This window comes from Psychrobacter sp. Ps4, assembly GCF_022129285.1.
Taxonomy (GTDB): domain Bacteria; phylum Pseudomonadota; class Gammaproteobacteria; order Pseudomonadales; family Moraxellaceae; genus Psychrobacter; species Psychrobacter immobilis_A.
On record NZ_JADQAK010000013.1, the window covers coordinates 1 to 88193 of the forward strand.

72 protein-coding genes are annotated in these 88193 nt (G+C 42.2%); 46 read left to right on the forward strand and 26 right to left on the reverse strand.

Annotated features, from left to right (window positions below):
- Positions 1–54: 54 nt before the first annotated feature.
- On the reverse strand, positions 55–1017 hold the full coding sequence (locus tag I3252_RS08845; RefSeq protein WP_238034889.1) for a hypothetical protein: 963 nt from the start codon (positions 1015–1017) through the stop codon (positions 55–57).
- 254 nt (positions 1018–1271) lie between these two features.
- Between I3252_RS08845 and I3252_RS08850 the strand changes: the two genes are divergently transcribed.
- Positions 1272–2315 (forward strand): nitronate monooxygenase, encoded by a 1044-nt coding sequence (locus tag I3252_RS08850; RefSeq protein ID WP_238034891.1) that lies wholly within the window; start codon positions 1272–1274, stop codon positions 2313–2315.
- 25 nt (positions 2316–2340) lie between these two features.
- Here I3252_RS08850 and I3252_RS08855 read toward each other — a convergent pair whose 3' ends face one another.
- Positions 2341–3045: an aspartate/glutamate racemase family protein gene (locus tag I3252_RS08855; protein WP_238034893.1), complete on the reverse strand. Its 705-nt coding sequence runs from the start codon at positions 3043–3045 to the stop codon at positions 2341–2343.
- Positions 3046–3305: 260 nt separating this feature from the next.
- Between I3252_RS08855 and I3252_RS08860 the strand changes: the two genes are divergently transcribed.
- The gene (locus I3252_RS08860) at positions 3306–3560 is read left to right on the forward strand and encodes a DUF2798 domain-containing protein (protein WP_045442930.1); all 255 of its coding nucleotides are present in this window, start codon (positions 3306–3308) and stop codon (positions 3558–3560) included.
- 437 nt (positions 3561–3997) lie between these two features.
- Here I3252_RS08860 and oppF read toward each other — a convergent pair whose 3' ends face one another.
- From oppF to I3252_RS08885, 5 genes are all read right to left on the reverse strand, one after another.
- Positions 3998–5026 carry a murein tripeptide/oligopeptide ABC transporter ATP binding protein OppF gene (oppF, locus tag I3252_RS08865; protein ID WP_238034894.1) on the reverse strand — a complete coding sequence of 343 codons (1029 nt, stop codon included), beginning with the start codon at positions 5024–5026 and terminating at the stop codon, positions 3998–4000.
- Positions 5027–5029: 3 nt separating this feature from the next.
- Entirely contained in the window at positions 5030–6235 is a 1206-nt protein-coding gene (gene oppD / locus I3252_RS08870; protein WP_238034896.1) for an oligopeptide ABC transporter ATP-binding protein OppD, read from the reverse strand.
- A 12-nt stretch (positions 6236–6247) separates the two neighbouring features.
- Positions 6248–7153 (reverse strand): oligopeptide ABC transporter permease OppC, encoded by a 906-nt coding sequence (oppC, locus tag I3252_RS08875; protein ID WP_238034897.1) that lies wholly within the window; start codon positions 7151–7153, stop codon positions 6248–6250.
- Between the two features lie 90 nt (positions 7154–7243).
- Positions 7244–8164, reverse strand: coding sequence for an oligopeptide ABC transporter permease OppB (oppB, locus tag I3252_RS08880; protein ID WP_238034898.1), 921 nt, complete (start codon positions 8162–8164; stop codon positions 7244–7246).
- 301 nt (positions 8165–8465) lie between these two features.
- Positions 8466–10133, reverse strand: a complete 1668-nt coding sequence (locus I3252_RS08885) for an ABC transporter substrate-binding protein (protein ID WP_238034899.1) — start codon at positions 10131–10133, stop codon at positions 8466–8468.
- Positions 10134–10990: 857 nt separating this feature from the next.
- Between I3252_RS08885 and I3252_RS08890 the strand changes: the two genes are divergently transcribed.
- The 5 genes from I3252_RS08890 to I3252_RS08910 all read left to right on the forward strand — a co-directional run bounded on the left by I3252_RS08890 (position 10991) and on the right by I3252_RS08910 (position 16161).
- On the forward strand, positions 10991–12043 hold the full coding sequence (locus I3252_RS08890) for a DUF2157 domain-containing protein (RefSeq protein ID WP_238034900.1): 1053 nt from the start codon (positions 10991–10993) through the stop codon (positions 12041–12043).
- Positions 12036–13244 (forward strand): DUF4401 domain-containing protein, encoded by a 1209-nt coding sequence (locus I3252_RS08895; RefSeq protein WP_238034901.1) that lies wholly within the window; start codon positions 12036–12038, stop codon positions 13242–13244. The genes I3252_RS08890 and I3252_RS08895 overlap by 8 nt, the downstream gene beginning before the upstream one ends.
- Positions 13241–13921: a GDYXXLXY domain-containing protein gene (locus I3252_RS08900; RefSeq protein ID WP_238034902.1), complete on the forward strand. Its 681-nt coding sequence runs from the start codon at positions 13241–13243 to the stop codon at positions 13919–13921. Before I3252_RS08895 ends, I3252_RS08900 begins: the two co-directional genes overlap by 4 nt.
- A gap of 169 nt (positions 13922–14090) precedes the next feature.
- Positions 14091–15068 carry a zinc-binding dehydrogenase gene (locus I3252_RS08905; RefSeq protein ID WP_238034903.1) on the forward strand — a complete coding sequence of 326 codons (978 nt, stop codon included), beginning with the start codon at positions 14091–14093 and terminating at the stop codon, positions 15066–15068.
- An 85-nt stretch (positions 15069–15153) separates the two neighbouring features.
- Positions 15154–16161: a YhdH/YhfP family quinone oxidoreductase gene (locus tag I3252_RS08910; RefSeq protein WP_238034904.1), complete on the forward strand. Its 1008-nt coding sequence runs from the start codon at positions 15154–15156 to the stop codon at positions 16159–16161.
- A 79-nt stretch (positions 16162–16240) separates the two neighbouring features.
- On the opposite strand, the gene I3252_RS08915 is transcribed toward I3252_RS08910, so the two are convergent.
- From I3252_RS08915 to guaA, 4 genes are all read right to left on the reverse strand, one after another.
- Positions 16241–17233 carry a hypothetical protein gene (locus I3252_RS08915; protein WP_238034905.1) on the reverse strand — a complete coding sequence of 331 codons (993 nt, stop codon included), beginning with the start codon at positions 17231–17233 and terminating at the stop codon, positions 16241–16243.
- Between the two features lie 102 nt (positions 17234–17335).
- Positions 17336–18034, reverse strand: a complete 699-nt coding sequence (locus I3252_RS08920; protein ID WP_238034906.1) for a hypothetical protein — start codon at positions 18032–18034, stop codon at positions 17336–17338.
- 154 nt (positions 18035–18188) lie between these two features.
- On the reverse strand, positions 18189–18875 hold the full coding sequence (locus I3252_RS08925) for a DUF2628 domain-containing protein (RefSeq protein ID WP_238034908.1): 687 nt from the start codon (positions 18873–18875) through the stop codon (positions 18189–18191).
- 369 nt (positions 18876–19244) lie between these two features.
- Positions 19245–20840 (reverse strand): glutamine-hydrolyzing GMP synthase, encoded by a 1596-nt coding sequence (gene guaA / locus I3252_RS08930; protein ID WP_238034909.1) that lies wholly within the window; start codon positions 20838–20840, stop codon positions 19245–19247.
- Positions 20841–21047: 207 nt separating this feature from the next.
- Between guaA and I3252_RS08935 the strand changes: the two genes are divergently transcribed.
- The 4 genes from I3252_RS08935 (at position 21048) to I3252_RS08950 (ending at position 27567) form a co-directional block, all read left to right on the forward strand.
- Complete coding sequence (locus tag I3252_RS08935) at positions 21048–22310, forward strand: hypothetical protein (RefSeq protein ID WP_238034910.1); 1263 nt, start codon at positions 21048–21050, stop codon at positions 22308–22310.
- A gap of 140 nt (positions 22311–22450) precedes the next feature.
- Positions 22451–24196, forward strand: a complete 1746-nt coding sequence (locus tag I3252_RS08940) for an FAD-binding oxidoreductase (protein WP_238034911.1) — start codon at positions 22451–22453, stop codon at positions 24194–24196.
- Between the two features lie 80 nt (positions 24197–24276).
- The gene (locus I3252_RS08945; RefSeq protein ID WP_238034913.1) at positions 24277–25953 is read left to right on the forward strand and encodes a glycerol-3-phosphate dehydrogenase/oxidase; all 1677 of its coding nucleotides are present in this window, start codon (positions 24277–24279) and stop codon (positions 25951–25953) included.
- Positions 25954–25998: 45 nt separating this feature from the next.
- Positions 25999–27567 (forward strand): FGGY-family carbohydrate kinase, encoded by a 1569-nt coding sequence (locus I3252_RS08950; RefSeq protein WP_238034914.1) that lies wholly within the window; start codon positions 25999–26001, stop codon positions 27565–27567.
- A 2-nt stretch (positions 27568–27569) separates the two neighbouring features.
- Here the strand turns inward: I3252_RS08950 and I3252_RS08955 are convergent, their stop codons facing one another.
- Positions 27570–28736 carry a MalY/PatB family protein gene (locus tag I3252_RS08955; RefSeq protein WP_238034916.1) on the reverse strand — a complete coding sequence of 389 codons (1167 nt, stop codon included), beginning with the start codon at positions 28734–28736 and terminating at the stop codon, positions 27570–27572.
- Between the two features lie 245 nt (positions 28737–28981).
- Here I3252_RS08955 and I3252_RS08960 point away from each other — a divergent pair, with 245 nt between their 5' ends.
- Positions 28982–29602, forward strand: a complete 621-nt coding sequence (locus tag I3252_RS08960) for a hypothetical protein (protein WP_238034918.1) — start codon at positions 28982–28984, stop codon at positions 29600–29602.
- A 310-nt stretch (positions 29603–29912) separates the two neighbouring features.
- On the opposite strand, the gene I3252_RS08965 is transcribed toward I3252_RS08960, so the two are convergent.
- Both I3252_RS08965 and I3252_RS08970 read right to left on the reverse strand, forming a co-directional pair.
- Positions 29913–30695: an FRG domain-containing protein gene (locus tag I3252_RS08965; protein ID WP_238034919.1), complete on the reverse strand. Its 783-nt coding sequence runs from the start codon at positions 30693–30695 to the stop codon at positions 29913–29915.
- Positions 30696–30698: 3 nt separating this feature from the next.
- A complete protein-coding gene (locus tag I3252_RS08970; RefSeq protein ID WP_238034920.1) occupies positions 30699–31502 on the reverse strand; it encodes a crotonase/enoyl-CoA hydratase family protein in 804 nt (267 codons plus the stop codon).
- A 228-nt stretch (positions 31503–31730) separates the two neighbouring features.
- On the opposite strand from I3252_RS08970, the gene I3252_RS08975 reads away from it, so the two are divergent.
- Positions 31731–32408 (forward strand): LysE family transporter, encoded by a 678-nt coding sequence (locus I3252_RS08975; protein ID WP_238034921.1) that lies wholly within the window; start codon positions 31731–31733, stop codon positions 32406–32408.
- 65 nt (positions 32409–32473) lie between these two features.
- Positions 32474–33511, forward strand: a complete 1038-nt coding sequence (rlmF, locus tag I3252_RS08980; protein ID WP_238034922.1) for a 23S rRNA (adenine(1618)-N(6))-methyltransferase RlmF — start codon at positions 32474–32476, stop codon at positions 33509–33511.
- A gap of 123 nt (positions 33512–33634) precedes the next feature.
- On the opposite strand, the gene I3252_RS08985 is transcribed toward rlmF, so the two are convergent.
- From I3252_RS08985 to dnaA, 5 genes are all read right to left on the reverse strand, one after another.
- Positions 33635–34216 (reverse strand): manganese efflux pump MntP family protein, encoded by a 582-nt coding sequence (locus I3252_RS08985; RefSeq protein ID WP_201580625.1) that lies wholly within the window; start codon positions 34214–34216, stop codon positions 33635–33637.
- Positions 34217–34356: 140 nt separating this feature from the next.
- Positions 34357–36972, reverse strand: a complete 2616-nt coding sequence (gyrB, locus tag I3252_RS08990) for a DNA topoisomerase (ATP-hydrolyzing) subunit B (protein ID WP_238034924.1) — start codon at positions 36970–36972, stop codon at positions 34357–34359.
- A 502-nt stretch (positions 36973–37474) separates the two neighbouring features.
- Positions 37475–38680 carry a DNA replication and repair protein RecF gene (recF, locus tag I3252_RS08995; protein WP_238034925.1) on the reverse strand — a complete coding sequence of 402 codons (1206 nt, stop codon included), beginning with the start codon at positions 38678–38680 and terminating at the stop codon, positions 37475–37477.
- Between the two features lie 169 nt (positions 38681–38849).
- A complete protein-coding gene (gene dnaN, locus I3252_RS09000) occupies positions 38850–40025 on the reverse strand; it encodes a DNA polymerase III subunit beta (RefSeq protein WP_238034926.1) in 1176 nt (391 codons plus the stop codon).
- Between the two features lie 161 nt (positions 40026–40186).
- Positions 40187–41632, reverse strand: a complete 1446-nt coding sequence (gene dnaA / locus I3252_RS09005; protein WP_238034928.1) for a chromosomal replication initiator protein DnaA — start codon at positions 41630–41632, stop codon at positions 40187–40189.
- A 623-nt stretch (positions 41633–42255) separates the two neighbouring features.
- On the opposite strand from dnaA, the gene rpmH reads away from it, so the two are divergent.
- The 8 genes from rpmH to I3252_RS09045 all read left to right on the forward strand — a co-directional run bounded on the left by rpmH (position 42256) and on the right by I3252_RS09045 (position 49711).
- Positions 42256–42390, forward strand: coding sequence for a 50S ribosomal protein L34 (gene rpmH / locus I3252_RS09010; protein ID WP_007394757.1), 135 nt, complete (start codon positions 42256–42258; stop codon positions 42388–42390).
- Between the two features lie 200 nt (positions 42391–42590).
- Positions 42591–42962: a ribonuclease P protein component gene (rnpA, locus tag I3252_RS09015; RefSeq protein WP_109592276.1), complete on the forward strand. Its 372-nt coding sequence runs from the start codon at positions 42591–42593 to the stop codon at positions 42960–42962.
- Between the two features lies 1 nt (position 42963).
- Complete coding sequence (gene yidD / locus I3252_RS09020) at positions 42964–43341, forward strand: membrane protein insertion efficiency factor YidD (protein ID WP_238034930.1); 378 nt, start codon at positions 42964–42966, stop codon at positions 43339–43341.
- Between the two features lie 211 nt (positions 43342–43552).
- Positions 43553–45250 carry a membrane protein insertase YidC gene (gene yidC, locus I3252_RS09025; protein WP_055125623.1) on the forward strand — a complete coding sequence of 566 codons (1698 nt, stop codon included), beginning with the start codon at positions 43553–43555 and terminating at the stop codon, positions 45248–45250.
- 192 nt (positions 45251–45442) lie between these two features.
- Complete coding sequence (gene mnmE, locus I3252_RS09030; protein ID WP_238034975.1) at positions 45443–46888, forward strand: tRNA uridine-5-carboxymethylaminomethyl(34) synthesis GTPase MnmE; 1446 nt, start codon at positions 45443–45445, stop codon at positions 46886–46888.
- Between the two features lie 121 nt (positions 46889–47009).
- A complete protein-coding gene (gene nrdR / locus I3252_RS09035; RefSeq protein WP_045453932.1) occupies positions 47010–47468 on the forward strand; it encodes a transcriptional regulator NrdR in 459 nt (152 codons plus the stop codon).
- Positions 47469–47562: 94 nt separating this feature from the next.
- Complete coding sequence (ribD, locus tag I3252_RS09040; protein ID WP_238034931.1) at positions 47563–48618, forward strand: bifunctional diaminohydroxyphosphoribosylaminopyrimidine deaminase/5-amino-6-(5-phosphoribosylamino)uracil reductase RibD; 1056 nt, start codon at positions 47563–47565, stop codon at positions 48616–48618.
- Positions 48619–49036: 418 nt separating this feature from the next.
- Positions 49037–49711: a riboflavin synthase gene (locus I3252_RS09045; protein ID WP_238034932.1), complete on the forward strand. Its 675-nt coding sequence runs from the start codon at positions 49037–49039 to the stop codon at positions 49709–49711.
- A gap of 66 nt (positions 49712–49777) precedes the next feature.
- On the opposite strand, the gene I3252_RS09050 is transcribed toward I3252_RS09045, so the two are convergent.
- Entirely contained in the window at positions 49778–52609 is a 2832-nt protein-coding gene (locus I3252_RS09050; RefSeq protein WP_238034934.1) for a response regulator, read from the reverse strand.
- A 316-nt stretch (positions 52610–52925) separates the two neighbouring features.
- On the opposite strand from I3252_RS09050, the gene fmt reads away from it, so the two are divergent.
- The 3 genes from fmt to I3252_RS09065 all read left to right on the forward strand — a co-directional run bounded on the left by fmt (position 52926) and on the right by I3252_RS09065 (position 57132).
- Positions 52926–54011 carry a methionyl-tRNA formyltransferase gene (gene fmt / locus I3252_RS09055; RefSeq protein ID WP_238034935.1) on the forward strand — a complete coding sequence of 362 codons (1086 nt, stop codon included), beginning with the start codon at positions 52926–52928 and terminating at the stop codon, positions 54009–54011.
- 119 nt (positions 54012–54130) lie between these two features.
- Positions 54131–55699, forward strand: a complete 1569-nt coding sequence (locus I3252_RS09060; protein WP_238034937.1) for a transcription antitermination factor NusB — start codon at positions 54131–54133, stop codon at positions 55697–55699.
- Positions 55700–55779: 80 nt separating this feature from the next.
- Positions 55780–57132, forward strand: coding sequence for a P-loop NTPase fold protein (locus I3252_RS09065; protein WP_238034938.1), 1353 nt, complete (start codon positions 55780–55782; stop codon positions 57130–57132).
- A 2-nt stretch (positions 57133–57134) separates the two neighbouring features.
- On the opposite strand, the gene I3252_RS09070 is transcribed toward I3252_RS09065, so the two are convergent.
- The gene (locus I3252_RS09070; RefSeq protein ID WP_238034940.1) at positions 57135–57671 is read right to left on the reverse strand and encodes a hypothetical protein; all 537 of its coding nucleotides are present in this window, start codon (positions 57669–57671) and stop codon (positions 57135–57137) included.
- 215 nt (positions 57672–57886) lie between these two features.
- Here I3252_RS09070 and thrC point away from each other — a divergent pair, with 215 nt between their 5' ends.
- The 13 genes from thrC to I3252_RS09135 all read left to right on the forward strand — a co-directional run bounded on the left by thrC (position 57887) and on the right by I3252_RS09135 (position 71149).
- Positions 57887–59308 (forward strand): threonine synthase, encoded by a 1422-nt coding sequence (gene thrC / locus I3252_RS09075; protein WP_238034942.1) that lies wholly within the window; start codon positions 57887–57889, stop codon positions 59306–59308.
- Between the two features lie 347 nt (positions 59309–59655).
- Complete coding sequence (locus tag I3252_RS09080) at positions 59656–60765, forward strand: LysM peptidoglycan-binding domain-containing protein (RefSeq protein ID WP_238034944.1); 1110 nt, start codon at positions 59656–59658, stop codon at positions 60763–60765.
- A gap of 76 nt (positions 60766–60841) precedes the next feature.
- Entirely contained in the window at positions 60842–62077 is a 1236-nt protein-coding gene (dprA, locus tag I3252_RS09085; protein WP_238034945.1) for a DNA-processing protein DprA, read from the forward strand.
- A 344-nt stretch (positions 62078–62421) separates the two neighbouring features.
- Entirely contained in the window at positions 62422–63051 is a 630-nt protein-coding gene (locus I3252_RS09090) for a Sua5/YciO/YrdC/YwlC family protein (RefSeq protein ID WP_238034947.1), read from the forward strand.
- Positions 63052–63174: 123 nt separating this feature from the next.
- On the forward strand, positions 63175–63693 hold the full coding sequence (locus tag I3252_RS09095) for a MarR family transcriptional regulator (protein WP_045447558.1): 519 nt from the start codon (positions 63175–63177) through the stop codon (positions 63691–63693).
- Between the two features lie 163 nt (positions 63694–63856).
- Positions 63857–64810 carry a fatty acid desaturase gene (locus I3252_RS09100; protein ID WP_238034949.1) on the forward strand — a complete coding sequence of 318 codons (954 nt, stop codon included), beginning with the start codon at positions 63857–63859 and terminating at the stop codon, positions 64808–64810.
- Between the two features lie 117 nt (positions 64811–64927).
- Positions 64928–65428 (forward strand): hypothetical protein, encoded by a 501-nt coding sequence (locus I3252_RS09105; RefSeq protein ID WP_238034951.1) that lies wholly within the window; start codon positions 64928–64930, stop codon positions 65426–65428.
- A gap of 23 nt (positions 65429–65451) precedes the next feature.
- A complete protein-coding gene (locus tag I3252_RS09110; RefSeq protein ID WP_238034953.1) occupies positions 65452–66417 on the forward strand; it encodes a TIGR01777 family oxidoreductase in 966 nt (321 codons plus the stop codon).
- Positions 66418–66500: 83 nt separating this feature from the next.
- Positions 66501–66956, forward strand: a complete 456-nt coding sequence (locus I3252_RS09115; protein WP_238034955.1) for a hypothetical protein — start codon at positions 66501–66503, stop codon at positions 66954–66956.
- A gap of 115 nt (positions 66957–67071) precedes the next feature.
- A complete protein-coding gene (locus I3252_RS09120; protein WP_238034957.1) occupies positions 67072–67929 on the forward strand; it encodes a fatty acid desaturase in 858 nt (285 codons plus the stop codon).
- A 237-nt stretch (positions 67930–68166) separates the two neighbouring features.
- A complete protein-coding gene (locus I3252_RS09125; RefSeq protein ID WP_238034959.1) occupies positions 68167–68628 on the forward strand; it encodes a DUF393 domain-containing protein in 462 nt (153 codons plus the stop codon).
- Positions 68629–68776: 148 nt separating this feature from the next.
- Positions 68777–69850, forward strand: coding sequence for a metallophosphoesterase (locus I3252_RS09130; RefSeq protein ID WP_238034960.1), 1074 nt, complete (start codon positions 68777–68779; stop codon positions 69848–69850).
- Between the two features lie 156 nt (positions 69851–70006).
- Complete coding sequence (locus tag I3252_RS09135) at positions 70007–71149, forward strand: metallophosphoesterase (protein ID WP_238034962.1); 1143 nt, start codon at positions 70007–70009, stop codon at positions 71147–71149.
- 109 nt (positions 71150–71258) lie between these two features.
- Here I3252_RS09135 and I3252_RS09140 read toward each other — a convergent pair whose 3' ends face one another.
- On the reverse strand, positions 71259–72662 hold the full coding sequence (locus tag I3252_RS09140; protein WP_238034964.1) for an alpha/beta hydrolase: 1404 nt from the start codon (positions 72660–72662) through the stop codon (positions 71259–71261).
- A 455-nt stretch (positions 72663–73117) separates the two neighbouring features.
- On the opposite strand from I3252_RS09140, the gene grpE reads away from it, so the two are divergent.
- Positions 73118–73717, forward strand: coding sequence for a nucleotide exchange factor GrpE (gene grpE, locus I3252_RS09145; protein WP_045447584.1), 600 nt, complete (start codon positions 73118–73120; stop codon positions 73715–73717).
- Between the two features lie 192 nt (positions 73718–73909).
- Positions 73910–75853, forward strand: coding sequence for a molecular chaperone DnaK (gene dnaK, locus I3252_RS09150; RefSeq protein WP_045447587.1), 1944 nt, complete (start codon positions 73910–73912; stop codon positions 75851–75853).
- 108 nt (positions 75854–75961) lie between these two features.
- Here dnaK and I3252_RS09155 read toward each other — a convergent pair whose 3' ends face one another.
- Both I3252_RS09155 and I3252_RS09160 read right to left on the reverse strand, forming a co-directional pair.
- On the reverse strand, positions 75962–76771 hold the full coding sequence (locus I3252_RS09155; RefSeq protein ID WP_238034965.1) for a methyltransferase domain-containing protein: 810 nt from the start codon (positions 76769–76771) through the stop codon (positions 75962–75964).
- Positions 76772–76845: 74 nt separating this feature from the next.
- Positions 76846–78078 (reverse strand): 8-amino-7-oxononanoate synthase, encoded by a 1233-nt coding sequence (locus I3252_RS09160; RefSeq protein ID WP_238034967.1) that lies wholly within the window; start codon positions 78076–78078, stop codon positions 76846–76848.
- Between the two features lie 307 nt (positions 78079–78385).
- On the opposite strand from I3252_RS09160, the gene I3252_RS09165 reads away from it, so the two are divergent.
- The 6 genes from I3252_RS09165 to I3252_RS09190 all read left to right on the forward strand — a co-directional run bounded on the left by I3252_RS09165 (position 78386) and on the right by I3252_RS09190 (position 83457).
- Entirely contained in the window at positions 78386–78931 is a 546-nt protein-coding gene (locus I3252_RS09165) for a porin family protein (protein WP_238034968.1), read from the forward strand.
- Between the two features lie 111 nt (positions 78932–79042).
- Positions 79043–79585 carry a porin family protein gene (locus I3252_RS09170; protein WP_238034969.1) on the forward strand — a complete coding sequence of 181 codons (543 nt, stop codon included), beginning with the start codon at positions 79043–79045 and terminating at the stop codon, positions 79583–79585.
- A 209-nt stretch (positions 79586–79794) separates the two neighbouring features.
- Positions 79795–80343 carry a porin family protein gene (locus I3252_RS09175; protein ID WP_238034970.1) on the forward strand — a complete coding sequence of 183 codons (549 nt, stop codon included), beginning with the start codon at positions 79795–79797 and terminating at the stop codon, positions 80341–80343.
- Positions 80344–80527: 184 nt separating this feature from the next.
- Positions 80528–81025 (forward strand): NfeD family protein, encoded by a 498-nt coding sequence (locus I3252_RS09180; RefSeq protein ID WP_087816353.1) that lies wholly within the window; start codon positions 80528–80530, stop codon positions 81023–81025.
- 15 nt (positions 81026–81040) lie between these two features.
- Complete coding sequence (locus I3252_RS09185) at positions 81041–81901, forward strand: SPFH domain-containing protein (RefSeq protein WP_238034971.1); 861 nt, start codon at positions 81041–81043, stop codon at positions 81899–81901.
- Positions 81902–82065: 164 nt separating this feature from the next.
- Positions 82066–83457 carry an esterase-like activity of phytase family protein gene (locus I3252_RS09190; protein WP_238034972.1) on the forward strand — a complete coding sequence of 464 codons (1392 nt, stop codon included), beginning with the start codon at positions 82066–82068 and terminating at the stop codon, positions 83455–83457.
- 278 nt (positions 83458–83735) lie between these two features.
- On the opposite strand, the gene hemN is transcribed toward I3252_RS09190, so the two are convergent.
- Both hemN and I3252_RS09200 read right to left on the reverse strand, forming a co-directional pair.
- Complete coding sequence (hemN, locus tag I3252_RS09195; RefSeq protein WP_238034973.1) at positions 83736–85277, reverse strand: oxygen-independent coproporphyrinogen III oxidase; 1542 nt, start codon at positions 85275–85277, stop codon at positions 83736–83738.
- Between the two features lie 422 nt (positions 85278–85699).
- Positions 85700–88153 (reverse strand): penicillin acylase family protein, encoded by a 2454-nt coding sequence (locus I3252_RS09200; RefSeq protein WP_238034974.1) that lies wholly within the window; start codon positions 88151–88153, stop codon positions 85700–85702.
- Positions 88154–88193: the final 40 nt, after the last annotated feature.

An 88193-nucleotide genomic window follows, 5' to 3' on the forward strand; every position in this document is an offset into this window, starting at 1 on the left:
AGCAATTAGGTTTGATAATTAGTTTATAACAATTTTAAGTGGGATTGGCTATAGTTAGCAAACCATAGTAGTTATCTTGAATTCCTTTCCATCAATCTTATTGATATTTTCTTGCGTATCAGTATTTTTTCTTGCGTCATTATTGGTTGATATAAAAATTATACCTTCATCGATTTCCATAGCTTGCATATATCTCGATATTTGATTTAAAGAATTATTAATTATATCTTTAGATATATTTGTCTTTTTGATTTCTAAAATAATAGGTACATTATCTATTTCAACAACAAAATCCGGTCTAAATAGTAGTTGGTTACTATTAGTACTAGGTTCTTGTTCTACGTAAATATCATCTATAGAATTTAAAAATGCATGTAATCTACCACTCAGCTGAAAACCAGTTTCTAAAGATGATATTTTAGTACTATCAGAAAAATTCAATTCAATAAAATATTTTAGCAAATCTACAAGCTTTCCTTTGGGTTTCTTATTTTTTTCATCTACAATTAATTTAATTTTTTTCTTAATTAAATCTTTATTTTTTATCTCATTCTCTTGTTTATCATAAGATACCTTCTCTTGAATTTCATTCAAAAGAAGATATATAAAGCTAGTTACATTCATTAGAGCAATAAAAGCCTCACCACTACCAAATATTAACTTATAGTCATGTGTGGATTTATTTCTCCATTCTTGTCTATAGTTTCTAAAAATCTGTAAAACTCTATCTTTAAAAGTTCCGTTTTCCTCGAAATATTTTTCTATATCATTTGGTGTTTTCTTCTTGACCTCTTCTTGATTTTTATTTGCCAATACCTGATAAGCTTCTTTTAACGCGCTTTCATAAGCTTGGTTACATCTATAGATCACATCGTTGAAAAACGCTTCATCCTTTTTACCTTCTTGATAATAATGCTCTGCTCTTTTTATATGGCTCAGAATTACTTCTAAATAATAAGAGTCATCAATTACCTTAATTGACTCTATCTTCTTTTCTATTTCATCTAATACGTTCATAGACTGCCAACCAAAGCTTCAGTATTTGTCATGCTTAAGTTTCATTACTTTAGTGATGTTAAAATAAAAAACATAAGTTAAGTAATCATTATTACTTAACTACAAAACCATAGTCAACTATTTTAACTACAAAATCGTAGTCAAAACCCATCCCCATATTCAGCAACTAAATAAGCACTATCCAACACACGCACCGCCTACCTCTGTTAAAGTAAGTGAGATAAAAAATCTAATAGAACAAAAGGACGCCCGTCATGACCTTACTGAATACCCTTAATCTGACCCACCCCATCGTTCAAGCACCCATGGCAGGCGCAACCACCCCTGAGCTGGCGGCGACGGTGAGTAACTTTGGTGGACTGGGTTCATTGGGATCGGGCATGACGCCGCCAAAGGTTTTGCATAGCCATATTGACATCATTAAATCGCTCACCGATCGCCCTTTTATGATTAATTTAATGGTGCTCTCTGAGCATGAGTCGAGCACCTTTGATACCGAAATCCCTGCTTGGCTAAGTCATTACTATCAAGAAAACAATATCGGATTTGCGCTGCCTGAACGCCCAGCGCTAAGCTTTGCCGATCAGCTACAAGTGCTCTATGACAATCCAGTCGCCGTCGCCAGTTTTACCTTTGGCATTATCAGCGCCGAGCAAGTTCAGCATCTGCAAGGTCTAGGCACGCGAGTCATCGGGACGGCAAATCATCCATTAGAAGCGAAAGCATGGAGCGATATTGGTGCTGATGCGGTATGTGTACAAGGGGTCGAAGCGGGTGGGCATCGCGGTGGCTGGCTCGCGCAAAGTGAAAACGATCCATTGGGATTATTGACGCTGATTAGTCAAACGCGCGCGTGTACCGATATTCCATTAATTGCAGCAGGTGGCATCATGACTGGGCAAGATATCAAAGCGGTACAAACGGCTGGCGCTGAGCTGGCGCAAATCGGAACGGCGTTTTTGACCACAGATAAATGCGGCATTAATGACATTTATAAGCAAGCACTACTGGATGCCAGTGAAGATAAGCGCAGTACTGAGACACGCTTAACGAGACTGTTTTCAGGTAAGCAGGCTCGTGGTTTATTAAATGATTATTTGCGTGATTTTGCTCGCTTTGAAAGCGCGCATGAGCTACCGCCCTATCCACCATTAAATGCGATGACCAAATTTTTGCGTGGCCATGCGACCAATAATCTTGACCCAGAGTATCAGTCTTTATGGGCAGGACAAGGCGTCGCCTTGGTCAGACAAGAGCGCACGATTGAGCTGTTAGAGCGCTTGGTCAAAACGTCATAGGCTTAAATACTTTTATCAGTCCGCGCTACTCTAATAAAAAATCCACCGCTGCCGCTGCATGAATCAAAGTGGTATCAAATACGGGAATGGGGCTATCTGCTTGCTTAATCAGCAGTCCAATTTCTGTACAACCTAAGATGACGCCCTCTGCGCCTTGATCTGCTAAATCTTTGATCATCTGCTGATAATACTGGCGCGAGCTGTCTTTAAATTGACCGACGCACAGCTCTTTTTTGATAATTCGATGTACCTCTGCTCGTGCATCACTCTCTGGTATCAATACTTGAAGCCCTGCATCCACCAAACGCTGCCTATAAAAATCTTCCGTCATCGTAAACTGAGTGCCCAGCAAGGCAATTTTAGACAGATTCTGTTTTTTGATGGCGGCAATAGTGGCATCAGCGATATGAATAACAGGTAAATGCGTCGCGGCTTGCACATCATCGAGTAATTTATGCATTGTATTAGAGGCAATCATGAGCCCTTGTACGCCAGCGGCTTGCAAACGCTGAGCACTGCTAGCCATAATTACACCCAGCGCTGCCCATTCATCTTGCTCTTGGTGCTTATTAATCAACGCAAAGTCAACGCTATGTATGAATAAATCTGCTGAATGTAAGCCACCCAGCTTATCCTTGACACCCTCATTTATCAGCCGATAATAGCTTTCGCTACTCTCCCAACTCATACCACCGATGATGCCCAATGTTCGCTGCTTATGCACGGTCATTTTATTGCCTTATTTGTGGGTTGTAATCGATTTTATCGTAGCAAAATTAATCATCTTTAGTTTGTTATTTTTCAGGAATTTTTATTTTTATGCATGAGACAACAGTCATTAAAATATAACGAATGTCACCATTGATAATAACGATTTTATCCACTCAACAACATACGATATCATGGTTAGTAATGACGACACATGACGCTACGCAACATCGTTCATCGTTCATCAAACGCCACCATCACCACGTAGGACACCTCCACACTATGGCAAAATTCCCTACCATCAGAATACGCACACGGCGCAAGTACTATCGGCTTATTTTTACCTTTTTAATGGCACTGCTGATGTCCACGATTATCTCAACTGCATTGCTGCTGATCAATGTAGGATTCGTCGATGGGTTCTTTATCACGCTGTTTCACTCATGGAAATATGCCTTTATAGTCGCGTGGCCGAGCGCTTATATTTGCGCCTATCTCATCCAAGAGCATTTGCTCAGTAGGATTGAGTTTTATTGAACCAACTAGAAGTTAAAGTATGAGAATGCCATGATAAAGCATTGCTGTGAGCTGATGGTAAATCATCATGCCGCTATGAATTAAGAAATCTTTGGCCGTATACACAGCCTTGCTGAAGGTATTTTATTCGAAGATAAAAAAATATTTTTTGATTGGATATTAGGGACGTTGAGTCATCTTATGATAAGTGACTGGATCTGGATAAGAGGCTTTAATGACCTTCCTAATTACTCCCGTAATAAGTCAATCTCCAAGCTCACCATCGTGGTCAGCTAACAACATTACTTAATCAAATGACTATCGATATCGGTGAGATTGATTGATGCTAACTCCTGACGTTTAAAACCAATGAGCAAAAACATTAGACTGTATTAAGAGCATTTGAATAAGTCCGCCTGCTTTTAATACAGTCAATATTCATAAACCAAAAACCACTTTTAAGCCACCTCGACCTTGTTCTTTAAACAAGCCACTCGGTGATTTATGGTGCCTTCTAACACGGGTTTAATCTGTGCGCATTCTTCATCAGCTAGTGGACAACGGGTACGAAAAACGCAACCTGACGGCGGATTGATTGGACTGGGTAAATCACCCTCTAATAACTGAATGACCTTACTACGTTCAGCAATAGGGTCAGGTAGCGGTACAGCAGACATCAGTGCTTTGGTATAGGGATGAGTCGGATTGCCGTATACGGCTTTGTTCAAACCCAGTTCGGCGGCGTTGCCTAAATACATGACCAAGACTCGATCAGCAATGTGCTTAATCACAGAAAGATCATGGGCAATGAAGATAAGCGCTAACCCCATCTCTTCTTGCACATCTTGCAATAAATTAATGACCTGCGCCTGAATCGAGACATCAAGGGCGGAGACTGGCTCATCACAGATAATAATTTTGGGCTTTAATATCAGTGCTCGAGCAATGCCTATTCGCTGGCACTGACCACCTGAAAACTCATGCGGATATCGGTTAATTTGATTGGACAGTAGCCCCACCTTTTTCATGATGGCGCGTACCTCGTTTTGCACCTCAGTCTTCTTCATTTCAGGATAATAAGTGCGAAGAGGCTCGGCGATAATATCCCCTACCGTCATGCGCGGGTTAAGTGATGCCAGCGGATCTTGAAAGATCATTTGAATGTCTTTTCGCTTTAATCTCATGGTCTTTTTGGACGCACCCACCATCTCTTCATCACAAAACTTGATACTGCCAGAATCAGCTTGTATCAATCCGATGATAGTACGAGCAAGTGTTGATTTACCGCAGCCTGATTCGCCTACCACCCCTAAAGTCTCACCAGCAAATAGCTCAAATGATACCCCATTAACTGCTTTTAGAGTGACAGGCTTCTGCCAAAAGTAAGTCCCTTTTTGTTTGATATTAAAAGTGGTATGAATGTCCTTTACTTGCAATAACGGTGCTGGATTATTGCTTTTGGCGCTATCTAAATTCTGTATCATCATGAGCTAGCCCTTCATCCCTGATTGATTATTGGCATTGATATCTGCTGAGCTATCTAGTGAGTGATCAACGGGTGTTTCAGGGTGCCAGTGACAAGCGCGTTGACGCTCGTTCGGTAAAAATTCCAACGGTGGCGGTGTATCACGGCAGATTTCCATAGCATGAGAACAGCGCTCATAAAAAGGACAGCCTGCTGGCAAATCTAATAAATTTGGTGGACTACCTGGAATGGTTTCAAGCTTGCCCATATCGTTATCCAAACGCGGAATGGCTTTTAGTAGCCCAATAGTATATGGATGACTTGGGGCATAAAAAATCTCTTCAGTCTCTCCATACGCCATGGTGCGCCCAGCATACATCACCAGCACACGATCACAGATACCCGCCACAACTCCCAAATCATGGGTAATCATAATAATGGTGGTGCCAAAGTCACGTTTTAGCTCGTTTAATAGAACCATAATCTGCGCCTGAACAGTAACGTCGAGCGCGGTGGTTGGCTCATCAGCAATCAACAACTTAGGGCGACATAATAATGCCATCGCAATCATGACCCGCTGACGCATACCACCTGAGAACTCATGCGGATACATGCCAATACGGTTTTTGGCTTCTGGAATCTTAACCGCGTCTAGCATTCGTATGGATTCGGCCCAAGCGTCTTTTTTACTCATGCCTTTATGTAAAATCAATACTTCAGCGAGCTGGTCGCCTATCTTCATATAAGGATTTAATGAGGTCATCGGATCTTGGAAGATCATCGCGATCTGCTCGGCACGAATCTTATTTAGTGCTTTTTGTGACAATCCTAGTAGCTCATTACCCTCAAAGCGTACCGAACCTTTGGCATAACCGTTATTTGCCAGCAGCCCCATAATAGCAAACGCTGTCTGCGACTTACCTGAACCGGACTCACCAACGATACCTAAGGTTTCGCCTTCATGTAGGTTAAAATTTAAGCCATTAACCGCCGTTACTAGACCCTCTTCGGTCGTGAACTGTACCGATAAATCTTTGACTGCTAACAAGGTGTTTTCTGCGTTAGGTGGCTTATCGAGCGCTGAATCAGTACCTATATTAAAGGTAGTAGACTCTATTTTCTCAGGAGCACTAGGCGCGTTGGCGGCGTTATGAATCTTTTGAGTTGCTATGTTTTTATCTTCCATACTTTTACCCTCCATGCTTTTATCCTTCATACTTTGGTTTTTCATGATGTCACCCTCTTAGCGGTCTTTAGGGTCAAATGCATCACGCAGACCGTCGCCAATAAAGTTAAAGCAAAATAAAGTAATGACCAAAAAAGCTGAGGGAATCAAAATCTGCCAAGGTGCTACCTGCATGGTTTTTGAGCCTTCTTGCAACAGCGCTCCCCAACTGGTCATCGGCTCTTGAACACCAAGTCCCAAAAAGCTTAAAAATGACTCAAACAAAATCATCGTTGGCACTAATAAAGAGGCGTAAACCACCACCACCCCGAGTACATTGGGCACGATGTGGCGTAAGATAATATTAAAGCCTGATACGCCGCCTACGTGCGCAGCTTCGATAAACTCTTTACTCTTCAGGCTTAGCGTTTGCCCGCGGACGATACGCGCAACATCCAGCCACGATACCAGTCCAATCGCCACAAAGATTAAGATAAGGTTACGACCAAAGATAGTGACTAATAAAATCACAAAAAACATAAAGGGGAAGGCGCTTAAAATCTCTAATACACGCATCATCACGGTATCGACTTTGCCACCAAGATAGCCTGACGTTGCACCGTATATCGTACCGAAAATCACTGCAACCGTAGCGCCGGCGACGCCTACCATCAAGGAGATACGACCACCTACTGCGGTTCGCACTAACAAATCACGACCGAGTGAGTCAGTACCGAAGTAGTGCTTGTTATCGATGGCTGGCGCGGACTGCATAAAGTTCCAGTCGGTTTCGGCATAGCCAAAAGGTGCTAACATCGGCACAAAGATGACGAAAGCTGCCACGAGTAGCAATATAAAAAGACTGGCTACGGCGGCCTTATTTCGATAAAAACGGCGCTTAGCATCTTGCAAAAGGCTGCGGCCTTTGATTTCCTGAGCCCCTATTTCTGCTAGGTCAGTTGTCTGCTCTGCGATAAGGCTCATAGTCGTCCTTTTAATAATCTATTTAGCATAATAATAATGAATGATCCCTATCAAACCGTATTGGGATGATAATGCGCTTAAATGGTCGTCTTAATACTGAATCTTTGGATCGATTACCGCGTATAAAATATCGACGATAGCATTAAAGGCAATGGTCAATACCCCGACTAAAATGGTCAAACTAAGCACTACCCCATAATCACGATTGAGTGCGCCGTTAATGAATAACTGTCCGATACCAGGTAAACCAAAGATAGTCTCAATCACAATAGAGCCTGTGATAATACCGACAAAGGCTGGGCCCAAATAAGAGATAACGGGTAGTAATGCTGGTCTCAGCGCATGCCTCATCACTATTTGGCGCATCGGCAAACCTTTCGCCTTAGCCGTTCGGATATACTGGCTATTCATCACCTCAATCATCGAGCCGCGCATGATACGAGCAATACTCGCAACATAAGCGAGCGCTAAAGCGGCGACTGGTAATACAAGGTTTTTGAGTGCCCCATCACTCCAGCCACCAGCTGGTAGCCATTGCAAAATAATGGCAAAGATCAGCACTAATAATGGCGCTTTAACGAAGCTTGGAATCACAACACCTGTCATAGCAAAGGCCATCAGTACGTAGTCTATCCATGAGTTTTGCTTAAGGGCTGCGATAACACCGAAGATAAGTCCTAACACCAATGCCAATATAAAAGCGTATAGACCCAACTCCATAGAGACAGGAAACGACTGCGACAACAGCTCGTTAACCGTATAATCTTTATACTTAAAAGACGGTCCAAAGTCGCCTACCGCTAGCTGCTTTAGATAATTAACATACTGTAGCCACATAGGATCGTTGAGATTGTATTTGGCCTCGATATTGGCCAGTACCGCAGGTGGCAAGCTACGCTCACCCGTAAACGGACTGCCTGGCGCCAAACGCATCATAAAAAAGGAGACCGTGATCAATACGAATAAGGTCGGAATGGCTTCTAAGATACGCCGAAAAATCAGTTTTAGCATAATGCCTCTTTTATAATGATGCTTATTTTTCAGCTAAATTAAAATGAGATAACTAGCACAAACCTAACGCCCAGTTATCGTTCAACTAGCAATCTTCAATGACTTGGTTTTAAATAAACGATCGATAATCGTCGTTTATAAATAACAAAAGTTTCATCTAACACGCCTAATAAGAGTGGCTGTGAAAAATGAAACTAATGACGCTATCAGCGTTATTTAATAAGAGCGATAAATGAAACCAGCTGCTTTTACCGCCCTCAGACATTCAATCGATAGAATTATTCAGCGATCAGTCAAACGATTAGTGCTTAGCAATTGAGAGATTTTTTACCTGCCAATTGTCTAATATATCCTTAGTTGGAAACCCAATGACATAAGGTTTTACTAGACGCGGGCTGACGTAATGATAAATGTTAAGTAAACCCATATCTTGATCGAGCTGAGCTTCAGCTTGCTTGTATAGGTTGGCACGCTGCTCAGGGCTAACGCCAGCTTTCAGCGTTTGCGCCATTAAACTGTCAAAGTTAGCATTATTGTATTTACCGTAGTTGCCACTATTATCAGATTTGGCAATATTTAAGAAAGCTGACGCTTCGTTATAATCACCACACCAGCCAGCACGCGCGATTTGATAATTACCATTACGGCGGGTATCCAAATAGGTTTTCCATTCTTTATTGGTCAAAGTCACATCGACGAAGCCGAGCGCTTGCTTCCATAGTGAAGTAGCCGCGACCGCAGTCTTTTTATGATTGTCATTGGTGTTGTATAGCAGCTCAAAAGTCAGCGGATTGCTATCGCTATAGCCTGCTTCAGTGAGCAGTTTTTTGGCCTCAGTAACCCGCTTTTCTTGATCCCAAGTCGACCATTCTGGACTATTTGCAATATCGCCATTGGTGGCAGGGGGTGTCAACTGATAAGCGGCCGTCTGTCCTTGACCGATAACTTTATCCGCAATGGTATCGCGATCCAAAGCTAAGGCTAAAGCGCGGCGTACTTTGGGATCGTTGAACGGTGGCTTGACCGTATTAAACTCGTAATAATAAGTACAAAGATAAGGAGATACAGTTAGCTGATCGCCCACTTGCTCTTTAAGCGAAGCGAACTGCTCGGTTGGAATCTCATTGTAGGTCACATCGATTTCACCCGCCTGATAGCGTGCGACGTCAGTCGTACTAGAAGGAATCGGCAGGAAAGTGACGGTATCGATAGTCGTATTGGCATCGTCATAATAAGAAGCGTTACGCGTTAAAACGATTTTGTCGTTAATTTGCCACTGGGTAGGCTTGTAAGGACCGTTAACCACGATGTTCTCAGGAGCTGTCCACTTATCACCAAAGGCTTCAACGGTCTTTTTATGAACGGGCTTGACTGAATTATGAATCAACATATCTGGGAAATAAGGCACGGGCTCTGATAACGTAATCTGTAAGGTTTTATCATCGATAGCCTTTACGCCAAGGGTTTCAATGCCAGCCTTACCATCAACGATTTGATCAGCGCCTACTACTTTGGCATCGACCAAATAGCTTGAATATGGCGACGCAGTATTTGGATCGACCAAGCGGCGCATACTGTAGACAAAATCCTCTGCCGTTACTGGATCATCATTTGACCATTTAGCATCGCGCAGCTTAAAGGTCCATACTTTATTGTCTTCGCTTTCCCAACTGGTTGCCATTGCTGGAATGGTCTTACCTTCGGCATCCGTATTGGTTAAACCTTCTAACATCTGGCGGCCAAGGGTAGATTCTGGTACACCCGATACTTTGTGTGGATCAAGTGATTCAGGTTCAGTACCATTATTGACGACGAGCGCTTGAGTATCAGCCAGTACATTAGGATCAACGGCAGCTGCTTGGCTATCAGTGCCAGACTTATCGCTACTACAGCCAGTCATAGACATGGCGAGCGCAAGAGAGGTAGGCAGAAATATAGAGGACAAAAAGTGATTAGGAGTGCGCATCATATAATAGCTATCCTTGCTGGTCAGTGGCTGGGCGGATCAACTAAATAGTAGTGATTCGAGTTAATATATCCGTATATTGACTATGTTTATTAACAATACTTTAACTAACTATTGGTCATATTGTAGACAACTATTAGTAATTAAAAACGATACAAATGTCAATAAGTTTTAATTCCTCCCCGATACTAACAAGCAAAATAAGCTTGCAGTCCAAGTAGTTTCGACGACTAAAAACCAGATGAAACTGCTATCAATCGAGTAACTTTTATAGCTACTTATTACCTTTCATCAGCAATATACTACCGCTCATTCGAAACCTGTCTTATTACTACAAATCTCAGTTTCTAAATCACTAATTATCACTGTCAAGTGAATGAAATCAATGCTATCAAGCAATAAAACCCTAGTAGATATGATGAATTTTATTTATAAGACTATTGTTAATAACTAATCATTTACTAGATTTTTTAAGTCGATGCTGATGAATGATAGTGTGGTATTTTCGACACTCAAAACCAGAATTATTCGCTATTTAAAATCGTACAATTTTTTGATTTTTGCAATTACTTATTTTTGTAATAGCTGAGTAAGATCATGATAAAAATCACTAAATTTAGAATAAATACCTATCAATATCACTATTAATTCCTTTTTATGAAGCTAATAACGCTGATCTCTTGATGAAATTTTGATCTTATAGTCGCGTGGCCGAGCGCTTATATTTGCGCCTATCTCATCCAAGAGCATTTGCTCAGTCGTATTGAGTTTTATTGAGTAAAAAACTATAAACTTTAGTACACCCACCTCTCACAAAAAAGCTAAGATAAGCAACATCATCTTTTTATTTAGAGGACGCTATGAGCCAACCACGGCGTACTATCGAGCATTTACTCAAGCAAGGCATACTGCCATTGACGCATGCCAACGATGCAGCGATTCATTTGCAAGTCTATCCTAGCAAACGCTCATGGCTGGTCTTTTTTGATAAAGCCATGCTGATTATCGGGGCGATCGCGCTGGTATTATCGCTGGTGTTTTTTATTGCCTATAACTGGATAAATATGGGCAAAATGGGCAAGTTCGCTTTGGTCGAAGGGGCCTTAGTTATCACGATTGCCTTGTACATTGCACTGTCTTTTAGGCGACGGTTTCAGCTTATTCGGCAGTTATTATTGCTTATTGCTAGCGTGATTACGGGTAGTTTATTGGCGCTATTTGGGCAGGTCTATCAAACGGGTGCGGATACATGGCAGCTGTTTTTCGGTTGGGCAGTATTGATTACGCCTTGGGTTATTATTGCCCGCTTCCCTGCGCTTTGGTTGTTATGGTTGGGGCTCGTCAATACTGGTCTCATCTTATATTTCGGCGTTATGGACTTTGCCTTTGTTAGTTACTTCTATGAAGGCGTCTTACAAATAGGCGTGCTTGCCGCTGTCAATTTTGTGGCGCTAAATTTATGGCTCGCGTTTATCGACCGTCAACCACCATCAGTCACACGCAGCCGATTTAAGTCCGAGCTGGATTGGAGCATTTATGTCGTCGGTTTACTCAGCAGCTATTTTATTACCTACCTTGCCATTCTTTATGTCTTTGATGACGCCAATATTTTAATGACGCTGATCACTTTGCTGCTATGGATGAGCTGGTGCGGATTTATGGTTTGGCGATTTTATTGGTATCGCATCAATCTATTAATGCTGACCTATTTATGTGGCTCTATCATTGTCGTGGTCATGGTTTGGGCGGGTAAGTTGTTTTTAGACAATTTTGATATGGGTGGTTTTCTCATCTTAGCCCTATTATTGATTGGCATGAGTTCAGCAGCGGTTGTTTGGCTGCGTCATGCGGCACGTTTAAACAACGAAAACAACCGCCCCAGTGCTGTCGTCAAAGGAGGTAATTATGAGTAATGATATGAATAATCAACACTCGGACAATGTCCTTTTACAGCTGCAACAGCTTGGATTGATTGACGACAATGCGGTTGATGCCCGTACTGGTGAGACCAGCGCTAAGGCAACGATAGCGAATAATCACTCTCAAAACGATATTCCTTGGTTTATACAAATACTTTTTGGTCTTAGCGGTATCTTAGCGAGCTTGTTTCTAATCGCCTTTCTGTCTTTATTATTGTTTGGCATCGATGGCTTTGACAGCGTGATTGCCTTGTTAATTACAGGTCTAGTACTCAGCGCGGCGGGTTTTGTGCTATTTAGAAATAAACAAAGCCGTGATAATGCCTTTATCAGTAGCCTAGCCTTGGCTATTAGCTCGGCTGGGCAAGCCTACATTGCCTTTGCGTTATTTGATAATAATTTGTCACACCCTATAGATGTTTGGCTTTTTTTACTCGTGCAAGCCGTTATGACGGTCATTATGCCCAACCGTATCTATCGCCTATTGGGTAGCATAATGACACTAGGTTTGACGGTTTATTTGCTTAACTATTATCATCTACCTGAGCTCAGTTTGGGGCTATTGGCACTGATTACGACTGGCAGCAATTTATCACGCTACTCTCTATTGCAGCGTATACCCAGAAAATGGCGAGCGGATGTTTTCGATATTACTAAAGCCATTGGTTACGCCAGCGCGCTGATGCTGTTGTGCGTTTCTGTGTACTTTATCGCCGCTGAACATAGTCATAGCCTTGCTACTTATTATGGCGACACTTTTCGCTACAATTACTATTTGGCGCAAGGATTACTAACGCTTGCCAGCCTTTATGCCGCTTATCTGATTCTAAAACGTTACGACGTTAAATTACTATCGGCAGCAGGACTCTTCATTGGTGGTGCGATTGTATTGCTTGGGATAATATCGATTTACGTCTCAGGACTGCTCGCGACCAGCCTTATCATCGTCATTGCGATCGCCAATAGCCAACGGGTGCTGTTAGGTTTGGGCGTCACCGCCTTGGTCAGCTATATATTTTGGTATTACTATCAGCTCGATACTTCATTGCTAATCAAATCTCTCTCAATGCTAATCGTCGGACTGACCATGCTGATGGGGCGTTGGCTATTGATTAAACGCTATTTCGCTCACTCCCTTATCGATGATACTAATTTGACAATGAGCGCCAACGATCGTCAGGAGCGCCACTCATGAAAAATAAAATTTTGACTAAGCGCTTGATTGATGACACGTCACCATCCACGCATTGGCTAAAAAAACGAGCCGTTACCATCACTGTTGCCTTACTTGGATTGGCGCTGATATTGGTCGTGATGACACTGAATATCATCAAATACGAAAACCATCTTAGTAATGGCAAAACGGTATTATTAGCGCTAGCACCTGTCGATCCGCGCGGTTTTATGCAAGGCGATTATATGGCGTTAAGTTATGCACTGGAGCGCGATATTTTTGATGCCATGCGACCAAAGCACCCTCATTCAACACAAGACGAATTAGGCTCAGAACTAGATGTAGAATTAGACGAGCTTGATACAGATTTTCGTATTTATGAGCCAAGCGACGGTTATGTCATTGTGAAAATCGATGACAATAATGTGGGGCATTTTGTCCGCTTAGCTGATAGTAATAGTCGTGAAGAGTTAACTAAAAGTGAGCTGCCCATTTATTACCGCATTCGTAACGGCAGTGTACAATTGGCGACCAATGCTTTTTTCTTTCAAGAAGGTCATGCTGAGGCGTTTGAAGCGGCTGAATATGGACTATTCCGCGTCAATGACAAAGGTGAGCCATTACTCACAGAGATGGTAGACGGTGATTTTACAGTCATCATCGGCGACATAAGTGAAGAGGATAAAGCCTCTCAGTAGACGTTAATGGTGCGACTACTTATTCGTTACTTATCATGCATTACTTCTCATGCTTTAATATACGCGATACGGGCAACGCATAACATTCCTTAACTAAAGTAACATTGAGGGTACTGAGACAAACTTGTTACTGTTGCTCACAACCTAAAAATAAATAAAGGAAATAATTATGCGTAGCGTAACTTATAGCACCTTCGGTAAACCATCTGACGTCCTCAGTTTAGGTGACACGCCTATTCCTGAACCAAAAGCCAATGAAGTCCGAGTCAAAATGATACTCGCCTCTATCCACAACCATGATTTATTAACCATTCGCGGTCAATATGGCTTTAAACCTGAGCTGCCAGCGATTGGTGGTAGCGAAGCGGTCGGTATCATTGATGCCGTCGGTAAGGATGTCAAAGACTTAAAAGTGGGTCAGCGCGTGGCAGCGGCGAGCGTACAAGCGACATGGGCAGAGTATTTTGTCGCCTCAAAAGACATGGTATTTGTCATGCCTGATAGCTTAGAGGACGAAATGGCGGCGCAGCTCATTGCTATGCCACTCAGCGCGCTGATGCTGATTGAGTTTTTAGCACTAAAAAGTGGTCAGTGGGTGATTCATAATGCTGCCAATGGCGCGGTCGGAAAATCGCTCGCCATGCTAGCCGCCGCGCGTGGTATTAGCACCATTAATGTCGTGAGAAGTGACGATGCTATCAAGGAATTAGAAGCACTGGGTATCAAGCATAATATCAACACCTCAGATGACGACTGGAAAGACCAAGTGAAAGCCATCCTTGGTGATGAGAAAATCAGTGCCGCGGTTGATTCTATCGGTGGTGAGTCGAGTAATGATCTGCTGGCGTTACTGGGTCATGGTGGCACATTGGCATCGTTTGGCATCATGTCAGGCAAACCAATGGTGCTAGATCCAACCCATATTATTTTTAAACAAGCAACGATTAAAGGCTTTTGGGGCAGCAAAATCAGTCAAGAAATGAGCGTTGAAAACAAACAGCGTTTGATTGATGAGCTAATCGAACGTGCTAACGATGGCAATTTAAAACTGCCCGTTGAAGCGACGTTTGATTTGGCAGATATCGTCAAGGCCGTCGATGGCAAATTGCAGGCAAGTAAGAATGGTAAGGTGTTGTTAAAAGCATAAATTATTGTCTTACATACATCGATGTAGTTGCAAATGATATACGTGCAAATAAAGACACACACCAAATAACCTCACTAGGAATAATATGATGTCTAATAATGAAACCTTTAAAGCCTTAGTCGTCGAAGAAAATACCGACGGCAGCTTTAGCAAAAGTATTCAAGAACGCAACGTCAGTGACTTGCCAGAAAATGACTTGTTGATAGAAGTGCATTATTCCTCGTTAAATTTCAAAGATGCCATGTCGGCATCGGGCAATAAAAGAATCACCAGACAATATCCACATACCCCCGGTATTGATGCAGCAGGCGTCGTTGTCAGCGACAAATCAGGCACGTTTACCGCAGGGCAAGAAGTGTTGGTATTTGGCTATGATTTGGGCATGGATACGGATGGCGGTCTGGGTCAAATGATCTCTATCCCTGCCGATTGGGCATTGCCCTGCCCAGAAACGCTAACCCTAAAAGAAGCAATGACTTATGGTACGGGCGGCTTAACCGCAGCACTCAGTATTCAAAAATTAGAAAAAATGGGCGCAAAACCCAGTGATGGTCCAGTTGCCGTAACTGGCGCAACTGGCGGCGTGGGTACGATCAGCATCGCTATTTTGAGTCAGCTGGGTTATGAGGTGATTGCTTTCTCAGGTAAGCCAGAGCAAAGCGAGCATTTAAAAGCATTGGGCGCGAGCGAAGTGCGTCATCGCGATACCATCAATGAAATCGGGAACAAGCCTATCGGTCGTGAGCTGTGGGCAAATGCCATTGATACTATTGGCGGCGACTACTTACCAAACCTGCTAAAGCAAACCAAATCTGGTGGTGCAGTGACCAGTTGTGGTTTAGCCAGCGGCGCTGAGTTTTCGATGTCGGTGATACCTTTTATCACCCGCGCGGTGTCACTATTGGGTATCGACTCGGTCTATATTCCACTGGCTGATAAAGAAGCCATTTGGCAGCGTGTCGCCACCGATATGAAACTGCCTAATCTAGAGAGTTATGGTGAAGAGATTACGCTTGAACAAACGCCAGAGTACTTAGAGCGCTTTATGTCGAGTAAGGTAGTTGGGCGTTATGTGGTGAATGTGCGGGGTTAGGTTGTGGTTTTTGGAAGTTAATTTGGATGGATAAAGGCAGCACTTCTTTTGAGGTGCTGTTTTTTTTGGTTTGGATAATTTATGAAGAAATCGTCACACCTTGGTACTCTTTGCTTGTGCCAAATACGTGTTCATGGCAAAGCTCTACAGTACGTTGATTGTAATATTTCAGTTGAGTTAAATCGTTATGTATCTTCATTACACTAATTGATTTAGATTCTGACTTATAAAAATCTACAATCTCTTTTGGTATGTTTTCTGATATATGGGCATCTATATTTACGAAAGCATATCTTATGAATCCTTTTGAGCATAAATTAAACTCCCACACCATATCATTTCTTTCCATATCATAGTTATTGTATCCTCGGTCAGAAAAAAGACAAAATTCATTATCATAAGTATATATATGTATTTGAATAAATAAATCTGGGTTTTCGTAAAACCTCTTTATAAATTGATCTAAAAAATTAAGATACTCTTCTTTCATAGGAGTCAGTAAAAGAAAAATAGTTGCAAGCCACTCTTTATACTCATTTTCTGTTATATCTAATTTCTTACACAAATAGTTTTTCTGAGGTTTGCTTCCATTTAAAACACGTTCAAAATTTTTACGGTGTATAGGATCGGTTGGAAATAAATCCTGCATGCTAGAGAAGGTATTCAAAATTCTTTTAATAGAGTAAGGATTTCTAATAAAATTTAAAATTTTAGACCTAAAAATGTTAATTACTTCTGATTTGATATCAGCTTTAGGTAAGTCTATTTTAGATAGTAGGCTTTTAGTACTAGACTTTATCGTTACTTCATAGGAATGGAACAGCTTCTCGAAATTGTACTTACTAGCTTCTTTCTCTAATACATCAAAACTAAATAGGTCATTCATGCTTAGATTCTTCGAAATTCTGACGCCTTTTTCCGAATCTATACTGACAATACCTACATCACGATCCTTTATACTAAACGAGTAAATCTTTTGATTTTCATTTTTAATTTGAGGATTAATTGCATTAAGTCTCTGCTCTACTTGAGGTAAAAAGTGTTGATTTTTAGTTGGATCACGCAAGTCCATTTTCGATCTTCCATTAGATTATATTTCGTTATTCTAACTTATCTAAACACTTATAAAATTCTGTCTTTAAATCTAAAAACAAACGTCAATTAAAAATAATACTCACGTCGTATAATAGAAATACCAACCATCATGCAGCTCCGTGAGAGATATTACCGTAAGGGCATAGGGCGGTATCATATAACCAACTTCAATATCATTATTCGGCGCTTTTAGGTAACCAAATTCATTATCTAAAAAGCCACCCATCGTTAGCACGATATAACCGTCCTCTCGTGCCATACTAACGATACCTGAGCGATCTAGCTTCTTACGTAGTAAAGCGACTTTTTTTACCTCTAATTCATCTGCCCTTATCTTTCCAGCATAAGCTGCCGCTATCTCTCGTTCAGTTGTATAGCTGTCATCATTGGAGATAAGCTGGTCATTTAGTATCTTATGGTGACGCCGCATATTACTTATTTGATAGACGTTGGCCTCTTGGCTGAGGGTATCTATAGCCTGCAAATTGATTTTATTAAGCAAAAAATGTACTTGATTACCCATACCAATTGCTGAAAGATAAAATGCAATCACAGCAATTATGGGAAATATCGCTAACGGCATATAAGAAGATGGCTTTTTATATCCTTTTCTGAATATATTTAACACCGAAAATAATAACCCAGCAATGAGAAAAAATAGCAAAGCCAGCAAACTCAAAATCGGTCCAAAACTGCCAAAGTAGGGAGAATTAAGTAAGCTTACTGAGAGAATAAATAGGCCAAGATATGTGACGTATTTTTTATTTTTTGGTGTCATAAAAGTCTCATACTGGATTTGAATATCGCTAATATCTTAGCGTGAGTCTGTTATAAGTAAGATGAAATAAGGGTGGAAAGGTTATGAATAAATTTCACAATTAAAAGTCATACAAAGAACACCATTAGCTTAATTAGACCGACTTTTAAGTGACTTATACCAACCAAAACCAATCAGGCGCAAACAAATAGGACATACCCATAGATAGCAATACTGATAATATGCTACCCACGATGGCGCCAACCCATGACGTACCGCCTTTTTCCGCTAACTCCTGTTCGACCGTCGCTGGGTCTGCTGTGTTGCTCATGACTTTTTTTATATTTTTGACGCTGTGACTAAAGTAAAAATAATTACCTAAAAGTCCTGTCATTACTGCCCATGCGACAAAAAAGCTGGTTTGACCTATAGAGCTATACGTTTCCATACCGAGCAGATGCATTAAGACTAAATCAACTGCATTAATGCCAAGTACAATACACAAGGCTACTAGGTACATTTTACGATAGCATAACCAAGATGTTCCCAAGAGCAGTCCAGCAATATTAAAACTGTGAATGCTCGAACCATCCTTATTGACTTCTAAACGTGGCTCACTGTCCTTAAACCATTTATTGCGGTAGAAATCATCATACTTTTTACCAACGAAAGCTGCCAATAAAGCATCGGCATTTTCAGAACTGGAAGCTGAATGGTTTTGCGGGATTTGCGCATCTTTAGAAATATTAACTGGCGTTAATGGTGGCGGTGTTTGTACTTGGACGTTAGCGAGAGGTTGTTCACAGTTTGAACAAACAACTGCCCCACTTGCGTTTTCTTGATTACAGTTATTACAAAACATCTTATCCCTTAATTTTACTAAATACTGAACGATTGATAGGCTTATCTCGACTTTAATAAATAATAGCCAATTAAAGTTGACTATATTATAGATAATAAAGACAAATGTTCAATGAAAAATTAGAGGATTCTTAGTTGCCTGTTTGTTTTAACCAAAAAAAGCACCCAACCAAGTTGAGTGCTTTTTATCGCTATATTGAACTAATCTAATTATCGATTAGTCGTATATCAATTCATAAAACATGAGTTGAAAAGCTATTTAGATAAGTTTACGTAGTCTAAAATGGTTACAAGGCAACCGAGCGCAGATAGTACGTGTTTGTACATCTAGCTAGGTTAACACCGTTACCGTTTAGAATACTTAAACGGTCTATTCCCACTCAATCGTCGCTGGTGGCTTGCTAGATACATCATAAGTCACGCGTGAAACTTCAGCGATTTCATTCATAATGCGATTCGATACCGTCTCAATCAAATCATACGGCAGATGCGCAAAGCGCGCGGTCATAAAGTCTACGGTCTCAACCGCACGTAGCGCAATCACCCACGCATAGCGGCGACCATCACCGACCACGCCGACCGATTTAATCGGTTGGAATACCGCAAATGCTTGCGCAGTCTTCTCATACCAGCCTGAACGCTCAAGCTCTTCCATAAAGATAGCATCAGCAGAACGCAAGATATCAGCGAATTCTTTGGTCACTTCACCAAGGATACGCACGCCCAAACCCGGTCCTGGGAACGGATGACGGTTAATCATTTTCGCAGGTAGACCCAAGGTAATACCTAATTTACGCACTTCATCTTTGAACAAATCACGTAACGGCTCAACCAACTCAAATGCCAAATCATCGGGCAAACCGCCTACATTATGGTGACTCTTAATGACGTGCGCTTTACCTTGATGCGACTTAGCGGATTCAATCACGTCTGGATAAATCGTGCCTTGCGCTAAGAATTCGATGACTTTACCATCGCTTTGCTCGCTCACTTCACGCGCACTATTAGCAAATACATCGATAAAGGTTTTACCAATGATTTTACGCTTGGCTTCAGGGTCAGACTCGCCAGCCAATGCCGTTAAGAATAATTCTTCAGCATCGACACGGATGACTTTTACGCCCATATTTTCTGCGAAGATTTGCATAACTTGGTCGCCTTCATGCAGACGCAAGAGACCAGTATCAACAAATACGCACGTCAGCTGATCGCCGATGGCTTTATGCAATAATGCCGCGACGACTGAACTGTCCACACCACCTGAAAGACCGAGCAATACTTGCTTATCACCGATTTGCTTTTTCAGCTGTTCGATACGCATATCGATGATGTTATCCGGCGTCCAGCTACCCGCGCAGCCACAGATTTCATGGACAAAACGTCCTAGTAATGCAGAACCTTGTGCGGTATGCGTCACTTCAGGATGGAACTGTAGCCCATAATAGTGGCGCGAATCATCTGCCATGATAGCAATCGGGCAGCTTGGCGTGCTGGCAACGATATCGAAACCTTGTGGGGCATCAACCACTTTATCGCCATGACTCATCCACACATTTAGCTTCGCTGCTGCGTCTTCGATACCATCAGTCAGCGTTGATTTGCCATCGATATTGATGGTTGCTGCGCCAAATTCATGGATATCACTGGCATGAACTTGTCCGCCGAAGCGCTCTGCCATCGCTTGCATACCATAGCAGATACCCAATACTGGTACGCCTAGATCAAATACGGCATCATTGATGCGTGGGCTGTCATCTGCGTGGACGCTCTCAGGACCGCCAGATAAGATAACGCCTTTTGCGCCAAAATCAGTGATGCGCTGAGTGTCGATATCAAACGGGAACATCTCACAGAATACGCCTGAATCACGGACACGGCGGGCGATAAGCTGGCTGTACTGTGAGCCAAAATCGAGAATTAAGATGCGATCTTCTTTAATAGTAGGAACGTTGGCAGCAGTTGTCATAACGTAGTGTCCATCAATAAATAAATTGGTGCGCTATTTTAACAAGTTTAGGCGCATTGATGGCTATTAAATAGTAAAAGAGAGTTCGAAATAATATTTCTCGAAATTAGTCGATAATGATATAATTTTTTATTTCTTTGTTTTGATCGGCGCTTGTTGTTCTCAAAAAGACGACATAATAATTTTAACTCTAGAAGATCATACCTTATGGCCTCAAATATTTATAAGACTACGCGACCATTAACCATCTTTTTGCTATTAAGCATCACTAATACCACTGTCATAGCTAATACTAGTTTAGAGGCTGCTTATTCACAAAGCACTAGCAATAAAAAAAGCTACGCTAAAACAGCGCAAGGCTGCAAAGTTTATCATCCCCCATTAAGCTTCGGTAACCGTGTTACTTGGAGTGGTAATTGCTCATCAGGCTATGCACAAGGTGAAGGAATTGCCAAATGGTATAATGGCAATGAGCACACCAGCAGCTATCAAGGTAATTATGTAGAAGGCAAACTAAATGGCAAAGGTCGTATCGATTGGGAAATAATAACCAATTGTGACTTTGATTATTACGAAGGCGAATTAAAAGACAGTGATGTGATGGGTCGTGGTATCTTCCATTATACCGATGGTAATATTTATGATGGCGTTTTTACCCCTAAGGGAAAACCTACCAAAGCGGTTTTTACTTGGGGCGCAGGTAATGAATCCTATAGTGACCGTTACGAAGGCGAGTTTCTAAACGGCAAGAAACAGGGTAAAGGGGTTTATAGTTGGGGAGAATATAGCCAGTGGGCAGGAGATGTCTACGAAGGCGAATATAAAAATAATAAACAACATGGCTATGGTGTCTACACTGAAGGTAATGGTACGCGCTATGAAGGTCAATGGAAAAACAACCAAAGATCTGGATACGGTGAAATAGTCCAGTCGGATGGTACTATTTATAAAGGAGAATGGAAAAACGATCTTAGAGACGGTAATGGAGAAATTACTTGGTCAGACGATAGACGCTATGAAGGACAGCACTTAGAAGGTCAACTTCATGGTCAAGGTAAACTATATTCTGATAACGAGCTACTTTATGAAGGTCAGTTCGCTTATGGTCAGCTCAGTGGTCAGGGTAAGATAACCTATAGCGATGGCGGCTGGGCGGAGGGCAACTTTAGCCAAGATAAGCTATCTGGCGAAGGTATTAATGTCAGAGCTAACGGCATTCGTTATGCAGGATCATTTCAAGATGGTAAAGCATGGGGATTCGGCCATTTAACCGCACCACGAGCTGCATTTGATAACGATAAACGCGCTAAAAATGGCGTTTGGCAAGGTGATACATTTGTAGAAAAAGGTTGGTTTTATGACAATAAGTTCAAGTTCCCCTGCGATAGTACTGAACACTGTAAACGAATAGCTGCCAAAGACGCTACTAAGCAAGCATATTTGGCAAATTCAGACGATTATAGTGAGTAGTCACGCTAGCAGTTTAGACTAGCTATTTCTATCACTCACCAGTCGCAAGTATATAAAAAACAGTGGTTTATATTATGATATGCTCAAACGATTAGCATTGCATTTTTCTATAATCATAATAAATCGACAGGTATGTCCCTATGAGAAAAATCAAATCTCTTATTCGTAAATCCACTAGTATCCCTGCTACCAAAAACAACGACAATAATAATGTAGACCCTATCCAAAAAAATAATACGACTGCTAATTCGGCCGTCAATACGCCTATTGAGCAAACGCGCTGGAATGGCTGGGGCAATATCAATATTAATAAAAAAGTCTCAGCGCACGGGGCGAAACTGATCAAATCGCACATTGGTAAAACCAAAAAACTACCATCAGTGAGCTTACAGCAGGTACTCAAAACTGTCCCAAAGTCGCGCTTGCCTGTTGCTATGACTGAGCTTGATACCGTATCTATCGACAACGAAGTGAGACTTAGACATGCTCGTGGCCAAAGCTTTCCAGACTGGATAGCCATGCATGGTGGCGACTTTGAAGTCTTTCCTGATGGCGTCGCTTTTCCTGCATCGACCGCTGATGTCGAATCCTTATTAAGGCTAGCGAGCGAGCACGACCTGATCGTCATTCCTTTCGGTGGCGGTACTTCAGTAGCGGGTCATATCAATCCGCAAAAGGGTTCACGCCCCGTATTGACCATTGCCATGAGTAAGATGGATCAGCTTATTGATTTAGACAGTGAGAGCCAAATCGCTACCTTTGGCGCAGGAACACAAGGGCCGGCGGTCGAGGCGCAATTGAACGAACATGGCTATCATTTGGGACATTATCCTCAGTCTTGGGAGCTATCGACCCTTGGCGGCTGGATTGCGGCGCGTTCTAGTGGTCAGCAGTCTTTAGGCTACGGGCGCATCGAGCAAATGTTTGCCGGTGGTACGTTGGTAACCCCAAAAGGGATATTGAATATAGCTGATTTCCCAGCGTCAGCGGCAGGACCTGATCTGCGTGAGATGATGATGGGCACTGAAGGTCGCACTGGTATTTTTACTGAAGTCAAAATGCGGGTGCAGTCGCAACCAGAAGAAGAGCTATTTAAAGTGGCATTTCTGCCTAACTGGGAAGCGGGTAAAGAAGTGCTTAGACAAGCCGTGCAAAAAAATGTTCGCCTATCGATGTTGCGTCTAAGTAATGCTGTCGAGACTGACGCGCACTTGCATCTGGGTACAACCCCTAGTCAATTTTTAGCCATTAGCACTTATCTAAAAGCGCGCGGACTCAGCTCAAAAAAAGTCATGCTCACTTATGGCGTCTCAGGGGATAAAGCACAAAATAAATTGGCACTGACGCAGTTTAATAAGCTATTAAAACAGCAAGGCAGTGTCACGGGCAAAATAACCGATATCATGGGCAGTGTCTGGGCGCATGGACGCTTTAAATTTCCTTATTTGCGTGGCACCTTATGGGAAAAAGGCATCATGGTCGATACCTTTGAGACCGCAACCAACTGGAATCATATCGACGAGCAGATGCAGCAGATGCAAGAAGCGGTGAAAAACGCTTTGAGCGATGAAGGCGAAGAAGTGATGGTCTTTACTCATATCTCTCATGTCTATAAACAAGGTGCCAGTCTTTATACCACCTACTTCTTTAGAGCAGCACAAGACCACGCTAGTACCTTAAGCCGCTGGCAAAAAATCAAACATGCCGCCAGTTCAAGTTTGGCCAATGGCACAGCGACGATATCGCATCAGCATGGCGTCGGCCGTGATCACGCACCTTACTTATCAGCTGAAAAGGGTGAGCTAGGTATCCAAGTAACTGCTGATATGCTCAAAAGCTTAGATCCTGAGCAGCGTATGAATCCAGGCGTTTTAATCGAAGATTAGAAGCCAGTTACAGCCCGATCAGAAGACTTAGGAACATTGAGTCACTGATTAACCTGAGTCCAAATTACGACGGATCATTTATGAACCAAGCCAATCAGCATGATCAATATCAGCAACGCCAGCAAGCATTAGCGCCTTTATCTCGTCGCTCGTCTCAAGTAGTACCGTGGGATATACTCATCATCGGTGGCGGCATTACTGGTGCAGGTATTGCTCGCGAAGCAGCACGGCGCGGCTTAGCAGTTTTATTAATCGAGCAAAAAGACTTTGCGTGGGGCACGTCCAGCCGCTCTAGTAAAATGGTACATGGCGGGCTGCGCTATATTGCCTCAGGTGACTATAAAACCACTTTGCTTAGCGTGCGTGAACGTGAGCGCATGCTCAGTGAAGCAAAAGGTCTGGTCAACGAGATGCATTACGTCATGCCACATTATAAAGGCAAGTTTCCACCGCCATGGATATTCAATACCTTGCTACGTGTCTACGATGGGCTCGCGGGCAAGCGCTACTCTAAATACTTTAAAAAAGACGCTTTTTTACAGCTTAATCCGCACATCAAGCAAGAAAAATTTTTGGGCGCCAGTCAGTTTAGTGATGCAGTGACCGATGACTCACGCCTTGTGATGCGCGTACTTGATGAAGCCATCCATGATGGTGCGCAGGCGATTAACTACCTTAAAGCCGAATCATTGATTACTAATGAGCAAGGCTTAGTAGTTGGCGCAACTTTAAAAGACACTGCTTCTAATGATAGCAATCATACTTACGATATTCATGCCAAAGTGGTAGTTAGTGCTACGGGTGCTTGGGCGGATACTCTAAGAATGCAGGCAAGCAAACAAACAGAACAAAGCTTTCATAAACAAATTCGCCCGTCGCGTGGTAGCCATCTGGTGGTCAGCCAAGAGCGCCTACCGTTGCAGCAAGCCTATACCTTTTTGCACCTTATCGACAAAAGAGCCGTCTTTGTCTTTCCATGGGAAAACCGTACCGTCCTTGGTACCACCGATTTGGATCATCCGCCATTAGACGATAACGAAGTCGGTATCACTAATGAAGAGGTGGATTACCTATTGGCAGCGACCAATAATCTCTTTGATAATGTAGACATTAGCCGCAAGGATGTCATCAGCTCATGGGCAGGCGTGCGTCCACTGATTTCTGATGGCGGTGATGGTAAGCGTGTCAGCCCGAGTAAAGAAAAACGCGACCATAGCGTTTGGTTGGATAATAATTTAGTGACCGTCAGTGGCGGCAAATTAACCACCTTTCGCCTAATCGCCCTTGATGTACTGAAAGTTTGTCAAAAGGTGCTCGAACTTGACGAGTCTACTACCGAAGATAATGTCGTATATAGCGACCAAGTCTTTAGTAATCAAACTCCGACTAATCCAAAATTCAAAACACTACCAAAACCTCTACAACAGCGTTTACAAGGGTTTTACGGTCTAAAGCTTGATACCTTATTAGAATTAGCTCATGACGATGATTTAACTTATGTGACTGATAGCAATACCATTTGGGCAGAAATTCGCTTTGCGGCCTGCTGTGAGCAAGTTATTCATTTAGACGATTTATTATTACGCCGTACGCGCCTAGGATTGATACTGCCACATGGCGCAATGACGCCATTAATTAGCGATAGGCTCAAACAAATATGTCAGCAAGAGCTCGGCTGGGATGAGCAAAAATGGCAGCAAGAAGTTGAACGCTATACCCAATTATGGCAACGCTATTATCACCTACCAGCAGCTTAAAGCTTATTTTTATTACTGCTTATCACTACATAGTTAAGGATGACTATGACCAATCACTTTGATGCCCCTATCTATTTCTTAGCTATCGACAATGGCACCCAAAGCGTCAGGGCGCTGATCTTTGATCAATTCGGTAGCGAGATTGCCAAAGCCCGCGTCATTATCGAGCCGTATTTTTCAACGCAGCCAAATTTTGCCGAGCAACATGCCGATTATTATTGGCAAAAATTAAGCGAAGCTTGTCAGCAACTCTGGCAAACCTGCGCTATTACTCCTGAGCAAATCGCTGGTGTCAGTCTCGCCACCCAGCGCTATACCATGATATGTTTGGACAAGGATAAACAACCGCTACGCCCAGCCATTGTGTGGATGGATTTGCGTCGCGGCGAAACCAATGACATAGGCTTGCTCAATCCACTCACCAAAGTCATCGGTATGGGCGAGCTGGTACAAGAGGCACAGCAAAAAGCCCGCTGTAATTGGCTTGCTCATCATGAACCAGAAATGTGGGCAAAAACCGCTCATTATGTCAATTTGTCCGCCTATCTCACCTATCAGCTCACAGGTGAGCTTATCGACTCCGCCGGTCATGCTTTAGGCTACCTGCCATATGATTACAAAGCCCAAGCTTGGCTAAAAGCTAAAGATCTCAAATGGCGATTGTTTAGCTGTCGACCCGACCAAATGCCCAAGATTGTGCCGCCGGGACAGCCACTCGGTTCTATTAGTACAAAAGCAGCCAAAGCCACGGGGATTTTAGAGGGCACGCCGATGATTGCTGCCGCCAGTGATAAGGCTTGTGAAGCATTAGGCTCTGCAGGTCTCGCTGCAGAAACCGCCTGTCTAAGCTTTGGCACTACTGCGACGATTAATACCACGTCGAGCAATTACGTCGAAATCCTTAAGCACATGCCCGCCTACACTGCCGCTGCGCCGAATTACTATAATCATGAGTATATGATCTATCGCGGCTTTTGGATGGTCAGCTGGTTTAAGGAGCAGTTTGCCCACTATGAAGAACAGCTGGCAAAGACGCAAGGCATTGATACCGAAAAACTCCTCGATCAAGCGGTGAAAGACATTCCAGCAGGCTGTATGGGATTAATGATGCAGCCATACTGGTCACCCGGTGTTCGTCATCCGGGACTTGAGGGCAAAGGCGCGCTCATTGGATTTGGTGATGTACACACGCGAGCGCATGTTTATCGCGCTATCCTAGAAGGGCTTGCCTATGAGCTAAAACTTGGTTTTGATACCATTGAGAAGCGTACAGGCAAACCCATCAAACACTTGCGTGTGTCTGGTGGCGGCTCTCAAAGTGACTCAGCCATGCAGCTGACGGCAGATATCTTTGACATGCCCGCTTATCGACCGCATACTTATGAAGCCTCAGGCTTAGGTGCTGCCATCAACTGTGCAGTGGGGCTCGGCGTTTATTCCGACCATTTAACCGCAACTCAGGCGATGACCCATTTGGGTGATGAATTTATGCCCATTGACGCCAACGTCCAGCTCTACAAACGTCTTTATAATGAGGTTTATCTCAAAATGTATGAGCGTCTAAAACCCTTATATCAAAGTATTCAGGACATTACTGGTTATCCTGCTAAATGATATTACTGTTTAAAAGCATCGCTATTTAAGGCAGTGTGCATACGAGTTAGCCCTTCTATAAGCAGCGCTTTAGGACACGCCACATTAAGGCGCATTTTTAGATGCCCTTCATTACCGTACTTAATCCCCGCGCTAAGCTCAACTTTGGCCTCTCTAAGCGCGTCATAGAGCATTTGATCGTCTTGCGCATATGCCGAGCAATCTAGCCAAATCAAATACGAAGCTTCTGGACGCATCACCTTAATTTTAGGTAAATGCTTTTCTAAAAACTGTAGCGTTAAGTCAATATTGGCTTCAATATAAGTCAGCGCCTGCGCCAACCACTCACCACCCTTTTCATAAGCACGACGCATCGCCGTATAAGCAAATAAATTTAGCTCATGCTCGTCACTTAAACGCTGCTGCTGGTTAATTTTAGTGAGTAATGCACTGTCTTTAGCAAATATCATCGAGCCTTTGATACCGGCAATATTAAAGGTTTTGGTCATCGAGGTTAGGCTCACCACCTTGTGCTCATAGCCTGTTGCTAGGGTTAAAAAAGGCGTAAATGTATGCCCACTCAAAGTTAAATCTTGATGAATCTCATCACTCACAATCGCTACATCGTGCTTTTTGCAAAGCGCAAGCAGCGCCTCAAGCTCATCTGCTGTCCATACGCGCCCGCCAGGATTATGCGGATTACACAATAAATACAGCTTAATTTTATGCTCGATAATTTTGGCTTCGATATCTGCTAAATCCAGATGATACTTACCTTCAACCTCCTGTAATGCAGAGGTCACCAGCTTACGATTATTGTCCAAAACCTTGGTCATAAAGGGCGTATAAATCGGGTCATTGATAAGTACCGCATTCCCTGCCTCGGTAAATACTTTCATCATCAGCACTAAACTTGGCACGACACCCGGAGAGAAAAGAATATCCTGCTTATCCAGCCACAAGTCATAACGACTGCCATGCCAGTCGATAATCGCTTGATACAACGGCTCGGTCGGCACGGTGTAGCCCAATATGCCATGCTGCGCTACTTGCTCAATCGCCGCTAAAATAGGCTGGGCAGTCTTAAAGTCCATATCTGCGACCCATAACGGAATCGTGTCATCGCTATAGTGCCATTTAAATGACCCCGTATCACGTCTGTCTATTATTTCATCAAAGTTGTACAGCACCGATGCTCTCCTTTACGGTAGTTTTATATTATAACTGTTCATTCGTCGGCTTAAATGATCTTTGAAAATATAATGCTATCATTATTTGAATAATGGTTAAAAATTAGTGTTACATTAATGTTGCGGACTCTACATATGATCAGGTTATTTATGCCAGAGTATGCTGATATTGCAAGGATTGTGATCTATCAGCTTTTACCCACCCACCCTACTAAGCCAAGATGGCTTGTCTAAAAGGATTTAGCATGATGAAAATGGATTCCCTATCAAAATTAGCACTCAAAATCAGTTCCCTTACTCTCGCCATTGCCGCAACTTCTGCATGCACTGCTATGGCAACAGGTGCTGACTCCCAAGTTTCAAATACCCAAACCACTGCGAATAGTACTGCCATTACTTTAGGCAATAGTGCTATGTCTAGCGGCACTAACGACACGGTTGCTATCGGTAATATGGCCAATGCAGGTCTGAACTCAGCAACCGCTGTCGGCGGTCAAGCCAACGCTGCAGGTTTAGGCTCAACCTCTATCGGTTGGCAATCAAAAGCCACTGCCGAACGCGCGCAAGCCTTTGGTCATCTAGCCGATGCTAGTGGTGTACGCTCTACCGCAGTTGGTGAAGCGGCAGCCGCACAAGGTGCAAACTCGGTAGCGTTAGGCAATAAATCTATGGCTGGCGGCATGAATAGCATCGCTATCGGTAACGGGGCAATGGCGGCGAAAAACAACCAAGTGGTCTTAGGTAATGTCGGACAAGTCCAGTCAAGTACCGCGTCACAGTCAGGTACGGTCAAAATAGTCACTATCGATGACAACGGCACTTTAGGTACGATGATGGTTGACTACTATAAAAAATCAGCTAAATAATAGTCCATTAGCGCCTAGTTTCTAACACTGCTACAGATGTAATTAGCCGCATTCAATAAAATAAAAAAGACCTCGCAGTTGCGAGGTTTTTTTAGTTGGTATGGTTAATTTGCTTGATGGTGTTTTGAATTACTGCATTAGATTTCGTGGTTATCAAAGTTATTATGAAGCTGGAGCCAATTCTGCCATTTGCTGCTCTATGTAAGTAGACGGTTTCAGCTAAAGTAGCTTAAAGTAATATTTCTATCATTAATTCACCTTTGTAAATATATTACACCCTTTCAAAATCTTAGTAAAAGACTCGTTTAGCTTACCAACGGTTGTGTTGAAACTGATCGAACCTAAAACTATGTACATACCCAAACCCATCAAGATCAGGAAATAATGTTAAATGTCTTATATCAAAAGTCTCTGCTAGCTCTTTGAAAGCTAGTTTTTTAAAGGAAGGAGTAATATTTATAGCTATATATGAATATATATTATTAGATATAGCTACACTTCCAGACGGTTTATTAGCAACTCCGCTATAAAGAAACTGGGCACTTTGAGATGCTATTCTTTTAGAAACTACTGGCGGTTGCCAAACGAATGGATGATTATAACCTTCTAGCTCATTACACACATCCGCATAAGACCTAACTTCAAGCTCATTTTCATATCCTCCAACAAAGTCCGAATGAAATCCGAAAAGTAGCCCATTTTTTTCTTGCTCAGATGTGCAAGCAAACCATAGACCTATTAACAAATTTCTAGAGCAGTCAAGCAATCTCGTTGCAGCTCCATGATGTTGAAGTTTAGCTAGTAACTCTAGATCTTTAAGCTCTCTATTATTATCGTATCTATAACCTTGATGAGTAGCATGCTCTAACAAAGACGTCTCATAATCTTGCATGATTTTCTCAGTTACATCTTTATTGTTTATTTTTAATCGCCTGTAAGCTGCGCTATGAATAGGCCATTGAATATTACCTTGCCCTCTCCAAAAATAAACATTCCGACGTTCTGACGCATGTTCTTTCACTAAAACTAATAAATCTTCAATAGACTCTGGAGAAGGAATTTTTCCGAATCGTTCACTATCAAAAAACACCATTATCTACTTCCCCTGAAACTCAGCTTCCCGTCTCTCAACCATCGCCATCGCACCCTCTTTCGCATCTTCTGAATGAAATAGATGCGGCAGATAGCCATGAATATTGGCGAGTGCCAATTTTGCGCCATTACGGCTGGCATCTTGCGCCGATGACAGCAGCCCTTGTACGCCAAGTGGTGCGGCGCTGCAAATTTCTTGGGCGATAGTCAGCGCGCGCTCATATTCTTGTCCATTTTCGACCACTTCACTAACGAGATTTAGCTTATCAGCCGTTTGCGCATCAAAGTTTTTACCCGTCAATAGATATGGCATGGCTTTTTGCCAACCTGCTGCTTGTACGAAGCGAACCGTCGCCCCACCAAACGGCATGATGCCGCGCTGGACTTCCATTTGCGCAAAGTTGCAGTTGTCACTTGCGATGACGACATCACTATTGAGCATCAACTCAATCCCAGCGGTAAAGCAGGTGCCTTGTATTGCTACGACGACTGGCTTACTGCGTAATTTGCCACCAATTCCCCACGGATCGATTTGGGTTTCATCGAATTCAAATGCGCCTTTATCCCATTTATCTTGCAGCTCCATTAAATCAAGCCCTGCGGTGAAGTGCTCACCGTGAGCGAATATCAGCGCACAGCGAAGATTGGCATCGTTTTCATAATTAGTGAGTGCCTCAGACAATTGCTTAATCATATGGCTATCAAAGGCATTGCGTTTATCCGCGCGATTGAGCCCGATCAAGCAGATGTAATCTTGGACGTCATAGGTAATGCGAGTGTCTGTACTAGTAGTACTTTCCGTAGTCATATTTTTATCCTTATTAGAGCGATCGTTTTATGGTTTGTCTTATGGCTAATTAATACTGCTAAAAATCATGCAACTTACTTTTAATATAGACATACGTTCGGTACAACGCAAGCATCATATAAGCAGCATCATATAAGCAGCATCATATAAGCAGCATCAATATCAGTTGACCTCATTTACGGTAATGTGCAACTATTATCCAACTCAAGAAATGAATCAGAGCACGTTATGGAATTTTGGCACGGTTTTTTGCTTATCACCAGCGTCCATCTACTCGCTGCCGCCTCCCCGGGTCCTGATTTTGTATTAGTCTCACAGCAAACCTTGGCAAAAGGTAGACGCACGGGTTTGATTTGTAGTCTTGGTATTACCTTAGGTCTTGCCGTACACATTATCTATTCGGTGCTAGGACTGGCAACGCTCATCGCCCATTCGCAGCCATTACTGACCGCTATTAAATGGTTGGGCGGCAGTTATCTTATTTATTTAGGTTGGCAAGGTATTCAAGCCAAAGCTAAAAAACCAGCAGATTTAACAGTTGCTATAAATTCAGATGTCATAGATTCAGATACTGACATTTCCATTAAAAAAGCATCCATAGATACAAGCTCTACAGCTTCCATCCTACGTCGTGGCTTTTTTTGTAATGTGTTTAATCCAAAAGCGCCAGTATATTTCGTGGCGATATTCACTCTCGTACTCTCACCAGATATACCGCTGTGGCAATTGGCTATTTATGGTGTCTGGATGATGGTCTTGCAGATGGCATGGTTTAGTACCGTGGTGATGTTACTGTCTATTCCTGCCATTCATCGTCGCTTTCAGCGTTTTGAACATTGGATCGACCGCGTATTGGGTACAACGATGATAATATTGGGATTAAATCTGATTTTACGTAGTCGATAAGACGCTAGTGACTCGTGAAATCTGCTAAAATGGTGCATTATATTCAAACATCAAAGCCCGATACTATGACCAGTAAGCCTATGAACCGTCGCCCGACCGCCAACAATCACCGAAACAGATCGCCTGAGACTGCTAAAAAATTAGGGCAGCTACATCCGCGCAATCCGCACCAAGGTCGTTATGACTTTGAAGTATTGACTCGCGCTTTGCCTGAGCTTGCTAAGCACACCATTAACAATCCCAAAGGCGAGTCGACGATTAACTTCTCAGACAGCGCCGCCGTGCGCGTCCTTAATCAGGCACTACTAGCAAATTATTATGGTGTGAAGTTTTGGGATATTCCGGAAGGTTATCTCTGTCCACCGATTCCGGGACGTGCCGATTATATTCATTATATTGCCGATTTACTCGCGCAAACGACACATGTTAATAAAGAAAATACGCCACCGACTGGCAAAGAAATCCACGCCCTTGATATTGGCACCGGTGCCAGCGCGATTTATCCTATTGTTGGCAGCCAAAGCTATGGCTGGCGCTTTACTGCCTCAGACATTGATCCTATTTCGGTCAATACCGCCGCGCTGATTTGTGAAACCAATCCAAAGCTAAAAAGTGCGGTTAAAGTCAAACTACAGACCGAACCTAAATTTATTTTTAAAAATATCATCGGTCGCCAAGATTACTTTGATGTGGTGGTATGTAACCCGCCGTTTCATGCCTCATTAGAAGAAGCGATGGAAGCCAATAGTCGTAAGCAGCATAATTTGCAACGACATCGTGGTAAGAATGAGAACGCACAAATTAGCCGTAGCTCAACCAAGTCTGGCAATGCCGCGCAAAACCTAAACTTTGGTGGTCAGCATAAAGAGCTATGGTCTGAGGGTGGTGAGATTGCCTTTTTAACCAAGATGGCAAAAGAGAGTCAAGATTTCGCTGAGCATGTTGGCTGGTTCACAAGTTTAGTCTCAAAATCAGAAAACGTGAAACCAATGCAATTGCTGTTAAAACAACTTGGTGTTGCCCAAATGCGCATCATTGAGATGAGCCAAGGTCAAAAAAGTACGCGTATACTTGCATGGCGTTTTGATACTGACGAAGAGTAGATAGTAGTTAATATAAAATAGTTATAGTTCCACGTGAAACAAAGCCTTTATTAAAAAAGCACCCCTTTGATCACCAAAGGGGTGCTTTTTATTGTAGAGAATCAATTCAAATAATGATGCTTATTAACGGATAAACATCACCTTTATACCAATGGCTATCAATACTAATCCACCAAGTATCTCAGCTTTATCCTCGAGCCAAGTTCCAGAAGACTTACCTAAATAGATACCGAAAAAGCCAAATAAAGCGGTGACAATAGCGATGATTAAACAGGCTAACCATGCATTAAGTGCCAACAAATTAAGCGTAAAGCCTGCTGCCATCGCATCAATACTGGTGGCAATAGCCAATGTAAACATCATACGATGATTGATTTTTTCTTGTATAGTTTCATCGAAACTGTCTGCTAATACCGCTTCAACCTCACCATTAAACGCTTCATATAACATCTTAGCGCCAAGCACAATAAGAATCCCACCACCAATCCACGGTGCAGCAGTCGCCAACCAGCCTAATAATACTGCACCCAATAGATAACCTATCAGCGGCATCACACCTTGCGCAATACCAAAGTATAGTGCTGCATAAACGGCTAAACGCAGCACATAAGCAGATGATTTCTTTTGCGACTTAGCCCCTAACCCAATTGATACCGCAAATGCATCCATCGCCAAGGCTATCGCAAGTAAAAAAACTTCAATCATTTCTATATCCATTATCTAAAGCAATTCGTAAACTAAGTTTCACGTGAAACAATTCTAACATTAAAAAACCACCGCCTTGATTGCCAAAGCGGTGGTTTTTTAATTAATTAACAATGATTTCGCAACTCTTTATGTCCAACTTAGATGTCTAAATTAGACACCGTCAATGCATTCTCTTCAATGAAAATACGACGCGGTTCAACATGATCACCCATCAAGCAAGTAAACATATGATCCGCCGCAATCGCATCTTCAATCGTCACGCGTAGCATACGACGGTTTTCAGGATCCATCGTGGTATCCCAGAGCTGATCTGCGTTCATTTCACCCAGCCCTTTATAGCGCTGAATTGCTAGACCACGACGTGCATCAAGCATCATCTGCTGCCAGAGATAATCAAAGTCACGTACAGGGATATCTTTGGTCGTACCAGTCGTTGCTTCACGGCGGATAAAGGCATCCTCTGCAAGCAAGGTATTCCATTCAGCAGACAAACGCAGCAACTTGCTGTACTCGCCGGAATTGATAAAGCTAGCATCTAGCAGATAATGATGGGCTAACTGGTGCACATACACCGTAATACGCGGTAGCCACTGTGCTTTTGCTACTGGAGCTTCAGCGTCAACATTTTCCCCGCCTTCAACTTCAATGACAGGCTTCATACCCAGTAAATCAGCAGCAGCAGCATCCATATTTTTAGGCTGCGGCGCATGGATATTGACCAGTTCAATCTCCGGACTCAAATCACTACCGAAGTGCTCAAGCTGAGCTTGCATCGCCTCTTGCCAAGCTTGCATCGCAGGCAAATCATAAGTCATATCAGTGCTAAGCTTCGGCGTATGCGTCAGCGCATCCAATAACACTGCTGGGAAACGAATCTGCAAACGGGCTTTGATCAGCTGCGTTTGGTTATAGTCATTTAGTAGCGTTTCTAACGCTTGCCCCGTAATAGCAGGAGCATCCGCACTGATATGCAGCTTAGTATTGTCAATCGTTGATGATAGTAAATACGCTTTGAGTGCTTCGTCGTCTTTTAGGTACAGCTCTTGACGACCTTTTTTCACTTTATAAAGCGGTGGTTGGGCGATATAAATATAACCACGTTCAATCAGCTCAGGCGTTTGACGGAAGAAGAAAGTCAGCAACAGGGTACGAATATGCGATCCATCAACGTCCGCATCGGTCATGATGATGATTTTATGATAGCGTACTTTATCCGGATTATATTCGTCTGGACCAATGCCACAACCAAGCGCAGTGATGAGATTACCAACCTCAGCAGAAGACAGCATTTTGTCAAAACGTGCGCGCTCTACGTTTAGGATTTTACCTTTCAATGGCAAGATCGCTTGGGTTTTGCGGCTACGACCTTGTTTTGCTGAACCACCTGCAGAGTCACCCTCCACAATGTACAGCTCTGACAATGCCGGATCTTTTTCTTGGCAATCTGCTAACTTACCAGGCAAACCAGCGATATCTAACGTGGTCTTGCGACGCGTCATTTCACGCGCTTTACGAGCGGCATCACGAGCACGAGCGGCATCAATTATTTTGCCAGCAATAGCCTTACCAGCGCTTGGATTCTCTTGCAGATAATCATTAAACTTATCATGCATTGCTGATTCGACAGCAGATTTCACTTCACTTGATACCAGTTTATCTTTGGTTTGACTCGAAAACTTAGGATCTGGAACTTTAACAGATACGATAGCGGTTAGACCTTCACGCGCATCATCACCAGTAGCAACGACCTTCTCTTTTTTAAAGAGATTCTCGCGATCCATATAGGTATTCAAACAACGCGTCAACGCTGAACGAAAGCCAGATAAATGCGTACCACCATCCCTTTGGGGAATATTGTTAGTGAAACAAAATACTTTTTCGTTATAAGTATCTGTCCACTGCAACGCCACTTCGACACTGATACCGTCATCTTGCTCACTCACAAAATGAAAAACTTCATTGATGCCGTCTTTACCAGCATTGATATAGCTGACAAACTCTGACAAGCCGCCTTTGTGTTCAAACTCATGACGCTTATCAATACGCTCATCCGTTAAAACAATGCGTACACCCGAGTTCAAAAATGATAGCTCACGCAAACGCTTCGCTAAGATATCGTACTCAAAGATGGTGCCAGTAAACACATCGCTACTTGGATAAAAGCGAATTTGCGTACCGGTTTTGTCGGTTGGCTCCATTTGCTGAATGTCTGCATCAGGCACCCCATCGGTATAGGTTTGATGATAATGATAGCCTTCACGCCAGATATTCATTTCAAGCTTTTTCGATAGGGCGTTAACGACCGAGACACCAACACCATGTAAGCCGCCTGATACTTTATAGCTGTTATCATCGAACTTACCGCCTGCATGCAAGACAGTCATAATGACCTGCGCCGCAGATACACCCTCTTCTGGATGGATATCGACAGGCACGCCGCGACCATTATCCATGACGCTCACAGATTCGTCTTCGTGGATAATGATATCGATTTGATCACAATGACCCGCCAGAGCCTCATCGATAGAGTTATCCACCACCTCAAAGACCATATGATGTAAGCCTGTACCATCATCCGTATCACCGATGTACATACCAGGGCGTACGCGTACCGCTTCTAACCCGCGCAATACACGAATATCTTTGGAGCTATAATCAGAAGGTAAACTTTCAGGAACCACCGCTGGTGCCGTAGTTTCAGCAATGCTGTCTGACGTCAGTTGCTCGTGGTCGGTAGGTAATGAATCACTCATGTGCATTCCTTAATCTAGCCATAATCAGCCGTTTGTTATTAGCGCACCACTACGATGACGCCTCATAACGTTATTTTAGACTTAATTTTTATAGTCAAAACCTTTGATAAGCATTACCAGCTAAAACACAATTAGCTGAAAATTCTTGAGTGTTGATAGCGACTTAAAAAGAGTTTCAAGTCCGCGCTTTTTTTCTCTAATATCGGCTTCTTTTTTTAAACATTATAAAAACCAAGAGAGCAAATAAAACACCTATTTATCAAATACTTAGAAATTTACAGGCATTGGAAAACACCTATATAACGTCATCAAACAACTTGCTGAGAACAGGACAAAAATAAAGCCCTATTTTAGCATTTTTTTGCCTCTAAGTCACTGTTTACTGAGCGTTTTATGCCTGTAAAACCAGCTCGAAAAGATAGCCTATATTATTACGAAACGACAGGTAGATAAGTATCGATATGAAAGACCATGGAAAAAGGAAATAAAATAAAGGAGATAATTAAGGACTAAAGATTTGACCTTGTTTCACATGAAACGTATTGGGTTTCGACCAATATTTATGCACCAAAGGCAAAATATCATCGGTTAAGCTGGTCATAAATACCTGACATGGCAGCTGCGCTAACGTCGACAATAGAATATCTATCGCCCTACCATCAAGCTCTGCAGTAATATCATCTAGCAATACCACTGGTGTCACCTGAACATGAGCACTATCATTTGATAGATCATTAGTCTTTTGGGTATTTAGCAGTAATGGCAGTTGCGATAAACGCAGTGCTGTAATTAATAGCTTTTTTTCACCACGCGACAACACATTGGCTGCCTGCTCTTTTATCACAGCTACTTTGAGGTTAGTGTCCGCTTCATGCATTGTATCTGAGAAATTATTATTCGACGCTGCCGAGTCATTAGAGCGCCAATGCACATGAACATCAGCACGGTGATTACCGATACGAGTATATCCCAGTTGCAAATCCTGTTCTAAGCGCTCGTTAAGCTGTATATCCAGCGCAACATTAGTATCATAACCAGCATTATAGCTAAGGCTCAATTGCTCCGCATAAGCAGGCAATAACTGCGCGATACTTTCAGCAAAATAAGGCTGCCATTCTGCAAATATCCGTTCACGATAATGATGAATCAGTGCCGCATGATTACTAAGTCCTTTGTCCCACGATTTTAGTTCAGCGAGCTGCACTTGGGTCAAATGACGTGTCTTTTTTAGTAAACTATTGCGCTGTTTTAATAGACGCTGATAGGCGAGCCATTGCGGATGAAAGCCTTGTTTCATGTGAAACACTAGCCAATCTAGCAGCTGGCGACGACTAGCACTACCCTGCTCTAACATATCCATCGTCGATGGATCTATCAGTAGCGTTGGTAGCTGCTCAGTTAAGATGCTTTGGTTATAGACAGTGGTTTGATTCAGACGTAGAATTGTGGTCGCGTCAGCTTGTTTTTGGATAGCAAGAGTACTACTATCATTGAGTCTAGCGTACACAGTCACTGCATTTTGGTGGTGCTGAATGTAGCGTTTTGGCTGGTGATGACGAAAGCTTTTTCCTCTTGATAGCAGAAATATGGCTTCGAGTAATGAAGTTTTTCCACTGCCATTGGCACCGATAATGACGTTGCAAGCTGTTGCATGTAGATTGACTTGCGTCAGGTTGCGTAGGTTCGATATTTGTAGACGTTCAATCATAATGCCGACAGCCGCCTATTGACGCTACCTATAAAATAGGCAAAAGTTTAATAATTATTGAATTTAAAATACCGGATTTTAATCAAAGACACTCAGCTTACCTTAATTTTTAAGTGTAAACTGAGTGTCTTTAGCCTCTTTGCTCAAGCCTATTGAAAATATACAGAAACTATATACGCATTGGCATAATGACATATTGATGGAACTCATCATTCAGCTGATTGACTAGCACCGACGCGTTTGATTGACTCATGTGCATTTGCAAGTCACCTTGAATAACGCCAAGCACATCTTGTAAATAAGCCGCATTAAAGGACAGCTCCATCGGCTCGCCTTGATACTTCGCCTGTATCATCTCCACCGCTTCATCTTGCTCTGCATTATTAGCACGAACTTCTACCATGCCGTCGCTGGCAAAATTAAACACCACACCGCGAGATTTTTCATTACTTAAAATCGCGACACGGCGCAGTACGTCCGTCATTTTTTCTTGATTGAATAAAGCCAATTTATCCGTATTACTTGGCATCACTCGGCGATAATCCGGGAATTTACCATCAATCAGACGTGCGGTAAAAGTCACCATCAAATCTTGATTGACTTGCCCTGCACTATCCACATCACCAAACGGTAAACTCACTTGTAGAAACTCTCGACCGAAACTCAACGTGACGGTATTGTCTTTATCCCCAAGCATTTTGCCCAGCTCAGAGGCCAACCGCTCAAGCTCAATCACAGCTTTGCGGGGCAAAATAGCCTGCATATTTAAATCTGCGCTGACATCGATAACGCTGCGCGCCAAAGCCAATCGGTGCCCATCGGTTGCAACCGTCGTCAGCTGCTGTTGCGACACATCAAACAACATACCAGTGAGATAATAGCGAACATCTTGAATCGCCATTGCAAACTGCGTTTTATGAATCAAATCGATAAGACGATTGCGACTGATGGTCAATGGCGTGATATTTTCGGGATTACCTAAACTCGGATAATCTTCGCTAGGTAATGTCCCTAAGGTGAAGCGACTCTTGCCACTGGTTAATAAGCAGCGTTCATTTGCTTGAGTGGCCAAATTAATTTGAGCTTGTGCAGGCAATGATTTACAGATGTCTTTTAACTTTGTTGCAGGTAAAGTCGTGGTACCAGCTTCAACACAAGCACCAGCAGGCAATTTCAAAGTCGATGTCAGCTCTACTTCTAAATCAGAAGCCGTCAAAATAAGCGTTGATTCGGATAGCTGTAGCTTGATATTGCCCAAAATAACCATATTGTGCCGTTTATCAGCAGCCTTGGCGATCAAATTAATGGCTTTTAGTAACGACTCTCGATTAATCGATAATTGCATGCTTGGTTACTCTTATTTAAATGATTTTTATTATAAAACTTAACAATAATGGCTTAATCATACCCTGTCTATTGACTATAATCTATTTGCTGTCTGTCTACTCGTATTTTTAATATTATAAACCATATCAATCCACTAAAACATAGTGATACCGCGACCTGCTAACCCGCTTGCAGCATCAATGCCAGTGTTTTGTAATCCTTGTCAAAAGCAGGATCTGCTGCTCGTAGCTCATTAACTTTATCGCAAGCATGCATCACCGTTGTATGATCGCGACCACCGAATGATTGACCAATCTCAGGAAAGCTATCACCAGTCAACTCACGCGATAATGCCATCGCTATTTGACGCGGTCTGGCAATACTGCGTGTGCGTTTACGACCCATCATCTCTTTGATGGTTACATCATAGTACTCAGCGACCACTTTGCGAATATTATCCATATTCACAGCTTGCACACGCATCGCGACGATGTCTTTTAGCGCATATTGCACCATTTCAAGAGTAATCTGTGCACCGGTCAAGTTAGCATTGGCAAAGACTTGATTTAGAGCACCTTCTAAACGCCTAACATTTGAAACCACATTTTGAGCGATGAATAATGCGCATTCTTTAGGCAGTGTCATGCCATATGAAGCTGCTTTTTTTTGCAAAATTTGCACACGAGTATCAATCTCAGGCGGATCAACTGCTACAGTTAGCCCCCAAGAAAATCGCGATCTAAAACGTTCATCAAATTCGGTCATTTGCGAAGGATGACGATCTGAAGCCAAAATCAGTTGTTTATCACCACTGGTAAAATCTGCAAATAATGTCAAAAACTCATTACTACTTTTGGTTTTTCCTGCCAATACATGAATATCATCTACAATCAATAAATCCACTTTTTTAATTTTCTTTTTAAAATCTTCTATTTTATTATTTCTTAATGAATAAACTAATTGATTAATAAATTTTTCAGAAGTGAAATAATAAAAACTTTGATTATTTTTTAAATAGCGATGTGCTACAGAATGCATTAAATGCGTTTTTCCTAAACCAGAAGGTCCGTATATAAACAAAGGATTGTGTCGATTTTTTGATTGGCGCTTACCAAGCTCATAACAGGCTTTATAAGCCAGATTGTTAGATTTGCCAGTGACAAAAGTTTCAAAAGTAAAGTCAGGGTTTAGGTAACTTAACGACTTAGCATCAGCAGAATCAACCAATTCTGTGTGACGCATATTGGCATCAATATCTGCTTTTGCATTGTTATGATGAATGGTTTCAAACTTATGGTCTGCAAGGGTAGGGGAGGGCTTATCTTCCTCAAACAAAGACCCTGATTGCAACTGACGATTGTCTTCGTTATCGCGGCCAGCGTTATCAACACGCACAACCACCTCTTCGATACCTCCTTGACTGTGCTTAGCAACCAGCTGCTGTATCTCTTGCAAGTGGTTTTTTTTGATGTAAGTCACAAAATAATCATTAGGAGCAAGTATAGTCAGCGTTTGCGCCTCTTGATGAGCTGACAATGGTCTCAACCACATAGTAAATACGTTGTCTTTGACGTTATATCGTAGGTCATTTAGACATTTATCCCAAATATTTGCTGTGTCTATCATGAAAAATACTAACCCTATAATTTGAAATAATATTTGTGTTTTAGCAGTGTGATCTGTTGCGTAGCCCTTCATATTTTCCGCAATTATTTCCGTTGGAAACCATATTGGAAGTTACGTTGATAAACTATACGAAGCCACATATTAAGTAGAGGCTAATCTAACACAAATACCCTGTGGATAAAACCTTGTTTTTTGGGGATAAGGCTGTGGATACTTTTGTCCATAACTTTGAAAGGTGAGTTATCCATATTTAGCCCACAGGTTATCCACAGGTTTACCCATAGTACAATACATTGATAATAAAAAGGAAAACTTACTTAGCCACAGATAATCGAGCTCCCAATAACAACAATACTTATATATATTAATAGTTAATTATTATAGAGTTCGACACAAACTGTGGATAACTTTTGGGAATCCATCACTGAATTAATTAACTGAGTCGTTATTTTTGAGTTATGAATATGAACTTTACACACGATGAATCATTTAAAATGATATTTCCTCTGTCAAAATATCTGTCTGCATCGACATAGATTAAATTAGTTCATTGACCAAGATTCTATGCGGTGGTATAATCCTCCGTTATTACGAATTTAGTCCATTATTTTGATAGGTGAGTTATGAAACGTACATTCCAACCAAGCGTGATCAAGCGTAAACGTACTCACGGTTTCCGTGCTCGTATGGCAACTAAAAAAGGCCGTCAGGTCTTAGCTCGTCGCCGCGCTAAAGGACGTCATCGTCTTACTGTATAATCAGTAGATTGCGATAAGCATGGCTTATAGTGCTTGTTGTGTTTCTATTATTTATAGATTGCGATAGTCAATCACCACAACTGACACTTAGCCATATATTAAAAGCGCCCACATCGGCGCTTTTTTTGTCTCTGTACTTTGTTGTTATTTCTGCGCTATTATTTCCGCTACCGTTATTCGCTCTTATACTAGGTTGTGCTATGTCCAATACTGTTTCAGCGGCAGCTAATGCCCGCTTCACCAAAGAGCAGCGTTTGCTCACGCCTGCAGCCTTCCGTGAGGTTTTTGATGCACCTGAGCGTAAGCTTCATCAGAGCCATCTAATGGCATTTGTGCGTACCAATGATCATGGTCAGCCGCGAGTCGGGATGGCCATTACCAAGCGTAAAGTTCCTACGGCTGTCGCGCGAAATTTAATCAAGCGTCAAATACGTGAACATTTTCGTGTAAAGGCTCATTCTTTAGAAAACAAAGATATTGTTTTTATTGTCAAAAAATCTATAAAAGATATAGATAATAAAGAATTGAAGAATCAAATAATTAACATTATTAAAAAAGTAGAAAAAAAATAAAATGAATTTTTTATTTATTAATTTAAATTATTTTTTTTATAAAGTTATTTATTATTTTATTGTTTTTTATCAAAAGTTAATAAGTCCACTATTACCTGCTCGTTGCCGCTATTACCCTACGTGCTCGAATTATGGTAAACAAGCTTTGGCATGGCATGGAGTCCGAGCAGGCAGTTGGTTATTATTAAAACGTATCAGCAGTTGTCATCCTTTGGGTGGACACGGCATTGATTTTGTGCCGCTACCGTTATCCTCTTATCATTATCAATATGTACCTTTTAGCGAACTAGCTACTAGTGTCAAAGTTCAAGGTTTATATGTTTTTAGAGATAATAAAGGCTATGTGTCTCGCTTAAACCATATGATGAAACTAACATAGCGTTCGTCATCGACTGAGAAGTTGTGGATATCTATTTAGTTACCCACAAGTTATCCACACTCTTGGTATCATTTAAGGCAGATTTTTAGTAAAATGATGCACATTTTATGTAAATGACTGGCAATACTGTTGTCACATATGATGATAATTGTACGGTCATGACACATGCCCTAATTTTTCATTCCCTAATTTTTTAATCTAGGAAAGGTTTATGCAAAAGATATTTCGGGTGATGATCATCATTGCGATGTTAATCACCGCTTATCTGCTGATTTTGGCATGGCGAGATGATTATGCCGATGCGCCAGCTGTAGATGCGGTGTCAGAAACCACTACTTCAGTAGGTGCTGACATCCCTTCGACAACTGGTGCCGCAGGTGATATTCCGGTACAGACGTTGCCTGTTGATAACAATACAGTCGCTAATGATGCTGTGACGGCAACGCCTGCTAAAGACACGGGATTAATCACGGTCACTACCGATCGCTATGATATAAAGATCAACCCAGAAGGCGGCGATATTGTTTATGCTGCTCTTAAGCAGTATGACGCAACGCTCGATAGCGATAAGCCTTTCGTATTGCTAGAGAATAATAGTAATCGCGTGTATGTGGCTCAGTCTGGTCTTATTGGTCCTAACGGTATTGATACTGCAGAAGGTCGTGCCAAATACAGCCATACTGCTAATAATTACGTCATGGAAGCAGGGCAACAGACGCTGTCAGTACCGCTTACTTATAAAAAAGATGGCGTGACTGTTACTAAGACATTTACCTTTACTGAAAATAAATATCCGATTGATATTAGCTATCAAATACAAAATGCTTCTACACAACCGTGGCAAGGTCAGCTATTTGCTCAGTTGAAACGTGATGACAGTAAAGATCCAGGTATGTCTGATAAAGGTGCGCTTAGTATGGCGACTTACTTAGGCGGCGCTTGGGGCACCCCTGATGATCCATATAATAAGCTCAAATTTAAAGACTTTAATGATGGTGAGCTAGCTGTTAGTAGTGATAAAGGTTGGGTTGGTGTTGTGCAGCATTATTTTGTATCAGCATGGATACCTGAAAACTTTACCGCTACTTTCTTTAGCCGAGAAACAGGCGATGATTACTTCATCGGTTTCAACAGTCAACCCGTCAATGTCGCACCAAATAAACAAGTGACATTAGATGCCACGTTATACGCTGGCCCTAAAGTACAATCTGAGCTAAAAGATGTGGCAGTAGGCCTTAATAAAACAGTCGATTATGGGTTGTTATGGCCAATATCGAAGATTTTATTTGCCATCTTGGATGGTATTCATAAAGTCATCGGTAACTGGGGTTGGTCAATAATTGTATTGACGATTTTAGTTAAAATTGCTCTGATGTGGTTCTCGAATAAGAGCTATTATTCGATGGCGAAGATGCGTGCGATTGCGCCAAGATTAGCCGCACTTAAAGAAGAGCATGGCGACGATCGAATGAAGATGTCGCAAGAAATGATGGCTATTTATAAAGAAGAAAAAGTCAATCCAATGGCAGGTTGTTTGCCCATCTTGATGCAAATGCCTATCTTCTTAGCGCTATATTGGGTGTTGGTTGAGAGTGTTGAGCTGCGTCATGCACCTTGGATTTTATGGATTCAAGATTTATCGGCGATGGATCCTTGGTTTATTTTACCATTGCTGATGGGTGCCTCGATGTTTGTACAGCAGCAGCTAAACCCGCAGCCAGCTGATCCGATGCAAGCGAAAGTGATGAAGTTCTTACCAATCATTTTTACTGCTTTCATGCTGTTTTTCCCAGCGGGTCTCGTACTGTACTGGACAGTCAACAACTTGTTCAGTATGACTCAGCAATATATTGTCAATAAAAAAGTCGAAGAAGAGCAAAAGCGTCGTACTGTTAAAGTATTGGACTAAGTAGCTCATCAATTGATAAAAGACCATCGCTACGGCGGTGGTTTTTTTATGCGTGACATTTCTATCATCGCTCACTGATTTGAAATAAAATAAGCGCAAAGCATGGCTATTTAAAGTTTGCTTTGTCAGTCTGTGTCCAGCCGTCTATAATGGGGTTTTTAGCTATTGAGAGTAATTGTGGATTCCCTAGAGATGGCGTCAAACGTACCTAAAGCATCTGAACCACCTAAAGCATCTGGCTTGGCCACGATTGCTGCTATTGCCACACCGCTTGGAAGAGGTGGCGTTGGTGTTGTACGTCTGTCAGGTGCGCGTGCTTATGACATTGCCTGTACACTAACGGGTAAGTCTGCTTTTACGCCACGTATGGCCAGTTTTTGTCGTTTTTATCAGGCTGATGGTACAGTCATTGATGAAGGATTAGTGCTGTACTTTAAAGGCCCGCATTCGTTCACAGGGGAAGATGTGATTGAACTGCAAGGGCATGGCGGCATGATTCTACAAAATCAACTGCTAGCAAGGGTGTTTGAGCTGGGCGCAAAACAAGCAGGTGCTGGGGAATTCTCTTATCGTGCTTTTGATAATGATAAATTGGATTTGGTACAAGCAGAGGCTATCGCTGATGCCATCGATGCGACCAGTGCTGCCGCTGCGAGTAGTGCCATTCGCTCGCTAAGTGGTGAGTTTTCAAAGAAGATTAATCAACTATTAGAGCAGCTTATTCATCTTCGTTTGCATGTTGAAGCGGCGATTGATTTCCCTGACGAAGAAGACGTGGATTTTTTATCAGACGGTGTTATACAAAGTAAACTTGAGCAAACGCAAGACAAGATACAGCAAGTATTGGCGACCGCCAAGCAAGGTCAGCTCTTACGTGATGGTATCCATGTGGTCTTAGCGGGTAGACCAAATGCGGGTAAATCAAGCTTGCTGAATCGTCTGGCAGGGCAAGAACGCGCTATCGTTACTGACGTTGCAGGTACGACGCGTGATACGCTGCAAGAGACCGTAGTGCTCAATGGTTTGACGCTGCATTTGACCGATACTGCAGGTCTGCGCGAGACTGAAGACACGGTAGAGCGTATTGGGATTGAACGAGCGCGTACCGCCATTACACAGGCTGATATGCTACTGATGGTCTACGATGTGACTCGTGATCTTGAAGAGGAAAGTACGCCGCTACAGCTTGCAGAACAATTATTTGGTGAGTTGCCAGAGGCTAAACGCTTATTGATTATTGCTAATAAGAGTGATTTGTTAAGTGACTTAATAGATGATAGTAGCAGTCAAATACCCTCTGTCTCGCAAATCGCAATAAAAGAACGTGGTTATGAACAAGTTAATGTTTCATGTGAAACAGGTGCTGGTATCGATAATCTGGTCGAAGCCTTGTGTGCTAAGGTCGGTTTTCATCCGCCAGAAAACAGCCTAATTGCTCGCACACGTCATATAGATGCACTTAGACGCACAGCCGACTCTTTAGCAGAGGCGCACGAGCAGTTAACGGTCTTTCAAGCAGGAGAGTTAGTCGCTGAAAGCTTACGCCAAGCTCAGAACAGTTTGGGTGAGATTACGGGAGCGTTTAGTGCGGATGACTTGTTGGGCAAAATCTTTGGTAGTTTCTGTATTGGAAAATAACAGCAGATTTTTTTGAATTGCCTGATGCAGCTCGTTAATTCTCAGAAATTTGGGTCTTATCATTCGGTCTTATAAATAGTGACTGTGATTTTTGCGCTTAATATTGAAATAAGGAAACGCTATGCATTGCCCGTATTGTAACGCGTCAGAGACTAAAGTTATTGATTCGCGTCTGGCGGCAGAAGGTGCGCAAGTCCGTCGTCGCCGCTCATGCAATAGCTGCCAAGAGCGTTTCACTACTTTTGAGATGGTAGAAGTAGTCATGCCTAGAATCATCAAGTCAAGCGGTAAAATTGAACCTTATGATAACGAAAAACTGCGTCGTTCTATCTTATTACCTCTACAAAAGCGCCCTATCACGATTGATGAACAAGAGGCGATGATCAGCCGTATTGAGAAGCGTGTTAGACAGATGGGTGAGCGCGAAATCAGTAGCAAGGTGTTGGGTGAGATCATCATGAGTGAGCTTAAAACGTTAGATGATGTTGCTTATGTGCGCTTTGCTAGTGTTTACCGCGACTTTCAAGATATTGATGCTTTTCATCAAGAGATTGCAAATATTCGTCCAAATGATAAGTAAATTGATGAATACAATCGAATCTTACCTATTTACTCTTTAGCTCAATTTTTTTCTTAGATAGAATTTTCTGTAATCATTAATGAAGTCTACTTTTATGCCAGTCTCAAACCATACTCAGAATGCGCAAGACCGCTACTTTATGATGCTTGCGATCGAACAAGCCAAACAGGGTTTATATACCACCAGACCTAATCCAGCGGTAGGCTGTGTCATCGTGCAAGCAGAAGCGATCGTCGGTCAAGGGTTTCATCCGAAAGCTGGTCAGCCTCATGCAGAAGTATTTGCGCTAAAAGAAGCGGGTGCGAGGGCTTTAGGTGCAAACGCCTATGTGACTTTAGAGCCTTGTAGTCATACGGGGCGTACGCCACCTTGTGCTTTGGGCCTTATTGATGCCGGTGTGAAACGTGTCGTAATCGCAGGGCTTGATCCCAATCCACAAGTGGCAGGACGTGGTGTGAAACTGTTAGAGCAGGCTGGAATTCAAGTGACAGTCGGTATATTAACCGAGCAAGCAGAAGCTTTAAATCGTGGGTTTTTAAAGGCAATGCGCACCCAGATGCCTTATGTACGACTGAAAATTGCCACCAGCCTTGACGGTCGTACCGCGATGGCATCTGGCGAGTCGAAATGGATTACCTCAGCGGCTGCCCGCGAAGATGTGCAGAAGCTACGTGCACAAAGTGGCGCGATTATTACCGGTAGTGAGACGGTTATCGCGGATAATCCACAGCTTAATGTACGTTCCAACCAATTAGCTGTGCCACCTGAACAAGTTCCTGCTCCTAAAGTTGTCGTACTCGATAGGCGTCAGCGCTTAGAACACAGCTTACAGTCTGACTATCAGTTATGCCGTCGACCGGATACGATTTATTGGCGCGAAGACAACTTGACTGAATTGCTAAAAAAATTAGTCCGTGATCATCAGTGTTATGACGTGTTGGTAGAGGCAGGGGCTAGTGTTACTGGTGGCTTCTTAAGCCAACAATTGGTAGATGAGTTGATTGTTTATCAGGCGCCTTGTTTGTTAGGCGCGCAAGCAAGACCGATGGTCGATTTTAACCCATTGTCTCTAGCTCAGCAGTTGCGTTTTAATATTTATAGCCATGAAACATTAAGTCCTGACCTTAAACTAACTTTATTACCGCTATAACTGGCTATTTATAAACAGATTATCCACAGTTTAGGCTAAATTTTTGCTAAGTGTGGATAAGCAGCCAGTGTCGTACAAGGTTCCACATGAAACTGTGTATAACTTTGTTTCACATGAAACAAAAACTAGATCTTTTATAAAAAAATTATATTAATCTAATGTAATCAGTAACTTAGGTTTTACTATTAATCTTTCTTGATATTAGCCAACATCTTGTTTTCTGTGGATAACTTAACGGAAATGCGTGTTTTAATACGTTATGAGTTGATTTGTCAGTACTTATCCACAATCTATCCCATCATAGGCTCAATTCAGCTCAAGTTGCCATAAAAAACTGGCTCAGGCAAATGCTGCCACAATATTAATAGATCAAAATATATTGTCTATAAAGACAACATCATAATGAAATGAGGTCGATATGTTTACTGGAATTATAGAGAGTGTTGGAAAGGTTAAGTCCATGCAGCCTACGGGCGGTGATATACGTTTGACGATAGAATCTGATGGTTTGGACTTTAGTGATGTGAAGCTAGGAGATTCTATTGCCTCCAATGGTATCTGCTTAACCGTCGTAGACCTAGGTAGTAATCATTACTCGGTCGATGTCTCACGTGAAACTATTGCTCGTACCGCATTAGAAACTTTAAAAGCTGGTCACACAGTGAATTTAGAGAAAGCGATGCTACCAACCACGCGTTTTGGTGGTCATATCGTCGCGGGTCACGTCGATGGTGTCGGCGTGGTCAGTAAGCTGCAACAAGATGCGCGCTCTATCTATATCGAAATCGAGATACCACAAGAGCTGGCGCACTATACAGCGACCAAAGGCTCTATCACGGTTGATGGTATTAGTCTGACGACCAACCTTGTACGAGACAATATTGTCTCTTTAAATATCATTCCACATACCGCACAAGTGACCAATATCGCTAAGCATTGGCTGGTTGGAAATAAAGTCAATATCGAAGTGGATATCGTCGCGCGCTATTTAGAACGTTTGTTAAATAAGTCGCAAACCAGTGGTATGAATACGTCAAGTCCGCAAAGCCAAATTACAGAAGCATTTTTAGCAGATAATGGTTTTATGAAATAGCTGATTTATGAAGTAATTGGTTTATAAAGTAATGGTTTAAACCTAAAAAGTAGGTTTTACAGATTGTCATAATTTTATGAAGCTCTGTAAAACCGACTCTAGCTCTTTTTTATTGATTGGCTTTGCTAAAAACTCATCCATTCCTACTTCTATACAAGCGTCGCGATCTTCTTTGGTATTGTTCGCAGTCAGCGCCACAATCGCAATTTTATCGCCTTGCGCACGAATCGCTTGGGTAGCCTGTAGCCCATCCATGACAGGCATGCGACAGTCCATCAAAATGAGTGAGATATCTTGACGCTGTTGTTGTAGCATATCTAACGCTTGCTGACCATCTTCTGCGACCACACTACGATAACCAAGTTTACTCAATATCTTGCACGTTATTTTCTGATTGGTTGGACTGTCTTCTACTACCAAGATAAGTGGCAATACATTCTCGTTGGCAGCTTTATCTGCTTCGCTTGCTAGCTGCTTATTCTCCTCTTTTATCTCTATGGTTTGAACCAGCTTCTGTCTCGCTGGTAAGGTTAAGCGCAGTAATTCAGAGAGCAATAAAGTCGCATCTAATGGTTTGCTCAAAAATCCTTCATATTTATCTAATAATATAGAGGGAATACGGCGCTCAGGTTTCATACTAAGTAGTATCTTTGGTAGCGACGGATTATCGAGTAGGGTATTTAATGCTTGTTGTCTATCATCATTCCCTATCGCCTGATTAGCGGAAGCAATAGACAGGGTTTCATAATATTCGTAATCTAATAGCAAGATAGGGGCGAGTCTTTGCTCGTCTTGCGCCAGTTTTGCGTTTAATTGTTGTAGATCTAATTTATCTATAGAAGTATAGATAGTAGCTGGCATCGATAAATATGCGCAAAAATCGCGCAGATGTTTGGCACGTAGTGGTTGTTTAATCACGGCTATTAGATGGATATGAGTCAAATGCTGACTATGATGATAAATAGGCTGATAATTTGGACGTCTGCAAGGCAGATAAAGATTCAGACTGCTGCCTTTAGTCATCGTGCTTTTTATTTCAATGAAACCACCCAATAATCGCGCAAAGCTATTGACGTTATTTAATCCTAGGCCTTGCCCAGTCGTGTTCTTTTGCATGTAATTAACGTTTCGATGGGTGTTTTGATTGCTGCTTTTATTAAGCTGAACCAACAGTTGATGTTGCTTCGCTATATCGATGCCCATACCGCTGTCTTTTATGCTAAAACGAATCCAGTCGTGTGAGGCATGATTGGGATTGTCTTTATTGATTTGACTATTTTTAATCAGTGTAGGGTCTTTATTAATATTTACTAAGCTTCGGTTTTTCGTTGCTAATAACTCTGCATTACTGACTGTTTCGATGGTCAGTGATACATAGCCAGAAGTGGTAAATTTCACTGCATTATCTAATAAGTCGTACAAGATTTGCTGTAGGCGCTGATGGTCTGTATCAATACAACGCGGACTGTCAGGTGCAAAAAAATACAGCAGCTCAAGTCCTTGCTGCCTTATCCTTTCTATAAATGACTGACTGACCTGTTGCCCCAGTCTATAAATATCAACAGGCTCAATGCTTAGGCGGGTTTTTCTTACCGCTATCTCCTCGATGTCTAGCACATCATTAAGCGTCGTGAGCATACTTTGACTGCTTTTAATTAAGGATATTAAAATGTCATTCTGCGCAGCAGTCAAGGTCTCAGGATCAATCGGTTCTAGCGTGTCAATCATTGCTTCTAATGGAAGGCGCAAATCATGACCCATCGTCGATTTAATCGTATTAAATTCATTAATTTGGCGTTGTAGCCGTTGATTTTGTTGCTGTAATTGCCCTATTTGACTGGCAAATTCATTAACGTTATTCAGCAGTACGGTAAAGCCGTGAACCTGACCATGTTCACCAAACCATGGCGTAACGTGCAATTGGTAAGTCTGTTCATTTTCCAACCCATAGACTGTTAAGGTACGAGTGACGCGTAGGTTGGATAATGTTTGCAGCAATCGTTGCGTGGATTCATCTTTACCCGCGATAAAATCCGTCAGTTCATAGTTGCTATCGCTTTGCGGTAAAGACATGAATATTTGTTCAAAGCGTTTATTGAAAAAGCTGATTTGACCATGACGCATGATCATCAGCATCGGTAAAGGGGATTGATCAACCAAACGTTCAAGACGATGTGTTAGGGTTTTAATGCGGCGATAGTCATTATGCAGCTGGTAGCTGACACGGCTCAGCGCATGGCCTAAACGCAGAAACTCAGGCGTAGATTTTTTTTGCAAAAAAGGCGGCGGACTATAGGCTTCTTTTGCGTGGCTACTTAGATTGTCCGTATAAATCAGCAGCTGTTCCCAATTGGTGCGACGATTGAGCATATACAGCAAAGCGATAATAAACAGCATGATCGCTGCCATCAATGGCAACCAGTAGCGATATGATATCCAGTCAATGATAAGCGGTTTATGGCGCAATATAATATAAAGCTGATGACCACTTTTGATTTTAATGGTGCCGGTTAAGTTGCGATTATTGAGCATGTAAGCACTATGACTGCCATTATTAGAAGGGGATGAGCTAATGATAGGAAACGTAACGTTAGCAAAAGCACGCTCATTGGGCTGAGTATGGCGATGGATATAAGTCTGCCCAGATGGCATCATAAAAACCAGCTGATAGCTTATGTCTTCAAATACGGGTTTTTCTAAAATCCTTTTAATGTCAGGGTTTAGAAGATCATCACGTTCAGTAACTTCATACTGCAATGTATGAAAAGTATCGATACTGTGTTGTTCACTGTGTTTTTTTATCTCGTGAAACAGCGCAAAATAATAGATAGACAACATGACCAGCAAGGTCAGTGCATAAAATATGAGTAAGCGCTGTAAGGACTGAAACTGTTGCATGAAAGCGTGGTCCTATATCGACACAAGAAACATAGTGAGTAAGTCATCAGTTTGGCACAGTAGCTGGTTTATTCAAGCCGTTTTATCTTTTACGGTTTTACAGCTATTATCTAGAAAAAAATGGTGAATGGCAGTGGAATATCGCTCAATCACGCATTGTTTTGTAAATAAACTCATCAATAAGAGCGCCCTGCTTGCTTTCTATTATAAAGACAAACCGTATCATTGGTAACGCTCGATTACCGTTATTACAACCATGGCACAACATCGCAAACTCACCTATAATGAGTCAACCAACCCTATATAATGCCTGTTTATGACTACAATTGCTTCTGCCTCCGATTTATCCATGCCATCTACGACGAAAGATTGCTCATCTAGTAAGCGCTTAAGAGTTGCGTTTGCTGGCACTCCTGAGTTTGCCGCCGTTAGTCTTGAGGCGCTTATCCGCCAGCAAGAAGCATTGAATATAGACATCGTCGCTGTGTATACGCAACCTGATCGCAAGGCAGGACGGGGTCAAAAATTATCAGCCTCTGCAGTAAAGCAAGTCGCATTGGCGCATGATATTGCCGTCGAGCAGCCTCTCACCTTTAAAAAATCTAGTAGTGAAGGGTTGATCGCACGTGAGACTCTGCGTAGTTATCAGCCAGATGTGATGATTGTCGCGGCTTATGGCTTGATATTGCCGATTGGTGTATTGACCACACCTACGTATGGCTGCCTCAATATTCATGCGTCCTTATTACCACGCTGGCGCGGTGCAGCGCCTATTCACCGCGCGTTATTGGCGGGTGATAGCGAGACTGGTATTACCATTATGCAGATGGATAAGGGCTTAGATACAGGTGATATGATCTACAAAATCAGCGCTCCTATTGAGGCTGATGATACGGCTGCTAGCCTCCATGATAAAATGGCTGAGCTTGGTGCAACGGCTATTATTACCGTGCTAAAGGACTTGCCACATTATCAAGCACAAGCAATCGCTCAAGATGACAGTCAAGCCAATTACGCTGAAAAACTCGTCAAAACTGAAGGTGAAATCAACTGGACACAATCCGCTACTGAAATTGAGCGACAAATTCGCGGTTTGACGCCATGGCCAGGTGCTTATACTTTTTTGGCAGGGCAGCGTGTCAAGATTTTAGCCAGCTTACCTGTGAATCCGTCGCAGCAAACCAATCAGCCTGCTGGTACGGTCATCAGCGTTGGACGCAAAGCGATATTGGTAGCTTGTGGTCATGACAGTAATATTGATAATGATGTCGAAAAACCGCAAGCCAGTACTTTAGCCATTACCCAATTACAGTTTGCTGGTGGTAAACCAATGACTGCCGAGCAAATCTGCCATGGCAACCAACTGAATGATGGTGACCAGTTCACAGCAGACTCAAAATAATTGCTCCTAAATCAGTTTAATACAGCTTAACCTTATTTATTTTTATATTCGTTATTTAATACCAAACACTCCAACTTTTATCAGACGCTAATTATTAGACGTCAAGGAAATTCAATTTAATGAGAAGCACTGCGCCAAGAAACAATAAGCTCAAACCGTCAAGCAACCTTATCATGAATGGTAGCGTCCGCGTCCGCGTCATTCGTACTTTACTGGCGATTCAAAATGGTCAGTCGCTTGCAAGCGTCCTTGACCCGTTATTGAACAGTTTGCATGATGGTGATAAAGGGTTTGCTCATGCGTTATTGCTTACCACGTTGCGCCAGTGGTATGCGCTTGAGCGCCTACTCGATAGTCTGGCTGATAACTCTATCGATGAAAAGGAAGTGCGTACGACGATTCAAGTAGGTTTGACCCAGCTGCTCTATTTGCAAGTGGCTGACCATGCGGCGATTCATGAAACGGTTGAAGCGGCAAAAGAAATTGAGTTTGCGCATGCGACGGGTTTAATCAATGCCATCTTGCGTAAAGTCGCTAAGAACCCAAGTAAGTTCCGTAAGAAGTGTGATAAAAAGCACAGCTTGCCTAATTGGCTTGCCTATCAGCTTAAGCAAGATTGGAGTGAGCAGTATGATGATTTGATGCAGGGTCTACGTCAACCTGCGCCGATGTTTTTACGTGTGAATACAGCGGTTACCTCGGTAGAGGATTATCAGCAAGCATTGGCGGAATTTGAAGTTGAAGCAGATTTGGTTGAGTTAACGAGTGGTTTACAACTTGAGAAATCGTCGGATACAGCCGCATCTAATAGCATATTAACCAAAGGCTTAAGATTACATCAAAGTACCGCAGTGAATGCCTTACCGCAATTCGCTGAAGGGGCGGCTAGCGTACAAGATATGCATGCTCAGCTTGCAGCGCCGCTTATTCATAAGGCTTTACTCAACAAGCTGAGTGTTGAAAACGATGACGCAGATGTCGATACAGACACCAATAACAACGAGATCCGCATTTTAGATGCTTGTGCCGCGCCGGGTGGTAAATTGGCTCATTGGTTAGAATTAATTAGCTCAAATGAGTCTCCGTTGTTTCACGTGAAACAAGACAATGCTGAAACGTCGCCTGTGATTTCGAAAGTTAAGCTGACTGCGATAGATAATGAGGCGCCACGTATCGAGCGTATTCATACTAATTTACAGCGCTTAAACCTAAGTCAGCACGACTTGCAGCAAGCTGAGAAAAATATCGAACTCAATATTGTCTGTGCTGATGCGACCACATGGCAAGGGGCGGGTAAGAAAAAGAGTAAGCTCGTATTTGACGCTATATTACTAGACTCACCTTGTACAGCGACAGGCGTAATCCGTCGTCATCCTGATATCAGTATCTTGCGTACTGAAGAAGACGTTGAGCAAACGGCATTGCTACAAGCCGATATCTTGCATAATCTATGGCCACAACTTAAAGTTGGTGGTTACCTCTTATACGTCACTTGCTCCATCCTAAAGCAAGAAAACGTCGAGCAGATGCAGGATTTTATGACTCACTATAATAATGTAGTAGCCATTGAATTTAGCGACGATTGTAATTGGGGTATCGAGCAAGCGATCGGTCGCCAGTGCTTACCCATAGATAGCGAGAGTGGCGATGGCTTTTATTATGCCTTGCTGCAAAAAACTGCTGAATAAACCGTAGCGCAGCAAAGAGCTAATGTAAGTAATATTCTAATTCGATAGAACTTGTGTATTAAGACTTTAAGGATGAGGCAATGGAATTAAGAAGACATAATGTCGAAGTTAATGATGCTGATCCTTTTGCAAATGATTGGTTGGACCGCAAGGGATTTGCTGACCAACTTACGAATATCGTTGAGAATAATAAACAAGGTGAAGTAGTCATAGGTCTTAGCGGACAGTGGGGTGAAGGTAAGACGACTTTTGTAAAAATGTGGCAAAAGCATATGGAGAAAAAAGAAGTTGCTTCCATCTATTTTGATGCGTTCGAATATGACTATCTGGAAGATGTATTTCTATCTTTAGCTATTGAGATATATAACTATGCAAAGATAAATAGTCTTACCGCAGAAGAGGATTATTTAAACAAGTCTAAGAGTACTTATCACCTTCTACAAGCTATGATAGCAAAAACATCACCTATTAATATTGACTCAAGTATTCAAGAAAAGTTAGGAGATAATTCGAACCAACCTTTTGATATTGCTAAAATTATTAAAGACAGTTTAAATTTTTCATTAGATAATGCTTTTGAACAAGCATTGAAGCAGAAAGAAGTATTTAGGGACTTTAAAAAATCTCTATCTCAACTTGCAAATCAAGCTTCAAATCAAGATATACCTCTTGTTATCATAATTGATGAACTAGATAGATGTAAGCCTAGTTTCGCTGTTGAGGTGCTAGAAAAGATAAAGCACTTATTTTTAGTAGAAGGAGTCATTTTTGTTTTATCTATGCATCACGAACAGTTAGAGGAATCAATAAAAAAGGTATACGGTCAGAATATAGATGCTCATACTTATTTGCAGAAATTTATTGATTATCCAACTAGATTACCAAAAGCTGAACTATCTAACGATAACAGTCGAAATAAATATTTTTGGAATCAGATTGAATTTTTAGAGTTACCTGTAATTTCTCGTGACAATTCATCGATAGAGAGCGCGTATAAATTATTTGTAGACCTGTCAAATTATTACTCTCTCTCATATAGACAGATAAATAAAGCTTTACAGAATTACAAGTATTTTCTAGCCAGCTTAGGCCTACGTTACGATAATATTTATCCTAAAATGTTTTTAATGGTACTTATAAGTATACTCAAAGTACAAAATGGTGCTTTAATTACCAAGATAAGAGACAACACAGTCATACGTGAAGACCTGATTCGAGTGATCCCAAAGTCTAATAAAAAATATAGTTATGGAGTTGAACTACTTCAAAAATTTATTGAGCTTAGTTTCTATAGTATTGAAGATTTTCAAGGTAGTGCATATAACTCTCATGAAAGACACTTCTATGATAATTTTGTTGAATCAATAAACCAAAATAAAAATGAAAGTCTTACTAATTTAATTAAGAGTTTAGAGTTTCTCGAAAACTATTAAATTTAGCTAAAGAATTTAACTACTTCCGCAGCTGTCACTCCTAGAATGCTTGCAATGGTCCCGTTATTAAGGAGGTCAAGTAGTTTGCTTTTCGCTTCGGTATCACCACTCTTTTCAATCTCATTGATTAAGGTTTGTAGATTGATATTAATATCAGTAGCATTATGGGTATTGGTTTGACTGTTGTTATTACCAAATTGGGCATTTCCACTAACATTGTAATTTGTAGTCATTTTTTCTTCCTTGTTGTGAATGATAGCAGTATCAAAACTGTCAATCAGTGTTTGTAAGTTATTTACCGTATCATTATCAGATATTGTATTGCTTGTATTCAAGTACACTTGGTTAAATACGTCTATCACTTGTATATTACAAGCATCATCTCTTAGTATCATAGAATAACCATCTACGAAAGCTATAAATTCATTTTGAACTTCTTCTAAATCTTTAACAGTGATACTGTTTGGGTTAGCTAGATATGCATTTATTTTGGTTTTAAAATTAGCTAGTATTGCTACCCATTCTGACTTATAAGACATTAGACTACCTGTAATCGTTTGAATTTTAGGTTCATGTTATCTTATATGTCTATACAAGAGCTATGACTTATCGGTGGTTTTTCAACGTTCATAGTAGAGGTTGGCAGGGCTATCTACAAAAACGTATAAACCGTTTATTTAATAGAGCTTGTCGCTAAATATATGCTACCCTTTTTCTATTTTAAATTAATATGATTCTTTGACAGGACAATCTAATGAAATATATCAGTACCCGTGGTCAGACAGCGCCGATGGATTTTAGTGATGTGCTATTAATGGGTCTTGCACCAGACGGTGGTTTGATGTTGCCTGAGCATTATCCGAATATTGATAGTGCGACGCTGACTGAATGGCGCACGCTAAGCTATCCACAGCTGGCGATGGCGATTATGCAGCGCTTTGCGACTGATATTCCTGTGGCTGATTTGCAAGACATTATTAAGCGCACTTATACCGCTGAGGTATTTGGCTCTGATGAGATTGTTCCTGTCCGTAAGCTTGAAGACAATTTATATATTCTAGGATTATCAAACGGTCCGACGTTAGCGTTTAAAGATGTTGCCATGCAGTTTTTGGGTAATGCTTTCGAATATGTACTAAAGAAGAAAGACGCGCGCATCACCATTATTGGTGCGACCAGTGGTGATACAGGCAGTGCAGCAGAATATGCCCTGCGTGGTAAAGAAAACATCGAAGTCTTTATGCTGTCACCGCACGGCAAAATGAGCGAATTTCAGCGCGCGCAGATGTATAGCCTGACCGATGATAATATCCATAATATCGCCATCGAAGGCATGTTTGATGATTGCCAAGATATCGTTAAAGCGCTACAACAGGATGCTAAGTTTAAAGCGGCTTATAACTTAGGGACAGTCAATTCTATCAATTGGGGTCGTATCCTAGCGCAAATCGTTTATTATTTTAAAGCCTATTTTGCCGTGACTTCAAGTAATGACGAAAAAGTTAGTTTTAGCGTGCCATCAGGCAACTTTGGTAATATTTGTGCCGGTCATATAGCACGAGAGATGGGTCTGCCGATTGAGCGTTTAATCGTCGCAACCAATGAAAACGATGTCCTCAACGACTTCTTTAATCAAGGTGCTTACCAGCCGCGTCCGACTGCCAAAACCTATATTACTTCAAGTCCTTCAATGGATATCTCCAAAGCGTCTAACTTTGAGCGCTTTGTTTATTTGCTACTAGAAAAAGACAGCGCGCGCGTTCATGAGTTGTTTGAAGGGGTGAAGTCTGGTCAAGGTTTTGACTTATCTGACTTGATGGATGCGGTCAACAGCCGTTACGGTTTTGCTGCTGGCAAGTCGACCCATAGCGACCGCCTGCAAACCATTAAAGCGCTTTATGAGCAGCATGGTGAGCTAGTTGATCCGCATACAGCTGACGGTATCAAGGTTGCTAAAGAGCTACAGTTAGAGGGTGAAATCATTGTCTGTGCGGAGACAGCGTTACCCGTCAAATTTGCTGACACAATCGTTGAAGCGATTGGGCCAATAGACATTGCTCGGCCAGCGCATACCGAAGGCTTGGAGAGCTTACCACAGCACGTGGTGGTGCTGGATAACAACGCTGAGCTGGTCGCTGAGCAAATTCGTCAACATGTGACGCCAAATCCAGCCTGAATTAATGCTGGACCTGTTATTAGCTTTGTTTAACCATTAAACAAGCGTCCACATAAAAGTTACGCCATTGTAATAAAGTGTTTATGATTGTGTTATGGTAGATATAATTGTAATATTAGAAACAGCGTCGGCGACTCATCATTTTGCTAGACGCTTTTTTAGTAATCATACCAGCCAATTACACTGAACAGCTGCCCTATAAGCGTCATGATAATCGTACGATTAAGTCCTTTTACGACCCTTATTGCTTGTCACTATTTTAATGACAGTCAAAGATTAAGGTTAAGTAATAGATCTAAATGATACTAATTGTGGCGACAACAGCGGTACATATTGTGGATATAACAATGAAGATGAGCTTAAAAAAGACAGCAAAAGCACTGGCAAAAGGATTATTAGTTACGACATTTAGTAGTGCAATGCTAATGAGTGCTGCCCACGCTAACAATCCACCACCAGCCATCAAAGCGGATGCGCCCAATCGCTATATCGTCAAAAAAGGCGATACGTTGTGGGACATCTCAGGACGTTATTTAGACAGTCCGTGGCGCTGGAAAGAGATATGGGCAACCAATAAGCAAATCAAAAACCCCAATCTTATTTATCCTAACGACATCCTTATCTTATGTGTGATTCAAGGTAAAACCTTAATTGGTGTTGATACTGGCGAAGGTTGTGCTGGAGTTGAAAAGCAGTTAACGGGTAACGTGGTATCTAGCACAGTTTCAGTCACTTCAACAGCCAACAGTATTCCACCGCTTCCGTGGTCTGCTATTCAACACTGGTTAGATAAGACAGTCATCGTTAATCCACAAGATTTTAATACCACCCCTTATATATTGGCTTCTAAAAAAGGCAACTTAATTACCGCTAGCGGCGATAAAGTGTATGCCAAAGGTGTGCCACTGATCGTCGGTCAGCGTTATGGTATCTACCGTGAAGGAGAGCTATATGTTGAGCCAAAAACCCAAGAAGTTATTGGTCTAGAAGTCACGCAAGTTGCGACGGGTTTGGTTACTTCGACAGAAACCAACGGCGTCAGCAGTTTGCAGCTCACCGACAGTTACGACAAAGAAGTACGTGAAGGTGATCGCGTATTCGTTGAGTTGAATAACTCTATTCCACCTGTGTTTTATCCAGCCCCTGCAATTGTCAGTCGTGGTGGCATGATTGTCCGAGTCATGGACTCAATCAGCTCAGCGGCGAAGGGTAGTGTCGTTGCTATCAACTTAGGTAGTACCCATGGTGCTAAGCCTGGTGATGTATTGACTGTCTATCAAAAAGGGGCCTTGATCCGCGATACCAAAGACAATGACACGCCAGTACGCTTACCAAATGAGCCAAGCGGTATGGTCATGGTATTCAATACTTTCGATAATATTAGCTATGCTTATGTGCTTGATTCAGAGCTACCATTAAACGTCGGCGACCAGCTGTTACCACCGCCATATCTATAAATGAGTACACTATAAGTGAGAACATGCTTATTTTTGGACGGGATATACTAACTTAGCCTATACGAGCTAGATGATTATGATGGCAGTTACTTCTTCTTTATCAGATGAGCAGCGCGCAGTACTGGCGCTGTGGACTGAGGTGAATGCATCATTATCTGCTTATCATAAGCTCATTACTTCTTTTGGCACAGCAGAGCTTGCTTGGTACGCCAAAGTAGATGCTTGGCGGCAATTGGGTATTCATCATAGCCATCTTGCCCGTCATGAACAGCCAGAGCATACGCAAGCCAGTATCGATAAAATTCAGCAAGCGCTCATCGAAGGGCGCTACGGTCTGCTATTTGCTGACCAGCCTGATTATCCCGCCCAGCTCTCGCAAATCTATGACCCACCGCCTTTATTATTTTACCGAGGCAATAAATCGCGTTTGCGTCAAGCGCAAATTGCGATCGTCGGTAGCCGAAAACCCACTGCCCATGCCCAAAAAATCACCTTTGATATCGCACAATATTTGGCGCAAGCTGGTTATATCATCACCAGCGGTCTTGCCATGGGTGTCGATAAACGAGCACATCTAGGTGCTTTAGCACAGACAGACGCTGAATATCAAGGTCGAACGATTGGGGTAATGGGTACGGGTATTGAGGTCAATTATCCCAATCATCATGATAAATTGTTTGCCCAAATAATTGAGCAAGGCGGCTGTATTATTAGTGAGCTGTTGCCGCATACAATGCCACATAAGCATACGTTTCCACGGCGTAATCGTTTGGTCGCTGGATTGAGCTTAGCAACGATTGTGACGGAGGCGACCATTCAGAGTGGTTCGCTGATTACCGCGCGTTTAACCTCGGAGCAGGGTAAGCAAGTTTTTGCCATTCCAAGTCATATTGATAATAGCAATGCAGAAGGCTGTCATCACCTGATACGTGAAGGTGCGACTTTAATTTATCATCCGCAGCAAGTGCTAGAGGATATCAATAGTCAGTTGCCATATAACAGTCATTCATTTCAATCAACGGTCTTATCTACATTTAGTCGCAGTCAGACAGAAAACCCTTCAGAAAACGTTAGTAGTTCTACTGCAGATACTGGCAAGCTAGCATCATCCAATATTAAACCTTCTCCCAGCGCTATCGTCGTACCAGAGCATTTGATGCTTGTGTATGAGCAGCTTGATTGGCACGGGCAGGATTTAGATGCGCTGATTATCGCTACCAAACTTGCCACACCGCAGCTGATTGGACAGTTAATGGAGCTTGAATTATTAGGCGTCATTAGTGTGCAAGGCGGAAGGTATTTGCGCGTCTAAAATCGTACTTTCTATCGCTTTAGGCTTTTCACTTATCTACTGCCAAGTGATTGACTACAGTACAATCTAGGGCGTGTCATCAATTAGATTGTGAGGCTTAAAATGAGAAAAATTGTAGATAAACAAGGAAGCAATTGCCGTTAATATGAACATATTGACAAAATTGCTGACGATGTTTAGCAAAATTTAGCCATTTTAAGACCACTAAACGTACTAATGTGCTAATTGATGACACGCCCTAGGTAGCTGCTAATAAGGTCGCTTTAAACTTCGCTGCCCTAATTTTTCTTAGTCTTATGTTATGATGAGTGCTTAAATTTCTACCTTTTTGAAGCCTTTAAGCCATGGAAAAATCCACATCTTTTATTACTGATTCTGTCACTCAAGCTGCCAAATGGCTTAAAGAAGGACAGCTACTTGCTTATCCCACCGAAAGCGTTTGGGGTATCGGTTGTGACGCTTATGACGAAGCAGCCGTTCAACGTATTTTATCCATTAAACAGCGTCCACAAGCCAAAGGCATGATCGTCATTACTGACAGCGCTGAGCGTTTAAAGCCGTTACTAGAGCTTTTAGAAGAAGGTCAGCGCCAACAAATCATCAGGAGTTGGCAGGCAGATACTGACAGTATAGAGCTACAAGGTAAGCAAGCCCATACATGGCTACTGCCTATCCCTCAGACACTTGAAACGACTATCCCTCCTTGGATCACAGGGCAGCATCAAACAGTGGCAGTTAGAGTTATTGCGCATCCTATGATTCGTCAATTGTGCCAACAACTGGTCGACGTTCAAAACCCATTTGGGCTATTGGTTTCCACAAGCTGTAATCCATCAGGGCAACCGCCTGCTATGACTTTCACTGATGCCTATAGATATTTTGGCGAGCAAATCAGCTACTTGCAGGCTGACACTTTAGGCTATATTTTACCGAGCCAAATTCGTGATGCGACCACGGGTTTGGTCATTCGTTAGCACATGACAGTCAACCAAGCGATGAGTGTTATCTATTAATTTCACTATTGACAGAAATAAAAGAATAGCGCAAGATAAGTAAATAAAATAATCAAAACTTATAAATTAGAGTACATATTAACCATGAAACTAAATCCTGTGACCGAAAAATTTATCTTACATTGGGGTGAAATGGGCTCGCAGTGGGGCGTCAATCGCACCATGTCACAGATTCATGCGTTGTTATTCATCATTGGTAAGCCACTAAATGCTGAAGAAATTACCGAAACACTTGGTGTTGCTCGCTCTAACGTCTCAAACAGTATTAAAGAGTTGCAGCATTGGGGCTTAGTACAAAAGGTCTCGATATTGGGTGATCGTCGCGATCACTTCACGACCAATACTGACGTTTGGGAGCTGGCACGCATCATTGTGGTTGAACGACAAAAGCGTGAGCTTGAGCCAACTGTGCAGTTTTTACAAGAACTCATGGACAGTCCTGAATTTGAACATGAAAATAATGAGGTAAAGTCACGTATTCGTGATACCCAAGAATTCGTTAGTACCCTAACCACATGGTCATCTGAGATGCTTAAACTGCCCACAAGCATCCTCAAAAAAGTCCTAAAACTGGGCGCTAGTATTAAAAAGGTTTTACGTTAATAGTTAGCGGTGTAATTTAAAATAAAAAATTTACAATATAATTTCTGTTTTGACAGAAATATATGTAATATGTAATAAGTATAAAAGCCAGTTAAGTTTAAGTGAGATAAGTTTCTATAAAATAGCAGCAACCAAAAATAGCAATGACAAATGGATGTGTAAAATGACAGTCAATCAGACACACACTAATAAAGAGCCAGCCATTAAAAAGGCTATTGCTGCAGTCGAGTGGCAGGATTTGCGCCAGTTAACACGCGGTCAAATCGCTTACAACATTATTTTGCCTTATCCATTTTTGTTATTGTCATGGTGGTTCGCCAGCCACTCTTGGTATGTATTGGCATGCGGGGCTTCTTATTTATTCTTTGCTGCCGCATTTCGCCAAGCACACGATGGCTATCATCATAGTTTGGGTACAGGAAAACGTACGACCACCGCCATATTATTATTGCTTAGCGTGCTACTAATGACCAGTTTGCACAGCATTCGAGCCACCCACATGGAACATCACCGCAACCCATTGGGCGATAGTGATATTGAGGGCAGTCTAGCAAAGGGCTCATGGTGGCAAGCGCTGCTCGGCGGGATAACTTATCGACTCGATATTTATCGTCAAGGACTGCGCCTAAGTAGCCGTCGCAATCAAAAATTGGCGTGGCTAGAGTTTGCTTTGATTGGTTTAGTTGTCTTGGTTACCTTCGTACTGACCGTATTTCCTTTAACTGTTCCTGCTCTGACCATGTTAGCGCAAGTATTGATGTATCACATATTGACCATGATGTTGGCCAATGCCAGTGTTGGCATCATTGCGGTGTGGGGCGTGCATCATGATTGTGATGAGACAATCGCCCGAACTGAGCGCAATCCTTTGGTCAACTTGCTGACCTTTAATTTGCTTTATCACGTAGAGCATCATCTCTTTCCTGCTGTGCCATCCAATCATTTACCGACGCTTGCCAAGCGTTTAGATGCAGCAACGCCACATCTGACCAAAGAACATGTATTGCCAAGTATGGTTAACGTCATAGATTTTATTAATCATCGTTGGAACCAATTAAAGAATAAATCTCAAAATAGTAATGATAGTGACTGTCCTATTCGTAAGCGTTTTGCTTAATCAGTAGGCAAAACAAAATCAAGATACTTATCCACCAATTATCCACATGAATTTCATTGGCTTTGGCAACGCCGTATTTATACTGAATTAACGATGAATGTTAATGGGATAAATAGAATGAAAACGAATAATGAGTTAGGTGTGTATCCTTATCTACAAGTGATTATTTTGTTTGCAGGGCTTGGTAGTATGATTGATGGGTTGATTTCAGAACTGGGTTTATTGTTTGTTTTTAGGAATGCGGACTTTGCGCAGATTGGTTATCAGCCATTGCTATATGTTGGTCTGCTTGGTTTTATTCCTGCTTTATTAACGGGTGTTATCGTCGCTTATAAGAATATATGGCGCGGTGATCATAAGAGTCTAAGCACGACATTTTTAGTGGGGTTTATAACGTCAGCAGGTTATATGGGTGCAATCATCCTATATTTAGGCATCAACTCATGGATAGAGGTTGGCGTGCTACTGGCCTTTATGATTGGTATAGGATTGTTTGGCGCAATCAATTCAGCGATTGCCAGCCGCATTGCTTTACCAAAAGTATGTAAAAGTCATTTTGATGTTAGTACTAAAAAAGTAGACGATAACTATAACGGATTAAGTTTTACTAAACGATAAGCGAAAAATATAGGGAGTAGGACATGAATATTTTAATCAGTGGTGGCTCAGGCTTTTTAGGCAGTGCTTTTAGTGACGAGCTTATCAAACGTTATCGTACGCAGGATAAGGACTTACACATTACATGGCTAACACGCGATAGCAGCCAAACGCATCCTGAAGCGATCAGCATGATGACCTACGATGAGCTAGCGAGTTCGGATAAAAGCTTTGATGTTATCTTAAATCTAGCAGGCGCAGGCATTGCTGACTCGCGCTGGAGCGATGCGCGCAAAGAGCAGTTGCTCGCCAGCCGTATCAAGCCTACCGAATCCTTATTGGCATTTATGAAGCGCACCAGTATTAAGCCCAAGCTAATGGTCAGCGGCTCTGCGATTGGCTGGTATGGCGCACAAGGCGATAAACCTCTTACCGAAAGCAGTGGTTTCAAAACTGATTTTGCCCATCAATTATGTCATGAATGGGAGCAGTTAGCGCTCAAAGCCACTGAACATGGCGTGCCTGTGGCTATCGTGCGCACTGGGGTGGTTATCCATCCTGATGGTGGGATGCTTGGTAAGTTATTAACCCCATTTAAAATGGGTCTCGGTGGACAGTTGGGTGATGGCAAGCAAATCATGAGCTGGGTCAGTCGTGAAGACTGGGTTGGGGCGGTGATATTCATCATTGAAAAATATCTTGCTAATTATGCGGACACTCAGACTACCGATGATCACTCGTTAGAAACTATCAATGACACGCCAGTGCTGGTGTATAACCTTACTGCGCCTAATCCAGTGACCAATCATACTTTTACCAAAACGCTTGGAGCATGGCTACACCGGTCCACCTTTTTTACTTTACCCAATTTTCTGCTTAAGCTGATATTTGGTGAGATGTCGACTTTATTAATTGATGGTCAAAAAGTAGTGCCGCAAGCATTACAGGACGCAGGTTATGATTTTAAACAGCCAACACTGAAGCAAGCTTTAGAAGAGCAGAGTTCGTAAATCATTAAGCGATTGTTTCATGTGAAACATTATTATTATTTACATCATGCTTTGTTTCATGTGAAACCTAAATAGAGGTGTGTATGAGTGATATTGAGATTAGCGCTACAGCCACAGCGTCCAGCTATCCTAAAGGTAAGGTGATAGGAGTTTATGGATCGTTGGGAGGTGCGATAGGTGGTCTGATTGTCTTCTTATATATGATTGTGATGTTTGTAATTGACGGTAATATTTTTAGGCAAGAGTTAACAGATATTTTCAAAATGCTATTAGCTTCTATTGTAGGCGGATTCTTTTTTGGTTTGCTCCCTACGTTAGTAGCTGGATTAACTATATGTAAGTTGAAGATAGTCTTTGATTCCATACTAAAAATAGTACCGTTATTCTTCATTGGATTCTTTAGTACTTTTATATTTTCAGTTTGGATTATAGCAACAGATATTTTTTTAGAGAAAATAATATTTGGATTGGTTGTTAGCTTGATAGGTGGAGCCAGCGCTATCATCACAGGTTTAATAGCACTACCTAAACATAAATAAAATTTAAATAATAATTTCACTATTGACAGAAATAAAGTAAATTAAAACAGCCGATTAAATTAAGTGGTCGCGCCAGCAAGACAGCTACTGCTTATCACCAAGTAAGGAGAACATCATGCGTCATCCTTCGTTAGCCAGTGTTGAATGGCAAAATTTGCGTCAGCTTAGTCTGAGCGAGACCGTTTATAATATTTTCTTATCTTTACCTTTTTTATCATTGTCATGGTGGAGCGCGTGGCAAGGGTGGTGGTTACTTGCACTTGTGGCGACATTTTTCTTTTTTACTGCCGCACTGAGACAAGCGCACGATTGCTATCACCGCACTTTAGGGGTGAGTAAAGTCGCCACAGAGCTCATGCTGTTTCTTCTCAGTATCACGATGCTCTGTAGCACGCATGCTATTCGGCATACTCATCTTAACCATCATATAGATCCACTGGGTGACAGCGATGTCGAGGGTAATTGGGCTCGTCTGCCTTGGTATCAGGCGATATTGGGAGGCGGACTTTTCTCGATTGCGATTCAGTGGTTTGGCTTGACGCATGGTAGCCACCGCAATCGTATGCTCGTTGGCTTTGATCTGTTGCTCATTTTCGCAGTGATTGCCACCGCTTTTATCACGATGCATCCAGTTTTGATGTATCACGTATTGGTAATGATATTGGCCAATATCATGGTGGGATTCTTTGCCGTATGGAGTGTCCATCATGGTTGCGATGATGTGGTATATGCCCGCAGTGAGCGCCATCCATTGATTAATTTACTGACTTTTAACTTACTCTATCACATCGAGCATCATCTGTTCCCAGCGGTACCGACCAACCATTTACCAACACTGGCCAAGCGCTTAGATGCCGCCGCACCGCAGTGGACGCAGCAGCCAGTAATTCCCCTTTTAGCCTCAGTCAATCAGTATCAAGAATCTAGGGTGACTGAAAAATCCAATGCCCATCCACATCACTTTGATATTTAGCTAGAGTCGGTTCAAGATAGTCAAGAAGCTTTAGAATCGCTACAAGGCGACCGACCGCAGATAGTATATTGAGTACATCTAGGGCGGGTAACACCGTAGCGGTTTGAAAGTGCTCTGCCTATATAATTTGGATACAAGGAAGGCGAGCGAAATTACTACAAATAGTAGACTAAGCGAGCCTGACACCGTATCTGATTTATATAGGATTGACTATATCACTCAGAAAGGAGTCGTAAGATGATTATCCAAAATCATATCAACAGTTATAGAGAGCAATCAAATTTATCTATTACCATGTACTACGATGATGCGTGCGTGATATGCAGCACCGAGGCGCATAATATGAAAAAACGTCAACCGGAAAAGATACACTTAGTTCCTGTAGAAGAGGGGCTTGATGAGTTAGCAGTCGCAGGATTTAGTCGCAATGATGCGATGACTTATATGTGTATGCAAGACAGCTACGGCAATTGGTACACGCACATGGATGCCGTGCGGTTGCTCTACAGAACGGGCGGCGTTAAATGGTCACCGTTGTTGTTTTTGCCAGTAGTCAAACAACTTGGCGACCTCGCTTATCCGTATGTCGCGCGTAATCGCTATAGAATTCCAAACTGGGTGACCAAGTTGGTTTATGGCAAAACGGTGATGCAAGCTTGTGACAATGGCGTTTGCAAAATAGCACCAAATAAACGTTAAAGTACGTTTACTGGCAACCATTTAGTTTTGTGGCAACAGCACTCTAGACGTAAAGCGTATGAAGTTTTCGTGGAAAAAAGGAGGCTATATCCAGAGCATCAAATTTTTCACGTAAGATAGCGTTATCTTTATCTAAGCAGACTTGATTATGTGGTTCTTTATTGTTTTCACTCAGTTGCTAGCTGTTATGACCAGCGTGCTTCTCTGCTGGTTTGTAAAGCCAAAAACGACTGCTGCAAAAGCTGCACTGATAGCTGTTGTCTTTATTATTAATAATAGTGCTCTCATTTATGGTTTGACTGAGTTTTGGTACGAACGCTTTTATGTCTATTTAGTCATCAGTATTTTGCAAGGTTTTATGTTTTATGCGGGTTTGATAACTGCTGTAGTTGCGCTCCTTGTCTATCGGCTCTTTAAACAAAAATCTCGTCCAATACTCTTGCGCGCTCTATCTGTCACGATTTATATAGCCATTGTTAGCTTAGCCGTATTTAATGCCTACTCGCCCGAAGTACATCGATTGACGGTCACTACAGCTAAGCCGCTGGCTAAGCCAATGAAGATAGCGCTTGTCTCTGATACGCATCTGGGCAGATGGTTTGGCCATCGGCAGATAAAGAAAATGGTGCGCCTTATCGATGCGCAACATCCCGATGTCGTGGTTATCGCTGGTGACATTATGAATGACAATACCATTGCTTACGATAATACCAATATGCATGAGCAGCTATCAAAGCTAAAGGCGCCGCTTGGCGTCTATGCGACTTTAGGCAATCACGATTATTTCGGTTATGACCAACAGATCACACAGGCGGTGGAAGAGGCTGGCATCAAAGCGCTTGATAATGAGAGTGTGCTATTAGATGATTCAGTATGGCTGGTGGGGCGCTCAGATGATATCGATCGTACTAGACTGTCAGCCGAGGAATTATTGACGCAAGTAGACACAGATAAACCAGTGATATTTTTGGAACATCGTCCTAGCGCGATGGATGAGGTCAGCGCCCTGCCAGTCGATTTGCATCTGTCTGGACATACCCATGGCGGGCAGATATTTCCGTTAACGCTATTGATGGATTGGTTGACACCACTAAACTATGGTAGTAAAAAAATAGCCGATACGCAGTTTTTGGTGACCTCTGGTTATGGCATTGGTCCCGTACCATTTAGACTGGGAACGCGTTCTGAGATTTGGATAATTACGTTGCAGTCTGGTGTATGAGCCATTTAAATAAACAGTGTTACCCTAATGATAAAGCCTCTACTATATCTAAATGGTAGAGGCTTTTATTTGCTGTTAGGCTGGCTGATAGCTATTTTGCTTGTATTGTCAGCTAAAAACATACTGCATGGCTGCCATCATACTCAAGGATTTTTCATGCGCTACGCATTTTTTATCACCATTTTTGTGCTATTGCAGCTGTTTAGTGTCGGTGCAGCTCTAAGCGTGCAATGGTGGTTACAGCCTTGGCAGACAGCAGGTTTGCAAACTTCGGTATGGGTCATCGTATTCGTTATTACCAACGGTTTGCTGCTACTCAGTGTCAATAGAGCATTTGCCAATAGCTATCGCTGGATCAGTGGTTGGATGTTAGTTATGCATTTCATGCTATTGACGGCTTTAGTTACGAGTCTATTTTATGGTGGCTATTGGCTAATTACATCGCTAACTGGTGATGCGCTCGCTACACCGGCTACCGTCGATTTTGGGTTGCGAATATTGGCGTTGGCAATATTTATCGGGTTGTTTTTCTATGCCCTATACAGTGCTTATGTGCCTGTGGTACGTGAGTTATCTATTGATATTGATAAACCTTTGGCTAAGCCATTACGTATTGCGGTCGCAAGTGATTTGCATATCGGGAGACTGTTTGGTAGCGGTGCAATAGATAGGCTGCATCATCTTATGGTAAAAAATACAGCAGATATATTGCTGATGCCGGGCGATATCATGGATGACAATATACAGGCATTTACTGATTATAATATGGCGAAAAACTTGGCGGAGTTATGCAAAAGCCTGCCATATGGGGTCTATGCGACTTTAGGCAATCATGATTTATACGGGCACGAGCAGCCGATTGTCCAAGCGTTGCGTGCTGCTGGCGTGCAGTTGTTAAATGATGAAGTAACCGGTATCGAGCATGAAGGTCAACCAATCTGGCTGGTTGGGCGTTTTGATAACCATAAAAGACAGCGGGTAGCCACAGCCGATCTACTAGCCCAAGTTGATACTACACAGCCTGTAATACTGCTAGATCATAGACCAAGTGATATTGCTGAGCACAGTCAAATGCCGATTGATTTACAGCTCTCAGGGCATACTCATAACGGTCAAATATTTCCCGCCAACTTCATTGTCAGTGCCATCAACTGCTTGGGTTATGGCTATGAAGCCATTGGCAAAGGACACTTTGTGGTGTCATCTGGTTACGGCTTTTGGGGTATTCCATTTCGCTTGGGTTCGCGCTCAGAGATTTGGCTAATCACTGTGAATGGTCAGGTTGGAGATAACGTTTAAGCAAGTCATATTTAAGAAAACAATGCTTAAAAAAGTAACGTTTAAATAGTGGCAGTGCCATTCTATTTTATAAGTAAACAGGCACTCTCTTATACAACTGTATTGATAACTATGCCGCTAATTGTGACTGGGTATTGATAACGTCACGCACAAAACTCGCAAACCCTTTAATAATATCGCCTGTTTCTTGTCCGATACCTTGATGAATACTCATAAAATGAATAAAACCATGCGGCGCACCCAGAATGGTATGAGTCTCAACTGCTATACCATGCACCTTTAATTGCTTTGCATAAGCAAATGCTTCATCACGTAATACGTCTAATTCTGCGGCGACAATATAAGTCGGGCATACTTTACTATTATCACCAAGCATCGGACAGTTAAGGATATGCTGGCGTGGCAAGGGGCTGTTATCTAAACAAGCGGCATCAAATACAGCCACATCGGCATGATCCAATAATAATCCCTCACCATATAACTCCCAACTTGGATAATCCGTTTCGATATCCGTCACAGGATATAAAGGCATTTGTGCAAGTGGCTTTGGTAAGCGCTCTAATAAATCGAACATTTTTTGACCTGCACTGCCCAGATCTGACCATGCGACTTGCGAGGGCGCAGTAAGTTGCTGAGCAATCAAAGTGGACAATCCGCCGCCAGCACTATCGCCTGCTAGCACGATTCGCGAGGGTAAAGCACCTAAGGTATGGCAATGCTCAGCCAGCCAAGCGTAAGCAGTGATACAGTCTTTTAATGCGGCTGGTGCGGGATGCTCAGGCGCTAAGCGATAATCAACACTGACTATCGGCCAGCCCGTCTGCTCACAAACCGCGTGGCAAAATTCATGATGGGTATTGACATCACCAATACAAAATCCACCCCCATGAAAATATAACAGCACTGTTTCATCAGAATTATGAGTATCCGCTTTTTTGAACCCTAAGCCATGAGAGCTCACGTCTGATTGATAACAGCGAATGGTCATATCGCCATCATCAGCGTTGGCAATCACTTTGTCTTCCCAATGCACAAGCTTCTGATTTTTTTTCGTAAATCGCTTCATGTTGCCGATGATATTGTCACTTGCTTGCTGCCATACCTGCGGCGCTTGCATCGCCACGGCGTCAGTAGCGAACCTTTCGCGCAGCTCATGCATTGGTGTCAGCTCAAGAGGCGTTTTAAGTTTACTATTCACCGCGAGAATCAAACGCAGGTGAGCATCGGCGTGAAGGTATTGTTTTGAGGTCGGTCCTTTCCAATAACCAACCAAGCTCTCTAATAGTGGCGTTGGCAGATAGCCGACTCCTTTCATGGCATAGTGCAAGGTATGCGGCTGGCAAGTCGTCAACGGGTTATAGCTAAGTACTTTTTGTTTGGCGGTCAAACGATTCTCTTGAGTGCCATTTTCTTCTTTTATACCTTTATCTATACGATCTGTTGATGCGAGCTTTATCGTCATCAGCGCTTTATTTAATAGCGCATTGATTGATAACACGGTTGATTTAGACATAACACTTCTCGTTGATGATTGTCAGTATGCGTTGTCATATATGAGCATTCACTTTGACATGAGCCATACTATTTAATAGCAATAGTAGAGTAATCAAAAATAAAGTTGAGTATTGTTTGGTAATGGCTTATGTACCAATGGTAAGTTTTTTGGAATAAGTACTGCTTTCTTGTAGCTTGTGTTAACGAACGTGGATAGTCATTTACCACCTATGAAATTCTGTTTTGAGCACTTTAATCCAGATTTAGGCAATATTTGTTGTAAATTAGAAAAATTCCCTTGGCTTAGGCTTGAAATTTAGCTCCATCACCTTTATCAAACAGCTAGTAGAAGGTACTCATAACAACAATGTGTAAGACGGGTTAATTATTTAATAAGAGCACAGTATCCCTAGTAAATAGTGAGCTTGTTGCCTCTTATATAAATTGTCATTATTAAAATTCTAAGGAGCTATCATGAGCGAGCAAAATACCAACCACGAATCGCCTGAGCAAAATGTGGCGCATGACAATATTGAACACAGTGACAGTATTTTAGAAGAAACCATGAAAGAGTTTGATCCAAAGCATAACTCAGGTGAAGAAATGACCATCGAAAATGAAATCGATCTCGACACCTTTAAAGCGCGCATCGCTGAACTAGAAGGTGAAGTGAAGCAAGCTAAAGAAGTCACCGCTCGTGCCAATGCTGAAGCTTACAATGCACAAAAACGCATGGAGCAAGAGGCGGATAAGAGTAAGCGTTTTGCCTTGCAGAAATTTGCCAAAGAGCTATTAGAAGTGGTCGATAATTTAGAACGCGCCATCGAAAGCGCCCATGCCGATGACCCTGTTACAGAAGGGGTGAGACTGACGCACAAAGCGTTATTGGACGTATTAAATAAGAACGGCGTCGAAATGGTTGACCCACAAGGCGAGAAATTTAATGCTGATTTGCACGAAGCAGTGGGTATTGATGAAGAAGCGGAAGCTGATACTGTCGGTACTGTATTACAAAAAGGTTATAGCTTGAACGGTCGTTTATTACGCCCAGCCATGGTACGTGTTGGGCAGTAGTACTAAAAATTGGATTTTTAATGTGCTAAACCCTACTATTATTAAGGGTTTTCACAAAAAGTCACACGAAAGACAAATTTTGCATGATGATTGACTTGAAAAAATCCATAAGTAAACCGATATATATAGCAACAAGAGATCAACCACGGTCTGAATAGATAAATACTTAAAACAAATTAGGAGCAAATAATTATGGGTAAAGTAATTGGTATTGATTTAGGTACGACTAACTCGTGTGTCGCAGTGATGGAAGGTGACAAAGTCAAAGTCATCGAAAATGCTGAAGGTACTCGTACAACGCCATCTATCGTTGCTTATAAAAACGATGAAATTTTGGTGGGTCAGTCAGCCAAACGTCAAGCGGTCACCAATCCAAACAACACGTTGTTTGCGATTAAGCGTTTGATTGGTCGTCGTTTTGATGACAAAGTCGTGCAAAAAGACATCGGCATGGTACCTTACAAAATCGCCAAAGCGGATAACGGTGATGCATGGGTAGAAATTAACGGTAAAAAATTAGCACCACCACAGGTTTCTGCTGAAATCTTGAAGAAAATGAAAAAAACAGCAGAAGACTATCTTGGTGAAACTGTTACTGAAGCAGTTGTAACCGTACCAGCTTATTTTAATGACTCACAACGTCAAGCAACAAAAGACGCGGGTAAAATTGCGGGTCTTGATGTAAAACGTATCATCAACGAACCAACAGCTGCGGCTCTTGCCTATGGTATGGACAAGAAGCAAGGCGATAGCACGGTTGCTGTTTATGACTTGGGTGGTGGTACTTTTGACGTATCAATCATCGAAATCGCTGACGTTGATGGTGAGCAGCAGTTTGAAGTTTTAGCAACCAATGGTGATACATTCCTTGGTGGTGAAGACTTTGACTCAGCATTGATTGATTATTTAGTTGATGAGTTCAAAAAAGACCAAGATGTCAATTTGAAAGGTGACTCATTGGCGATGCAGCGTCTAAAAGAAGCGGCAGAAAAAGCGAAAATTGAGTTATCAAGTGCCCAAAGTACTGAAGTGAACTTGCCTTATATTACTGCAGACAGCAATGGTCCTAAGCATTTGGTGGTCACTATCAGTCGCTCAAAACTTGAGAGCTTAACTGAAGAGTTGGTACAACGTACCATGGGTCCTTGTAAGATTGCCCTTGAAGATGCTGGCATAAAAATTGGTGACATCGATGATGTTATCTTAGTTGGTGGTCAGACTCGTATGCCACTGGTACAGCAAAAAGTACAAGAATTCTTCGGTCAGGAGCCACGTAAAGATGTGAACCCTGATGAAGCAGTAGCGGCAGGGGCTGCGATTCAAGGCGCGGTATTGTCTGGTGAAAAAACAGACGTATTGCTACTTGATGTGACGCCACTAACGCTTGGTATCGAAACGATGGGTGGTGTCATGACACCAGTTATTGAGAAAAACACCATGATTCCTACTAAGAAATCACAGGTATTCTCAACGGCTGAAGACAACCAACCAGCTGTGACCATCCAGGTTTATCAAGGTGAGCGTAAAATCGCTAACCAAAATAAACAGCTTGGTCGTTTTGATTTGACGGATATTCCACCAGCACCACGTGGTCTACCGCAAATTGAAGTTACTTTTGACATCAATGCTGACGGTATCATGAATATCTCAGCAACTGACAAAGGTACGGGTAAAGCGCAAAGCATCCAGATCAAAGCAGATTCTGGCTTGACGGATGAAGAAATCGAGCAAATGGTTCGTGATGCAGAAGCCAATGCTGCAGAAGACGAAAAATTCGCTAACTTAGCGCAAGTTCGTAACGAAGCAGATGGTCGTATTCATGCGGTACAAAAAGCGTTGAAAGATGCTGAAGATAAGGTAACTGCTGAAGAAAAATCAACAGTAGAAGCTGCTATCTCTGAGCTTGAAGCGGTGATGAAAGAAGATGATCATGATGACATCAAAGCCAAGCTTGAAGCATTAGACAATGCCTTCTTGCCAGTTAGTCAGAAGATTTATGCTGATGCAGGCGCAGGTAGCGAGGGCATGGATCCAAGCCAGTTCCAACAAGGCGCGGACAATGCAGCAGATAGCAACCAAGCTGATGATGACGTCGTTGATGCTGAGTTTACTGAAGTAGACGAAGACAAAAAATAATTGCGATTTAGTAGCTAAACGCAGTTAAAACAAAAAACGCATCCTTCGGGGTGCGTTTTTTTATGGCTGTTATTTATAAGAAGTATCCTACCACTCTATATCTTGTCTTCATGACTTAAAGGCACTCACTATCAGTACTTCATAAGTCAAATGAACGATAGGCTGACCGGCGTCATCTTGCGCCGAAAAATGTTGCCAATAATCAGACTCAAACTGTTGCAAGCGTGCCTTGGTCCACATAAAGGGCTGGGTACTGTTGGCTTTTACTTGCGTCTGATTGGTCGATACGCCCGTCAACTTCATATGTTTTAGGATAGCGTAAGGACTGGCAAACGGTAACTCGAAACGCTGAGTGGACAGTTCAATTTCCTCAAATCCAGCACTAATCAGTGCCAATCGCCATTCAATGATATCGGGATAGTGAAGACCTTGATCCGTTAGAGTCTTTATTTGCAAAAAGTTATTTGGCGTAAAAGTGTTAAACAGTAGTTGACCTCCAGCTCGCAAATGGTGTACTGATTGCGCAACAAAGTTTAAGGGATCATCAAACCACTGCACTGCATTGGCACTGATTATCAAGCTATGCCCATCCTCAAAGTTCATCGTTTCAGCATCGCCAATTGCTATGTCAGCATTGGGCAATATGGATTGTAAAGTAGCCGCTTGTTCAGTGCATAATTCATTGATCAGCCAATATTGACTTTGAATGTGTGCTGCGAGTAGACGGGTCATTTGACCAGTTCCTGCACCGACTTCAAGCACACTGTCGTGTTCAGTGTGAGTGAGTTTGTCTATTAAATATTGACAGACTTGCTGCTGAACATTGGCATGCTGATCATAGTCGCTGGCATTGGCAAAATGACGAGCGATGGTTTGTTTTCTGGGGCTAAAGTTATCAGGCGTGGCGAGTGTTTTCATACGGTTTATTATATCCAAGTGAGCCAATTATCAATCGATAGCAGGACTGACGTCGCTGATGTATAACAACAGATTTATAATTGTTGTATCAATTGTTCGCAGTCTTCATCTGTCAGCTTGGCATTCATCACCAAACGGATACGAGCGGTGTTTGCAGGCACAGTGGGTGGCCTGATAGGCAGGGCGTAAAAACCTGCTGCTTGCAATTGTTGTGCTTTGGCAAGCGTGCTGGCATTGTCACCCAAGATGTAAGGCACAATCGGTGAGTCATAGTGTGGATGCTGGATGTTCTGGGACACACGGTATCTTGGGTCGATGGCTTGACTAAGCTTGGTAGATAACCGCGCTAAATGCGCCCGTTGATTATTTAGCATTGGCATTTTTGCTAAAATAAATCGCGTCCATGCGTGATTGATAGGGGGTAATGCAGTACTAAAAATGAGTGGACGCATGCGGTTAATTAGCCATTGCTTGACGACATCATCGCACATGATATAAGCACCCACCGAGGCAAATGCTTTACCGAAAGTACCGACCAAATAGTCAATATCAGCCAATGTCTGCGTTTCTTCCGCTAGTCCCAATCCTGTATCACCTAATACACCGATGGCATGAGCCTCATCGACATACAGTTCGATACGAGCATCGCTAGCTTTTAATTTTACCAGTTGACATAAATCCGCACGATCACCATCCATACTAAAAATGCTCTCAGTGACAATAATGATGCGCTCAATGTCTGGCGCTGCCTGCTCAATAAACATCGCCAAATGTTCATAATCATTGTGACGATAACGACGATAGCTGACAAGTTTGCTTTGGCTCAAACGCAACCCATCGATAATGCTGGCATGTACCAGTTTGTCAGCTAAGATCAGTGTTTTGACTGGCAATGCTGTGAGGGCTGGCAATATACCAAGATTGGCATGATAGCCGCTATTCAATACCAACACCGATTTTGAGGCAGAGATATCACGTTTGCCGATAGTGGTTTGATACCATTCCTGCAACTCAGACTCTAGCGCTTGTAGCTGTGCATCATTTCCAGTGAGCAAGCGTGAGGACGTCGCACTCATTTTAGGCATTTGTGCGACTGATAGCGGTGTTAGTTGGCTGAGAAATTCGTTTTGTAATTCGGTGTCGCCGCCTAAGCCCAGATAATCGTTACTGGCGATATTGAGTAAGGTTTTACCTTCGCTAATAACGTATTGCCCATGATGTTGGAGATTGGGTAATTGACGATATTGTTGGGTGGCTTTGAGTGCTGTAAGCGCTTCTTGTAAGCGGCTAGTTATACGTCCAGTCATTATTTTTACCTTAAAATATTCGGTATCTCTTATGGTTTTATGCTTATTTCTGCTAGAAAGGCGATGAAATGAGTAGGGATTATTGCATAAACTCAGTGGTTGTAACAAAAGATTTCATATCTTTGCCTTTGTAACCCAAGCACTGATAAATACTTGCAAATCTTAACTCTCATACCATCAAACACTGACAGACGATTTGAAATAGTTTGTTACTATATACCCATCGTTAGCAAACAAGGCGATAGGGCTATCAAAGCCAATATAAATAGATAACTTGTTTGTCCAAATTGATTTTAAGGAGCTAATAATGAAAACTCTACAAAAAACGCTACTTGCACTAGCAGCTGGTTCTTTGTTAACTGTTGGCGCACAGGCCGCTACTTCTTATAGCAACGGTTACACTGGTCAGCCGTATGTCGGCGTCAAAGTCGGTCAGTTTGATCTAGATATCGACAATGCAGATGATCCAACTGCTTATGGTGTCTACGGTGGTTATAACTTCGATCAAAACTTTGGTGTCGAAGCAGAGTATATAGGTTCAGATGATGCTGATTATAAAAACGGTGACCTTGATGCCAAAACTTATGGCGCATATGGTACGGCACGCTACCAGTTCCCAAATACTGGCTTATACGCTAAAGGTAAGCTAGGGGTTGCTAAAACTGAAGTAGAAGGTGATTACACTGTCGGTCCAGTTAAAGTTTCGAGATCTAGCAGCGACACAGGTCTTGCTGGTGGTGTAGGTCTTGGTTACTCAGTGAATCCTAACTTTGGTGTCGAAGCTGAATACTCAATGATGGACAGTGATGTCGATGCCAAGCTACTTACTGTTGGCGCTCAGTTGAAGTTCTAAAGCCAAAACGATTTATCAGCTAAACGAGTGAGAGAAGATGGCAATAATAATCTTTTCTCATCCACATACTTTATAGACAAATAATTAAAAATATAACCCTAGGGGAATACTATGAAAACTTTACAAAAAACGTTACTTGCATTAGCAGCTGGTTCTTTATTAAGCATGAGTGCACAAGCTGCCGTATCTTATGGCAACGGTTACACTGGTCAGCCATACGTTGGTGTAAAAGTCGGTCAGTTTGACCTAGATGTAAACGGTGCTGACAAGCCAACTGCTTATGGTGTCTATGGTGGTTACAACTTTGATCCTAACTTTGGTATCGAAGCAGAATATGTAGGTTCAGGCGATGCCGATTATTATAACGGTGATATCGATGCCAAGAGCTATGGCGCGTATGGTACTTATCGTTATCAGTTCCCAAATACTGCGCTATATGCCAAAGGTAAATTAGGTGTTGCTAAGACTGAAATCGAAGGTAACTATATCGTTGAAGACTCTAACAGAAAAACCATTTCTAACGACGATACCAGCCTTGCAGGTGGTGTAGGCCTTGGTTATTCGGTTAACCCAAACTTCAGTGTCGAAGCTGAATATGACATGTTAGGTAGCGACGCAGATCTAATGACTGTTGGTGCTCAGCTAAAATTCTAAGTTTTTGATTAGCAGTATGATAACTAAAAAACGCACCTTTCGAGGTGCGTTTTTTTGTACGATAAAAAGCACTGTAAGCGTCATTAAAAAAGAGTGCATTTGAAATAAGGTTCTGTTAATATCTCGAATTCGACAATAGTTCAGCTAACTTATATGCTCTGTTATTTTCATTCAGATGGTATTTTTAGTTTTATTTAACAGGAAGATATATGAATACTTTACAAAAAGCTTTGATCGCCCTATCAGTTGGCTCTTTATTGAGTGTCAGTGCGCAAGCGGCAGTTAACTATGCAGGTCAGCCGTATGTTGGTGTAAAAGCTGGTAAGTTCATGGTAGATGCTGATGGTCTAGATGATCCTACTGCTTATGGTATTTATGCTGGTTATAACTTTGATCCTAACTTTGGTGCTGAAGTTGAATATGTAGGCTCTAGTGACACTGATGTTGATACAGGTACCAGACTTCTTAAAGGTGAATATGACCTTAAAACTTATGGTGCTTACGGTACTTACCGTTATCAATTCCCTAATACTGGTTTATATGCCAAAGGTAAGTTAGGATTTGCTAAAGCTGAGATTGATGCGTCTTTAAGTGACGTACTTGGAAACACTATTAGTGAAAGCGATAGCGATAGTGGTGTTGCTGGTGGTATTGGTTTGGGTTATAACTTTAACCCTAGCATGAGCGTTGAAGCTGAATATGATTATGTCGCTGAAGATATTACTCTATTGACTTTAGGTGCTCACATTAAGTTTTAATAAGTTGATTAAAGAAAAAAGAAACGATCGCTTTGGCGGTCGTTTTTTTATGCTCTAAGTTTTAATATGTGCTTCTCATATTTTTCGAAGTATACACATCATATATTGATGATTTTTAAGAAATTATTAACACCAAAAATGTGCTACATTAAAAGTTAGAATGATAAAGAGAGGGAATGTAGTGATGATGGAGATGCTGTGGATGATTGAACCTTGGCACTGGTTAGTCTTAGGTTTTATATTGCTGATCATTGAGATGTTTGTACCGACATTCGCCAGCCTTTGGTTTGGTGCCGCTGCCATCATCGTTGCCGCGCTTTCGTGGCTATTGCCTATTTCTGTCTCTGTGCAAATTATTATTTGGTTGGTGCTTTCTGCCATATTCTTACTGGCATGGTTCAAGTTTATTAAACCCTTATCAGTAGATCGCACCAAAGCAGGCTTGGGTGGTAGTGTTATCGTTGGTGAAACTGGCATGATTATCGTCCAGCCGCAGCCAGATAGAGCGGGCACTGTCAGATTCAGTGTTCCTATTGTTGGAGCAGCGGAGTGGATGTGCCGCACTACGGGTGAGCCGGTGGCGGTCGGCGATCGAGTGGTGGTGACTGATATTGTCGGTAATGAGCTGATTGTGAGCAGTATGAAATCGCAGGCAGCGATTAATAAAGACATGCAATTATAATAATAGGGAAGAATTATGGAAAGCTTCAGCATTGTCATGGTGGTTTTGGTTGCACTGGTTGTCTTTACGGTTTTCAAAGGCGTTCGAATCGTGCCACAAGGTTATAAGTGGGTGGTGCAGCGATTGGGCAAATATAGCCAAACACTAGAGCCGGGTCTCAACCTTATTATTCCTTTCGTTGATAATGTTGCTTATAAAGTGACGACCAAAGACATTGTTCTTGATATTCCCTCACAAGAGGTCATTACGCGAGACAACGTTGTTATTATTGCCAATGCCGTGGCGTATATAAATATCGTGCGCCCAGATAAGGCTGTTTATGGTATTGAAGATTATGAATATGGTATTCGTAATCTGGTGCAGACGTCACTACGTTCAATTATCGGTGAGATGGATCTTGATAGTGCATTGTCTAGCCGTGATGAAATCAAAATGAAGCTAAAGCATGCGATATCAGAAGATATTGCGGACTGGGGTATCACCCTAAAGACAGTAGAAATTCAAGATATTAATCCATCGCAAACGATGCAAGCATCAATGGAAGAGCAGGCGGCGGCAGAGCGTCTGCGCCGTGCGACAGTGACTCGTGCTGATGGTCAAAAGCAAGCGGCTATCTTAGAGGCAGATGGACGTTTAGAGGCGTCACGTCGTGATGCCGAAGCACAAGTGGTATTGGCGAGAGGTTCTGAAGAGTCTATTCGCCTGATTACTAATGCAATGGGCGAGGAAGAGATGCCTATTGTCTACTTACTTGGTGAACAATATATTAAGGCGATTCGTGAGCTGGCAGAGTCTGACAATGCAAAAATGGTGGTATTACCTGCTGATATTTTAAGTACCATCAAGGGTATGGTGGGTGACAAGCTTAAGGTTTAATAAATAATGTGTAGCCATGTGTTATAGCATTAACTCTTAAAATGGTCAGTGAGCTTATTGGGCGCTGGCTATTTTTTCGACTGTCAATTGTGCTGAACGCTACATCTAATAAATTACTCATATGGTTCGTTTAACAAGAATAAAATATATATCAGGGATAAAAAATGACGATACAAAATATTAATACAGAAATCATTCAAATAAAAGACTTTATCCAAGGCACGGCACTACCTTATACCGTGCTCGATGATACGCATATCAATGCTGCGTATCCTGAGAGGAAGCTTGAGATTAGAGGGGGTGGTTTTGGCTCAGATGCAGCGGCTCATCCAACCAATGCCAATCAATTTTATGTGCTCACTGATCGCGGTCCCAATGCGGATTTCGAAGGTAGTGCAGGCAAAGGTAAACAGTTTTTAGTACCTGACTATACACCGCGCATCGGATTGTTTGAGCTACAAGCAACCGGGCAAATTATTAAGATCAAAGAGATACTACTAAAAGACGCAAATGGCAATCCTATCTCTGGGCTACCGAATCCACAAGCACTCGGCGGAACTAATGAAGTCCCTTACGATGTCGACGGCCAGCCGATGACCATGAATCCTAATCTACCTTTTGATGCAGTGACCAATCCTATCAAAAACGATATCGATGGTTTAGATCCTGAAGGTCTTGCTGCGCTCACAAATGGCAGTTTTTGGATCAGTGATGAGTATGGTCCTCATTTGGTTCATTATAATGCGCAGGGGGTGGAGATTGAGCGTATCAATGCATTTGCGAGCGATCAGCGCAATAATGTAATGGTTAATGGTCAGCCGATTTTACTACCAGCAGAATTTACCAAACGTCGTGCAAATCGCGGTATGGAGGCATTAACGATTACTCCAGATCAGAGCACACTGGTGGGTATTATGGAGTCTTCTATGGACAACCCTGATCAGTCAGGTCGTGTCTCTAGTTTGACGCGCATCGTCACTATCAATCTATACTCTGGTCAAATAGCACAGTATTTGTATCGTCTCGATCATGCTCACCATGTGACTTCGGGTATCGTTGCGATTAACAATCACGAGTTTTATTTGATTGAACATGATCGCAAGTTTCCGCTGCAAGACAAGTCTGCGCAAAAGCTCATTTATAAAATTGACCTCTCGCAGGCGACTGATATTGAGAATATTTTAAATACAGATAATATCAAGCAAGATCATGTATTGGGTTTAACGATTAATGAACAAACGCTGGAGCAGCTTATTGCAGCCGATGAAAAAAATTGGCAATTGCTGAAGGCATTGGCAATCAAACCAGTCAAGAAAACCTTGGTAGTCGACGTTCTCGCAACTGTAGAATATCCGCATGATAAGTTAGAAGGTTTGTGGTTGCGTCAAGATGGCTCATTGGGTCTACTAAACGACGATGACTTTGCGATGACCGATTCAATGATTGCCAACGCTAAAAGCACAATTGAGCAAAAATATTTAGACAGTGAAAAAGCAATAGAAGATGCAAATAGGCTATATATGGTGATGCCTTCTGAATGTGGTGATGTCTACTGAGTAGGCTATGGCATGTCCTCAATTCAATTGATCATATCTAAACGGGCTAAAAATGGCTAAATTTTGCCAAACATCGTTAAATAGCTGGTTAATATCCCGATATTATCTGCGCTATTTTCCTCGTTTGACGGCAATTTATCTCATTTTTATCACCATTTTTGAAACGAGGACACGCCCTAGAGGTATTTTTTGTCAATCATCAGCTTTATTAAACACCATAAAAAAGACCTCAAGTGAGGTCTTTTTTATGACTGCTTTTAATTTATGGAATCACTCAATCAAATAACTTTTGAGAAACGATTTTTATGTTTTTTCTCAAGATATTCATCAAATACCATGGCGACGTTACGACCTAACAATCGACCTTTTGGTAGCACGCGAATACCAGCCGCGTCCATATCGATGAGCTTGTCTTCTTGCATGGCGCCAAGCTGTTGAATCTCATTGATAAAGTAAGTGATGGCATCGATACCAAATTTTTGATTGACGTCTTTAAAATCGATATAGTCGTGACAGAGTAGATTCATAATCACATATTCACGCAAGCGATCTTTGATAGATGTTTTGATGACTTTTACCGCAGGCATTGCAGCCGAGTTACTTTGTGCAGCATCGATATTCGCTTGATAAACTGATAAATCTGTATCATTTTGCAAAATATAGCGGGTATTGGCATTGGCAATTTGACTGATAGAGGAGACGCCGAAGCCCAATAAATCACAATCGCCCATGATGGTATAACCTTGAAAGTTACGATGCAGTTTGCCCTCACGCTGCGCCACGGCTAATTCATCATCAGGCTTGGCGAAGTGATCAATACCGATATATTGATAGCCAGCTTCGGTCAGCGTATTGATGGTATTGCCAAGCATTGTAAGCTTGGCTGCTGGGTCTGGTAAATCGGCTTCTTTAATCTGGCGCTGGGCCTTAAAACGTTCTGGCAAGTGTGCGTAATTGAATACTGACAAGCGATCCGGCGACATCTCGATGATACGGCGCACCGTTTTATCTAAGGTTGCGGGTGTTTGATGCGGCAAGCCATAAATCAGGTCGATATTGATAGAGTGAAAACCTAGATCACGCGCCTCATTTAACACATTTTCAATGAGCTCTGCTGAATGTACACGATTGACGGCGATTTGGACCGTTTCATCGAGGTCTTGTACGCCTAAACTGATACGGTTAAAGCCAAGATTACGCAATACTTTTAACGTCTCGCCACTCAGCTCACGTGGGTCAATTTCAATAGAGTAATCGCCTTTGTCTTCAGGTAAGAATTCAAACTGAGTTTGTAAAAACTCCCACAGTTGAACCATTTCTTCATCACGCAAAAATGTTGGCGTACCCCCACCCAAATGCAGCTGTTTAACGAGGGGTTTGCTACTACCTTCTGGGACAGGTAGCAGGCGGCGTTTGTGCTTAATCTCAGCGATTAAATACTGCAAATAATCGCCTGAGTCGCTATTTTTCTTGGTGATAATTTTATTACAAGCGCAGTAATAGCAGAGGTGACGACAGAATGGAATATGAAAATATAAAGACAGTGGTGCACGAGCTTCACGGTTCTGAAGGATCTTTGCCTCAAGACCAACAGAGATGGGTGAGAACTCTAAAGCGGTCGGATAGGAGGTATAACGTGGTCCTGAACGATTGTATTTATTAATAATAGCTTCATCAAAGGCAGGTAGCTGCTTACTCATCATACTGCCACGCGTACTGGCATAAGGACTTTCTGATTGCATAACAGGGCGTGTCGTGGTCGGTTGCTCTCCTGCACGATTGTAAGGCTGCTGAGTATTTAATTCTGAATGTTCTGTCATGCGGTATTCCTCGTTTTGACCTTGAGTATTACTGTTCTTACATCTCTAACGACCAAATATCTGAAAGCCAGTAGGTGTTTGATAGATGATTAATAACCATAATAAGTTTGTTATCAATAATAATTTTCACAGCGCTATATGCTGCTAAATTGATAGCCATCAATAAGCACTAGTATAACAAATCCTTGTTTGCAGTGGGGTGGTCGGCGAGTTTTCTTACATACAAACTGTCTATGATAAGTCCATTTGATTTTGGCAATTATACTCATACCCCTCTTGCGGTTAGCTGGCTAAGTGCTGGCATCATGAGGAATCGACGATATTCAAACAGGCTGCTTCCATAAAGTGAAAAAAACCTCAGCATATATCTGAGGTCTTTTTATCACTAATTTAAGTTATCACTAATTCAAGTTACGTCAAACTTATTCTTTTAGCTGGATTCTATTGCCAACGGCTTGGTTGCTAACGTCACTAGCATTGAAGGGTAGGCGAATCCATTCTTTAGCTGAATAGCGACGACTCTGGTCACGATGGAACGGTCGAGTAGTATCAGAAGCTTGCGAGTAACCTAATAAGGCTTCTGCTACAGGGCCAGCGCTATTAAAGGTAACGCTTTGCATATATGTCGGACCAAAATTAATGAGGTAGTTTGCGCCATCATTAGCGCTTGTGCCTCTCGTTTCTGCAACATTGAATACACCTTCACGACCAAAGCCACCATGCATAGCAATACGCTCATCGTTTTTACTAGCATCAACGATATACTGCAAATCAGATAAAGACGCATCAAGAGCGATGTTTTTATCTTGGAAGAACTTAATGGAATCTCCTAAAGCAGTACGTGTATCCGCACTAATAATTAAACCACGAGGCGTATTGACTGGGTCTTTTGCATCAAATTTAACACTGAATATCGTATCCGTCGTTTCATTAAAATCCACATTACGCCAAAACTCTCTAAAGACATGAGCGCCTTTACTCTCTAAATTATTACGACGATCCCAATTACTCAAGATATTACAAGCATTAGTTGCATCAATAGTAGAGCCACCTGTCAAAGGCATGCTAGCATTCGCTCGACAATCTGCTAATACGTCGTCGAGTACCAACTCAGCGACATAGCTGCGGTTACCATAGACGACCTCTTGCATATTGTTTAAATTGAACTTAGTACCGCCCAAGTTATCTTTATTACTGAATCGATCTTGTATTTGAACCAGTCCCATACGTGAGCGCATAAGCAAGGGAACACCATCTGCTGGACTAGCACCTAAGAAGGGGGCTAAACGACGACGTAGGAGCGGTGAAAATCCAGTCAGTGGTTGCTCTAAATTGCTTAACCAATAGCTATCATTCGAGTTAGCAACATAATCATCGCGGATCAAGAAAGGTAAGTTTGAGCGCCCAAAGATACCTGCTTGCGGTGAGTCTGTATCAACTCCCCATTCACAGGCAGCGGTACTACCATTCAGTGCTGGCAAGTCAGAGGCAATTAACGCACCAAGGAAGGGGCCAGATGCAGCACTACTACAAGCTTCAAGCTTAGCTTTGGTCACATTTGGTACGGTTGAGATGTCAGCATAGAGTGCCTTACCATTACGGTCGGTAGCAATAGTATTAACAAATCCAAGACCAAGGACGCTTTGCAGTCTATCGACTAAGTCCTCAACGCTCGTAGCCTTATTCATACTACGCCACTGATTGAGTGCTCTTGGGTTTTCAGAGGCGGCATCACGAATAGTATAAGCTAGATTATTAGCGCCCCATGCTGGTAATTGACCATTGAGCAAATTGACCGCTAACATAGGTCCATATTGTGAGACATAAATATTGTGAACCTGCGTCTGATTATTTGGTAGCTGAATAGTGACAGGAACGGTTTCGATATCGCGCTGCTCAGTCACACCAGCGCTATTAGTATAATTGTATTTGAGAGGATCTCCATCAACTAGGCTCAGCTGATAAAGCGTAAAACGTTTGGCAGTGGATACGGTATGGCTCCAAGCCACGTCTTTATTAAAACCGATGTTAGGGAAAGGCTGACCTTGTTGAGCCGCGCCCATTACATCCAGCTCACCTGGCATCGTTAAGTGAAATTGATAGAAACGTTGGACGCCATCCCATGGCTCATGCGGATTGCCATACATGACCCCGCTATTAGTACCAGTCACCTCCTTACCAAAGGCATAGGCATTACTACCGCCACTCATCGCATTAATCGTATCCATATTGAATGCAGGTGCTGACTCTACGACAGGATTTGCGACTGGAACACTACGCATTCTTGAGCTATTCTGAATGCCAGAAATAGAGGGCGGTGCCGCTGCTACAATGGGACCGACAAAATTAGATAAGCCACCACGTAGATTGGCTTTACCGTAGACCGTCAATAAATCATCGAGAGTAATCTCGCGTACCCATTCAGTATTGGCACAAGCAGGATCGATATTAGCCACGCCTTTGTCACGTAGATAACGGCTATAGCCTGCAGCATAACCTGTCACAGCATCAATGACTTCGGGATCTTGAGCTGCTAAAAATTCAGCTTTTCGCTTGTCAGTGTTGTACCACGTATAAAAAGCATCGCTAGCCAAATTACCGTCAGCGCCTAGATACAGCATACTCTGACCGCTAGCGACTACAACTTCACGTGCTAGTGAGCAGAAGTTATCTTCTGCGAATGCATAACCGACGCCATAACCCAGACCTTTGTAATCCTTTGCAGTGATGTGCGGTATACCGAACTCAGTGCGCTGAATATCGGCTTCATAATTAGTGGAAGGGGATATGACATCATCGTCATTGAAACTATTGTCGCTGTCTGAGCAGCCGAATAGTCCTAAAGAGACTGCTACTGTCAGTATAGCCAATCCCACTTAAAATTGTTATAAACTAATTATCAAACCTAATTGCTAT

Coding starts and splice junctions, on each gene's coding strand:
- I3252_RS09140 (WP_238034964.1), bottom strand. CDS start 72,662: ATGTCTAAATCAACCGTGTTATCAATCAATGCGCTATTAAATAAAGCG.
- I3252_RS09160 (WP_238034967.1), bottom strand. CDS start 78,078: ATGACTGGACGTATAACTAGCCGCTTACAAGAAGCGCTTACAGCACTC.
- I3252_RS08975 (WP_238034921.1), top strand. CDS start 31,731: ATGGAATTTTGGCACGGTTTTTTGCTTATCACCAGCGTCCATCTACTC.
- I3252_RS09185 (WP_238034971.1), top strand. CDS start 81,041: ATGGAAAGCTTCAGCATTGTCATGGTGGTTTTGGTTGCACTGGTTGTC.
- I3252_RS08860 (WP_045442930.1), top strand. CDS start 3,306: ATGGCAAAATTCCCTACCATCAGAATACGCACACGGCGCAAGTACTAT.
- yidD (WP_238034930.1), top strand. CDS start 42,964: ATGAATTTTTTATTTATTAATTTAAATTATTTTTTTTATAAAGTTATT.
- I3252_RS08915 (WP_238034905.1), bottom strand. CDS start 17,233: ATGGACTTGCGTGATCCAACTAAAAATCAACACTTTTTACCTCAAGTA.
- I3252_RS09115 (WP_238034955.1), top strand. CDS start 66,501: ATGAGTGATATTGAGATTAGCGCTACAGCCACAGCGTCCAGCTATCCT.
- I3252_RS08965 (WP_238034919.1), bottom strand. CDS start 30,695: ATGGTGTTTTTTGATAGTGAACGATTCGGAAAAATTCCTTCTCCAGAG.
- fmt (WP_238034935.1), top strand. CDS start 52,926: ATGACTACAATTGCTTCTGCCTCCGATTTATCCATGCCATCTACGACG.
- rlmF (WP_238034922.1), top strand. CDS start 32,474: ATGACCAGTAAGCCTATGAACCGTCGCCCGACCGCCAACAATCACCGA.
- gyrB (WP_238034924.1), bottom strand. CDS start 36,972: ATGAGTGATTCATTACCTACCGACCACGAGCAACTGACGTCAGACAGC.
- yidC (WP_055125623.1), top strand. CDS start 43,553: ATGCAAAAGATATTTCGGGTGATGATCATCATTGCGATGTTAATCACC.
- guaA (WP_238034909.1), bottom strand. CDS start 20,840: ATGACAACTGCTGCCAACGTTCCTACTATTAAAGAAGATCGCATCTTA.
- I3252_RS09190 (WP_238034972.1), top strand. CDS start 82,066: ATGACGATACAAAATATTAATACAGAAATCATTCAAATAAAAGACTTT.
- ribD (WP_238034931.1), top strand. CDS start 47,563: ATGCCAGTCTCAAACCATACTCAGAATGCGCAAGACCGCTACTTTATG.
- dprA (WP_238034945.1), top strand. CDS start 60,842: ATGATGGCAGTTACTTCTTCTTTATCAGATGAGCAGCGCGCAGTACTG.
- I3252_RS08900 (WP_238034902.1), top strand. CDS start 13,241: ATGAAAAATAAAATTTTGACTAAGCGCTTGATTGATGACACGTCACCA.
- I3252_RS09130 (WP_238034960.1), top strand. CDS start 68,777: ATGTGGTTCTTTATTGTTTTCACTCAGTTGCTAGCTGTTATGACCAGC.
- I3252_RS08925 (WP_238034908.1), bottom strand. CDS start 18,875: ATGTTTTGTAATAACTGTAATCAAGAAAACGCAAGTGGGGCAGTTGTT.
- I3252_RS08895 (WP_238034901.1), top strand. CDS start 12,036: ATGAGTAATGATATGAATAATCAACACTCGGACAATGTCCTTTTACAG.
- oppF (WP_238034894.1), bottom strand. CDS start 5,026: ATGATGATACAGAATTTAGATAGCGCCAAAAGCAATAATCCAGCACCG.
- I3252_RS08910 (WP_238034904.1), top strand. CDS start 15,154: ATGATGTCTAATAATGAAACCTTTAAAGCCTTAGTCGTCGAAGAAAAT.
- oppC (WP_238034897.1), bottom strand. CDS start 7,153: ATGAGCCTTATCGCAGAGCAGACAACTGACCTAGCAGAAATAGGGGCT.
- I3252_RS09125 (WP_238034959.1), top strand. CDS start 68,167: ATGATTATCCAAAATCATATCAACAGTTATAGAGAGCAATCAAATTTA.
- I3252_RS09070 (WP_238034940.1), bottom strand. CDS start 57,671: ATGTCTTATAAGTCAGAATGGGTAGCAATACTAGCTAATTTTAAAACC.
- dnaA (WP_238034928.1), bottom strand. CDS start 41,632: ATGATAGACACAGCAAATATTTGGGATAAATGTCTAAATGACCTACGA.
- I3252_RS09095 (WP_045447558.1), top strand. CDS start 63,175: ATGAAACTAAATCCTGTGACCGAAAAATTTATCTTACATTGGGGTGAA.
- I3252_RS08890 (WP_238034900.1), top strand. CDS start 10,991: ATGAGCCAACCACGGCGTACTATCGAGCATTTACTCAAGCAAGGCATA.
- I3252_RS08970 (WP_238034920.1), bottom strand. CDS start 31,502: ATGACTACGGAAAGTACTACTAGTACAGACACTCGCATTACCTATGAC.
- I3252_RS08940 (WP_238034911.1), top strand. CDS start 22,451: ATGAGAAAAATCAAATCTCTTATTCGTAAATCCACTAGTATCCCTGCT.
- I3252_RS08950 (WP_238034914.1), top strand. CDS start 25,999: ATGACCAATCACTTTGATGCCCCTATCTATTTCTTAGCTATCGACAAT.
- I3252_RS09065 (WP_238034938.1), top strand. CDS start 55,780: ATGGAATTAAGAAGACATAATGTCGAAGTTAATGATGCTGATCCTTTT.
- I3252_RS09105 (WP_238034951.1), top strand. CDS start 64,928: ATGAAAACGAATAATGAGTTAGGTGTGTATCCTTATCTACAAGTGATT.
- I3252_RS08960 (WP_238034918.1), top strand. CDS start 28,982: ATGATGAAAATGGATTCCCTATCAAAATTAGCACTCAAAATCAGTTCC.
- I3252_RS08845 (WP_238034889.1), bottom strand. CDS start 1,017: ATGAACGTATTAGATGAAATAGAAAAGAAGATAGAGTCAATTAAGGTA.
- oppD (WP_238034896.1), bottom strand. CDS start 6,235: ATGAAAAACCAAAGTATGAAGGATAAAAGCATGGAGGGTAAAAGTATG.
- I3252_RS08985 (WP_201580625.1), bottom strand. CDS start 34,216: ATGATTGAAGTTTTTTTACTTGCGATAGCCTTGGCGATGGATGCATTT.
- rnpA (WP_109592276.1), top strand. CDS start 42,591: ATGTCCAATACTGTTTCAGCGGCAGCTAATGCCCGCTTCACCAAAGAG.
- hemN (WP_238034973.1), bottom strand. CDS start 85,277: ATGACAGAACATTCAGAATTAAATACTCAGCAGCCTTACAATCGTGCA.
- I3252_RS09080 (WP_238034944.1), top strand. CDS start 59,656: ATGAAGATGAGCTTAAAAAAGACAGCAAAAGCACTGGCAAAAGGATTA.
- I3252_RS09175 (WP_238034970.1), top strand. CDS start 79,795: ATGAATACTTTACAAAAAGCTTTGATCGCCCTATCAGTTGGCTCTTTA.
- I3252_RS09155 (WP_238034965.1), bottom strand. CDS start 76,771: ATGAAAACACTCGCCACGCCTGATAACTTTAGCCCCAGAAAACAAACC.
- I3252_RS08935 (WP_238034910.1), top strand. CDS start 21,048: ATGGCCTCAAATATTTATAAGACTACGCGACCATTAACCATCTTTTTG.
- I3252_RS08905 (WP_238034903.1), top strand. CDS start 14,091: ATGCGTAGCGTAACTTATAGCACCTTCGGTAAACCATCTGACGTCCTC.
- I3252_RS09050 (WP_238034934.1), bottom strand. CDS start 52,609: ATGCAACAGTTTCAGTCCTTACAGCGCTTACTCATATTTTATGCACTG.
- mnmE (WP_238034975.1), top strand. CDS start 45,443: ATGGCGTCAAACGTACCTAAAGCATCTGAACCACCTAAAGCATCTGGC.
- dnaK (WP_045447587.1), top strand. CDS start 73,910: ATGGGTAAAGTAATTGGTATTGATTTAGGTACGACTAACTCGTGTGTC.
- I3252_RS09060 (WP_238034937.1), top strand. CDS start 54,131: ATGAGAAGCACTGCGCCAAGAAACAATAAGCTCAAACCGTCAAGCAAC.
- I3252_RS08945 (WP_238034913.1), top strand. CDS start 24,277: ATGAACCAAGCCAATCAGCATGATCAATATCAGCAACGCCAGCAAGCA.
- I3252_RS09090 (WP_238034947.1), top strand. CDS start 62,422: ATGGAAAAATCCACATCTTTTATTACTGATTCTGTCACTCAAGCTGCC.
- recF (WP_238034925.1), bottom strand. CDS start 38,680: ATGATTGAACGTCTACAAATATCGAACCTACGCAACCTGACGCAAGTC.
- I3252_RS09180 (WP_087816353.1), top strand. CDS start 80,528: ATGATGGAGATGCTGTGGATGATTGAACCTTGGCACTGGTTAGTCTTA.
- rpmH (WP_007394757.1), top strand. CDS start 42,256: ATGAAACGTACATTCCAACCAAGCGTGATCAAGCGTAAACGTACTCAC.
- I3252_RS08855 (WP_238034893.1), bottom strand. CDS start 3,045: ATGACCGTGCATAAGCAGCGAACATTGGGCATCATCGGTGGTATGAGT.
- I3252_RS09120 (WP_238034957.1), top strand. CDS start 67,072: ATGCGTCATCCTTCGTTAGCCAGTGTTGAATGGCAAAATTTGCGTCAG.
- grpE (WP_045447584.1), top strand. CDS start 73,118: ATGAGCGAGCAAAATACCAACCACGAATCGCCTGAGCAAAATGTGGCG.
- nrdR (WP_045453932.1), top strand. CDS start 47,010: ATGCATTGCCCGTATTGTAACGCGTCAGAGACTAAAGTTATTGATTCG.
- I3252_RS09135 (WP_238034962.1), top strand. CDS start 70,007: ATGCGCTACGCATTTTTTATCACCATTTTTGTGCTATTGCAGCTGTTT.
- thrC (WP_238034942.1), top strand. CDS start 57,887: ATGAAATATATCAGTACCCGTGGTCAGACAGCGCCGATGGATTTTAGT.
- oppB (WP_238034898.1), bottom strand. CDS start 8,164: ATGCTAAAACTGATTTTTCGGCGTATCTTAGAAGCCATTCCGACCTTA.
- dnaN (WP_238034926.1), bottom strand. CDS start 40,025: ATGCAATTATCGATTAATCGAGAGTCGTTACTAAAAGCCATTAATTTG.
- I3252_RS08885 (WP_238034899.1), bottom strand. CDS start 10,133: ATGATGCGCACTCCTAATCACTTTTTGTCCTCTATATTTCTGCCTACC.
- I3252_RS09165 (WP_238034968.1), top strand. CDS start 78,386: ATGAAAACTCTACAAAAAACGCTACTTGCACTAGCAGCTGGTTCTTTG.
- I3252_RS09110 (WP_238034953.1), top strand. CDS start 65,452: ATGAATATTTTAATCAGTGGTGGCTCAGGCTTTTTAGGCAGTGCTTTT.
- I3252_RS08920 (WP_238034906.1), bottom strand. CDS start 18,034: ATGACACCAAAAAATAAAAAATACGTCACATATCTTGGCCTATTTATT.
- I3252_RS09170 (WP_238034969.1), top strand. CDS start 79,043: ATGAAAACTTTACAAAAAACGTTACTTGCATTAGCAGCTGGTTCTTTA.
- I3252_RS08850 (WP_238034891.1), top strand. CDS start 1,272: ATGACCTTACTGAATACCCTTAATCTGACCCACCCCATCGTTCAAGCA.
- I3252_RS09100 (WP_238034949.1), top strand. CDS start 63,857: ATGACAGTCAATCAGACACACACTAATAAAGAGCCAGCCATTAAAAAG.
- I3252_RS09045 (WP_238034932.1), top strand. CDS start 49,037: ATGTTTACTGGAATTATAGAGAGTGTTGGAAAGGTTAAGTCCATGCAG.